General features: G+C 73.2%; 84 protein-coding genes and 6 pseudogenes (1 of these 90 only partly in view). 33 read left to right on the top strand and 57 right to left on the bottom strand.

Annotated elements, in window-relative coordinates; translation table 11 throughout:
• Positions 1–125 precede the first annotated feature (125 nt).
• The 4 genes and pseudogenes from ABZ945_RS03020 (at position 126) to ABZ945_RS03005 (ending at position 1961) form a co-directional block, all read left to right on the top strand.
• Complete coding sequence (locus tag ABZ945_RS03020) at positions 126–695, top strand: DUF3515 domain-containing protein (protein WP_361262818.1); 570 nt, start codon at positions 126–128, stop codon at positions 693–695.
• An 89-nt stretch (positions 696–784) separates the two neighbouring features.
• On the top strand, positions 785–1507 hold the full coding sequence (locus ABZ945_RS03015; protein WP_361262950.1) for a TetR family transcriptional regulator: 723 nt from the start codon (positions 785–787) through the stop codon (positions 1505–1507).
• Between the two features lie 85 nt (positions 1508–1592).
• Positions 1593–1766 (top strand): annotated as a pseudogene (locus ABZ945_RS03010) (DUF397 domain-containing protein); the annotation flags it as partial.
• Complete coding sequence (locus tag ABZ945_RS03005) at positions 1743–1961, top strand: DUF397 domain-containing protein (protein ID WP_361262947.1); 219 nt, start codon at positions 1743–1745, stop codon at positions 1959–1961. The pseudogene ABZ945_RS03010 and the gene ABZ945_RS03005, both read left to right, overlap by 24 nt.
• A 62-nt stretch (positions 1962–2023) precedes the next feature.
• Here the strand turns inward: ABZ945_RS03005 and ABZ945_RS03000 are convergent, their stop codons facing one another.
• The 3 genes from ABZ945_RS03000 to ABZ945_RS02990 form a co-directional block, all read right to left on the bottom strand.
• On the bottom strand, positions 2024–3586 hold the full coding sequence (locus ABZ945_RS03000; protein WP_361262815.1) for an ABC transporter substrate-binding protein: 1563 nt from the start codon (positions 3584–3586) through the stop codon (positions 2024–2026).
• A 116-nt stretch (positions 3587–3702) separates the two neighbouring features.
• Positions 3703–3996, bottom strand: coding sequence for a hypothetical protein (locus ABZ945_RS02995; protein WP_361262812.1), 294 nt, complete (start codon positions 3994–3996; stop codon positions 3703–3705).
• Positions 3997–4566: 570 nt separating this feature from the next.
• Positions 4567–4863, bottom strand: a complete 297-nt coding sequence (locus tag ABZ945_RS02990) for a hypothetical protein (protein ID WP_361262809.1) — start codon at positions 4861–4863, stop codon at positions 4567–4569.
• A 19-nt stretch (positions 4864–4882) separates the two neighbouring features.
• Between ABZ945_RS02990 and ABZ945_RS02985 the strand changes: the two genes are divergently transcribed.
• Positions 4883–7786, top strand: coding sequence for an RHS repeat-associated core domain-containing protein (locus ABZ945_RS02985; RefSeq protein ID WP_361262805.1), 2904 nt, complete (start codon positions 4883–4885; stop codon positions 7784–7786).
• A gap of 322 nt (positions 7787–8108) precedes the next feature.
• Here ABZ945_RS02985 and ABZ945_RS02980 read toward each other — a convergent pair.
• From ABZ945_RS02980 to ABZ945_RS02970, 3 genes and pseudogenes are all read right to left on the bottom strand, one after another.
• Positions 8109–8986, bottom strand: a pseudogene (locus ABZ945_RS02980) (PhzF family phenazine biosynthesis isomerase).
• Between the two features lie 51 nt (positions 8987–9037).
• A complete protein-coding gene (locus ABZ945_RS02975; protein ID WP_361262802.1) occupies positions 9038–10378 on the bottom strand; it encodes a metallophosphoesterase in 1341 nt (446 codons plus the stop codon).
• A 156-nt stretch (positions 10379–10534) separates the two neighbouring features.
• Positions 10535–10759, bottom strand: a pseudogene (locus ABZ945_RS02970) (hypothetical protein); the annotation flags it as partial.
• 79 nt (positions 10760–10838) lie between these two features.
• On the opposite strand from ABZ945_RS02970, the gene ABZ945_RS02965 reads away from it, so the two are divergent.
• Positions 10839–12125 carry a D-alanyl-D-alanine carboxypeptidase gene (locus ABZ945_RS02965; RefSeq protein ID WP_361262799.1) on the top strand — a complete coding sequence of 429 codons (1287 nt, stop codon included), beginning with the start codon at positions 10839–10841 and terminating at the stop codon, positions 12123–12125.
• Here ABZ945_RS02965 and ABZ945_RS02960 read toward each other — a convergent pair.
• The 3 genes from ABZ945_RS02960 to ABZ945_RS02950 are packed head-to-tail and all read right to left on the bottom strand — an operon-like array spanning position 12067 to position 14714.
• Entirely contained in the window at positions 12067–13029 is a 963-nt protein-coding gene (locus ABZ945_RS02960; RefSeq protein WP_361262796.1) for a YihY/virulence factor BrkB family protein, read from the bottom strand. The two genes, ABZ945_RS02965 and ABZ945_RS02960, sit on opposite strands and share 59 nt — an antisense overlap.
• Before the next feature lie 49 nt (positions 13030–13078).
• Positions 13079–14041, bottom strand: coding sequence for a decaprenyl-phosphate phosphoribosyltransferase (locus ABZ945_RS02955; protein ID WP_361262792.1), 963 nt, complete (start codon positions 14039–14041; stop codon positions 13079–13081).
• Positions 14034–14714: a phosphatase PAP2 family protein gene (locus tag ABZ945_RS02950; RefSeq protein WP_361262789.1), complete on the bottom strand. Its 681-nt coding sequence runs from the start codon at positions 14712–14714 to the stop codon at positions 14034–14036. The genes ABZ945_RS02955 and ABZ945_RS02950 overlap by 8 nt, the downstream gene beginning before the upstream one ends.
• A 797-nt stretch (positions 14715–15511) precedes the next feature.
• On the opposite strand from ABZ945_RS02950, the gene ABZ945_RS02945 reads away from it, so the two are divergent.
• The gene (locus ABZ945_RS02945) at positions 15512–16945 is read left to right on the top strand and encodes an FAD-binding oxidoreductase (RefSeq protein ID WP_361262786.1); all 1434 of its coding nucleotides are present in this window, start codon (positions 15512–15514) and stop codon (positions 16943–16945) included.
• 39 nt (positions 16946–16984) lie between these two features.
• The gene (locus ABZ945_RS02940; RefSeq protein ID WP_361262783.1) at positions 16985–17743 is read left to right on the top strand and encodes a decaprenylphospho-beta-D-erythro-pentofuranosid-2-ulose 2-reductase; all 759 of its coding nucleotides are present in this window, start codon (positions 16985–16987) and stop codon (positions 17741–17743) included.
• 13 nt (positions 17744–17756) lie between these two features.
• Here the strand turns inward: ABZ945_RS02940 and ABZ945_RS02935 are convergent, their stop codons facing one another.
• From ABZ945_RS02935 to glyA, 3 genes are all read right to left on the bottom strand, one after another.
• Positions 17757–18350: a 2'-5' RNA ligase family protein gene (locus ABZ945_RS02935; RefSeq protein WP_361262780.1), complete on the bottom strand. Its 594-nt coding sequence runs from the start codon at positions 18348–18350 to the stop codon at positions 17757–17759.
• 252 nt (positions 18351–18602) lie between these two features.
• Positions 18603–19616, bottom strand: coding sequence for a tryptophan--tRNA ligase (gene trpS, locus ABZ945_RS02930; protein ID WP_361262777.1), 1014 nt, complete (start codon positions 19614–19616; stop codon positions 18603–18605).
• A gap of 116 nt (positions 19617–19732) precedes the next feature.
• Positions 19733–21025 (bottom strand): serine hydroxymethyltransferase, encoded by a 1293-nt coding sequence (gene glyA, locus ABZ945_RS02925; protein WP_361262773.1) that lies wholly within the window; start codon positions 21023–21025, stop codon positions 19733–19735.
• 237 nt (positions 21026–21262) lie between these two features.
• On the opposite strand from glyA, the gene ABZ945_RS02920 reads away from it, so the two are divergent.
• Both ABZ945_RS02920 and rocD read left to right on the top strand, forming a co-directional pair.
• A complete protein-coding gene (locus tag ABZ945_RS02920; protein WP_361262770.1) occupies positions 21263–21787 on the top strand; it encodes a hypothetical protein in 525 nt (174 codons plus the stop codon).
• A gap of 292 nt (positions 21788–22079) precedes the next feature.
• The gene (gene rocD, locus ABZ945_RS02915; protein WP_361262944.1) at positions 22080–23276 is read left to right on the top strand and encodes an ornithine--oxo-acid transaminase; all 1197 of its coding nucleotides are present in this window, start codon (positions 22080–22082) and stop codon (positions 23274–23276) included.
• 18 nt (positions 23277–23294) lie between these two features.
• Here the strand turns inward: rocD and ABZ945_RS02910 are convergent, their stop codons facing one another.
• From ABZ945_RS02910 to ABZ945_RS02900, 3 genes are all read right to left on the bottom strand, one after another.
• Positions 23295–24482: a glutathionylspermidine synthase family protein gene (locus tag ABZ945_RS02910; protein WP_361262767.1), complete on the bottom strand. Its 1188-nt coding sequence runs from the start codon at positions 24480–24482 to the stop codon at positions 23295–23297.
• 18 nt (positions 24483–24500) lie between these two features.
• Positions 24501–24776 carry a hypothetical protein gene (locus tag ABZ945_RS02905; protein ID WP_361262764.1) on the bottom strand — a complete coding sequence of 92 codons (276 nt, stop codon included), beginning with the start codon at positions 24774–24776 and terminating at the stop codon, positions 24501–24503.
• A 166-nt stretch (positions 24777–24942) separates the two neighbouring features.
• Positions 24943–26364 (bottom strand): PLP-dependent aminotransferase family protein, encoded by a 1422-nt coding sequence (locus ABZ945_RS02900; RefSeq protein WP_361262761.1) that lies wholly within the window; start codon positions 26362–26364, stop codon positions 24943–24945.
• Between the two features lie 47 nt (positions 26365–26411).
• Here ABZ945_RS02900 and ABZ945_RS02895 point away from each other — a divergent pair, with 47 nt between their 5' ends.
• Positions 26412–26930 carry a carboxymuconolactone decarboxylase family protein gene (locus ABZ945_RS02895; RefSeq protein WP_361262758.1) on the top strand — a complete coding sequence of 173 codons (519 nt, stop codon included), beginning with the start codon at positions 26412–26414 and terminating at the stop codon, positions 26928–26930.
• Between the two features lie 403 nt (positions 26931–27333).
• Here ABZ945_RS02895 and ABZ945_RS02890 read toward each other — a convergent pair whose 3' ends face one another.
• The gene (locus ABZ945_RS02890; protein WP_361262755.1) at positions 27334–28455 is read right to left on the bottom strand and encodes a GNAT family N-acetyltransferase; all 1122 of its coding nucleotides are present in this window, start codon (positions 28453–28455) and stop codon (positions 27334–27336) included.
• A 112-nt stretch (positions 28456–28567) separates the two neighbouring features.
• Here ABZ945_RS02890 and ABZ945_RS02885 point away from each other — a divergent pair, with 112 nt between their 5' ends.
• Positions 28568–29101 (top strand): DinB family protein, encoded by a 534-nt coding sequence (locus ABZ945_RS02885; protein WP_361262752.1) that lies wholly within the window; start codon positions 28568–28570, stop codon positions 29099–29101.
• A 122-nt stretch (positions 29102–29223) separates the two neighbouring features.
• Positions 29224–29736 carry an SgcJ/EcaC family oxidoreductase gene (locus tag ABZ945_RS02880; RefSeq protein ID WP_361262750.1) on the top strand — a complete coding sequence of 171 codons (513 nt, stop codon included), beginning with the start codon at positions 29224–29226 and terminating at the stop codon, positions 29734–29736.
• A gap of 13 nt (positions 29737–29749) precedes the next feature.
• Here ABZ945_RS02880 and ABZ945_RS02875 read toward each other — a convergent pair whose 3' ends face one another.
• Entirely contained in the window at positions 29750–30664 is a 915-nt protein-coding gene (locus ABZ945_RS02875; RefSeq protein ID WP_361262747.1) for an NADP-dependent oxidoreductase, read from the bottom strand.
• A 173-nt stretch (positions 30665–30837) separates the two neighbouring features.
• On the opposite strand from ABZ945_RS02875, the gene ABZ945_RS02870 reads away from it, so the two are divergent.
• The gene (locus tag ABZ945_RS02870; protein WP_361262744.1) at positions 30838–32346 is read left to right on the top strand and encodes a LuxR C-terminal-related transcriptional regulator; all 1509 of its coding nucleotides are present in this window, start codon (positions 30838–30840) and stop codon (positions 32344–32346) included.
• Positions 32347–32379: 33 nt separating this feature from the next.
• Here ABZ945_RS02870 and ABZ945_RS02865 read toward each other — a convergent pair whose 3' ends face one another.
• The 6 genes from ABZ945_RS02865 to ABZ945_RS02840 all read right to left on the bottom strand — a co-directional run bounded on the left by ABZ945_RS02865 (position 32380) and on the right by ABZ945_RS02840 (position 36606).
• Positions 32380–32958 carry an HAD family acid phosphatase gene (locus ABZ945_RS02865; RefSeq protein WP_361262741.1) on the bottom strand — a complete coding sequence of 193 codons (579 nt, stop codon included), beginning with the start codon at positions 32956–32958 and terminating at the stop codon, positions 32380–32382.
• A gap of 165 nt (positions 32959–33123) precedes the next feature.
• On the bottom strand, positions 33124–34191 hold the full coding sequence (locus ABZ945_RS02860) for a helix-turn-helix transcriptional regulator (protein ID WP_361262738.1): 1068 nt from the start codon (positions 34189–34191) through the stop codon (positions 33124–33126).
• Complete coding sequence (locus ABZ945_RS02855) at positions 34188–35072, bottom strand: hypothetical protein (RefSeq protein WP_361262735.1); 885 nt, start codon at positions 35070–35072, stop codon at positions 34188–34190. Before ABZ945_RS02855 ends, ABZ945_RS02860 begins: the two co-directional genes overlap by 4 nt.
• 464 nt (positions 35073–35536) lie before the next feature.
• Positions 35537–35728 (bottom strand): type II toxin-antitoxin system RelE/ParE family toxin, encoded by a 192-nt coding sequence (locus ABZ945_RS02850; RefSeq protein ID WP_361262732.1) that lies wholly within the window; start codon positions 35726–35728, stop codon positions 35537–35539.
• Positions 35725–36039: a hypothetical protein gene (locus tag ABZ945_RS02845; RefSeq protein ID WP_361262729.1), complete on the bottom strand. Its 315-nt coding sequence runs from the start codon at positions 36037–36039 to the stop codon at positions 35725–35727. The genes ABZ945_RS02850 and ABZ945_RS02845 overlap by 4 nt, the downstream gene beginning before the upstream one ends.
• 111 nt (positions 36040–36150) lie before the next feature.
• A complete protein-coding gene (locus ABZ945_RS02840) occupies positions 36151–36606 on the bottom strand; it encodes an NUDIX domain-containing protein (protein ID WP_361262726.1) in 456 nt (151 codons plus the stop codon).
• Positions 36607–36772: 166 nt separating this feature from the next.
• Between ABZ945_RS02840 and ABZ945_RS02835 the strand changes: the two are divergent.
• Together ABZ945_RS02835 and ABZ945_RS02830 are read left to right on the top strand one after the other, a co-directional pair.
• A pseudogene (locus ABZ945_RS02835) lies at positions 36773–37199 on the top strand (NUDIX domain-containing protein).
• A gap of 333 nt (positions 37200–37532) precedes the next feature.
• Entirely contained in the window at positions 37533–38297 is a 765-nt protein-coding gene (locus ABZ945_RS02830) for a DUF3800 domain-containing protein (protein WP_361262723.1), read from the top strand.
• Positions 38298–38746: 449 nt separating this feature from the next.
• On the opposite strand, the gene ABZ945_RS02825 is transcribed toward ABZ945_RS02830, so the two are convergent.
• The 4 genes from ABZ945_RS02825 to ABZ945_RS02810 all read right to left on the bottom strand — a co-directional run bounded on the left by ABZ945_RS02825 (position 38747) and on the right by ABZ945_RS02810 (position 40729).
• A complete protein-coding gene (locus ABZ945_RS02825; RefSeq protein WP_361262720.1) occupies positions 38747–39175 on the bottom strand; it encodes a hypothetical protein in 429 nt (142 codons plus the stop codon).
• Positions 39172–39741 carry a hypothetical protein gene (locus ABZ945_RS02820; protein ID WP_361262717.1) on the bottom strand — a complete coding sequence of 190 codons (570 nt, stop codon included), beginning with the start codon at positions 39739–39741 and terminating at the stop codon, positions 39172–39174. The genes ABZ945_RS02825 and ABZ945_RS02820 overlap by 4 nt, the downstream gene beginning before the upstream one ends.
• 5 nt (positions 39742–39746) lie before the next feature.
• A complete protein-coding gene (locus ABZ945_RS02815) occupies positions 39747–40199 on the bottom strand; it encodes an NUDIX domain-containing protein (protein WP_361262714.1) in 453 nt (150 codons plus the stop codon).
• A gap of 65 nt (positions 40200–40264) precedes the next feature.
• A complete protein-coding gene (locus tag ABZ945_RS02810; RefSeq protein WP_361262711.1) occupies positions 40265–40729 on the bottom strand; it encodes an ATP-binding protein in 465 nt (154 codons plus the stop codon).
• Positions 40730–40976: 247 nt separating this feature from the next.
• Between ABZ945_RS02810 and ABZ945_RS02805 the strand changes: the two genes are divergently transcribed.
• Both ABZ945_RS02805 and ABZ945_RS02800 read left to right on the top strand, forming a co-directional pair.
• Positions 40977–41840, top strand: coding sequence for a helix-turn-helix transcriptional regulator (locus ABZ945_RS02805; RefSeq protein WP_361262708.1), 864 nt, complete (start codon positions 40977–40979; stop codon positions 41838–41840).
• Positions 41837–42058: a DUF397 domain-containing protein gene (locus ABZ945_RS02800; protein WP_361262706.1), complete on the top strand. Its 222-nt coding sequence runs from the start codon at positions 41837–41839 to the stop codon at positions 42056–42058. Before ABZ945_RS02805 ends, ABZ945_RS02800 begins: the two co-directional genes overlap by 4 nt.
• A gap of 70 nt (positions 42059–42128) precedes the next feature.
• Here ABZ945_RS02800 and ABZ945_RS02795 read toward each other — a convergent pair whose 3' ends face one another.
• From ABZ945_RS02795 to ABZ945_RS02765, 7 genes are all read right to left on the bottom strand, one after another.
• Positions 42129–42374 (bottom strand): hypothetical protein, encoded by a 246-nt coding sequence (locus ABZ945_RS02795; RefSeq protein WP_361262703.1) that lies wholly within the window; start codon positions 42372–42374, stop codon positions 42129–42131.
• Positions 42375–42391: 17 nt separating this feature from the next.
• Positions 42392–43027, bottom strand: coding sequence for a hypothetical protein (locus ABZ945_RS02790; RefSeq protein ID WP_361262700.1), 636 nt, complete (start codon positions 43025–43027; stop codon positions 42392–42394).
• 353 nt (positions 43028–43380) lie between these two features.
• Positions 43381–44340 (bottom strand): ABC transporter substrate-binding protein, encoded by a 960-nt coding sequence (locus ABZ945_RS02785; protein ID WP_361262697.1) that lies wholly within the window; start codon positions 44338–44340, stop codon positions 43381–43383.
• A gap of 2 nt (positions 44341–44342) precedes the next feature.
• On the bottom strand, positions 44343–46259 hold the full coding sequence (locus ABZ945_RS02780; protein WP_361262694.1) for an ABC transporter permease subunit: 1917 nt from the start codon (positions 46257–46259) through the stop codon (positions 44343–44345).
• On the bottom strand, positions 46256–47506 hold the full coding sequence (locus ABZ945_RS02775; RefSeq protein ID WP_361262691.1) for a glycine betaine/L-proline ABC transporter ATP-binding protein: 1251 nt from the start codon (positions 47504–47506) through the stop codon (positions 46256–46258). The genes ABZ945_RS02780 and ABZ945_RS02775 overlap by 4 nt, the downstream gene beginning before the upstream one ends.
• Positions 47503–49125, bottom strand: a complete 1623-nt coding sequence (locus tag ABZ945_RS02770) for a GMC oxidoreductase (RefSeq protein WP_361262688.1) — start codon at positions 49123–49125, stop codon at positions 47503–47505. The genes ABZ945_RS02775 and ABZ945_RS02770 overlap by 4 nt, the downstream gene beginning before the upstream one ends.
• An 88-nt stretch (positions 49126–49213) precedes the next feature.
• On the bottom strand, positions 49214–50716 hold the full coding sequence (locus tag ABZ945_RS02765) for an aldehyde dehydrogenase family protein (RefSeq protein ID WP_361262685.1): 1503 nt from the start codon (positions 50714–50716) through the stop codon (positions 49214–49216).
• A 429-nt stretch (positions 50717–51145) separates the two neighbouring features.
• On the opposite strand from ABZ945_RS02765, the gene ABZ945_RS02760 reads away from it, so the two are divergent.
• On the top strand, positions 51146–52327 hold the full coding sequence (locus ABZ945_RS02760; protein WP_361262682.1) for an acyltransferase: 1182 nt from the start codon (positions 51146–51148) through the stop codon (positions 52325–52327).
• Between the two features lie 10 nt (positions 52328–52337).
• On the opposite strand, the gene ABZ945_RS02755 is transcribed toward ABZ945_RS02760, so the two are convergent.
• The 4 genes from ABZ945_RS02755 to ABZ945_RS02740 form a co-directional block, all read right to left on the bottom strand.
• Positions 52338–53327 (bottom strand): malate dehydrogenase, encoded by a 990-nt coding sequence (locus ABZ945_RS02755; protein WP_361262679.1) that lies wholly within the window; start codon positions 53325–53327, stop codon positions 52338–52340.
• A 156-nt stretch (positions 53328–53483) separates the two neighbouring features.
• Complete coding sequence (locus ABZ945_RS02750) at positions 53484–54569, bottom strand: DUF2690 domain-containing protein (protein WP_361262677.1); 1086 nt, start codon at positions 54567–54569, stop codon at positions 53484–53486.
• A gap of 386 nt (positions 54570–54955) precedes the next feature.
• The gene (locus tag ABZ945_RS02745; protein WP_361262674.1) at positions 54956–55330 is read right to left on the bottom strand and encodes a DUF3017 domain-containing protein; all 375 of its coding nucleotides are present in this window, start codon (positions 55328–55330) and stop codon (positions 54956–54958) included.
• Positions 55331–56052: 722 nt separating this feature from the next.
• The gene (locus tag ABZ945_RS02740; protein WP_361262671.1) at positions 56053–56922 is read right to left on the bottom strand and encodes a bifunctional methylenetetrahydrofolate dehydrogenase/methenyltetrahydrofolate cyclohydrolase; all 870 of its coding nucleotides are present in this window, start codon (positions 56920–56922) and stop codon (positions 56053–56055) included.
• A gap of 295 nt (positions 56923–57217) precedes the next feature.
• Between ABZ945_RS02740 and ABZ945_RS02735 the strand changes: the two genes are divergently transcribed.
• Together ABZ945_RS02735 and ABZ945_RS02730 are read left to right on the top strand one after the other, a co-directional pair.
• Positions 57218–57859 carry a hypothetical protein gene (locus tag ABZ945_RS02735; protein ID WP_361262668.1) on the top strand — a complete coding sequence of 214 codons (642 nt, stop codon included), beginning with the start codon at positions 57218–57220 and terminating at the stop codon, positions 57857–57859.
• Between the two features lie 84 nt (positions 57860–57943).
• Entirely contained in the window at positions 57944–58504 is a 561-nt protein-coding gene (locus ABZ945_RS02730) for a hypothetical protein (protein WP_361262666.1), read from the top strand.
• Positions 58505–58660: 156 nt separating this feature from the next.
• On the opposite strand, the gene purH is transcribed toward ABZ945_RS02730, so the two are convergent.
• A complete protein-coding gene (gene purH / locus ABZ945_RS02725) occupies positions 58661–60229 on the bottom strand; it encodes a bifunctional phosphoribosylaminoimidazolecarboxamide formyltransferase/IMP cyclohydrolase (RefSeq protein ID WP_361262663.1) in 1569 nt (522 codons plus the stop codon).
• Entirely contained in the window at positions 60216–60839 is a 624-nt protein-coding gene (purN, locus tag ABZ945_RS02720) for a phosphoribosylglycinamide formyltransferase (protein WP_361262660.1), read from the bottom strand. The genes purH and purN overlap by 14 nt, the downstream gene beginning before the upstream one ends.
• 299 nt (positions 60840–61138) lie before the next feature.
• On the opposite strand from purN, the gene ABZ945_RS02715 reads away from it, so the two are divergent.
• Positions 61139–61999, top strand: a complete 861-nt coding sequence (locus tag ABZ945_RS02715) for a hypothetical protein (protein WP_361262657.1) — start codon at positions 61139–61141, stop codon at positions 61997–61999.
• A gap of 66 nt (positions 62000–62065) precedes the next feature.
• Here ABZ945_RS02715 and ABZ945_RS02710 read toward each other — a convergent pair whose 3' ends face one another.
• Positions 62066–63568 (bottom strand): DUF6350 family protein, encoded by a 1503-nt coding sequence (locus ABZ945_RS02710; RefSeq protein WP_361262654.1) that lies wholly within the window; start codon positions 63566–63568, stop codon positions 62066–62068.
• Between the two features lie 123 nt (positions 63569–63691).
• Between ABZ945_RS02710 and ABZ945_RS02705 the strand changes: the two genes are divergently transcribed.
• Complete coding sequence (locus ABZ945_RS02705; RefSeq protein ID WP_361262652.1) at positions 63692–65137, top strand: helix-turn-helix domain-containing protein; 1446 nt, start codon at positions 63692–63694, stop codon at positions 65135–65137.
• 101 nt (positions 65138–65238) lie between these two features.
• On the opposite strand, the gene sucD is transcribed toward ABZ945_RS02705, so the two are convergent.
• From sucD to ABZ945_RS02675, 6 genes are all read right to left on the bottom strand, one after another.
• Positions 65239–66123, bottom strand: coding sequence for a succinate--CoA ligase subunit alpha (sucD, locus tag ABZ945_RS02700; protein ID WP_361262649.1), 885 nt, complete (start codon positions 66121–66123; stop codon positions 65239–65241).
• Between the two features lie 20 nt (positions 66124–66143).
• Positions 66144–67322 (bottom strand): ADP-forming succinate--CoA ligase subunit beta, encoded by a 1179-nt coding sequence (sucC, locus tag ABZ945_RS02695; protein ID WP_361262646.1) that lies wholly within the window; start codon positions 67320–67322, stop codon positions 66144–66146.
• A gap of 258 nt (positions 67323–67580) precedes the next feature.
• Positions 67581–68807 (bottom strand): VWA domain-containing protein, encoded by a 1227-nt coding sequence (locus tag ABZ945_RS02690; protein ID WP_361262643.1) that lies wholly within the window; start codon positions 68805–68807, stop codon positions 67581–67583.
• A complete protein-coding gene (locus ABZ945_RS02685; protein ID WP_361262640.1) occupies positions 68804–71320 on the bottom strand; it encodes a DUF5682 family protein in 2517 nt (838 codons plus the stop codon). The genes ABZ945_RS02690 and ABZ945_RS02685 overlap by 4 nt, the downstream gene beginning before the upstream one ends.
• Positions 71317–72513: an AAA family ATPase gene (locus tag ABZ945_RS02680; protein ID WP_361262637.1), complete on the bottom strand. Its 1197-nt coding sequence runs from the start codon at positions 72511–72513 to the stop codon at positions 71317–71319. Before ABZ945_RS02680 ends, ABZ945_RS02685 begins: the two co-directional genes overlap by 4 nt.
• Positions 72514–72699: 186 nt before the next feature.
• Positions 72700–73152, bottom strand: coding sequence for an MmpS family transport accessory protein (locus tag ABZ945_RS02675; protein ID WP_361262634.1), 453 nt, complete (start codon positions 73150–73152; stop codon positions 72700–72702).
• 199 nt (positions 73153–73351) lie between these two features.
• Between ABZ945_RS02675 and ABZ945_RS02670 the strand changes: the two are divergent.
• Both ABZ945_RS02670 and ABZ945_RS02665 read left to right on the top strand, forming a co-directional pair.
• Positions 73352–74395: pseudogene (locus tag ABZ945_RS02670) on the top strand (SWIM zinc finger family protein); the annotation flags it as partial.
• Positions 74396–74576: 181 nt separating this feature from the next.
• Positions 74577–76367, top strand: coding sequence for a DUF5691 domain-containing protein (locus ABZ945_RS02665; RefSeq protein WP_361262632.1), 1791 nt, complete (start codon positions 74577–74579; stop codon positions 76365–76367).
• Here the strand turns inward: ABZ945_RS02665 and ABZ945_RS02660 are convergent.
• The gene (locus ABZ945_RS02660) at positions 76333–76746 is read right to left on the bottom strand and encodes a cobalamin B12-binding domain-containing protein (protein ID WP_248632440.1); all 414 of its coding nucleotides are present in this window, start codon (positions 76744–76746) and stop codon (positions 76333–76335) included. The genes ABZ945_RS02665 and ABZ945_RS02660 overlap by 35 nt on opposite strands.
• A 481-nt stretch (positions 76747–77227) precedes the next feature.
• Here ABZ945_RS02660 and ABZ945_RS02655 point away from each other — a divergent pair, with 481 nt between their 5' ends.
• Positions 77228–78058: an alpha/beta fold hydrolase gene (locus tag ABZ945_RS02655; protein ID WP_361262627.1), complete on the top strand. Its 831-nt coding sequence runs from the start codon at positions 77228–77230 to the stop codon at positions 78056–78058.
• A 226-nt stretch (positions 78059–78284) separates the two neighbouring features.
• The gene (locus ABZ945_RS02650) at positions 78285–79880 is read left to right on the top strand and encodes a M23 family metallopeptidase (protein WP_361262624.1); all 1596 of its coding nucleotides are present in this window, start codon (positions 78285–78287) and stop codon (positions 79878–79880) included.
• Positions 79881–80008: 128 nt separating this feature from the next.
• On the opposite strand, the gene pcrA is transcribed toward ABZ945_RS02650, so the two are convergent.
• Positions 80009–82465: a DNA helicase PcrA gene (pcrA, locus tag ABZ945_RS02645; protein ID WP_361262620.1), complete on the bottom strand. Its 2457-nt coding sequence runs from the start codon at positions 82463–82465 to the stop codon at positions 80009–80011.
• Between the two features lie 448 nt (positions 82466–82913).
• Here pcrA and ABZ945_RS02640 point away from each other — a divergent pair, with 448 nt between their 5' ends.
• Positions 82914–84020: an NlpC/P60 family protein gene (locus ABZ945_RS02640; RefSeq protein WP_361262617.1), complete on the top strand. Its 1107-nt coding sequence runs from the start codon at positions 82914–82916 to the stop codon at positions 84018–84020.
• 39 nt (positions 84021–84059) lie between these two features.
• Here the strand turns inward: ABZ945_RS02640 and ABZ945_RS02635 are convergent, their stop codons facing one another.
• Complete coding sequence (locus tag ABZ945_RS02635) at positions 84060–84413, bottom strand: hypothetical protein (RefSeq protein WP_361262614.1); 354 nt, start codon at positions 84411–84413, stop codon at positions 84060–84062.
• Positions 84414–84819: 406 nt separating this feature from the next.
• Here ABZ945_RS02635 and ABZ945_RS02630 point away from each other — a divergent pair, with 406 nt between their 5' ends.
• Entirely contained in the window at positions 84820–85794 is a 975-nt protein-coding gene (locus ABZ945_RS02630) for a C40 family peptidase (protein ID WP_361262941.1), read from the top strand.
• 21 nt (positions 85795–85815) lie between these two features.
• Here the strand turns inward: ABZ945_RS02630 and ABZ945_RS02625 are convergent, their stop codons facing one another.
• Positions 85816–86517, bottom strand: a complete 702-nt coding sequence (locus ABZ945_RS02625; RefSeq protein WP_361262611.1) for a response regulator transcription factor — start codon at positions 86515–86517, stop codon at positions 85816–85818.
• Positions 86514–87785: a PspC domain-containing protein gene (locus ABZ945_RS02620; RefSeq protein WP_361262608.1), complete on the bottom strand. Its 1272-nt coding sequence runs from the start codon at positions 87783–87785 to the stop codon at positions 86514–86516. The genes ABZ945_RS02625 and ABZ945_RS02620 overlap by 4 nt, the downstream gene beginning before the upstream one ends.
• A gap of 202 nt (positions 87786–87987) precedes the next feature.
• On the opposite strand from ABZ945_RS02620, the gene ABZ945_RS02615 reads away from it, so the two are divergent.
• Together ABZ945_RS02615 and ABZ945_RS02610 are read left to right on the top strand one after the other, a co-directional pair.
• Positions 87988–89283: a PspC domain-containing protein gene (locus ABZ945_RS02615; protein ID WP_361262606.1), complete on the top strand. Its 1296-nt coding sequence runs from the start codon at positions 87988–87990 to the stop codon at positions 89281–89283.
• Positions 89270–89533 carry a hypothetical protein gene (locus ABZ945_RS02610; protein ID WP_361262603.1) on the top strand — a complete coding sequence of 88 codons (264 nt, stop codon included), beginning with the start codon at positions 89270–89272 and terminating at the stop codon, positions 89531–89533. Before ABZ945_RS02615 ends, ABZ945_RS02610 begins: the two co-directional genes overlap by 14 nt.
• Here ABZ945_RS02610 and ABZ945_RS02605 read toward each other — a convergent pair.
• Positions 89440–89883 (bottom strand): annotated as a pseudogene (locus ABZ945_RS02605) (DoxX family protein); the annotation flags it as partial. The gene ABZ945_RS02610 and the pseudogene ABZ945_RS02605 overlap by 94 nt on opposite strands.
• A gap of 814 nt (positions 89884–90697) precedes the next feature.
• On the opposite strand from ABZ945_RS02605, the gene ABZ945_RS02600 reads away from it, so the two are divergent.
• Entirely contained in the window at positions 90698–91183 is a 486-nt protein-coding gene (locus tag ABZ945_RS02600; protein ID WP_361262600.1) for a cupin domain-containing protein, read from the top strand.
• 64 nt (positions 91184–91247) lie between these two features.
• Here ABZ945_RS02600 and guaA read toward each other — a convergent pair whose 3' ends face one another.
• Positions 91248–92831, bottom strand: a complete 1584-nt coding sequence (gene guaA, locus ABZ945_RS02595) for a glutamine-hydrolyzing GMP synthase (RefSeq protein WP_361262598.1) — start codon at positions 92829–92831, stop codon at positions 91248–91250.
• A 353-nt stretch (positions 92832–93184) separates the two neighbouring features.
• Between guaA and ABZ945_RS02590 the strand changes: the two genes are divergently transcribed.
• Positions 93185–93517 (top strand): chorismate mutase, encoded by a 333-nt coding sequence (locus ABZ945_RS02590; protein WP_361262595.1) that lies wholly within the window; start codon positions 93185–93187, stop codon positions 93515–93517.
• Positions 93518–94243: 726 nt separating this feature from the next.
• Here the strand turns inward: ABZ945_RS02590 and ABZ945_RS02585 are convergent.
• The 3 genes from ABZ945_RS02585 to ABZ945_RS02575 all read right to left on the bottom strand — a co-directional run.
• Positions 94244–96082 (bottom strand): GMC family oxidoreductase, encoded by a 1839-nt coding sequence (locus tag ABZ945_RS02585; RefSeq protein WP_361262592.1) that lies wholly within the window; start codon positions 96080–96082, stop codon positions 94244–94246.
• A gap of 48 nt (positions 96083–96130) precedes the next feature.
• Positions 96131–97798 carry a succinic semialdehyde dehydrogenase gene (locus tag ABZ945_RS02580; RefSeq protein ID WP_361262589.1) on the bottom strand — a complete coding sequence of 556 codons (1668 nt, stop codon included), beginning with the start codon at positions 97796–97798 and terminating at the stop codon, positions 96131–96133.
• A 103-nt stretch (positions 97799–97901) separates the two neighbouring features.
• Positions 97902–97918, bottom strand: the 3' end of a protein-coding gene (locus ABZ945_RS02575) for a serine/threonine-protein kinase (protein ID WP_361262939.1). Its footprint extends 1591 nt past the window's final position; 17 of the gene's 1608 nt are visible here — the last part of the coding sequence; its start codon lies off the right edge, out of view; its stop codon occupies positions 97902–97904.

Genomic DNA, 97918 nt, shown 5'->3' with positions numbered 1-97918 from the left:
CTCAGCGTGCCCTACACACCGCCCGGCGGCCCCAGGCCCGGTGAGGTCTTCGCGCAGTTGGGCGGGGAGGAGGAGTTCTACGTCTCCTACTTTCACCCACCCCCTGGATAGGCTCAGGTGAGGACATGAACGAGGGAGTGGACGTGAACGACGCGACGGGCGGCGGCGCGGCAGCCGACGGCAGCGGCACCGGGCAACCCGCCGCCCCGGCCCGCCCGCCCCGGCGACGCCGCCGCCTCGTACTCGTCGGCGTCCCCCTCGCCGTACTCCTCTCCCTCCTCGCCGCGTACCTGCTCTCCAGCGGGGACACGGTCGAGGTGGACCCTCCCGCCCCCGACGCCACCGGCGAACGGCTCTGCCGCGACCTCCACGACGCGCTCCCCGCCACCGTCGCCGGTCTCCGCCAGCGCGGGACGGAGCCCTCCTCCCCGTACACCGCCGCCTGGGGGGACCCCGCCGTGGTGCTGCGCTGCGGGGTGGACCGGCCGCCCGTGATGGACGACCCCCGGGCCAACGGCGGCGAGGTGAACGGCGTGGACTGGGTGCTGGAGAAGCAGGAGGACGGCCGCTACCGGTGCACCACCAGCTACCGCAAGGCGTACGTGGAGGTGGTGATCCCCGCCGAGTACGGGGACGTCAAGGCCCTGATCGACCTCGCCGACGCCGTGAGAAAGACCGTGCCGCGCAGCCTCTAGGCTCGGGACATGAGGGGCGTGCGGGTGCCAGGAACGGAGAACAGGTGAAGGACGCGGTGAGCGGTACGGAACCGGGGACCGGGGCCGGAGTGGAGGCCGAGGCCTCCTCAAAGGCGGCCAAGGCAGCCAAGCCCGCCGGGGCAACCAAGGCACCGAAGAGCGAGCAGACCCGCACCCTCATCCTGGAGACCGCGCTCCGCCTCTTCGAGGAGCGCGGCTACGACAAGACGACCATGCGGGCGATCGCCCAGGAGGCCGGGGTCTCCACCGGCAACGCCTACTACTACTTCTCCTCCAAGGAGCACCTGGTCCAGGGCTTCTACGACCGGATCTCCGCCGAGCACGCGGCCGCCGTGGGCCCCGTCCTGGCCGGCGGCCCCGAGCTGGCCGACCGTATCGAGGGCACCCTGCTCCGCTGGCTGGAGGTGGCCGAGCCGTACCACCGCTTCGCTGCCCAGTTCTTCAAGAACGCCGCCGACCCGGAGAGCCCGCTCAGCCCGTTCTCCCCCGAGTCCGCCAACGCCCGTGAGCGAGCCGTCGACGTCCACCGCCAGGTGCTGGCCGGCTCCTCCACCAAGACCGCGCCCGAACTGGCCGACCGGCTGCCGTATCTGCTGTGGATGATGCAGATGGGACTGGTGCTGTTCTGGGTGTACGACCGCTCCCCCGGCGCCGAGCGCAGCCGCCGCCTGGTGGTGCGCATCGCCCCCATCGCCGCCCGCGCCATCGCCCTCTCCCGCTTCCGGGTGTTGCGGCCCCTGGTGCGCCAACTGGAGGACCTACTGGCGGAGTTCCTCCCGGACGGCCCGTAAGGCCATGGCCGCGCGCTATCCCGGGCGCCCCGTCCCCTCCCGTGCGATCTCGGCCCAGACCGTCTTGCCGACGTCCCGGGGGGCCGTGCCCCACCGGTCGGACAGCGCCGGATGGGTCTCGTCCTCGTACAGCGGCCCTGATGGCGGCCAGTGCGTCCAGTGGGCGCCCGGGTACGCGGCCGAGCACGGCACCGTCCCCGTCCGGGACAGCAAGGCCCCGGAAGGGCCCGCGCTGATGGTGAGCCCGAAGGCCTGGACGCAGGTCACCGGGTGGGTCTCGTCCTCATACAGCGGCCCTGATGGCGGCCAGTGCGTCCAGTGGGCGCCCGGGTACGCGGCCGAGCACGGCACCGTCCCGGTCCGGGACAGCAAGACGCCTGGGGGCCCTGCCCTGATGGTGAGCCCGCAGGCGTGGGCCGGGCTGGTCGGGTTCGCCCGTCGCAGCGCGGTCTGAGTCAGTCAGGCAGGAGGCCCCGCCACCTCGGTGGCGGGGCCTCTCGTATGTGTCGGGCGTGCTCAGATCCAGCGCAGTTCCCACAGCCGCCAGATGCCGGTGCCGTCGGAGAGGTACTGGGCACCGGTGACGTCCTCCGTGCTGAGCACGTACTCCTTGTTCTGCCAGAGCGGCAGCAGCGGTACGTCCTTGGCCACCTCGCGCTGGAGGGCACCGAAGTCCCCTACCGCCTTTGCTCGGTCGCCGTACTGCTGGGTGGCGGCGATCAGACGGTCCACCTGCTTGCTGGCGTAGCCGTTGCGCAGGGTGCTGCCCCGGCCGACCAGCGGCTGGGCGAAGCTGTCCGGGTCGGGGAAGTCCGCGAGCCAGCCGAGGCCGTACATGTCGTACGCCCCATCCGCGTAACCCCGTTGGAAGTCCTGCCAGTCGGCCGTCACCACGTCGAGCTCGAACAACCCGCCGTTCTGGAGTTGGCGGCGCAGTTCGACGGCCTCCTCGGCGTAGGCGGCGCCGCTGCGGTGGCCGTAGGTGAGCCGGACAGGGGCCTGGATCCCGGCTTCCCGCAGCAGTTGCGCCGCGCGCTCGGCGGAAGGGACGGGATACTCGTCGTGGAAGGCGTTGTTGTGGCCGAGGACACCGCGCGGGATCACCGAGTAGAGCGGTTCGACGGTGGAGTGGTACGGCCCGGCGGCGATCCGCGAGCGGTCGAGCAGCGCGGCGACGGCACGGCGTACGGCCGGGTCGGCGACGGGTGAGCCCTTGCGGAGGCTGAAGACCAGGTTGCGGGTCTCGGCGCTGCCCGCCTGGGTGATGGTGGCGCCGTCCTCGGCCCCGTCCTCCAGTGCGGCCAGCTCCTGAGGCGGGAGCTGGCGGTGGGCCACGTCGACCCGGCGCTCCTTCCAGGCGGCGGCCAGCGCAGCGGACTCCTTGAAGTAGCGGATCTCGACCGGGGCGCCGGGGCGTGAAATGGCGCCTTGGTAGCGGGGGTTGGGCTCCAGTCGGGCGCGCTTGCCGGGTTCGTACTGGGTGAGGAGATACGGGCCCGAGCCGTTGATGCCGGTGCTCTTGCGCAGCGCCTTCGCGGGGTAGCTGCCGCGCTCCACGATGGCCCCGGCGCCGGTGGCCAGCTTGTGCGGGAAGGTGGCGTCCCGGGCGGCCAGGTGGAAGGTCACCTCCGGCCCGGCGGCGTCGACCTTGCGGAGCGAGGCAAAGATCGGTGCGGGGCCGACGGTCGAGGCGATGGCCCGCAGCCGGTCGAAGGAGTGCTTGACGTCGGCGCCGGTGATCGGGCGGCCGTCGGCGAAGGTGAGGCCGTCACGTAACCGGCAGCGGTAGGTCCGAAGCCCCGTATCGGTGAACGCGCAGCGCTCGGCCGCGTCCGGGACGGGGAGCGTGGAGCCGGAGGTGAAGGTCAGCAGGGACTGGTAGACATTGCCGAACAGCGCCCAGGAGCCCGCGTCATAGGCGCCCGCCGGGTCGAGGGAGGAGACCTCGTCGGTGGTGCCGACGGTGATCGGCCCACTCCGCGCGGCGTCCTGCGGCCAGAGCTGCCAGGCGGCCGCCGCCACCCCGCCGGCCACCAGGGCGCCGCAGACGAGCAGGGTTCCGAGCCGCACCGATCGCATCGCCGTGTCCCCTTCACGCCCGCCCCCGTCGCGACGCGATCAGCCAACCACAGCGGTTGCGATAGTGGAAGGGTCAACTTCGGTGCCGTACACCGGTGTTGATCAACAGATTCCGCTCACGCCGCCGTGCCGTAGGCGGCGCGATCGTCGGGGCCGCCCGGCTCCGGCTCGGCCGACTCGCTGTCGGTCCCGCCGCCCCGTACCGCCCGCTTCTCGGCGACCCGTAACGGGGCCCAGAGCAGCAGGGCGGCGGGCGCGGCCCACCAGGGCACCAGCCACGTACTCCGCCACCAGGCGGGGTCCGGCGCGACACTCGCCTCCACCGCCCCAGTGGCCATGGCGAGCGCGAGCGACCAGCAGACCAGCCGACCGGTGCAGCGGGTGGCCGTCACCCAGAGATGCGTACGCATCGTTGTTCCCCCCGAGATGAGCACGGTTGTGTGCGGCAAGTGAACGTCTTCTGGCCGGTCCTGATCGCCGCAGAGGCAGCCTGTCGGACATTCACAGAGGCAGAACGAAAAGGCTGCAACCGGGCAACTCGGCCCACTAAAAGGCACAAATCAGCCCGCTTCACCAAGCAGTCGCCACTCAGACGAAGACTGGAACAGATCGCAAATACTGCCGCCCGGCAGCAGTTCAGTCGTACACCTCTCGATCACGCCATTCTCAGCACCCAACCGTTCCGCGGAATCCGGGAAAGCCCTCCCCATCAGGGGTCAAACGACCGCCTCTGACCCTTTTGGAGGGCCCCATAAGCCCCCACCCCCGGGCATACGGCGGGGCTGATTCCGCACCGCATACGTTCGGAGATCACGGGCAGCCAAGCCGCCGCCGTGAAGGTCTCGTGACACCTTGTGCGTGCCCGGTGACCACTGGGGTTGCTGAGGCGCATCTTCCTGGGGGGAAATGATGCATCCGCGTGCTTCGGGCACGTCTCCTCGACGTGCCCGCACAACCGCCCGTACCTCTCGTACCGTCCGCTACGGCCTGACCGCCGCGATCACCGCCGTATCGCTGGTGGTGGCCGGCGCCCCGGCGTACGCCGCTCCGGGGCCGAACCCGGAGTTACCGGAGGCGACGACGCCGTGGACGACACCGGGCAAGCCGGTGACCGCGCCGACGGTGCCGTCCGGGACGACCACGGCACCCGTCTCCGAGCCGGAGGCGGAGCGCTCCGCCGAGGTGGCCGCCTGGCGGGCGGCCGAGCGGGCCCGCGCCACCGGCACCGCAGCGCCCGCCGCCCGGTCGGGGGCCAAGGCCGCCAGCACCGACTTCATACCCGAGGGTCAGGGGCAGGTGCCCTGGCACCAGTTCTCCGACACCCGGCTGAGTGACGCGCTGGTGGCGCGGGTGAACCTGTCGAACGGCAACCTGATGCTGGCGGCCACGGACTTCGACATCGCGGGCGTCGGGCAGAAGCTCCAGCTCACCCGGACGTACAACTCCCTGGACGCTCCCTGGGGCAAGGTGTCCCAGCGGTGGTGGCAGGGCTGGGAGCGCTATCTGAAGGTGTCCACCGACGAGGTGGTGCTCTTCGACGCCACCGGGGACGCGGTGCGGTTCGCCAAGAAGGCCGACGGCACCTTCACCACCCCGGCCGGCTACTCCAAGGACCTGAAGAAGAACACGGACGGCACCTACACCCTCACCACTCGCTCGTCCGGGTCCAAGGACACCTACGACACCCACGGCACCCTGACCAAGGTCACGGACAAGAACAACGGCACCATCACTGTCGACCAACATGACGAGGGCAGCGAGCACAAGGGCCTCAAGCTCACCGAGACCCGCTCCGGCCGCTGGATCGACCTGGTCAAGACGTACGCCAACCAGTGGCAGGCCAAGGACCACACCGGCCGCACCGCCGTCTTCGACCTGAACTCCTCCGGCGACCTCGCCAAGAGCACCGACACCGCCGGCAAGGCGACGACCTACGAGTACGACTCCTCGCGTCGGCTGACGAAGGTGACCACCCCCGAGGGCCGGGCCACCGCCTTCACCTACGACGCCCAGAACCGGGTCCGCTCGCTCCAGCGCCTCACCGGTGACGGCACCGGGCCCACCTGGACCTACGCCTACTCCGGTGCGACCCCGTCGGCGGCGGGCACCACCACGGCCACCGACCCGGACGGTGACAAGACCGTCCACACCCACAACGCCGACGGCGAGATCACCAAGGTCACCGACCCGCTGAACCACAGCCGCCACCGCACCTACACCAGCCGTCAGGTGCAGACCGCCACCGACGCCATGGGCACCGGCAGCGGCGGCACCGGCGGCAATGTCACCACCTACGGCTGGGACAGCCGCAACAACCCCACGTCCGCCAAGCTGCCCACCGGCGCCAACGCCACCGCTCAGTACCAGACCATCGCCGGTACCGATCTGCCCTCCGACATGAGCAACGCCGACGGGCAGAAGGAGAAGTACACCTACGACGCGGCCGGGAACACCCTGTCGGTGGCCACCACCGGCGCCGAGGGCGGTGAGCGCTCCTACACCTACAACAAGGCGAACCCGACCTGCGGCGGGTTCGAGGGCCAGCGCTGCACCGCCAAGGACCCCAACGGCAAGACCACTTCCTTCCAGTACGACGCCAAGGGCAACCTGACCAAGGTCACCCCGCCCGCCCCGCTCGGGGTCACCACCTACACCTATGACGCGCTCGGCCGGCTGGAGACCGCCATCGACGGCCGCGGCATCAAGAGCGTGTACGACTACGACAACCGGGACCGCGTCGTCTCGGTGTCCTCCACCACCCAGACCGTCACCTACGCCTATGACGCCGACGGCAACACCGTCTCCCGCAAGGACGCGTCCGGCACCACCGGTTGGACCTTCGACGCGCTGAACCGCGAGTCCACCCGCACCCTGCAGAACGGTGTGCAGACCGTGCTCGCGTACACGCCGGGCGGTGACATCGACTGGTACACCGACGCCAACGGCAAGACCGACTACACCTGGGACGCCGCCGGGCGCCTGGACCACCTCACCGACCCGGGCGGCAAGAGGACCGACTTCGACTACGACAGCAACGACAAGCGCACCAGGACGACGTACCCGGGCGGCACCACCCAGACCGTCACCCTTGACGCCTCGGGCCGCCCCGAGACCGTGAAGGCCGTCGCCGGCTCGGCCACCCTGGTCGACCTCGCCTACACCTACAAATACGGCACCGACGGCAAGAGCGACGGCACCAAGATCCGCACCCGCACCGACAAGGCGACCCAGACCACCACCACGTACGTCTACGACAGCCAGGGCCGCCTGCACGACGTCCAGCCGGTCAAGCCCGGCCAGCCGACCACCTTCACGAAGTTCTGCTACGACAAGGCCGGCAACCTCACCGACAGCGGGGGCGCCTGCCTCCCCTCCGCCGGCTACGCCTACAACGACGCCTCCCAGCTGATCTCGCGGAACGGCTCCACCACCGGCTGGTCCTACGACAAGTCCGGCAACGAGACCGCGGGCGCCCCGAAGGACGGCACCGCCCGTATCGGTGAGGCCTGGACCGACCACAGCCAGCTCAAGGCCATCACCACCGACGGCACCACCCGCGACGGCGTGCACGCCGGGACCGACAACGACGAGCGCACCAAGCTCGGCACCACCTGGTTCCACACCACGGCCCTCGGCCTGACCGGAACCACCACCGCCGGTACCGACACCGGATTCATCCGCGAACCGGCGGGCACCCTCAACTCCATGCGGACCGGGGGGAAGTCCCACTACTACCTGACCGACGCCACCGGCAACGTCCTCGGTCTGGTCGACGACACCGGCAGGCGCACCCACACCTACTCGTACACCGCCTACGGCCGCCCCGGCACCACCACCGAGACGGTCCCCCAGCCCTACCGCTTCTCCGGCGCCTACCTCGACCCCACCGGCCTCTACAAGATGGGCGCCCGCTACTACGACCCCACTCTCGGCCGCTTCACCTCTCCCGACCCCTCGGGTCAGGAGACCAACCCGTACCTGTACGCGGGGGGCGACCCGGTCAACAACATGGATCTGACCGGCCTGGACCGGCGCAGCAACTGCCTCAAGGCGGGTCTGACCTTTCTCGGGATCGGGATCGGGCTGGCTGGAGTGGCTGTTACGGCCCCGTCCACGGCAGGGGCATCACTGGCGGCGGGAGGCGCGCTGGTGGGCGCAGGATCGGCAACGATTGATGTAGTGGAGAATGAATGCTTGTAGGTCGCGCAATGGCTCTCCTGGGAGCTGCCCTACTCGTTGTCCTGGCCGTGCTGTCCTTCCTGGATGACCATCCCGGAAGGGGCTTGGCCCTCTGCCTGGGAGCGTCAGCCCTTGTCGGCGCTCTCTTCCTCGGCAGAAAGCGCTAGCCAGGCTGCGGTGCCCTCATGGTTCTACCCGGGCCGCAGTCTGAAAGACCCTCGGTCAGTTCAATGAACCAGCCTGCCAACCACCTCGGCCAGCGCCAAGGCAGCGAACCGCGCGCCGCACCCCAGTGCAGAACGGGGTGCGGCGTCGGTTATGACCCCTCGTCACGATCGGCGCCTCAGCCGATACGCGCCCCCGTCCCGCTCACCTGCACACGCGGGTCGCCCGGGCGGAGGGTGACGGTGAGTTCGCCGGGGCGGCCCAGGTCCTCGCCCTGGTGGAGGGTGAGGACGGCGTCCTCGGGGACGAGGCCGAGCTCTCGGGCGTACGCGCCGAAGGCGGCGGCCGCGGCGCCGGTGGCCGGGTCCTCCACGACGCCGCCGACGGGGAACGGGTCGCGGACGTGGAAGACGGTGGCCGACTCCCGCCACACCAGCTGGACCGTGATCAGGTCCAGGCGGTGCATCAGGGCTTCCAGGCGGGCGAAGTCATAGGACAGGTCGGCGAGACGGGCGCGGGTGGCCGCCGCGAGGACCAGGTGGCGGGCGCCGGCGAAGGCGATACGGGGCGGGAAGGCCGGGTCGAGATCGGTGGCCGGCCAGTCGAGCGCGGCAAGCGCCTCGGTGAGGTCGGCGTCGGTGATGGGGGCTATGTGCGGCTCGACGCTGGTGAGAGTGGCCCGCACCGCACCGCCCTGCTCGACCACCTCCACCGGGACGGTGCCGGCGCGGGTGGCGAACAGCAGCTTCCCGGGACCGGTGCGCTCGGCGAGTGCGATGGCGGTCGCCACGGTGGCGTGGCCACAGAAGGCACCTCGGCCTTGGGGCTGAAGTAGCGGATGCGGTACGCCCGCCCGTCATCGCCGCCGCCCAGGCCCTCGGGGGGCGCGGTCAGGAACGCGGACTCCGAGTAACCGAGCTCGGCGGCGATCGCCAGCATGTCGCCGTCGTCCAGGCCGGTGGCGTCCAGGACGACTCCGGCCGGGTTGCCGCCGTCGGGGGAGCTGGAGAAGGCGGTGTAGCGCAGGACCTCGGGGCGTGGCGCGTTCGTCGTCATGATCGCGGCAACGCGGGGTGCGTCAGGGACTATTCCGGCGCGCGGCCGGGCTCAGGCCTGGCGGGAGGCCAGCTGGACCAGGGTGATGTCGGAGGGGGCGCCGACGCGGACGGGTGGGCCCCAGGCGCCGGCGCCGCGGGAGACGTAGAGCTGGGTGTCGCCGTAGCGCTCAAGGCCGGCGACGGTGGGGTTGGCCAGCTCGGCGAGGTAGTTGCCGGGCCAGAGCTGGCCGCCGTGGGTGTGGCCGGAGAGCTGGAGGTCCACCCCGTGGCGTACCGCCTCGTCGATGACGATCGGCTGGTGGGCGAGGAGCACGGAGGTACGGGTCCGGTCCCGGTCGCCGAGGGCGGCACCGAAGTCGGGGCCGTCGTTCTCGGTCTCGCCCGCGGGGTCGTTGACTCCGGCCAGGTCGAAGCCGGCGATCTCGACGCGCTCGTTCTGGAGGGGTCGCAGGCCCAGCTCGCGGACGTGGTCCACCCATTCGGTGGCACCGGAGAAGTACTCGTGGTTGCCGGTGACGAAGAAGGAGCCGTGTCGGGCTTGTAGCTGGGCGAGTGGTTCGGCGGCGGGGCCGAGGTCGGCGACGGTGCCGTCCACCAGGTCACCGACCACGGCCACCAGGTCGGGCTGGGTGGCGTTGATGGCGTCCACGATCCGCTGGGTGTGGGCGCGGCCGAGGATGGGGCCGAGGTGGATGTCGCTGACCACGGCGATGCGGTAGCCGTGCGCGGCCCGGCCCAGCTTGGCCAGCGGCACCGTCACCCGCTTGACCCGGGGCCCGCGCAGCACCCCGTAGCTGCCGTAGCCGACGGTCCCCACGGCGGCGGCCGCCGCGGTGCCGCCGACGATCCGGGAGACGAAGAGGCGGCGGGAGAGGGGGGAAGGGGAGGGGGAGGCTGCGGAGGGGGTGCCCCCGGGGTCGGTGGCGGTACTCGGGTCGGTGCCCGTCCCCGTATCCGTACTCGTACTCGTAGCGCCGTCGCCGCCCGTACCGGCGGCCGACGCGGCCGCACCGGCGGGGACGGGCTCGACCGGGGTCTCGGGGGCCGGTGCGGCCGGGGCCCTGGTGGCGGCGCGGCGCTCCAGGGTGCGCAGCAGCAGGGGGCGCACCGCCTCGCCGACGAGGAGGGCGAGCACCACGTAGAGCAGCAGCGCCAGCCAGAGGAAGCCGGGCCAGGCCAGGATCCGCTGGAGGGTGAAGGGCACCCCCGCGCGGCCCGCCGACAGCGCGGCGAAGGACAGCAGCGGGAGCACCACGATGGCGGTGGTCCCCGCGCGCCGCGCCAGGCTGCCGCGTACCGTCACATCACGGACCAGGCGCCGCCAGACATACCAGTGGACCCCCGTGAGAAGGGCGATGACGACGACGAACAGCAGCACAGCGAGCAGCACGGGCCCTTGACTCCCCTATCCCTGCCTCTCCACCGATCGGTGGTCGGAGGCGTCGGTCGGCTGAACGGGCCGTCGGGGAGGATGGTTCCCGGCCTCCCCGTCAGCGGGGTCGGCCGCCTCGTCACCGGCGCCGGCCGCCCCCTCACCCGCGCGGGAGGCGCGGACACCGCGCAACCCGATGGCACCCACAGCCGTCCCCAGAACAAAGGACGTGACGGCCAGCAGCAGGTGGACCCAGAAGTAGGGGGTGGGGTCGCCGGCGTCGTCGAAGGCCAGTCCGCTCCCGTCGTTCCACAGATTCTTGACGAAAGTGATCCAGATGAACCAGCTCCACACCCCGAAGGCGAGCAGGAACCAGGAGGCGCGGCGGCTGAGCTTCATGGATCCAGTATCGCCCGCTCCGGTGGACCGGCCGGGGCGGGGTGCGGCGGCCGCGGCGAAGGGCGAGGAGGCGGTACCGATGGCTCGAATAGTCGAGGGCCGGACAGCCCGTAAGAGGATTGCGGCGGCCGCGGTGGTCTCGGCCGCGCTGCTGCCGGTGCTGGTGGCCGGGCCGGCGTTCGCGGCGCCGGGGCCGGACGCGGAGGACAAGCAGCCCAAGCCGCCGGCCGGGATGTCCGCCCTGGGCGGGGTGAAACTGGGGCGGCCGGGCGTGCAGGTCAATCTGACGCCGGGGGTGCCGGTGCTGCCGAAGCAGGTCACCGGGCGGTCCTGGATCGTGGCGGACGCGGAGAGCGGTCAGATCCTGGCCGCGAACAACGCGCACTGGCGGCTGGCCCCGGCCTCCACCATGAAGATGCTGTTCGCCGACACCCTGCTGCCCAAGCTGCCGCGCACCCGGTCGTACCAGGTGAAGCCGGCCGATCTGGCGAAGCTGGGCGCGGGCTCCAGCCTGGTGGGGGTCAAGGAGAACCAGAAGTACACCGTCCACGATCTGTGGCTGGGCGTGTTCCTGAAGTCCGGCAACGACGCGGTGCATGTGCTGTCGGAGATGAACGGCGGCGTGAAGAAGACCGTGGCCGAGATGAACGAGCGGGCCGCCGAGCTCCAGGCGCTGGACACCCATGTGGTCTCGCCGGACGGCTACGACGAGCCGGGCCAGGTCTCCTCCGCATACGACCTCACCCTGATCGCCCGCAGCGGGTTGCAGAACAAGGACTTCCGGGAGTACGCGGCGACGCCCCGCGCCAACTTCCCCGGCGAGGCCGAGAAGGGCAAGAAGCGCGGCTCGTTCGAGATCCAGAACACCAACAAGCTGCTGACCGGCGACTTCGACATGCCCGCCTACCAGGGCATCGCCGGGGTGAAGAACGGCAACACCACGCACGCCGGGCAGACCTTCACCGGGGTGGCCGAGCGGAACGGCAGGGTGCTGCTGGTGACGGTGATGAACCCGTCCCCGAAGGAGAGCCATGCCGTCTACCGGGAGGCCGGGCGGCTGCTCGACTGGGGGTTCTCGGCGGCCGGGAAGGTGAACCCGGTGGGCGAGCTGGTGGCGCCGAAGTCGGCGCGCCCGGGCGGCGGTGAGAGCGGCGGCAACCTCCCGGTGGAGGGGCGGGGTGACGCGGACGGGGGCGGCAAGGGCGAGACGGCCGCTCAGCCGGCCGGGGGCGGTGCGGACGGGGCCGGGACCGCGCTGGCGGTGGCCGGTGGGGCGCTGGCGCTGCTGGTCGGCGGGGTGTTCCTGGTCAACCGGCGATGGCCGCTGCCGGACCTGGTCCGCCGTCGGCGCTCGCCCCGGGCGTAGAGCCCGGGTCGCCGTTCCGCTCCTCGGCGGCGGCCGACCGCTCGTCCAGCTCGCTCTTGGAGCCGGTGGCCGTCCAGGCGGAGCAGAACAGCAGCAGCTTGGCGGTGAAATTGATCCACAGCAGCAGCGCGACCGGCACCCCGAAGGCGCCGTACATCGACTTCCCCGCCACCCCGCTCATATAGCCGCCGAGCAGCAGCTTCAGCGCCTCGAAGCCGACCGCGCCGAGCAGCGCGGCCACCACCAGCCGACGGCGCGGCGGGTGCACGCCGGGCAGCAGCGTCAGCACGTACAGCAGGAGCAGGAAGTCGGCGAGCACGGCGAGGGCGAGCGCGCCGAGCTGGAGCAGTACGGCGCCGGCGCCGCTGGACGGGATGCCGATCCGGTCGGCGGTCCAGCCCACGGCGGTGGAGCCGAAGCCGGAGACGGCGAAGGAGGCCAGCCCGGCCGCGCCCAGCCCGGCCAGCACCACCCCGTCCTTGGCCTTGCGGACGATCGGGTTGCCGAGGTCGGCGTCGTCGCACTCCCACACCGCGCGCAGGCAGTCGCGCATGGAGCCGATCCAGCCGATGCCGGTGAAGAGCAGCAGGGCGCCGCCGACCAGGCCGACGGTGCCGGCGTTGGCGATCAGCGAGTTCAGGTCGAGCTGGTCGGAGATGCCCGGCACCTGCTCGCTGAGCTTGGCCTCCAGGGTGCGCACCTGCTCCTGGCTGAGCAGCGCGGCGCCGACCGCGGCGGACACCGTGATCAGCGGGAAGAGCGCCAGGAAGCTGATGAAGGTGATGGCGGCGGCCAACCGGGTCCAGTGGGCGCGTTCCAGGGTCTCGTACGAGCGCCAGGCGTGGGTGCGCATCAGCCGGGCGGCGTGCGGCCCGACGATGGGGAGCTTGGTCAGCCAGTCCATGGGGCTTCCCCTACCCGCCCCCGCCTAGTCGAAAGAGGAAACCCGGTGGTCACAGGCCGGTCACCGCGAGCGCGTACACCGCGAGCCAGGCCAGTCCGATCACGGCCAGCGGCCGGTCCCGCAGCACCACGTCCTCCGGGGCGCCCGCCGCGCCCCGGTCGGCGAAGACCGCGTACCGCAGCACCCCGAGGATGAAGGCGGCCATGGAGAGCTGGCGCCAGGGCAGCAGCGCCCCGCCGGTCGCGCTGCCGCCGCCCTCCAGCGCCCAGAGGCAGTAGCCGAGCACCGCGCCGCCGGCCGCGAGCTGCCAGACGAAGCGGAGGTAGCCGGCGGTGTACTCGGTGAGCAGCGCCCGGGTGCGCCCGTCCCGCCCGGCGGGCTGGACGGCCTCGGAGTAGCGCTTGGCGGCCACCATGAACAGCGCGCCGAAGGCGGTGGTGAGCAGGAACCAGCGGGAGAGGGGGATGGCTAGGGCCACTCCGCCGACCATGGCCCGCATCAGGAAGCCGGTGGCGACCACGGCCAGGTCGACCACGAGGACGTGCTTGAGGCGGAGGCAGTAGGCGAGCTGTATGGCGAGGTACGCGGCGATCAGCACGGCCGTCATCGGGGTGCAGGCGAGCGCGGCCCCGGTGACGGCGGCGGCTGCGAGCAGCGCGCCGGTGGTGTACGCGAGCGGTGCCGGGACCTCGCCGGCGGCGACCGGGCGCAGCCGTTTGACCGGGTGCGCCCGGTCGGCCTTGGCGTCCCGGGCGTCGTTGACCAGGTAGACGGCGGCGGAGGCGGCCGTGAACAGGGCGCAGACCAGCGCGAGCCGCAGCAGGGTGTGGCGGTCGGCGAGCTGCCCGGCGGCGGCCGGGGCGGCGACGACCAGGAGGTTCTTCACCCACTGCCGGGGCCGGGCGGTACGCAGCAGCCCCCGGGTGAGCCGGGCGGTGTGCGCGTACGCGGAGAGGCGGCGGGCCGCGGGGGCCGGGCTGGGCCCGGCGGTCAGCGTGGTGGGCTCAGCCATGGCGGTGGAAGTGCCGGTACGGGGTCCACCGGGCCACCACCGCGCCGAGCAGCGCCCCGGCGGCCACGTCGGTCGGATAGTGGACGCCCGTCACCAGCCGGGCCACGCACATCGCCGCCGCCACCGGCCCCGCCACCCGCCCCGCGCCCACCCGGACCGCCCCGAAGGCAACCGCGGCGGCCACCGAGGAGGCGGCGTGCGAGCTGGGGAAGGAGTAGCGGCCGAGGGTGCCCACCTGGCGGCGGCCTGGGGGTGGTGGGGTGCCGCCTACGGAGTGGGGGCCGGGCGGCGGTGGGGTGCTGGGTGCGGCCCCTGAGATGCCCACTGGGCGGGGGCCGGAGGCCGGTGGGGCGCCGGAGGTGGGCGCGGTGGCGGGGGCGGGTGCGGTGCCTTGAGTGCTTACCGGGCGGGGGCGGCGGATGGCCTGTTTGGCGGCGGAGCTGGCCAGGTGGGCGGCGCAGGTGACGGCGGTCGCCCGCAGCCACTCCTGGCGCCGGGCCGGGTCGACCGCGGCTCCCACCAGTCCGGCGGCGACCCAGAGCGCGGCGTGCTCTCCGGCCAGCGACAGCCTCCGCGCGGCCCGCCCTACCCCGGACCACCGCACGCCCGCCCGGCGGAACGCGGCCAGTACCCACTGGTCCGCCCCGAGCAGCGCATGCCGCGACGGGGCCATGGGCGCGGGCGCCGGGTGGTGGCGGACGGACCAGGCGTCAGCCGCGACCCCTGCGCCGGTACGGGAAGGGGCCCCAGACGGGTGTACGGCCCCCGGCCCGGTACGGGCTACGGCTCCGGGTGCCGCCCCAGCCTCGGGCGCACGTACGGCACCGGGTGCGCTTACCGGACCGGTCGCCGGTACGGGAGCGGGCGGGTGTGCAGCCCCGGCCCCGGGCTCGGGCGGGTGCGGCCGGCTCGCAGAAGCCCGCGGCACCGGCGGCATCGGGTGGAAGGCGGGGCCCGCGGGGCCGCAGCCCGCGCAGGGGTGGCCCGGGGGGTCGCCGGATGGGGGCCGGCCGTCCTCGTGGCGGGTGTGCCCGTCCGCGTACCGCATCCTCCGCCACCCCTTCCACCGCCGGGACGCCGCCGGTTCCACTGCCAAACCGCCACCGGTTCCACCGCCGGGACGCCATCGGTTCCACTGCCGGACCGCCACCGGTTCCATGCCGGACGGCACCCGCTCCACTGCCGGGCCGCACCACCGGCGGGCCCGCCAGACGTACGGCGCGAAGGCGCCATTCGCACCGCTCGTGCCGGAACCGGGTGCGCGGGGCCCGGTCACCGGGCGCGCGCAGGGCGACTCTGCCGCGCCTCTCGGCCGACCCTCGCGGGAATCTCGTACGACACTCGTTTCATCACCCGTTTCGGTCAGCCGGGTTACTCCGGCCGCGCCCGTCGGCCCCGCCCCCGGCCGCACCCGGCGACACGGCGGCGGGGGCGGCCGAACCGCCCATATGCGGCGATACCGTCACCCTCATGCCTGACGCTCCCGCCGTCCCGCCCACCACCTCCTCCCCCGATCCGTACGAGGAGCCGTACGAGGAGCCGTACGAGGTACGGCAGGTGACCGGTTGGGGGCGCACCGCGCCGACCGTGTCCCGGGTGTTGCGGCCACGCAGCTACCAGGAGGCGGCCGCCGCGGTGCTGGGCTGCGGGGAGCGCGGCGGGATCGCCCGAGGCCTGGGCCGGGCATACGGGGACGCCGCGCAGAACGCGGGCGGGGATGTCATCGACATGACGGGGCTGGGCCGGATCCGCTCGATCGACGCCGAGGCCGGGGTCGTGGTGTGTGACGCGGGGGTGAGCCTGCACCGGCTGATGGAGGTGCTGCTGCCGCTCGGCTGGTTCGTGCCGGTCACCCCGGGGACCCGGTATGTGACGGTCGGCGGGGCCATCGGCGCGGATGTGCACGGCAAGAATCACCATGTCTCCGGGTCCTTCGGGCGCCATGTCCGCGCCTTCGACCTGCTCACCGCGGACGGCTCGGTGCGGACCGTGCTGCCGGGCACGGAGCTGTTCGACGCCACCACCGGCGGGATGGGGCTCACCGGGGTGGTGCTGGCCGCCGAGATCCAGCTGGTGCCGGTGGAGACCGCCTGGATGTCGGTGGACACCGAGCGCGCCACCGATCTGGACGACCTGCTGGCCCGGCTCACCGCCAACGACGACGGCTACCGCTACTCGGTGGCCTGGATCGACCTGCTGGCGCGCGGCGCGGCGACCGGCCGGGCGGTGCTCACCCGCGGCGACCACGCCCGGGCCGCGGAGCTGCCGCGCCGGGCCCGAGTCGGAGGGCGCGGGCGGCGCGATCCGCTGGCGTTCCGCCCGGCCCGGCTGCCCGCCCCACCCCCGTTTCTGCCGGAGGGGCTGCTCACCCGGACCACGGTCGGCCTGTTCAACGAGGCCTGGTACCGCCGGGCGCCCCGGCACCGCACCGGCGAGCTCCAGCGGCTGACCTCCTTCTTCCACCCGCTGGACGGCGTACCGCACTGGAACCGGGTCTACGGCCGGGGCGGCTTCGTGCAGTACCAGCTGGTGGTGGGACACGGCCGGGAGGAGACCCTGCGCCGGGTGGTGCGCCGGATCGCCCGGCGCGGCTGCCCGTCCTTCCTGGCGGTGCTCAAGCGGTTCGGCGCGGGCGATCCGGGCTGGCTGTCGTTCCCGATGCCGGGCTGGACCCTGGCCCTGGACATCCCGGCCGGGCTGAGCGGGCTGGGCGCCTTCCTGGACGAGCTGGACGAGGAGGTCGCGGACGCCGGTGGCCGGGTCTACCTCGCCAAGGACTCCCGGCTGCGGCCGGACGCGCTGGCCGCGATGTATCCGCGGCTGGCGGACTTCCGGGCGCTGCGCGCCGAACTCGACCCGCGCGGGGTGTTCACCTCGGACCTCGCCCGCCGCCTCTCCCTCTGATCACTGATCACTGATCACTACTGACCCCTGGAGCCTGTTGTGAAAGACGCGTTCGGAGCGCCGCAGTCGGTGCTGGTCCTCGGCGGTACCTCGGAGATCGGCCTCGCCACCGTCCGCCGGCTGATCGCCCGCCGTACCCGCCGGGTCTGGCTGGCCGGCCGGCCATCCCCCGGGCTGGACTCGGCGGCCGAGGCGCTGCGCCGGACCCGGGTGGAGGAGGTGCGCACCGTGGAGTTCGACGCGCTGGACACCGCGAGCCACCAGGAGGTACTGGGCAAGGTGTTCGCCGAGGGGGACATCGACCTGGTGCTGCTCGCCTTCGGGGTGCTCGGCGACCAGGCCCGGGACGAGACCGACCCGCCGGCCGCCGTACGGGTGGCGCAGACCAACTACACCGGGGCCGTCTCGGCCGGGCTGGTGTGCGCCGGGGCGCTGGAGGCACAGGGGCACGGCTCGCTGGTGGTGCTCTCCTCGGTGGCGGCCGAACGGCCCCGGCGGGCCAACTTCCTCTACGGGTCCAGCAAGGCCGGTCTGGACGCCTTCGCCCAGGGCCTCGGGGACGCGCTGTACGGGACCGGGGTGCATGTGATGGTGGTGCGGCCCGGGTTCGTCCGCACCCGGATGACGGCAGGGCTCGACCCCGCGCCGCTGGCCACCACCCCGGAGGCGGTGGCCACCGCGATCGAGCTGGGGCTGCGGCGGCGCACCGAGACGGTGTGGGTGCCGGGGGCGCTGCGGCCGGTGATGGCGGCGGTACGCCATCTGCCGCGGCCGCTGTTCCGCCGGCTGCCCTTCTGACCACCGGGCCCGGTCAGTGGCGGAAGGCGGCCCGCTCGTCGATCGGTGAGCCGCCCTGCGCGGGCACCGCGGGGGTGTTCAGCCCGGCGCCGAACTCGTAGTCGGAGAGCTTGCGCCAGACCTGGTCGGCGCCCTGCTCGTAGAGCGCGAAGGAGCCGACGTTCCAGGCGGCCTCGAAGGCGGCCAGCTCCTCGTACGCCCGGTCCATGCCCTCCTCGGAGATGCCGTGGGCGACCGTGACATGCGGGTGGTACGGGAAGGCCAGCTCGCGCACCAGGGGCCCGGAGGCGTCCCGGACCCGCTGCTGGAGCCAGGAGCAGGCCGCCGCGCCCTCCACCACCTGGACGAAGACGACCGGGGAGAGCGGGCGGAAGGTGCCGGTGCCGCTCAGCCGCATGGGGAACGCCCGGCCGGACGCGGCCACCCGGGCGAGGTGCGCCCGTACGGCGGGCAGCCGCTCCGGCTCCACCTCGGTGGGCGGCAGCAGCGTGACATGGGTGGGAATGGCGTGCGCGGCGGGGTCACCGAAGCCCGCGCGCCGCTGCTGGAGCAGGCTGCCGTAGGGCTCCGGGACCGCGATCGAAACGCCGAGCGTTACGGTCCCCACGTCGTACTCCTCACAGGTCGTCTCGCAGCTGGTCCCGGTGCGGCGGTCCCGCCCGCCGCCCTCCCCCGGTCGTCTTCGCTTGGCCGTGCCGTCGTGCCATCGTGCCGATGTCCGTGCAGTCGTGCCTGATTCTCGTGTGGTCCTCGTCGTGCCGGTCCGTCGTCAGTGTGGCGGGTGCGCCCGCCGCTGACCAGAGCCACCGGAGCGAGTGACCAGGGCCACGGGAGTGCGCCGGTGGCCCCGGCCGGGTGCTCAGTGCTTGGCCGGCAGGAATCCCACCCTGGCGTAGGTCTGGGCCAGTGTCTCGGCGGCCACCGCCCGGGCCTTCTCCGCGCCCTTGGCCAGGATCGAGTCCAGCGTCTCGGGGTCGTCCAGGTATTCCTGGGTGCGGTCCTTGAACGGAGTGACGAAGTCCACCATCACCTCGGCGAGATCGGTCTTCAGCGCCCCGTACATCTTGCCCTCGTACTCCTTCTCCAGCGCGGCGACGGTGGAGCCGGTGAGCACGGACATGATGGTGAGCAGATTGCTGACGCCCGGCTTGCCGACCGGGTCGAAGCGGATCACCGTGTCGGTGTCGGTGACCGCGCTCTTCACCTTCTTGGCGGTGGCCTTGGGCTCGTCGAGCAGGTTGACCAGGCCCTTGGGCGTGGAGGCCGACTTGCTCATCTTGACCGAGGGGTCCTGGAGGTCGTAGATCTTCGCCGTCTCCTTGGTGATGTACGGCGCGGGCAGGGTGAAGGTCTGCCCGTAGCGGCCGTTGAACCGCTCGGCGAGGTCGCGGGTCAGCTCGATGTGCTGGCGCTGGTCCTCGCCCACCGGGACCTGGTCGGCCTGGTAGAGCAGGATGTCGGCGACCTGGAGGATCGGGTACGTGAAGAGGCCGACGGTGGTCCGGTCGGCGCCCTGCCGGGCGGACTTGTCCTTGAACTGGGTCATCCGGCTCGCCTCGCCGAAGCCGGTCAGGCAGTTCATCACCCAGCCGAGCTGGGCGTGCTCGGGCACATGGCTCTGGACGAAGAGGGTGCAGCGCTCCGGGTCCAGTCCGGCGGCCAGCAGCTGGGCGGCGGCCAGCCGGGTGTTGGCGCGCAGCTGGGCCGGCTCCTGCGGAACGGTGATCGCGTGCAGGTCCACGACGCAGTAGAACGCGTCATGGGTGTCCTGGAGAGCCACCCACTGGCGGACCGCGCCGAGGTAGTTGCCGAGGTGGAACGAGCCGGCGGTGGGCTGGATCCCGGAGAGCACACGAGGACGATCAGAGGCCATGCCCCACATTGTCTCAGGTGCCGCCGACAGCTCGGGAACGGTGCCCCGGGGGGCGGGGGTGGTGACCGGTTGCCCCGGGGCGGGGACGGTGCCCCGTCGCCCCGGGGCAGCGTGTGTCACACCGGCAGGCCCGGGGCCGGGTGCGCGGCCATCAGCTCGGCGACCTCGGCGCGGACCGCGGCCAGCGCGGGCTCGTCGCCGCTACCGGCCGCGGTGACGGACCGGTCGATCCAGCCGGCGACCGCGTCCATGTGCTCCGGCAGCAGGCCCCGGGAGGTGAGCGAGGGGGTGCCGATCCGGATGCCGGAGGGGTCGAAGGGCTTGCGGGGGTCGAACGGGACCGTGTTGTAGTTCACCACGATGCCGGCCCGGTCCAGCGCCTTGGCGGCAGCCTTGCCGGGGACGTCCCGGGTGGTGAGGTCGACCAGCACCAGGTGGTTGTCGGTGCCGCCGGAGACCAGGTCGAAGCCTCGGGCCAGCAGGCCTTCGGCGAGCGCCCGGGCGTTGGCGACCACGGTGTGGGCGTACGCGCGGAAGGCGGGGGCGGAGGCCTCGTGCAGGGCGACCGCGATGGCGGCGGTGGTCTGGTTGTGCGGGCCGCCCTGGAGGCCCGGGAAGACCGCCTTGTCGATCGCCTTGGCGTGCTCCTCGCGGCACATCAGCATGGCGCCGCGCGGACCGCGCAGGGTCTTGTGGGTGGTGGTGGACACCACGTCGGCGTACGGCACCGGGGAGGGGTGGGCGCCGCCCGCGACCAGCCCGGCGATATGCGCGATGTCGGCGACCAGGACCGCGCCGGCCTCCTCGGCGATCTGGGCGAACGCGGCGAAGTCGATGGTGCGGGGCAGCGCGGTGCCGCCGCAGAACAGCACCTTGGGCCGCTCCTTCAGGGCGAGGTCGCGCACCTGGTCGTAGTCGATCAGCCCGTTGTCTTGGCGGACCCCGTACTGCACCCCGCGGAACCAGCTGCCGGTAGCCGAGACGCCCCAGCCGTGGGTGAGGTGGCCGCCCATCGGCAGGGCCATGCCCATCACGGTGTCGCCGGGCTGGGCGAACGCCAGATAGACGGCGAGGTTGGCGGGCGAGCCGGAGTACGGCTGGACGTTGGCGTGGTCGGCGCCGAACAGCGCCCGGGCCCGGTCTCCGGCCAGCCGCTCCACCTGGTCGATGACCTGCTGGCCCTCGTAGTAGCGGCGGCCGGGGTAGCCCTCGCTGTACTTGTTCTGCAGCACGGTGCCGGAGGCTTCCAGCACGGCGGCGGAGACGTAGTTCTCGCTGGGGATCAGGCGCAGGGTCTCGGCCTGGAGCCGCTCCTCGGCGCCGACCAGCGCGGCCAGCTCGGGGTCGGTGGCGGCGAGCGCGGGATGGTGGGCGGGGGTGGCGACGGGTACGGGGGCGGAGATGGTCATGGCGTCCCTCCGGGGGCGGCAGCACGGTCGAGCCGGGGTGCCCAGGCGGGCGGCACCCGTACGGTCTGCCGCGCGCGGCTCCCCCGGGGTCGCTTCCCCGTACGCCAGTCGCCGCGCGTACCGCCCACCCTAGCGGGAGGGCGCCGGAGGGCGCCCGGGGCGTGGCGCTACCGTCGGAGGGCCGGTGGCCTCGGCCCCGCTCTGACGACGTGTACGACTCGTACGGAAGGCACCGCCATGAGCCCGCACCCGCCCCGTACCACCACCCCTCCCCCCGAGGAGGGCGTCCCGCCCGGGCTGCCGTTCGTGGACGAGCACCGGGTGCGGATCACCGCCGGTCCGGTGGTGGTGTGGGCGGCGCTGGCCGGCTGGCTCGGGGAGCGCGGGGGCCCGGCCCCCGCCGCGTACGCCCGGCTGGTCCGCGCCCAACCCGCCTCCGCCAGGCCCGCCGGCCGCTCGGGCGGTGCGCTCGCCGAGGGCGCGGCGCTGCCCGGGTTCCGGGTGGCGCTGTCGGTGCCGCCGGAGCGGGCGGTGCTCACCGGCCGTCACCTCTTCTCCCGGTACGCGGCGGTGCTGGCCCTCTCCCCGGAGCCGGGGGAGGAAAAGGGGAAGGGGACGGGGACGGTGCTGGCGGTACGGACCTACGCGCGGTTCCCCGGCCCGCTGGGCGCGGTGTACCGGGCCCTGGTGATCGGCTCTGGCGGGCACGGGGTGGCGGTCCGGCGCATGCTGGACTCGGTCCGCCGCCGCGCCGAGGGCTGAGCGGGCACCGCGAGGGGTCCGTTGGTTTCCGGCCGCCGCAGAGGATGGATTTGGGCCATTACCGGCGGAGGATTCGGGGCGTACGGTGAGTTCCCCGCCCACAGGGGAGGTTTCCGTGCCCGCACGGGAGGTTTCCCTGCGGGTGAGGCGAGCGACGATAGGAAGGGGCGCCACCACCGCCCCGGGCCGCACAGAGGACGGAGACCCCGTGTCGAGCGCATACGACGAGCCGAACACCGAGCCGACGACCGAGGCGGGCGCCGCTTCCGCCGGGGCGGCGACCCGGGAGGCGATCGACGCCGCCGAGGCGCACGGCGCGCACAACTACCACCCGCTCCCGGTCGTCGTCTCCACGGCGGACGGCGCCTGGATGACGGATGTCGAGGGGCGGCGCTACCTGGACATGCTGGCCGGCTACTCGGCCCTCAACTTCGGCCACGGCAACCGCCGGCTGATCGACGCGGCCAAGGCGCAGCTGGACCGGGTGACGCTGACCTCCCGGGCGTTCCACCACGACCGGTACGCGGAGTTCTGCGAGCGGCTGGCGGAGTTCTGCGGCATGGAGATGGTGCTGCCGATGAACACCGGCGCGGAGGCGGTGGAGACCGCGGTCAAGACCGCCCGCAAGTGGGGCTACCGGGTCAAGGGCGTGCCGGACGGGCGGGCGCGGATCGTCGTCGCGGACGGCAACTTCCACGGCCGTACCACCACCATCGTCAGCTTCTCCACCGACCCGGAGGCCCGGGAGCACCACGGCCCCTACACACCCGGCTTCGACATCGTCCCGTACGGGGACCTGGCGGCGCTGGAGGCGGCGATCACCGAGGAGACGGTGGCCGTGCTGCTGGAGCCGATCCAGGGCGAGGCGGGCGTACTGGTGCCGCCGCCCGGCTATCTGCCCGCGGTACGGGAGCTGACCCGGCGCCGCGGGGTGCTGTTCGTCGCGGACGAGATCCAGTCCGGGCTGGGCCGCACCGGGCGGAGCTTCGCCTGCGAGCACGAGGGTGTCGTCCCGGACATGTACCTGCTCGGCAAGGCGCTGGGCGGCGGGGTGGTGCCGGTCTCGGCGGTGGTGTCCAGCGCGGAGGTGCTGGGCGTGCATCGGCCGGGCGAGCACGGCTCGACCTTCGGCGGGAACCCGCTGGCCTGCGCGGTGGCGCTGGAGGTGCTGGCGATGCTGCGCACCGGCGAGTACCAGGAGCGCGCCGCCGAGCTGGGCGACCATCTCCACCAGGAGCTGGGGCTGATGGTCGCCGACGGCACGGTGGCGGCGGTGCGCGGCCGGGGCCTGTGGGCCGGGGTGGACGTGGTGCCGGGGCTGGGCAGCGGCCGGGAGGTGTCCGAGCGGCTGATGGAGCGCGGGGTGCTGGTGAAGGACACCCATGGCTCCACCCTCCGGATCGCCCCGCCGCTGGTGATCTCCAAGGAGGACCTGGACTGGGGGCTGGAGCAGCTGCGCCAGGTGCTCGCGGACGCCGCCGCCCGCTGAGCAGCCGGCCGGGGGTGGTCAGAGGATGACGTGCGGCAGGAAGCGCGCGTACTCGTCGGTGACCAGGTCGGCCGACTCCCGGATGCCGAGCCCGGCGGCCTCGTTCTCGACCACCCAGGCGCCGAGCACCGTCCGGTTGCCGTCGAAGTCGGGCAGCGGGGCCAGCTCCTGGTAGCAGCAGGGCTCGTCCCGTACGGCCGGGGGCTCGCCGGCCCCGTGCACCGTCACCCCGGCGCCCTCGCGGCCGAGCAGCGGCTTGGCCACGTAGCCGGGGCCTCCGGGGTCGGCCAGCTCTCGCGGGCCGTCGAGATAGGCGGGCAGCAGGTTGGGGTGGCCCGGGTACAGCTCCCAGAGGATCGCCAGCAGCGCCTTGTTGGAGAGCAGCATCTTCCAGACGGGCTCGATCCAGCAGGTGGAGCCGGTGCCGCCGCCGTTGTCGAGGGTGGCGAGGACATGCGGGCCGAACCGGTCGGTGGTCAGCCACTCCCAGGGGTAGAGCTTGAAGCAGCTGCGGATGAAGCGCAGCTTCTCGTCCACGAAGCGCCCGGTGATCCGGTCGAAGCCGATCCGCTCCACCGACAGCGCCTCGGTCTCCAACCCGGCCTGCTCGGCGGTCTCGCGCAGATAGGCGACCGTCATCAGGTCCTCGCCCAGCTCGTCGCCGTCGCTGTGCGCGAAGTGCACCGGCCCGGGCGGCAGCAGGTGCTTCTGCCGGCGCCAGGCCTCGACCAGCCGCTCGTGCAGCGAGTTCCACTGGTCGGCGCCGGGGAAGCGCTCCTCCATCCAGAACCACTGCGGACTGGCCGCCTCCACCAGGGAGGTGGGGGTGTCCGCGTTGTACTCCAGCATCTTGGCCGGGCCGGTGCCGTCGTAGCGCAGGTCGAACCGCCCGTAGACGGACGGTAGTTCGGCGCGGCGGCGCCAGGCCTCGGTGATCAGGCGGACCAGCCGGGGCTCGGTGATGCCGAGGTCGGCGAACCGCTCCTTCTCCACGATGTGCGCGGCCGCGGCCAGGCACATGGTGTGCAGCTCCTCGACGACCTCCTCCAGCGCCTCCACCTCGGGCAGCGAGAAGACGTAGTAGGCGCTCTCGTCCCAGTACGGGCGGAGCGAGCCGTCCGGGTAGCGGGTGAGCGGGTAGATGCAGCCCTGCTCCTCGACGGTCTGCTGCCAGCCGGGGCGCGGCTCGATGGTGTGGCGCTTCACGGGTCGGCCGGCCCGGGCTCAGCCGCCGCCGGACCCGGAGCAGCCGAAGCCGCCGCGGTCCACGGCCGCCTTGTCGAAGCTGCCGCCGGACAGCTTGCCCTTGCTGTTGGAGCCGCCGTAGTAGTACGCCCCCCGGCTGCCGCTGCCGCCGTCGTCGCAGTCCTCGCGGGACAGCTCCTTCTGCGTCTGCCGGTCGGCGCAGCGCTTGTCCGGCTCGGAGCCGCAGGAGGTGAGGGCCACCGCCATCAGCCCCATGCTGCCCAGTACCACCGTGCTCGACCTCAGCCTGCGCATCGCAGTCCGTCCCTCCCCGTTGTGGCGCGTCCGGCCCCCGTGCCGTTCCGGCCGTCCGCACACCCTAGAGGGCGGCCCACCGCCCCCGTAAGCCCGGTCCCGGCTCCGTCTGCTCGCCCGGCGGCCCTTCACACACCCCGCGGCACCCGGTTTCGCACCCGGTTTCTCAGGGCAGCGCCCGGCAGAGCGCCTCCAGGGCGCCGGACCAGGCGCTGTCGGTGGGGGTGGCGTAGCCGACGACCAGGCCCTCCCGGTCGTACGGCACCTCGGGGTGGCGGAAGCGGCTGAGGCCCTGGACGGCGAGCCCCTGGTACGAGGCGGCCTGGACGACCGAGGCCTCGGTGCCGGGCGGGAGGTCCAGCACCGCGTGCAGCCCGGCCGCGATACCGCTGACCCGGATGTCGGGGGCGCGTTCGGCGAGGGCGGCCACCAGTTGGTCGCGGCGGCGGCGGTAGCGCAGCCGGCGGCCCCGGATGTGCCGGTCGTACGCCCCGGAGGTGATGAACTCGGCCAGGGTGAGCTGGTCGATCGCGCCGCCGGCCCAGTCCGACCACCCCTTGGCGGCCAGCACCTCGCCGATCAGCCCCTGCGGGAGCACCATCCAGCCGAGCCGCACCCCGGGCGCGAGCGACTTGCTGGCGGTGCCCAGGTAGACCACCCGCTCGGGGTCGAGGCCCTGGAGGGCGCCGACCGCCTGCCGGTCGTAGCGGAACTCGCCGTCGTAGTCGTCCTCCAGGATCAGCGCGCCCTCGGCCCGGGCCCAGTCCACCGCGGCCGCCCGCCGGTCCGGGGGCAGCGCGCCGCCCAGCGGAAACTGGTGCGCCGGGGTGATCAGCAGGGCGCCCTGGCGGGCCAGTTCGCCGGTGCGGGTGCCGTGTTCGTCGTACGGGAGGGCGGGGGTGCGCAGCCCGGCGCCGGTGAGCAGCTCCCAGTGGATGTCCAGCCCGTACGACTCCACGGCCACCTCCCGGACCCGCCGGTCGGCCAGCACCTTGGCCAGCAGCCGCAACCCGTGCACGAAGCCCGAGCAGACCACGATCCGGTCCGGGTCGGCGTGCACCCCGCGGGCCCGGGCCAGATAGTCGGCGAGCGCGGTGCGCAGCTCGATCCGGCCGCGGGGGTCGTTGTAGCCGAAGGCCTCGTGGGGCGCGGCGTTCAGGGCCCGCCGGGCCGCCTTCAGCCACTCGGCGCGCGGGAAGGAGCTCAGGTCGGGAGTGCCGGGGTGCAGGTCGTGGGCGGGTGGGCGGCGTACCGGGGTGTGGGTCAGCCGGGTGGCGCCGGGCGGGCGGCTGCCGGCGGCGGCGCGGCGGCCGGTGAGCGGGGCGGCGCGCTGGGCGACCCGGGTGCCGGAGCCCTGGCGCGCGGTGAGCCAGCCCTCGGCGACCAGCTCCGCGTAGGCGTCGGCGACGGTGTTGCGGGCCACCCCGAGGTCGGCGGCGAGGGTACGGGACGAGGGCAGCCGGGTCCCGGGCGCCAGCCGCCCGGTGCGTACGGCCTCCCGCAGCGCGTTCATCAGCCCGGAGCGGAGCCCCGCCCCGCCCAGGTCCAGGTGGAGGTCGGCGCCGAAAGTGGCCCAGGATTCCGTCATGGAAATGGACCATACCCCTGTGCCACACCACGCCTACGCTCGTGGTCATGACGACGAACACGAACACCACTCAGGACGACAACGGCAAGCTCCCCGAGCACACCGCCCGGCTGGCCTGGGCGCAGCACGCCCCGGAGGTCTACAAGGCGATGGTCCGGCTGGACGCGGCGGCCCGTAAGGGCGTGGACCCGGTCCTGCTGGAGCTGGTGAAGATCCGCGCCTCGCAGCTGAACCACTGCGCCTACTGCCTGGACATGCACACCAAGGACGCGCTGGCCGCCGGGGAGTCGGTGGACCGGATCATCCAGCTCAGCGCCTGGGAGGAGTCCCGGCACTTCTACACCGCCAAGGAGGTCGCCGCGCTGGAGCTGACCGAGGCGATCACGGTGCTCACCGACGGCTTCGTGCCGGACGAGGTCTTCGAGAAGGCCGCCAAGGAGTTCACCGAGCCGGAGCTGGCCCAGCTGATCGCGGCGATCAACGTGATCAACGCCTGGAACCGGTTCGCGGTCAGCTGCCGGATGGTCCCGGGCCACTACACCCCGGGGCAGTTCAAGAACGGCTGAGGTGGCCCGGACCGGGACGCCCAGGGGGCGGGTGCCCGAGCGTGCCGGGGGCTGAGGCGGTCAGGGCCCGGGCCCGGGGCCGCGTGTGCCTGACGTTCGCGCCCGCCGCCGTACGCCCCAGGGGCGCGGGCCCGGCGTCTGCGCCGCCAGGTGGCTGAGGCGGTCGGGGCCCCGGGCCCGGGGGCCGCGTGTGCCTGACGGTCGCGCCCGCCGCCGTACGCCCCAGGGGGCGCGGGCCGCGTGTACGGCCGGGGACGGAGGCGGCCGGGTCCCGGCCCGGAGGGACGGGGGTCCACCGGGCGTTCGGGGGCCGGGCCTCGGGGGGGGTGGGACTCGCCATGCGCCCGGCGGCCCCGCCCCGTACACCCGCGTGCCGCCCGGCTCACGGGCACGGCCGCCGGGGCTACTCCGCCCGCCTCAGCTCGTACCGTACGTTCTCCGCGTCGGCGGACACCCGCTGGAAGCCGGCGCGTGCGACGACCGCGTGGGAGGCGGCGTTGGGGTGGTCCACGGTGGCCCGCACCACCCGGACCGCCGGGTCGGTGAGCGTCCAGCGGACCAGGGCGGCCAGCGCCTCGGCGGCGTAGCCCTGGCCCCGGGCGGAGGCCACCACGTCGTAGCCGATCTCCACCGCCCCCTCCTGGTCGGGCGCGGCGTGGAAGCCGACCCCGCCGACCGCGCGGCCGTCCTCGGCGCGGACGATGGCGTACGAGCCCCAGCCCGGCCGGTACGAGCCGTCCTCCCGGGCCTTGACCACCATGCCGCCGGCGAACCGCGTCCCCTCCTCCGGGCCGCCCTCGGCCCAGCGGAACCCGCCGCTGCCGCCGCCGTGCAGCTCGGCGCCGACGGGCGGCGAGATCTCGCAGAGCAGCAGCCGCTCGGAGCGGATCGGGTCCGCGTACCAGCGCCAGGCGGACGGCCGGGCGGTGCCGTCCTCGGCCTCGGCGCGGCCGGTGGCGTGCAGCAGCACCGCCCATGGGTCATCACCGGCCGAGCGAGGGACATGCGGGAACAACCGGTCCAGGACCCGGTCCACGATCCGCTCGCACCGCCCGGCCGGGGGCCGCCAGCCGGTGCCGGTGAGCGCGGTGACGATGTCATGGGTGTGCAGCAGCGTCTCCAGGATGCCCATCGCGGCGAACCCGTCCGGACCGGCGTCACCGTAGGGGTGCCAGGCCCGGACGTCGGCGGGGGTGGTGCGGACGACGGCGGAGAGCAGCCCGCCGGTGGCCCCGATGATCCGGACCAGCCCGCGCGCGTCGGTGCCGGGCCGGGCGACGATCTCGTAGGGCGCGTACCCCTGCTTCGAGCGCCCGGTCAACTGGGTGGCGTAGCCCGCGAAGTCGTCCGCGATGTGCACCGCCGTCTCCCGGCAGCTCCACTCCAGCCCGTGCGCCGCCTCCGCCCACTCCTGCTCGCCATCCCCGCCCCCGCCCCCGCCCGCGTCCGCGACCGCGCTCAGCGCCTCCACCGTGACGGCCACCGCCACGTCCACGTCATCCGCCCACTCACCCATGATCGTCATGGCCGCGACCCTAGGGTCCGGGCGGGGTCTCGGCCACTGAATTCCGTTGCGCCGTGCGGCCGATGGGCGATCCTGGTCGGGACGGCGATCACCCTCCCCGGAAGGACCCCGCATGTCCGGCTCCGACTCCTCCTTCGCCCCCGTCGACCGGGTGGGCCCGCCGCTGACCGGCGGCGAACGCGAGACGCTCCGCGCGTATCTGGACTACCACCGGGCCACCCTGGCCATGAAGTGCGCGGGCCTCGGCGACGAGGAGTTGCGCCGCCGCACCATGCCGCCGTCCACGCTGTCGCTGCTGGGCCTGGTGCGGCATATGGCGGAGGTGGAGCGGGCCTGGTTCCGCCGGACCATGGCGGGCGAGGCGGAGCTGCCGCTGGTCTGGTCGCCGGAGGGGGACTACCAGCGGGCCTACGACCCGGAGGGCTCGACCGGCCCGGAGGCGTTCACCGCCTGGCAGGCCGAGGTCGCGGAGTCCCGCCGTATCGAGGCCGCCGCACCCTCGCTCGACGTCACCGGCGAGAACCGGCGGAACGAGACCGTGGTCTCGCTGCGCTGGGTGATGCTGCACATGATCCACGAGTACGCCCGGCACAACGGCCACGCCGATCTGCTGCGCGAGGGCGTGGACGGCACGGTCGGGGCGTGAGGGTCTTCCAGGGCGGCCCGGCGGCGGTGATCGGCAACACGCTTGACCTGAAGCGGACTTGAGGTCGGAGGCTGAGCACGTCGACCCGACGGCGCGCAGCGCGGACCCCAGGAGGTACCACCATGACCGTCTCGACCACCCCGCCGGTCACCGGAGTAGAGGTCCCGCAGGAGGACGCGGACGCGATCACCGCGTTCGTCGCCGAGGTGCAGCGCGCCCAGCAGGCCGCGCTGGCCGAGGAGTTCCTCACCGGCTTCCGCCCCGACGCCCTGTGGACCACCGCTCACGGCAGACGGCTGATCGGCTTCGACACCATCGCCGACTTCACCCGCAAGGTGCTGCCGCCGACCGCGGACTCGGACATCACCGCCACCTACGAGGTGGAGCACATCCTGTTCATCCGCGAGGACATCGCCGCCGTGAAGATCCGCCAGCGCCCGGTCACCCGGGACGGCCGCTTCCTGGACGAGGTGTTCCACGGCCACCCCGACCCGTCCGCCCTGGTCGAGGCGCACCCCGACGGCCTGCCCGGCAGCCCGCTGTACATCCTGGCCAAGGACGGCGGCGTCTGGCGCATCGCCGCCGCCCAGAACACGGTGGTCGTCGACCCCGGGTCACTGGCCGCCGCGCCCTGACGGCGGCCGCCCGCTACAGGAGGATCACCAGCTTGCCGGTGCGGTGGCCCTCGTCGGCGGCCCGGTGCGCCTCGGCGGCGTCGGCGAGCGCGAAGGTCCGCTCGACCGGCAGCCGCAGCTCCCCGGCGAGCACCTGCTCGGCCTGCTCGGTCAGCCACCCTCGGGCCGTCTCCGCATCGGTGCCGCCACCCGAGAAGGGCACCCCGTGCTTGGCGGCGTCCGGGGCGGCGATGGTGATGACGCGGTCGGTCGTCCCGCCCCGCAGCTCCACGGAGACCGGCAGGGTGTCGCGGCCCGCCGCGTCGAACACCGCGTCGACGCCCTTGGGCGCGGCATCCCGTACCCGCTCGGCGAGCCCCTCCCCGTACGCCACCGGCAGCGCGCCGAGCCCGCGCAGCAGCTCGTGGTTGGCGGGCGAGGCGGTGCCGATCACGGTGGCTCCGCGGGCCACGGCCAACTGGGTGGCGACCTGGCCGACCGCACCCGCCGCGCCGTGCAGCAGCAGGGTCTCACCGGGGCCCACATCGAGCTGGTCCAGCACCCGGCGGGCGGTCTCCCCGGCCACCGGCAGCGCGGCGGCCTGCTCGAAGGAGAGCCCGGCCGGCTTGGGGACGAGCAGGTCGGCGATGGCGTACTCGGCGTAGGACCCGGTGACCGTGGTGCCGAACACCTCGTCGCCGACCGAGAACCCGCCGGCGCCCTCACCCAGCGCGTCCACCACTCCGGCGAACTCCAGCCCGGGCACGGCGGGGAAGGCCGTCGGCATCACATCCTCCAGCCAGCCGTTCCGGCGCTTGGAGTCCAGCTGGTTGACCCCGGCGGCGACGATCCGCACCCGGACCTGCCCGGGCCCGGGCTCGGGCCGGTCGGCCTCCCCCAGGGTGAGCACCTCCGGACCGCCGAACCCGCGGTAGCTGATGGCACGCATCTCCGTCCTCCTCCTGCTGCTGTTCCTGCTCTGCTCCTGCCGCCGCCGGTCGGGACCGGCCGGCTCCCTCCAGCCTGGTACGGGCGGCTCCACCGCGCGGCCCGCCTTCCGGCCAGTAGGCCCCGGCCGAACGGACAGGCGGCGCCCGAAGCCGTCCGCCTACGCTGGAAGCCATGGAGCACCTGGAGCATCCGGAGCCGCCGAAGGACCCGGAGCCGCTGGACCGTCCGGGGCATCCGGAGCCGCCGGCCCACCTGGGGCATCCGGAGCCACCAAAGCCTCCGGAACCGCTGGACCATCCGGAGCCGCCGGAGCCGCCTCACCCCGGCGGGCGCGCAGAGCGGCCGGCTGACGGCAGCGCACCGCCGCCGGAGGCACCGACAGCCACCGCCCTCTCCCCCTCCCCCACACCCCCGTCCCCCGACCCCGCCACCGCCGCGATCACCGCCGCGTACCGGGTGATCAGCCGCCCGCTGGGCCGGATCCTGCCCGCGCTCTCCGAGCTGCTGGCCGGGCCGGTCCCCCATCTCGCGGCCGCCGAGCTGTCCACCCACTGCTCCTACGCCCCGTTCAAGACCTACGGCTCCGAGCCGGTCACCGCCCGGCTCACCCACGCCGACCTGGCGCCGCTGCTCGCCTCCGGGGTGGCCGGCCGGCCCTGGCAGGGCACCCTGCGGCTGGCCGGGGCCGACCGGCCGGTGCTCGCCGTGCGGAGCGACGCCACGCCCCGGGGCGCGGTGCTGGTGCTGGTACGGGAGGAGGGCGCCGCCCCGGTCGACACGGGCGCGCTCGCCCTGGCCCAGGCCCTGTGGGACCTGGTCACCGCGCACTACGAGCGGCTGGCGGCGGAGGCCGTGCCCGGGGCGCTGACCCGCTCCCTCACCGCCGCCGGCACCCGTTCACGGGTCCTGGCCGAACTGGGCGAGGACCAAGCCGCCACCCTCACCGGGCTGCTCGGGGTGCTCCGCAGCCGCCGGCTGGACGACGGGGCCGCGCGGGCGGCCGCCGTGGAGCTGACCGTCGCCAAACTGGTCGAGCTGCGCGCCCGTACCGAACGCGACCAGGACATCGCCGAGGAGGCGGCCGACCAGGCCTTCGATCGGCTCGCCGACTCGCTGCGGCCGCTGGTCCGCTACAGCCCCGTCCGGCTGGAGCTGGCCGGGCCGGACGAGACCCGGCTGCTCCCCGCCGGACTGGCCGACACCGCCCGCGCGGTGGCCCGCTCCGTCCTCCTCACCGTGCTGGAGCAGGACGGGGTGGGCAGGGTGCAGGTCGGCTGGCGGCTCGACGGGGACGAACTGCGGGTGACCGTACGGGACGACGGCCCGGGCGAGCTGTCCGCCCGCGCCCTGGCACCCGCCCGGGTCGCCGAACGGCTGGACGTCCTGGGCGGCCGCATCGGCCTGGACGCGGTGCCCGGCTGGGGCACCACCGTCACCGCCGCCCTCCCCCTCCGTACCGCCCCGCCTCACCCGGACCCCGCCCCGAGCCCCCTCACCGCCCTGGGTGAACGGGAGTTGGAGGTGCTGACCCGCCTGGCCCGGGGCCACCGCAACCGGGCCATCGCCGAGGAGCTGCACATCAGCGAGTCCACGGTGAAGTTCCATGTCGCCAACATCCTGACCAAGCTCGGCGTGGGCTCCCGGGGCGAGGCCGCCGCGCTCTACCACGCGGCGGCCTGACAACCCGGCGGCCTGCCGGTACCGCCCTCCCCCTCAGGACAACTGCTCGTCGTAGTCCGGCAGCTTGAAGCCCCGCTCGTAGTTCTTGTACTCCAGGTCGCCGGGCCGGTTGCCCACGTTGGCGATGAGGGTGTAGCCCTCCGACACGAACTGCTTGCGGCACCGGATCTTCACGTCCACCGCGTGGTTCTCGTTCTTCTTCAGGCAGATCGCGGTGATGGCCGGGTAGCCCGCCTTCTTCAGCGCGGAGAGCGCCGAGGCCTTGCCGCTCTCCTTGCGGGCGGTGGCGATCAGGATCGGCACCCCGTGGCCCGCGGCGGCCTTGGCGAACTCCAGCACCGGCTTGTTGGGGGCGCCGGGGTGGTACTCGGTCTCCAGCGAGGTGTTGTCGATGTCCAGGACGACCGCCAGCTTCGAACCACCCTGCCGCACCCGCTCGTTGAGGTAGGGCACCGACGGGTCCATGACCTTGCGGACATCGGCCTGCCAGGTCTCGTAGCTCGGCAGCTTGGCCGCAGCGCCACCGGGGGCGGCGGTGGCCGGAGCGGCGGCCAGGCAGAGGGCGAGCAGTCCGGCCGCCGAGGCAGCCGCCTTCCCGGTCTTCGTACTCATGTCGTCATCACTTTCCATTTCGCTTCCCGCGCCCGCGTCCTACGACACCGGCCGGGAAAGGGCAGAGGGGGAGGCCCCGTCGGACGAGATCCCGGACGAGATCCCCCGACGAGGCACTGCGATGGAGTGTGCGAGACGACGCTAGCAACGCGATAACAGAAAGTGTCACCCGTCCGACCGCGACGAATATTCACAGTTTTGACGCGCGGCGCCGGACATCACCGCCGCCACGGGCCTCGATTCCACAGATCCTCCCGGTTCCGCCATTTGCCATGAGATGCCGAATTTGCCGGGGCCGAAGTCCAGACCAATGGCGTGTACGCGGCCGGACGCGTTGAGTTCCAGGTCCCGTACGGCCTTGGGCGCCACCTCCCCGATACGGGTGGTGAGCTGCCGACACCGCGCCGGGAGCGCGGCCGGATGGAAGCAGACCTCCAGCACACACTCGCGCACCGGCCCCCGGAAGTACCGCGAGCTGCGATCCCCACCCACCACCCCACCCTCGGGGAACAGGCCCCGGGGTCGGACGCAGGCATACTCCACCAGCACGGTCTCCCCCCGGCACAGCGGCCGCTCGAACAGCAGCTCCGTGGCGACCAGCCCGGAGCGCGGATGCCCGGCCACCCGGCCCACCCGGCAGTTCCACACCCTGCTCACCGCCGCCGGGCTCCCCGGCCCATCCCCCCAGTCCATCACCGTCAGCAGCCGGTCCGCCCCATCCTCCTCGGCCCGCAGCACAAGCCTGCTGTGCTGCTCACCCGCCCGCCCATCCGGCCCCACCACCACCCGGTCGTGCACGCTCAGCCGCCGCAGCGCCCCGTTGTCCGCGCACCCGGCGAACGGCGCCAGCACCTCGGCCGCCTCGGGCCGGGTGGCGCCCCACACCTCCGCCGTCGCGGGCAGCCGCTCCGTCAACGTACGGCGCCCCCGCGCCCTGGCCGGCTCCAGCAGCCCCCGCAACGCGTTCTCCGGCACTCCGAGTACGGCTTCCAGCCGGCGCAGTGCCCGCAGCGACTCGGGCCGCTCGGGCCGGCGCCGCCCGGACTGCCAGGAGCTGAGGGTGGCGACGCTCAGCCCCGTACCGCAACGGTCCAACCGGTCCCGCAACCGGCTCAGGCTCAGCCCCCGGTCCGCGATGGCCACCCGCAGCGCGTCCGCGAACGGCCCCCGCTCCAGCAACCGCCGCAACTCCTCCGACTGCGTACTCGACCGCGTGCCCGACCGCATGCTCATACCGCCTCCCCGGGCCACTCCCAGTCGACCCCGTGCACCCCCGGAAGGCAGCGGTCCGGCACCAGGTGCACGGTGTGCGAGGCGTCCGGGACGAGCCGCTGCCCGTGCCTCGTCGGCGCCCCGACATGCTCGCGGTAGTACGGGCGGCAGACCGCCGGGAGGGCGCTCGGGTCGAACCGCACATGCAGCAGAAAGGCGCGCAGGGTGGCCGGCACCCGGCGCTCGTAGTCGTGCGAGGGGGTGGTCGCCCCCGCCATCCGCACGGTGTAGTCGACCACCGCCGTCTCGTTGCGCACCAGGCTCCGGCCGAACAGGATGTCCGCCGTCAGACAGCCCAGCTCCGGCAGGCAGGTCACGCGCGCCGACTCCCCGTACCGCACCTCGAAGGCGACGTCCCCCTCCGGCAGCACCAGATCGTCCATCGCCACCACCACGCTCAGCTGGGACACCCCGCTCCGCCGCGCCTTCACCACATGGGTCGTCGCCAGCTCGCACACCGCCCGATGCCGGTTCAGCGTCACCGTCGTATGGATGACCGTGGACTGCAACCCCTCGTTGAAGTGCGCGAACCGCTCATCACCGAGCACCTTCCGCAGAAGGGGGTCGTCCGCGTAGACCCGGCGCCGTACCTCCGGGTCGTACCGCGCCGACCGCCCACGTGGACGGCGCGGCGCCAGCAGCGAGCTGAGCGTCCCGTGCGGCAGGTCGAGCAGCCCCTCCAGCGCGTCGACGGCCCGCAGCGACTCGGGCCGCTCGGGCTGGCTGCGCCCACTGCGCCAGTAGCTCAGCGTCGCCAGCCCGACGGTTATCCCCTGCGCCCGCAGCCGGTCCCGGACACGCTCCAGGGGCAGGTCCCGTCTTCGCAGGGCGGCCGCGAACACGGCGGCGAAATCGCCGCGCTCGCCCAGCCCATTCGACGATACAGAGGAATTCGCAATACTTGGGGCATCTGACGGATCCGGGGGATTCGGAACGGTCGGCATGGTTCTTCCGGTTGCGTGGGGGAGGACGCCCGTCCGCCCGCGCGGGGAAAGACGCAGGCCAAGGGCATGGACCGAAGGAAAGCCCTCACCCTATACGCCGACCCCTTACACCGACCACTTTCACATCAATTGCCAATAACTGTGAAAACCCGCCCCTCCCCGACCCCTTGAACAACCCCTCCCCCTGCGCCACAGTCATTCCACGGCGAAGCCCCCCACCTTCACCGCCCGGGCACGTGCCGGCCCTTCACCGAGCCGGCGCCTACCCAGCCCCGCCCGCAAGGGCCGGCACGCGCCCGTCCCACCCCGGGGGGCGGCTACCGCTTGACCTTGCCGATCATGAGCACCGTCACCGCGATCCGCTATGTGACCTTGGACGCGTCCACCTGCAACCGGCGGACGTTCGGGCTCACCCGCACACAACCCGGTGGCTCCGGGTTCCCAGCCAGGCCGTTCACCGCGCTCGCCACCACCTTGCCCGCCCGCGGGTCGTCGGCCTTCAGTTGCCGGCAGGCCCGTAAGGCGGAGTCCTCCCACACGATGGTGTGGGTCATGACGACTCCTCCACCTCTCGCATCACCTGCTCGTGCGGGTGCTGGGTCCGCCGGCTGCCACACGCCACCGAGTAGTACGCGAGCGCCAGATCGGCGAAGTCCTCGGCGGCCTGCCGGTCCTCGGCCACCTCGATGACCGCCAGCGGCCAGTACAGGTTGACCAACCCGTCGAACTCGTCACCCGTCCCCACCGCGAGCAACTGCCGGTAGAAGGAAGCCCGTTCATCGACCCGCAGCGCCTCCCCCACCCCCTCGACCGTCCGTACGACCTCCGGCCCCCGGTAGCCGGTCTCCTCCCGCGCCCGTCTCACGCTGTCGCGCCAAACGCCCATCGCCGTCTCTCTCCCCTCTCATCGATCCGTCTGCCATCACCAACGAGCGAGGTCTTCACGGGGCTTCGCCCGGATCGGCGTCCCGACGGTTCAGCCGGCGGCCGTGCCCTCGATCAACTCCCGATGCACCGCCTGGAGTCCATCCGGCAGCGCGTCCACATCGCACCACCGCGCCTCCTGGATCTCGAAGTCGTCCAGCTTCAAAGTCCCGCCCACATATCGCGCCTCATACGCCACCTCCACCCGAAGCCGGTAGCCGCTCTTCAACCGCACCAGCCGCCCCGGCTCCACATCCAGCCCGGTCTCCTCCTTCACCTCCCGGACGACGGTCATCCCGAACTCCTCGCCTCTGCGGGCGAACCCGGTCGGCAGCCCCCACGGCCGCTCCGGCGTCCACATCCGGTGCCGCAGCAACAGCACCTGCCCCTCGTCGTTCCGGACCACCCCGGTGACGCCCACCATGAACGTGGCATGCGTGAACCAGAGGATCCGCCACTGCAGGGGCCCTCGGATGAGCCGCCACACCCGGACAACAAGTCGGTTCACGGCATGGCCTCTCGATCGCTTCGGCGGGGACATCACGGTGCTTCCCCCGCCGATTACACATCGCCGCCAGGCGCTACCCGACACATCGATATGCGTCTGCACGACTGGCATCAGCTCGAACAAACTCACGGCGGGACAGCCAAGGCAGCACCGCCCTCCCCATGTATTGCCACCGCACTCCGCGCCCGTCGCGAGCGTGGTCAGACGTGAGGACGGGCGCCTCCTGGCCGTCCGCCGGGCCGACAACCGCACCTGGGAACTCCTGGGCAGCGTGCTCGAACTCGCCGACTCCCCCGAGTACGGTGTCGTCCGCGAAGTTTGGGAGGAAGACCGGCATTCGGGTCAAGGTGGACGAGCTGACCGGGGTGCACAAGAACACCGTGCGCGATGTCGTCGCCCTGGTCTTCCGCTGCAAGGCGCCCGCCGGCGCTGAGCGCACCTCGGAGGAGTCGACCGCGGTCGACTGAATCACTCCCGAGCAGGTCTCCGATCGCATGGCCGAGATCTACGCGGTCCGCCTCCTCGATGCCCTGGACGGCAACGGGGCCCGCATGTGGAGCCACGACGGTAAGCGCCTGATCGCCGCGAGGTAGGAGCTTCCTACTCCATCAAGGCACCCGCCGCGCACGCGCGGCGCTTGCGGCCCGTCGTCCGGGCCTGCGCCCCTGTCTACGCCCCGCTCCAGCCCGGCCACCGTCCGCGCGCCTACGGCTCGGGTTGATGGGCGGTGGACACCCTCGGCGGCCGGGCGGCCACCCGTTCGCGAGCCGGATTTCCACCCCGCACCATGTGGAGCCTTCCGGAAGTCACCACCCACTAGATCTAGTGGGTGGTCAAAAAAAAACCACCACATGTAGTGGTGGGGTGCGGTGAGCTGGTGTAGCTTGCTCCTAATCACCCGTCATATTGTACGCGGAAGGAGCGAGATGCCCGCACGGCAGATTGTCAGGGCATACGTAGACGAGACTGGCGATCGCGGCATCTCGGCTTCGGCCTCCCCCTACTTCTCCTTCGCCGCTCTGCTAATCGCTGATGAGCAGGAGCCACAGATGAGGGCGACGATGTCTCGGCTACGTCGCGATCTTAATGTGCCGCCAGGCAAGGCGCTGCACTGGAAAGATCATGTCAAGGTGTATCCGCGGCGACAGCACGTCGCGAGCGCCCTAGCGCAGCTCGCCGATGTCAAGGTCGTATACGTAGTGGTCGAGAAGGCGGCGATCCCTGCGCACGCTGGAATGCGGCACGACCAAGTCATCTTCTACAACTATGCGGCTGGTATCGCGCTGGAACGGATGCTGCTTGCGGCAGGAGGCTGGGCTGGTAGTAGCCGCGACCTAGTCGTCAGGTTCGGTCACGTGCGGGGGTTTGATCACCGCACGACATGTGGCTACTTCAAGATCAAGCCTCAGCGAACACCGGCATTTGTTCCATGGCACCTACTACGGGGTCAGCCTACCTTCGAAGACCAAGCCAAGTGGGACGGACTCCAGGCTGCCGATCAGTACGCGGGCATGTTGAGCGCAGCCATACGGCCAGATCGATACGGGGGCTACGAATCAGCGCACCTGCTGGCTGTCCGACACCAACTCCGACGTGATAGTCGGGGACAGAGCCGCAACTATGGCTTCAAGATCCTTGGAAACGAAGCCACGTTCACTTCGCTACCCTGGTGGCCCGCATCCGGCCTGTGAGACGCAAAGAACCGCCCAGGAGGCCCGGGGCGCTTCAACCGACACATCGGAAGGGTCTGGCAGCAGACCAAGCGTTCTCCCCGCGACCGCCTGGGCGGTCCCGCTTGCTACCTGAAGCTTACCGGCTTTGGTGCACATTGCCCACAGCGCGGGCGTGCCAAGGCACTCACATCCTGCTCCGTTCAGCACAACAGTCCCTACCACAACCCTAGCCCCCACCCCGTCCGCTACCGGCTCTTACAAGCCCCGTAGCGGCCGGTATAGCTGTCGCTGACCATTCCGGCTAGAGCTACGGATCAGATGTTGCTGACGACACTGCCGTCGGGGCGAACGTGCACACAGGCCGACCCCTGTGACCAAGACTTACCCTCCGGACTGCGCGGAGGAGCGGGCGCTCTCGACAAGCGCCCGCATGGAGCCGCCAGCCGACGTGCAAACAACGCCATTGGCTACGGTGTCGCGCCCCGGGGGCCGGGCACGGGGGCGAAGTAGGTGCCCGTCTGGAAGGCCCCGGCGAAGGTCCCGGGGCCGTGTCGGTCATCGAGCCAAGCGCTCAGTCCCCTCACGTCTCCGCTGATCACGGCGGTCAGCAGGAGGTCGTGCAGGCTCTCCTTCTCCCCGGGCGCGAACTCGCCGAGGAAGGTCTCGTAGCGGCCGTTCACTGCCGCCTGATAGTGGCGGAGAGCTTCGACGTATCGGGCGGCCTCGGAGGTGGAGTCGGCTTCCGGCCCGTCCGTCATGTCCTCCTCGGTCAGGGCGCCCGTGCTGTCGCGGAAGGCGAGTCGTGCCAGCAGGTCGTCCGGTTCGCGAAGGCCGGCTCGGACCGCCGTCTCTCGTGTGATACGCCGGGCCTCGCGGTCGCAGGCGCCCTCCATCACGACCCCGAGGTTGCGGGTGTACCCGCTTCCCTCCGGATCGGCTGCGGAGTAGGACTGTCCGTGAGGCGGCGGAAGTTGATGCCGTACTGCGTACGGGTCGGGGTGCCTGCCACGTCGATGTACCGTCGCCGCGAACCGTAGTGCAGGCAGTCATGGGCGTACGCGCGTAGGAGGTCGAGCAGCGCTTGGTCGGCGTCTTCGGGGGTGTTCCCCTCCATCGGGCCGTACATGGTGACGACCGCGACCATCTGCAAGTGGCGGTAGCCCTGGTTCGGGTGGTGGAAGCCGCCGAACGCTCCCGGTCGTGACGACTCCGCCCCCACCAGTACGCGGTCCAGCGGCAGCATCTGCGTCAGGCCGAGCTCGGCGTAGCGGCAACGTGCGGCGTACAGACCGCTGTGGAACACCGCCGTGTCAGCTCCAGCTTCCTGCCATTGCCGCAAGCGGCCGGCCGCAGGACGGAAGACGTGGTCAGGGTGGGCCGCTGTCAGGACGGAGGGGTCGGTCCGGAGGGCGGCCAGGGTGGCGGCGGTCCGTTCGCCGAGGACGGTCTCGTTGGGCGCCAACGGGGTCAGGAGGACGTGTCCTCGATGAGCCGCCGGTGGGAGTCCTGCATCCCCTCCGGGAGCGAGTCCACGCTGAACCACTGTGCCTCCAGGATCTCGAATCCGTCGATCTTCAGCTCGCCTCCGGTGTGCAGGGCCTCGTAGGCCACCTCCACCCGGAGCCGGTAACCGCTGTTGAGGCTCACCAGGCGACCGGGCTTGACGTCCAAGCCGGTCTCCTCCTTCACCTCGCGGACGATGGTCAGCGGGAACTCCTCGCCCTTGACCGCGTAGCCGGTCGGCAGCCCCCAGGGGCGGTCCGGGGGCCACATGCGGTGCTTGAGCAGCAGGACTTTCCCGGCGTCGTCACGGACGACCCCGGTAACGCCCACCATGAACTTGGCGTGGGCGAGCCAGAGGACCCGCCACTGCAAGGGGCCCCGGATGAGTCGCCACAGCCGGGCGATGAGTCGCTTCATGGGTCCGGCCCTTTCGATCGGTCGGGGGCGGTTCGGTGCCGCCCCTGATGCCGGGCACAACGCCGTCAGCTGCCGTCCGACACGTCGGCGCACGCCGGCACCTCGGCCCACACCGCCTTGCCGAACGGGATGTCGGTCACGCCCCACGCGTCGGGGCACAGGGCATCGAGGATGACGAGCCCGCGCCCCCGGCCGCGCTCGTCGGAGGCGGACCGGCGGCGGGGGTGGCGGCGCACCGGGTCGTGCACCTCGACGCGGGTGCGCCGGTCGTCGGCGTCCAGGACCAGGCGTACCGAGTCGCCGGGCTCAGTGCCGTACCGGATCGCATTGGTGACCAGCTCGCAGGCGACCAGGACGACGGTCTCGATGTGGTCGGTGGATACGCCCGGAAGGTGGTAACCGACGTACTCGCGTACGAACTTACGCGCCGCCTTAGCGGATTCCGGCTCGCCCAGCAGCACCAGGATGGGCGGCGGGCCGGGCGGCGGTGCACAGCAGGCGGGCAGATTGGCCAACTGTCCTTCGATCATGCATGTCCCCTTATGGGCAAGCCTGCGGCATGCACGGCAAGTAGCCGCCCGGTCGCAGACGTTCGCACTTCGCTGTAACAGCGTGCTCTCATAGCGTGATCGATTGCAAGTCATTCGCTATCTTCGTAGAAAATTGCAAGCTACTCCAACAGGTGTGCGAAGTGGTGGCGGTACGCAGGTGACAGGCGATCACGCATCACGGCAGACTGTCGCCAAAGTCGCAGGCCGGGGCTGGGAGGGAGACCACGTGAGTGCGCCAACTGTGCGGCGCCGACGGCTCGGTGCGAAGTTCCGCGCGCTGCGCGGTGACCTCACACTCGAAGAGGTGTCGGAGCGGTCCGGGGGCAAGTTCATCCCCTCGAAGCTGTCGCGGATAGAGACCGCGCGCAGTGCCGCGCAGGCGAAGGACGTCAACGCCCTGCTCGATCTGTATGCGGAGATCGGCCGGGACGTCAGCGAGGAGCTGCGCGCGGCGCTGCTGACGTTGACGAAGGAGGGGTCGCAGCGAGGGTGGTGGCAGTCATACCGAGGGGTTCTCACGCCTCTCTATGAGGACATGATCAGCCTGGAAGCGGAGGCTGAGTCGGTCTCTTCCTGGCAGCTTGGTGTGATTCCCGGACTGCTTCAGACCGCCGAGTACGCCCGCGAGATGATCCGCTCGACCGCCATGTCGGAAGCGATCGAGGCGAAGGTCGACGCACTGGTCGAAGTACGCTTGGCGCGCCAGGCAGTCCTTACTCGCGAAGATCCGCTGACTCTCTGGGCCATCATCGCCGAGCAGGTCCTTCGCTCTACCTCCGAGATCGATGGGCTCATGCACGAGCAGCTCGGCCGGTTGACCGCCGTGGGCAGACGGCCGAACGTCAACGTGCAGGTGCTGCCCGTGGACGCGCCACTCCATGTCGGCCAGCTCGGCAGCTTCATGATTCTGGGCTTCGGGCCGCATGCCGATCTTGATGTGGTGCACACCGAAGGGCTCACCTCCACCGTGTACGTGGAGGAGAGCGACAAGGTCGCCGCTCATCGGGACGCGTGGCAGCGGTTGAGTGCAGCCGCGCTCTCGGTCGAGGCGTCGGCGGATCTGATCACCGAGATAAGGAAAAGCACATGAGCCATGTTGACGACGCCGCCACCCTCCCTGTGAGCTGGTGGAAGTCCTCGTACAGCGACGCCGGAGCGCAGTGCGTCGAGTGCGGCATCCTCGATGACCGCACCGTCGCCGTCCGCGACAGCAAGGACCCCCACGGGCCCGCGCTGCTCCTCCCCCGCACCCACCTGGCCGCCTTCGTCGCGGCGGTGGCCGACGGGCGGCTACGCGGCGGGCGGTAGGTCCTGGCGGGTAATGACGGACGGGCCAGCCTCACGTGTCTGCGTGAGGCGGGCCCGGTGTCGCTGGTGGTCAGTCGTCGGAAGGCGGCGCGGGGCCATCGGGTGCGCCCTCATCCGGGTGCGTGTGCGACGGGATGCCTGACCAGTAGTCCGGTGGGAAGTCGTCCGATGTGGAGCCCCGTGCGGTGCCGGTGAGCAGTTCCGCGGTGGGGTCCGTGTCGGTCTTCGGTTCGTCGGCCGGGAGTTCGTCGGTCTCGTCACCGTCTTCGGGGTCTTCAGGGACGTATCCGAAGGTTCCCACCGGGGTCTCGCTCATGGTTCAGCCTCCTGCGGTCATAGGCACGTCCACCGGGAAGCCCTTCCGTAGTGCAGGTTGCCCTTCACTTCAACGCCGTTGGTGGCGATGGCGTAACCGCGTCCTTCGAGGCGGTAGTTCTGCCGGCCGTCCCTCGGGTTGGCGCGACAGCTGACCACGAAGGTGGTGTCGTTGATCTGGCGGCTGGTGCGCGGGCCGATGATCGAATTGGTGATGCGGTGCCATCCGCCCTTCTGGGAGGCGAACTGGGCCTGGGTCCACTGGGTGCGGAAACTGCCTGTGCAGGTCTGGTGAGTCCCTGCCTTGATGTCGCGCAGCCCGTCGGCGACGACCTCCCCGACCCAGATGGTGCAGACGAAGCCGTCGCGTGCGGGAGCGGCCGTCCTGGCGGATGCGATGAGGCCGACCGGGAGCCAGTGCGCCGGGTCGGCGGCCTTGGGGTGGGTGGCCTTCACTGAGGGGCTGTTGAAGGCCCGCTCGCCGTCGTAGCCGAAGTGGGACACGGTGGCGGTGTCCAGGTCGATGGTGCCGCCTTCCGGCGAGGCGGTGATGGGCAGCCGCACCGCGGCGGAATCGTCGGCGGCGGTGGCCGGTGCCGCGATGGCGGTTGTCGCTGCGGTGAGGGCGAGTAACAGCGTTGTCGCTCTGCGCATGGAATCCCCCGGATGGTTGGAGTGAAGCGCTGACGCTTGCCTGTCGATGGTGCCGCTGCGTCGGCACCGACAGGAGAACCGCTGACGGGTTCCCATGGGTGACGGAGGTGGAGCTTATGCCCCGGATGGCCAGTTCGGGGATGAGATCATCCCTTTCGGGAGATCGGCTTCCGTTTCGAAGCATTGGCGGGATAAGACGGCTGGCTGCCGGCTTTCGACTGGATCGTGTGCTGGTGGGCCTTCCGGCTCTTCACTGGCTCCGCTGTCCGGCGCTGGTGGGGTGGACGGCGGACGGCCCGCCTCCGGCGCGGATGTACGCGGGAGGCGGGCCGTTCGTCGTCAGGGGGCGATGGCTACTTCTTGGGGAGCCACTTGCGCCAGACCGGCTCGTTGGCCTTGACCCACTTCTCGGCGGCCTCGTCCGGGGAGAGCTTCTGGTCGGCGATCATCAGGGAGACCTCGTTCTGGTGCTCCTCGGACCAGTGGAAGTTCTTGAGCAGCTGGGCCGCTTCGCCGCCGTTCTTGGCGAAGTCGGTGTTCAGGAACTTCTGGAGGGGGGTGTGCGGGTAGGCGCAGGCGACCTTGTCGGGGTCGGCGTCGCAGCCCTCCTTGTAGGCGGGGAGCTTGACCTCGGTCATGGGGACCTTCTCGAACAGCCACTGGGGCTTGTACCAGTAGGTCAGGAAGGGCTTCTTCTCCTTGGCGAACTGCTTGATCTGGGTGATCTGGGCGGCCTCGGAGCCGGCGAAGACGACCTGGTAGTCCAGGTTGAGATTCTTGACGAGGGCCTTGTCGTTGGTGACGTAGGACGGGGAGCCGTCCAAGAGCTGGCCCTTGCCGCCGGACTCGGCGGTGCGGAGCTGGTCGGCGTACTTGTTCAGATTGCGCCAGTCGGTGACGTCGGGGTGGGCCTTGGCGAAGTACGTGGGGACGTACCAGCCGATGTGGCCGGTGACACCCACGTCGCCGCCGCGGGTGATCAGGCCCTTGTCCTCGATGTAGCGCTGCTCCTGCTCGGGGTGGCCCCAGTCCTCCATGATGGCGTCCACCCGGCCCTGGCTGAGGGCGTCCCAGGCGGGGACCTCGTCGACCTGGACGGTGTCCACCCGGTAGCCGAGCTCGTGCTCCAGCAGGTACTTGGCGACGGCCGTGTTGGCCTGGGCGCCGACCCAGGACTGCTGGGAGAGGGTCACCGTCTTGGAGCCCTCGGCGGCGGCGAAGGGGGAGGACTGGACGGTCATGTCGGCGGCGCCGCAGCCGGTGACCAGCAGAAGGAGACCGGCGGCCGCCGTGGACACAATGCGCTTGGGCATGGTCAGGCCTCCTTTGAAGAGGTGGGCTGGGTTACGCGGTCGAGCATCAGGCCGAGGCAGACGATCGCCGCGCCGGCGACCAGCCCGGTGGCCAGGTCGCCCTGGGCGAGGCCGAAGACCACGTCGTAGCCGAGCGCGCCTCCGCCGACCAGGCCGCCGATGATGACGACGGCGAGGACCAGCACGACCGCCTGGTTGACGGCGAGGAGCAGGGCGGGGCGAGCCAGCGGGATCTGGACCTGGCGCAGTTGCTGCCAGCCGGTGGCGCCGAGGGAGCGGGCGGATTCGAGGGCGACCGGGTCGACGCCCCGTAGACCTTGGGTGGTGATCCGGACGACGGCAGGGAGGGCGTAGACCACCGCGGCGGCGACCGCGGGGGCGCGGCCCACGCCGAACAGGGCGACCACCGGGATGAGGTAGACGAACTGCGGCATGGTCTGGAAGACGTCCAGGACGGGCCGTAGCCAGCGTTCGACGCGGGCGCTTCGGGCGGCGGCGATGGAGACGGCGAAGCCGAGGGCCAGGGTGACGGCGACGGCGGCCAGGACCTGGGACAGAGTGTCCAGGGAGGCGTCCCAGACGCCGAGGACGCCGATGGCGGCCATCGCGAGGACGGCGGTGAGCGCGGTGCGCCAGGTGCCGACGAGCAGGGCCAGGGCGCCGACCAGCAGGAGCAGGCCCCACCAGGGGAGGGCCTGGAGACCGGAGCGTACGGGGTCGAGGACCCAGCCGGTGAAGGCGGCGGCCCAGTCGGCGGTGCCGCCGATGACGGGCACGCCGGAGTAGAGGTGGTCCGTCATCCAGTCGACGGCGGTGTTGACCGGTTCGGCGATGCCCACGTTCCAGGAGGCCGGGAAGGAGAGAGCGCCGAGGAGGCGTGCGGTCAGGGCCGCCGCGGCGGTGAGGGCGGCGGCCAGCAGCCAGGCGGGCCAGCTGCGGCCGTCCCGCTCCTCGCGCTCGGCGGTCGCGGTGCGGTCCAGCACGATGGCGAGCAGGACGATGGGGATGCCGGCGGCCAGCGCGGCGCCCACGTCGACGGAGGCGAGGGCCTGGTAGACCCGGTCGCCGAGGCCGCCCGCGCCGATCACGGAGGCGATGACGGCCATGGAGAGGGCCATCATGACGGTCTGGTTGACGCCGAGGAGCAGTTGGCGGCGGGCCAGGGGGAGGCGGGCGGTGAGGAGGCGCTGGCGGGCGGTGGCGCCGAGGGAGTCCACGGCTTCGAGGACGGTGGGGTCGGCCTCGCGCAGGCCGAGCGCGGTGAGGCGGGCCATCGGCGGGGCCGCGTAGACGACGGTGGCCAGCACGGCCGCCGGGACGCCGATGCCGAAGATCAGGACGACGGGGAGGAGATAGGCGAAGGCCGGGAGGACCTGCATGGTGTCCAGGACCGGGCGCAGGGCGCGGAAGGTGCGGTCGGAGAGGCCGGCGGCCAGACCGAGCAGGGCGCCCAGGGCGAGGGAGGCGGCGACGGCCACCACCATCAGGGCGAGGGTCTGCATGGTGGGCACCCACATGCCGAGCAGCCCGCAGACGGCGAACGCGGCGGCGGTGGACAGGCCGATGCGGATGCCGGCGGCGCGCCAGGCGATGACGGCCGCGGCGACCGTGACCCCGGCCCAGCCGAGGGCCAGGAGGAGGAGATAGACGGCGCGGACGGAGAAGACCACCGCGTTGCTGATGTGGCCCAGGAAGTAGAGGAAGAACGGGTGGCTGTCCCGGTTGTCGATGATCCAGTCGCTGGTCGAGCCGAGGGGGGAGGAGAGGTCCACGGAGAGGGCGGCGGGCCAGTTGAGGCTGGTTGCGGTGAGGAGGCCGGCGATGGTGAGGAGGACCGCGGCGGCCAGGGGCCACCAGCGGCGGGCGGGGAGTCTCGGAGACGGAGACGGTACGGAGAGGGGGGCGGTGGTGGTGGTCATGCGGCGGCCGCCTTCCGGCCGTCCTCCTGGGACGGGACGGTGGCGGGCACCCCGGCGACGACGGCCAGCAGACCCTGGTGGTCGACCACGCCGAGGCAGCGGCCCTGCTCGGTGACCCGGGCGGGCCCGCCGCTGCGGGCGACCGCCTCGATGGCCTCGGCGACCGTGGCGGTGGGCGCGAGGGCGGGCCCGGAGGAGTCGGCCTCGCCGTCGCGGGCGGGCCGCATGGCACCGCGTACCGTCATGACCTGCTCGCGCGGCACATCGCGTACGAAGTCGCGGACGTAGTCGTCGGCGGGCGAGCCCACGATCTCCTCGGGGGTGCCGAGCTGGACGATCCGGCCGTCGCGCATCAGGGCGATCCGGTCGCCGAGGCGCAGCGCCTCGTTGAGATCGTGGGTGATGAAGACCATGGTGCGGCCCTCCTCGCGGTGGAGCCGGGCCACCTCCTCCTGCATATCCCGGCGGATCAGCGGGTCCAGCGCGCTGAACGGCTCGTCGAAGAGGAGGACTTGGGGATCGGAGGCGAGAGCGCGGGCGAGGCCGACGCGCTGCTGCTGGCCGCCGGAGAGCTGGCGGGGCCGGCGCTGCTCCATCCCGTCCAGGCCGACCTTGGCGACCAGTTCGGCGGCCTTGGCGCGGCGCTCGGCGCGGCCCATGCCCTGGATCTCCAGGCCGTAGGCGACGTTGTCCAGGACGGTGCGGTGCGGCAGCAGCCCGAAGTGCTGGAAGACCATCGCGGCGCGGTGGCGGCGCAGTTCGCGCAGCCGGGCCTTGTCCATGGCGCCGACGTCCTCGCCGTCGATGGCGATGGTGCCCGCGGTGGGCTCTATCAGCCGGGTGAGGCAGCGGACCAGGGTGGACTTGCCGGAGCCGGACAGGCCCATGACGACGAAGACCTCGCCCTTGCGGACGTCGAAGGAGACGTCCCGGACGGCGGCGGTACAGCCGGTGCGCTCGCGCAGTTCGGCGGCGGGGAGGGCGGTCAGCTCGGGGTCGCCGGGTATGCGGCGCGCGGCGGACTTGGGGCCGAAGACCTTCCAGAGGCCGTTTACGGAGAAGACCGGGGGCTGGGAGGGTTGTTCGGGGACCTGGGTCGGACCCGTGGCCGGGGCCGTACTCGCGGCCGGGGCCGGGCTTGCGTCCGGGGCCGAGCTTGCGTCCGGGGCCGGGCTTGCGTCCGGGGCCGGGCTCGTGTCCGGGGTCGGGGGCTTCTTTTCGGCGGGGGTGGGGACGGTGGCGGTCACTTGGCACCGCCTCCCAGCAGTTCAGCGGCCTTTTCGCCGACCATGAGGACTCCGATCATCGGATTGACGGCGGGCATCGTGGGGAAGACCGAGGCGTCGGCGATACGGATGCCGGACAGGCCGCGGATCTTCAAGTCGGGCGTGACGACCGCCAGTTCGTCGTCGGCGGCGCCCATCTTGCAGGTACCCGCCGGGTGGTAGACGGTGTGCGCGACCTTGCGGGCGTACTCGCTCAGTTCCTCGTCGCCGGTCACCTCAGGCCCGGGGCAGACCTCGCGCTTCAGCCAGCCGGCCAGCGGCTCGGCCTTGGCGACCTCGCGGGCGATCCTGATGCCGTCCACCAGGGTGCGGCCGTCGTAGTCGTCCTCGTCGGTGAAGTACCGGAAGTCCAGGGCCGGCTTGGCCTCCGGGTCGGCGCTGGTGAGGTAGAGGCGGCCGCGCGAGCGGGGCTTGGGGATGTTCGGGGTCATCGAGACACCGTGCGCGGGCCGTTCGTAGCCCAGTCGCTCCGGGTTGTCGGTGAACGGGATCTGGTAGAAGTGGAACATGAGGTCCGGGCCCTCGGACTCCGGGTCGCGGCGGACGAAGAGCCCGGCGTCGCTGTCCATCGCGGAGTTCTCCGGGATGGGGCCGTGGGTCTCCCAGACGATCACCGACTCGGGGTGGTCGAGCAGGTTCTCGCCGACGCCCGGCAGGTCGCGGACGACCGGGATGCCGAGGGCGTCCAGGTCGGCCTTCGGGCCGATGCCGGAGTGCAGCAGCAGCCGCGGGGTGTCCACCGCGCCGGCGCAGACCACGACCTCCCGGCGGGCCGAGATCAGCCTCTCCTCGCCGTCCTTGGTGCGGACGTGGACGCCGCGGGCGGTGGTGCCGTCCAGCTCCAGCCGGTACGCCCAGGTCTCCAGCAGGATGGTGAGGTTGGACCGCTCGTCCATGATCGGGTGGAGGTAGGCCACCGAGGCGGAGGAGCGCTTGTTGTCCTCCGGGTGGTACGCCAGGTCGAAGAAGCCGACGCCCTCGTGGAACGGCTGGGCGTTGAAGCCCTCGACACGCGGCACGTCCAGCGCCTTCCGCGCGGCGTCCACGAAGTCGCGGGCGATGGCGTTGCGGTCCTTCTCGTCCACCGAGACGATGTTGTTCAGCAGCCGGGCGTAGTACGGGTCCATGGCGGCCGCGTTCCAGCCGGTGGCGCCCGCCGCCTCCCACTCGTCCCAGTCGGACGGCAGCGGCTTGAAGGAGATCAGGGTGTTGTGCGAGGAGCAGCCGCCGAGCACCCGGGCGCGGCTGTGCCGGATGTGCGAGTTGCCGCGCGGCTGCTCGGTGGTCGGATAGTCGTAGTCCAGGTCCCCGCCGAGCAGGCCCATCCAGCGGCGCAGGGTGAGCACGTCGGGGCGGTCGACGTCGGAGGGGCCGCCCTCGATGACGGCGACGGTGGTGCCCGGGTCGGCGCTCAGCCGGTGGGCGATGACCGAGCCGGCGGTGCCGCCGCCGACGATGACGTAGTCGTAGGTGTCGGAGGCGGGGGCGGATTCCCCGGCGGAGTCGGCCTCGGCGGCCGGCTGGGCCGATTCGGCCGGCTCTCCGGCGGAGTCGTATACGTGGTTGTACGCGGCGATCATGCGGGGGTCTCTTCTCTGCGGCTCTGCGGCGGTGGTCCTCGGGGGCTTCTCCCGTACGTACGGGATCCCGTACGTACGGGAGTACGGCTCAGCCCTTGAACCAGCGCACCGGGCGCGGGGCCAGGTTCTGGTAGACGTGCTTGGACTCGCGGTACTCGGCGAGGCCCGCCGGGCCCAGCTCGCGGCCGATGCCGCTCTTGCCGAAGCCGCCCCACTCCGCCTGCGGGAGGTAGGGGTGGAAGTCGTTGATCCAGACGGTGCCGTGGCGCAGCCGGCCGGCGACCCGGCGGGCGCGGCCCGGGTCGGCCGTCCAGACGCCGCCGGCCAGGCCGTACTCGGTGTCGTTGGCGAGGGCGACGGCCTCGTCCTCGGTGCGGAAGGTCTCCACGGTGAGGACCGGGCCGAACACCTCCTCGCGGACCACCCGCATCTCGCGGTGGCACTGGTCCAGGACGGTGGGGCGGTAGAAGTAGCCGGCCTTCAGGGCGGGCTCCAGGTCGGCGGGGCGCTGTCCGCCGGCACGCAGTACGGCTCCCTCGGCGAGCGCGGAGGCGACGTACTCCTCGGTACGGGCGAGCTGCCGGTCGGAGACCAGCGGGCCGCACTCCACGCCGTCGGCGGTGCCCCGGCCCAGGCGGATCTTCTCGGCGCGGCGGGCGAGTTCGGCGACGAAGCGCTCCCGAACCGACTCCTCGATGATCAGCCGGGAGCCGGCCGAGCAGACCTGGCCGCTGTGGATGAAGGCCGCGTTGAGCGCCTGGTCCACGGCGGTGTCGAAGCCCTCGTCGGTGGCGCAGGCGTCGGCGAAGACCACGTTGGGGTTCTTGCCGCCCAGTTCCAGGGCGACCTTCTTCACCGTGTCGGCGGCGGCGCGCATCACCTTCGTACCGCTGACCAGGCCGCCGGTGAAGGAGACCAGGTCCACGTCCGGGTGCTCGGACATCCGGGCGCCGACCGGGTCGCCCGCGCCGGTGACCAGGTTGGCCACCCCGTCGGGCAGCCCGGCCTCGGCGAGCAGGCGGATCAGCGCGACGGTGGTCAGCGGGGTGATCTCGCTGGGCTTGAGGACGAAGGTGTTGCCCGCGGCGAGCGCCGGAGCGATCTTCCAACTGGCCTGGAGCAGCGGGTAGTTCCAGGGGGTGATCAGGGCGCAGACGCCGACCGGCTCATGGACCACGGTGCTGTGGACCTCGGGGGTACCGGCGTCCACCACCCGGCCGCCGGACTCGCCGGCGACCAGGTCGGCGAAGTAGCGGAAGGCGTCGGTGACGCAGTCCACGTCCACCCGGCCCTCCTCGGCGGTCTTGCCGGCGTCCCGGCTCTCCAGCAGGCCCAGCTCCTCGCGGTCGCGCTGGAGGAGGTCGGCGACCCGGCGCAGCAGTGCGGCGCGCTCGGCGACCGGGGTGGCCGGCCAGGACCCCTGGTCGAAGGCGGCGCGGGCGGCGGCGATCGCGGCGTCGGTGTCCTCGGCCCCGCCCTCGGCGACGACCGCGAGGACGGTCGCGTCGACGGGGTCGAGGATCTCGCGGGTGGCGCCGTCGGCGGCTGCTCGCCACTCGCCGCCCACGTGGATGGTGTGTCGGTCGGACACGTGCTGGTCGGACACGTCGCGTTCTGCCTTCCGTTCCGGGTCGTACCGGCGCCCCGCGGGGGGCGCCGTGCCTCGACGGGGTCGATCGGGCCGATCGAGGTCCCTGCCGCGGCCTGGTTGGGGCCTGATGGAGGCCTGGTGAGGGCCTGAGAAGGGCGCAGCCGGCGGCCGGAGGGGGCCGTGGACGGCTGCGGTTCCGGCGGGCTACCGGAGAACGGCTCCCTGCCCCCCGTGGCGAGAACCATGCCTGAACGTGGGTTTGCTCACTTCGGGGAGGGGTAGTCCGCCACTTGCTCTCTGTCACGACCCCGTCATTCGAACGGGTCTGCGGTCCGGACCGTGGGGCGGATGATCCGATCGGATGATGATCCGAGGAAGGCGCTGGCCGGTCGCCCGCCGGTCGGCCGGGGCGTGCCTAGGGTGCCCTGCATGCGCAGTAGCGACGACCGCGTCTATCTCGCCCCCGTCGACCAGCTGCGCGCCGCCGCCGCCGTGCTGGTGGTGCTCTACCACGGCTGCCAGGTGCTCGGAGCCCGGTTGCAGGGGCGGGAGTTCCGGCCGGCGGAGGACTGGCCGCACTCGGTGAACCCGGCCTGGACGCTGGTCTTCGAAGGGCACACCGCCGTCGCGCTCTTCATGGTGCTGTCCGGCTTCGTCTTCACCGTCGGGGCGTACGGGCGGCCGGTGCGCTACGGGCGGTTCCTCGGCAACCGGGCGCTGCGGGTCTACCCGCTGTATCTGCTGGTCGCCCTGCTGGGGCTGGCCACCCAGGTGTCCCTGCCGACCTGGCGGGAGCTGCTGGGGGTGCTCACCTTCGCGGCGCCCGCCCAGCCGTACGGCGGGGTGTTCTGGACGCTCGCCGTGGAGATGCAGTTCTATCTGGTGTTCCCGCTGCTCAACCGGCTGCTCACGGAGCGCGGGCCGGGCGCCCTGGTGCGGCTGCTGGCCGCGGTGGCCGTGCTGCGGGCCCTGGTGTGGCTGAGCAGCCCGGTGGCCGAGCCGCACACGGTGGCGCTCTACCTGGGGCTGGCCGGGCGGATCGACCAGTTCCTGCTGGGGATGCTGGCGGCCTGGGCGTATCTGCGCCACCGGGAGCGGCTGCGGGCGGGGCGGCGGGTGCTGCTGCCGGTGGCGGGGGCGCTGGCGCTCGCCCTGACCTGGTGGTTCAACCAGGTGCGCGGCTTTGTCTCGGACAGTCCGCTGAAGCTGGTGTGGGGGACGGCCGAGGGGGCGGTGTGGGCGCTGGCGGTGCTGGTGTACGTGGCGGGGGGCCCGAGCCGCGGGGTGCTGTCCCGCGCGGTGGCCCGGCTCGGCGAGGTGAGCTTCTCGGTGTATCTGACGCACTTCATGGTGCTGGCGGTGCTCGGCGAGTACGCGGCCGGGTGGCCGATCCGGGCCCTGGTCCCGGCCGGGCTGCCTCCGCTGGCGGCGGCGTTCTGGCTGACCCTGCTGGTGGCGCTGCCGTTGACGGTGGCGGTCTCCTGGCTGACGTACCACGCGGTGGAACTGCCGTTCCTGCGGCTGCGGCGCCCCTACACCGCCCCGGGCGTGGAGACACCTCGCCCCCGGCAGCGCGCGGCGGCCGGGGGCGAGGAGCGGATCACAGGCTGATCGGACGAGATCAGATCAGGCCCAGGCCGCGGACGGCGTCGCGCTCCTCCGCGAGCTCCTGCACCGAGGCGTCGATGCGGGTGCGGGAGAACTCGTTGATGTCCAGGCCCTGGACGATCTCGTACGTGCCGTCCTTGCAGGTGACCGGGAAGGAGGAGATCAGGCCCTCCGGGACGCCGTAGGAGCCGTCCGAGGGGATGCCCATGGAGGTCCAGTCGCCGGCCGGGGTGCCGTTGACCCAGGTGTGGACGTGGTCGATGGCGGCGTTGGCGGCGGAGGCGGCCGAGGAGGCGCCCCGGGCCTCGATGATCGCGGCGCCGCGCTTGGCGACGGTCGGGATGAAGGTGTCGGCGAGCCAGGCCTCGTCGTTCACGGTCTCGGCGGCGTTCTTGCCGGCGATCTCCGCGTGGAAGATGTCCGGGTACTGGGTGGCCGAGTGGTTGCCCCAGATGGTCAGCCGCTTGATGTCGGAGACGGCGGCGCCGGTCTTGGCGGCCAGCTGCGAGATGGCGCGGTTGTGGTCCAGGCGGGTCATCGCGGTGAACCGCTCGGCCGGCACGTCCGGCGCGGCGGCCTGGGCGATCAGGGCGTTGGTGTTGGCCGGGTTGCCGACCACCAGGACGCGGATGTCGTCGGCGGCGTGGTCGTTGATGGCCTTGCCCTGCGGCTTGAAGATGCCGCCGTTGGCCTCCAGCAGGTCGCCGCGCTCCATGCCCTTGGTACGGGGGCGGGCGCCGACGAGCAGCGCGACGTTGGCGCCGTCGAAGCCGACGTTCGGGTCGTCGGTGATCTCGATGCCGCGCAGCAGCGGGAAGGCGCAGTCGTCGAGCTCCATCGCGGTGCCCTCGGCGGCCTTCAGGCCCTGGGGGATCTCCAGCAGGCGGAGCTTGACCGGCACATCCGCGCCGAGCAGGTGGCCGGAGGCGATGCGGAAGAGCAGCGCGTAGCCGATCTGGCCGGCCGCGCCGGTCACGGTGACATTCACGGGAGTGCGGGTCATGGCGATCTCCGTAAGACAGCTGGCGGTGGGGGTCCCTGCCCCTGGTGCTGGACATCCCCATGATCGATCGGTGTCTCGACGTGAAGAGATATCCAGCGGTCAGGCTATCCGAACCCGCACCGCCTCAATCCCCGCCCCCGCACCCTGTGTCGTGGCTCACTGCGCTCCCGGGGCCCCGTCCGTGCAGTCCTGGCCGCCGGCCGCCAGGGTGGCGCAGGCCTTGGACGCCTCGGCGGAGGCCGCGGCCACCATCGCGGTGTAGGTGTCGGTGCCGCCGGCCTTGACCGACCGCTGCTCGGTGGTGCCCGCCGCGGAGACGGTGACGGTGTCCCCGCCGGTCGCCTGGGTGATACGGGCCCAGGCCGCGCCGCACACCTTGCTGTAGCGGACCTCGATCCGGGCGGTGCCGACCGTGGCGGTCGCGGCGGTGGTCGCGTACTCGCCGCCGCATCCCATCTGCTGGGCGTCCTGGCCGGTGCAGTCCTTGCCGTTGCACTTCACCCCGGGCGGCAGCTTGACGGCGGCGCTGGTGGTGGGGGCGGCCGAGGTGGGCGGCCCGGCGACGGTCTTGCCGGTGCCGGTGTCGTCGCCGTCCTGACCGATCAGGAAGTACGCCCCGGCGGCGACGGCCACCACGGCGGCGGCCGCGCCGGCGATCAGCGGCAGCCTGCTCCGGCGGCGCGGGGCGGGGTCGGCCGGTCCGTCGGCCTGATGGGTACGGGGCTGGGGGGCGTCCGTGATGTTCCTGCCCGGGCCGCGGGGGGCGGGTCCGTTGGGGCCGCCGTCCGCGGGGATGACGGATCCGTGGGTGGGGCGCGGGCCGGGGGACGGGGTGGCGGCGGGGCCGGTGGGGCGCTCGCCGGGCCGGTCGGTGGCGGGGGCGGGGGCGCCGGTGCCGCCGCCGAAGTCGCCGAGGGCGGCCCGCGCCTGGGATATGCGGATCGCCTCCATGGTCATGTCATGGCGCATCTCCGCGCGGCTCCAGGCCCGCTCGGCCAGCTCCCACATGGTGGTGAGGTGGATCGGGTTGGTACCGGTGACCTCGGCGAGCGCGAGGACGGCGCCCTTGGGAGGGAGCAGCCGGCCGTTGAGGTAGCGCTCCCAGGACGTCTTGCTGTACCCGGTGCGGTCCGCGACGGCGGCGACACCCAGCCCGCCGCGGTCCACCAGCCGGCGCAGCTGGCTGGTGAACTCCTTGACCTGCGGGTCGAGTTCCTCCGGTAGCGCCTTCCAGCGAGGCATTGCCTCCCCCTCGTCCCCCCGTTGCGTGCTGATGTGCTCCCCGTACCGCGCCCTGCGGGCGCCGGCCGGGTCTCCGCTGGGTGGGATGCGCGGAGCCGGGGTGCCAGTTCCCGTGGGTCGGGGCGGGTACGGACGCACCCGCGCCCGGACGTGCCCCGTCGCACACCCGGCGCCGAGTGCCGCCCCAGTCTCGCATCCCGCCGCGGGTCGCCCACACCATGCCGGAATGGTCACTTCCGTGCCACAGCCGCAGGAAATCCCTTGCTCGCGATTGGCGCGTGCATGACCCTCTTGGGACAACGCCGCGGCGCCCGTCCTGCTCGGGGGAGAGGATGGGCGCCGTAGCGGAGGTCCGGGCGCGGGGCCCCTCCATGGGGGGCGGGCGGTCAGCGGACCGCGAACCGGACGGCCTTCTCCAGGAGTGGGATCTCCAGCCAGGGATTCGGCTGGGTCATCAGCGCGAAGAAGACGATCGCCGCGCCGAGCAGTCCGTAGGTCGCCATGTCGGTGAACCTCGACCGTACGGCGAGCATCCCCACCGACGGCAGGACGCGGCGCATCACGGCTCCGGTCAGCAGGGCCGCCCCGACCAGCAGCGAACCGACGCGCGCGGCCTGCGGGAACGGGTCGAAGCCGACCACCAGCAGACCCAGCGCGACCAGCCCGACCACGGTGAGCAGCGGCCACTGGCGGGCCGGCGCCGGAGCGTCCCCGGGCGCCGCCCGCCCGCCGCCCTCGGGGCGCGCGGTGTCCCGGGTCACGGCCGGCGGCCGCCGCGAACCGGTCGGGGGCGCGCCACTTCCCGTAGCACCGCCACTTCCCGTAGCACCGCCGCCGCTTCCCGTAGCACCGCCTGGTCCCGTAGCACCGTCGCCCGCGCCGCTCCCGGCGTCCGGGATGTCGGAGGAGGCGGCGTCGGCGGCATCGTCCGCGTCGGCGTCGGCGGAGGCGGAGGCGGAGGCGTGCGAGGAGTCGTCGGCGGGGCCCTCGGCGAGGCCCTCAGCGCCGGCGGCGTTCCCGGCGCTCCCACTGGGGCCGGCGGCGTTCCCGGCGACCCCGGAGGCGTTCCCGGCGCTCCCCCCGGCACCGGCGGCGTTCCCGGCGGCACCGGCGGCGCTCTCGGCGCTCCCCCCGGGACCGGCGGCGTTCCCGGCGGCACCGGAGGCGTTCCCAGCGCTCCCCCCGGCTCCTGCCGGCGCGGTAGCGCCGAGATTCCCGGGGCCCGGCCCCTCGGCCTCCGCGGACGCGGTCCCGCCGGGGCCCCCGAGACCCGGCCCCTCGGCCCCCGCCCCGGCCGCAGGCCCGCCGTCCCCGGCCCCCGCCGGCGCGGCACCGCCGAGATCCCCGGGGCCCGGCCCCTCGGTCTCCGCGGACGCGGGGCCCGTCGGCCTGGTCGCCGTTGCCGGGTCGCCGTCAGCCCGTACGCCCATGGGTCGCTCTCTTTCGGTGTCGTGCCGTCTCTCGCGGTCGGGCCGGGTGTCGGTCAGGCGGTCTCGGTGGCGGCCGCGGCGCGCTCGGCCGCCTCGACCACGTTGACCAGCAGCTGCGCCCGGGTCATCGGGCCGACGCCGCCCGGGTTCGGGGCGCGCCAGCCGGCCACCTCGTTCACCCCCGGGTGCACATCGCCGACGATCTTGCCGCTCTCGTCCCGGCTGACGCCCACGTCCAGCACCGCCGCGCCCGGCTTGACGTCCTCCGGCTTGATCAGGTGCGGTACGCCCGCGGCGGCCACGATGATGTCCGCCCGGCGCAGATGCGCGGAGAGGTCCCGCGTACCGGTGTGGCACTGGGTCACCGTCGCGTTCTCGGAGCGGCGGGTGAGCAGCAGCGGCATGGGGCGGCCGATGGTGGTGCCGCGGCCGACCACCACGACCTCCGCGCCGTTGATCTCCACCCCGTGCTTGCGCAGCAGGGTGATGATCCCGTTGGGGGTGCAGGGCAGCGGCGCGGGCTCGTTGAGCACCAGCCGGCCGAGGTTGGTGGGGTGCAGTCCGTCGGCGTCCTTGGCTGGGTCCATCAGCTCCAGGATCCGGTTCTCCACGATCCCCTTGGGGAGCGGGAGCTGCACGATGTAACCGGTGCAGGCGGGGTCCTCGTTCAGCTCGCGGACGACCGCCTCGATCTCGTCCTGGGTGGCGGTGGCGGGCAGTTGGCGCTGGAGGGAGGCGATGCCGACCTCCGCGCAGTCGCGGTGCTTGCCGGCGACGTACTTGTGGCTGCCCGGGTCGTCGCCGACCAGGATGGTGCCGAGGCCGGGAGTGACGCCCCGGGCCTTGAGGGTGGCCACGCGGGCGGCCAGTTCGGACTTGATCGCGGCGGCGGTGGCCTTGCCATCGAGAATCTGGGCGGTCATGGGTCCATCCTCCCGGATGAACCCGTCCCTGTTCCAATTCGCGGGCGGTCCCCCGTACCGGTCGGTCCGCGGCGGCGCGGACCGGTGTCCCGGCCACGCTTCCACCCCAGGGGTCGGCCGAGGTTGCACTTGCACAACGCCTCGTTCTATCGACTGGACAAGCGGTCTCGGCAGCGACCACGATGATCCGCGCAGTGCCGCGGGCAGTGCAGGGGGGCAGAACCGCAGGAAACGGGCACCAACGTTCCTCCGCGCGGGCCGCGCCGTCCCCGCACCACAACGGAGGAAACCCGCCATGAGTTTCGGCGACCCCAACAACCCCTACGGCCAGCAGCAGGGCCAGCCCCAGCAGCCGGGCTACGGCTACCCGCAGGGCGGCCAGCCCCCGCAGCCCGGCTACGGCTACCCGCAGCAGGGCCAGCCGCAGCAGCCCGCGCAGCCCGGCTACGGCTACCCGGCCGCTCCCCCGGCCCCGGCCGCCGCTCCCGGCTACGGCTACCCGGGCGTGCCGGCGTCGATGCCGGGCCTGGTGACGACCGCACGCGTGCTGCTCTTCATCGTCGGCGGCCTCCAGATCATCGCCGCCATCGTCTTCGCCTTCGTCGTCGCCGCCGCGCAGGACATCTCCTCCGAGGTGGGCGCCGGCGACGCGACCAGCGGCCTGGCGGGCCTCGGCTTCATCCTGGTCCTGATCCTGGTCGCCTTCGCGCTGTGGGCGATCATCCTGGGCGCCAAGATGGGCAAGGGCGGCAACGGCGTGCGGATCACCACGATCGTCTACGCCTCGCTCTTCCTCGTCCTGAGCCTGCTCAACTTCGGCAACGGAACGGCCAGTTCGGTGGTCAGCGCGCTGATCGGCCTGGCGATCGGCGGCATCATCCTCGCCGCGATGCTCACCAAGGACGGCGCGGCCTGGTTCAACCGTCCGCGCTACTGACGGTCCCCCGCGGCCGAGAGCCCCGGCCGGCAGTCGCGGCCGAGAGCCGCAATCGCATCACCGGATGATGGAGGAAGACCCCGCATGAGCTTCGGCGCCCCCGGCAGCAGTCCCTACGGCCCGCCCGAGGACAAGCCCGCGCAGCCGGGTTACGGCTACCCGCCCGCCGCCCCGGCCTACGGCGGCGGTTACCCGGGCGTGCCCTGGGCGATGCCGGGCGGGGTCAAGGCCGCCCGCGTCATGCTCCTGGTCATCGGCGGCCTTCAGGCCGTCGCCGGCGTGGTGATGGTCGTCGCCTCCAGCTGGTTCGCGGACCTGATCACCGATAACGCCAGGACGTCCGGCGCCCGCTCCGAGGACGTCGACACGGTCGCCTCGATCGGCGCGGGCATCATGATCGTGATGGGTGTCCTCGTGCTGGCCTTCGCCGTGTGGGGGCTCATCACCGGGATGAAGCTGGCCAAGGGCGGCAACGGCATACGGATCTCCGGGATCGTGTACGCCTCGATCGTCACCTTCTTCAGTGCGGTCAGCCTGCTCGGGGCGAACCTGTTCGCGCTGATCAGCGTGGTACTCGGCATCCTGATCATCGTGTTCCTGGCGAAGGCGGAGTCGGCTGCCTGGTTCAGGCGCCCGCGCCACTGAACCGCCGCCCGCGGTACGCGAGAACGACGGAGCCCTTCCCGGCCTGCCCAGGCCGGGAAGGGCTCCGTCGTCGGTACGACCACCGGACGCCGGCCGTCACCGGAAGAAGCGCCGCCTCAGCGGAAGAAGCGCCGCCTCAGCGGAAGAAGCGCCGCGTCAGTGGAAGAAGTGCCGCGTCCCGGTGAAGTACATGGTCACCCCGGCCTTGCGGGCCGCCTCGACCACCTGCTCGTCGCGGACCGAACCGCCCGGCTGCGCCACGGCCTTGACGCCCGCCGCGGTCAGCACCTCCAGCCCGTCCGGGAACGGGAAGAACGCGTCGGAGGCGGCGTACGAGCCCCGGGCCCGCTCCTCGCCGGCCCGCTCCACGGCCAGCTTCGCCGAGTCGACCCGGTTGACCTGGCCCATGCCCACGCCCACGCTGGCGCCGCCCTTGGCGAGCAGGATGGCGTTGGACTTCACCGCGCGGCAGGCCCGCCAGGCGAAGGCCAGTTCGGCCAGCTCGTCGGCGGACAGCGCCTCACCGGCGGCCAGCGTCCAGTTCGCCGGGTCGTCGCCGTCGGCCTGGAGCCGGTCGGTGACCTGGAGCAGCGCGCCGCCGTCGATCGGCTTGACCTCGACCGTGGCGGCCGGAGCGCCGGAGGCCCGCAGCACCCGGATGTTCTTCTTCTTCGCCAGCGCCTCGACCGCGCCGTCCTCGTAGTCCGGGGCCACGATGACCTCGGTGAAGATCTCGGCGACCTGCTCGGCCATGGCCACCGACACCGGGCGGTTGACCGCGATCACCCCGCCGAACGCGGACAGCGGGTCGCAGGCGTGCGCCTTGCGGTGCGCCTCGGCGACATCCGCGCCGGTGGCGATCCCGCACGGGTTGGCGTGCTTGATGATCGCCACGCACGGCTCGTCGTGGTCATAGGCGGCCCGGCGCGCGGCGTCGGTGTCCGTGTAGTTGTTGTACGACATCTCCTTGCCGTGCAACTGCTCGGCGCCCGCGAGGCCGCCGCCCTCCTCGGAGAGGTACAGCGCGGCGCCCTGGTGCGGGTTCTCGCCGTAGCGCAGCACATTGCCGCGCTGGTGGACGGTGCCCAGGAACTCGGGGAAGCCGGAGTCGTCGGCCGGGGCGTACTCGGCGGCGAACCAGGAGGCCACGGCGGTGTCGTACGCGGCGGTGTGCCGGAACGCCTCGGCGGCCAGCCGCTTGCGGGCGGTCAGCTCGAACCCGCCGTCCTTCACCGCGTCCAGCACCTGCGCGTACCGTCCCGGGGAGGTGACCACCGCGACCGAGGGGTGGTTCTTGGCGGCGGCGCGGACCATCGACGGGCCGCCGATGTCGATCTGCTCCACGCACTCGTCCGGGGTGGCGCCGGAGGCGACCGTCTCACGGAACGGGTAGAGGTTCACCACCACCAGCTCGAACGGCTCCACGCCCAGCTCGGCGAGCTGCTCGCGGTGGGCGTCCAGCCGCAGGTCGGCGAGGATGCCGGCGTGCACCCGCGGGTGCAGCGTCTTGACCCGGCCGTCCAGGCACTCGGGGAAGCCGGTCAGCTCCTCGACCCGGGTGACCGGGACGCCGGTGCCGGCGATCCGGGCCGCGGTGGACCCGGTGGAGACCAGCTCGACACCGGCCTCGTGCAGCCCCCGGGCGAGCTCCTCCAGCCCCGTCTTGTCGTAGACGCTGATCAACGCGCGACGGATGGGCTTTCGGGTGGGCTTATTCACCGACATGAACCTTTCGTCCCTCAATGCGGTAGCCGTGCCGGGCCAGACGCCCCACGACCTCGACGAGCAGCGAGCGCTCGACTTCCTTGATCCGCTCATGCAGAGCGGCCTCGTCGTCCTCGTCCCGGATCTCGACCACGCCCTGGGCGATGATCGGACCGGTGTCGACGCCGTCGTCGACGAAGTGGACGGTGCACCCGGTGACCTTGGCGCCGTACGCGAGCGCGTCGCGCACCCCGTGGGCCCCGGGAAAACTGGGCAGCAGAGCGGGGTGGGTGTTCACCGTCCGCCCGCCGAAGCGCTCCAGGAACGCCTTGCCGACGATCTTCATGAACCCGGCCGAGACGACCAGGTCCGGCTGGTACGCGGCGACCGCCTCGGTGAGCGCCCGGTCCCACTCCTCGCGGCTCGGGTGGTCCCCGACCCGGACCGTGAAGGTCGGCAGCCCGGCGCGCTCGGCCCGCTCCAGGCCCGTGATCGCGCCACGGTCCGCGCCGACGGCGACGACCCGCGCCCCGTACCCCTCGGGGTCGGCGGCGATCGCGTCGAGCAGGGCCTGCAAGTTGGTCCCGGATCCGGAGACCAGGACGACGAGGCGGGCGGGGGCGGCGGCCACGGCGGGACTCTTTTCGCGTTGCGGCGGTGGGGACCTGGGGTGGGGAGTACGGAGTGGGGTAGTGCGGACGACCGGCCGGGGCCACCGTTTGTACGGTCGTACGAACGGATCATGCCTCTCGATACGGGGAACCCTACGAGGCGGCCGATCGTCAGCAACGATACCGGCACACCCGACCGCCCCCACGGGACGGGGGCGGACCCGACGGGTAGCGTCTGGGGCAGGGCCGCCCCGGCACGGGGCGGGCACGACGACACAAGACCCGGCAGCGACGGGTCTGAGGGGAAGACGTTCACCACATGCCGGACCGACGCCGCCGCACGGCCATCCACCTGCTGTCGCGGGACCGCCAGTCCACCGACCCGGCGGGCTCCGGGCCCGGTTCCGGGTCGTCCGGATCCTCCGGCTCGTCCGGGTCTTCCCGGTCCTCGGGGTCCTCGGGGTCCTCGGGTGACGAGCAGAACCCGTTCGCCCCGCCCCCCGAGGGCCGCCCCGACCAGCCCTGGCAGCCGCGCCGCCCGGAGGGCGAAGGGTCCGGGGACGGGGACGAGGGGTCGTCCGAGGGCGGCGAGCGGAACCGGTCGCCCTGGGGCCAGTGGAGCCCCCGGCAGCCCGGCCGCTCCTCCGGCGGCTGGGGCAGCCGGCCGCAGAACGGCGACCAGCGCGACCAGCAGGGCGGCGGTCCGGGCGGCGGGCAGAACACCTCGACCCCTCGGGTCGACATGAAGGACCCCGCCCAGCGCCGGGCGCGCTACGCGCTGCTCGCCGGTATGTGGGGCTTCTTCTTCGCGCTCTTCGACCTCACCGAGATCGGCCTGCTGCTCGGCGCCCTGGCCCTGTACTGGGGCATCAGCTCGCTGCGCGCCCGCCGGTCCGCCGCGACCGCGACCGACGCCACCCGGCCGGCCACCGGTGCGGCCCCCGCTCCGGCCGCCCCGGCCAAGTCCTCGGGCGGCGGCCGGCCGCAGACCACGGCCGCGATCAGCGGGGTGGTGCTGGCCGCGATCACCCTGGCGATCGTGGCCGGTACGTACACGGTCCAGCTCGCCTACCGCGACTACTACACCTGCATGGACGACTCGCTGACCCGCAGCGGTCTGCTGGCCTGCAACGAGCGGCTGCCCGAGCCGCTGCGGGACGTCTTCGGCGTCCAGGACTGACGCGCCCCCGACGGCCTCCACCGACGGCGACGGCCCCCACCGCGACTGCGCGGCGGGGGCCGTCGGTCACTCAGCCGCCGAGGGGGACGGAGTGCCGCCCTCCGCGGCCTCCCCGCCCTCTCCGTCCTCCGGGTCCGCCATGTCGGTCTCATCCGGAGTGTCCGGCAGCGGCGGCGGCCCCACCAGTGGGTTCGAGGCCTCCTTCAGGGCGGCCCAGCGCGCCCGGCGGGCCTCCGGCTCCTCCCAGTCGGCCGGCAGGAACCCGTAGACCGCCCCCTGCTCCGGGGCCTCCTCCCGGGCCGTCGGCAACGGCGGCGGCGACTCCTCGTACGCGGCGAACTCCCACGCCTCCCGGGCCTCCCGCCGTACCCGCCAGGCCCGCAGCAGCAGGGCTCCCGGCAGACCGACCGCCGCCGTCCAGCCCATCGCCGCCGCCCCGGTACGCCACCAGACCGGGCCGAACTCGGCGAGCCGCGCGGTGCCCAGCGGCCCGCCCGCCGCCGCCGCGAGCCCGGCCATGGCCGCCCCGCAGACCACCGCCGCCAGCAGCGCGGCCACTGCCGTGTCCCGTACCCGCGCGCCGGTGCGCCGCCCGGCCTGGCGGGCCACCGCGACCCCGGCGGCCAGGGAGACCAGCGCGCACGTCCAGTGCGGCCAGCTTCCGGGGCCGTCCCCCGGGACCGCGGCCAGCAGCGGGAACGGCGGCAGCCCCGCCGTGCCGGTGGCCGACAGCGGGGTGGCGGTGGCGGCGGCACCGACCGCGAACCCGGGCCCGAGCCCGTACGCGGCACCCCAGACGGCGGCGTTCGGCAGCAGGGCCAGCGCCAGCAGCACCACGCCGGTCCGTCCGGACCAGGTCCCGGATAGCCCCAGCAGGGCGTCCCGGGCGGCCCCGATGTGCCAGACCAGGGAGGCCAGCACCAGCAGCGCTCCCCCGGCCAGCAGTACGGCGGTGGCAGCGGCTCCGGCCCGTACCGCGACGGTGGTACGCGAACGGGCCAGGGCCACCCGCAGCCGCTCCGGCGCCCAACCGGGCAGGGGGCCGGGCGGCCGCCCGTACGCGACCCACACCCCGGCGGCGGCCGACAGCACGGCGAGCGGGACCAGCCGCAGGGCCGCGCCGAGCGGGTCGACGGTCAGCGGGCCGCCGGTCCCCGCGTAGCCGGTCGCCCCCGCGGCCACCAGCAGATAGCCCCCGGAGACGGCGGCCACCACGGCACCGGGCGGGGGCGGCCGGCCGTCGTCCTCGGGGTCGGCCGCGTCCCGGGCGGTCCGGTGCACCAGCCAGGCGGGCAGGGCGACCAGCAGCAGCGGAACCACGCCGACGGGGGCGAAGGTCCCGGCGGGGACCGTGGGACGGGCCAGCTCGGCGCCATGCGCCAGCAGCCACAGGGCGGCGGCCACATGCAGGGCGCCCCCGGGGCCGCTGTCCGGGTAGGGGGAGCCGATCCACAGGGCCAGCACCACGACGGTGACGGCACCGAGTCCGAGCCCCGCCGCGAGGGCGCCGCGCATACAGAGCCCGGGAAGGACCCCCGAGAGGCGGCGGACGGTCGTCGTTCCGATCACCCGGGCCATGGTGCCAACGACACGCGCTTGATCCGGGTAACGGGCGAAGAGCCGGTGTGGCGCGCAATATACGCTTATGTACTTTTCGCCCTCCGCCGACGGCCGTCCTGCCGGGGGCCGGCCATGACCCGGACCGCGACCACCTCCGAGCCCGACGAGTTCCACGAGTCCGGCGCGCGATCGCCCGCCGGGCCGTCCGACGGGCCGCCGGACCGGGCCGGGAAGCCCGACGCCCCGCCGCCAGGACCCACTCCTCCGCTGCCGTCCGCCCGGGAACGGCGCCGGCTCCGGGAGGCGAGGAACCTCTCCGAGGAGCAGCTCGCCCGCATGCTGGGGGTCACCCGGGCGACGGTGCGCTCCTGGGAGAACGGGCGCACCACCCCGCGCGGCCGCAAACGCCAGGCGTACGCCAGGATCCTGCACGCCGCACCGGAGAAACCGGTGGCGGAGACCATGGACGCGGGCGGGAGCCCCGGTCCCGATCCCGCGCGGGAAGCGGCCGCGGCACCCGCCTCCGTACCGGCATCCCAGCCCGCCTCCGTAACCGAGCCCGCCTCCGTAACCGAGCCCGAGACCGTAATCGAGCCCGAGCCCGAGACCGAAATCGCACCGGATCCCACGGCCGACACCAGCACCGACGCCGTCACCGACACCGACACCAGCACCGATGCCGACGCCGTCACCGACGCCGAGCAGGCGGCCGACGCGGGCACCGGCTCCGACGAAGCCCCCACCGCGCACCCGGCGGAGCCCTCCGCGGAGGCCGTCTCCGCGCCCGCCGCGGCGTTCGACGCGCTGTACGAGGCGGCCGCGCCCGGGCTGGTCCAGCAGGCCTATGTGCTGACCGGGCGGCGCAGGCTGTCGCGGGAGGCGGTGGAGTACGCCTTCCATCTGGCCTGGGAACGGTGGCCCGAGGTCGCCGTGGACCGGGATCCGGCGGGCTGGGTGCGGGCCGCCGTGCACGAGTACGCGCTCTCGCCCTGGCACCGCTTCCGGCGCTCGCAGCGCACCCCCGACTCCCCCGGCGCCGACCGCGCCGCCCAGGCGCTGCGGGCCGCGGTGCTGGAGCTGCCGCCGGTGTACCGGCGCACCCTGCTGCTCTACGACGGGCTGGGCCTGGACCTGCCGGAGACGGCGGCCGAGACCGAGGCCAGCACCCCGGCGGCGGGCAACCGGGTGCTGCACGCCCGGGCCGCGGTGGCCGAGAAGGTGCCCGAGGTGGCCGATCCTGCGGTGCTGCACAAGCGGCTGACGTTTGTGCTCACCAAGGGCCCTGCGGTGTCGCTGGCCGCGCCGCGCTCGGTCCGCAGCGGCAGCGAGCGCCGGATCCGGCTGTGGACCCGGGCGGCGATCGTGCTGACGGTGCTGATCGTCGGGGCGACCGCGTTCACCCTGGCGACCGCCCCGACCTCGTACCAGCCGCCGCTGGCGCCGGGCGAACCGGTGGCCGGGGTGCCGGTCCTCAGCGGGCCGGAGCGGAGCCTGACCCGGGAGGACGCTGCCCTGCGCGACCGGCTGCGCTCCGAGCCGGCCGGCGGCCCGGCCCGGCTGGTCCCCCAGCTGCCCTGAGCGCGGCCCCGGGTACGCGGACGGGCCCGCCGCCGGTTGCGACCGGTGGCGGGCCCGTTCTGCTGTTGCCGTGCGGAGCCCGGTGGGGCTCCTGGTGGGGCTCAGCCCTCCAGGATGGCGCGGGCCAGCTTGGCGGTCTCGGTCGGGGTCTTGCCGACCTTGACGCCCGCGGCCTCCAGGGCCTCCTTCTTGGCCTGGGCGGTGCCGGAGGAGCCGGAGACGATGGCGCCGGCGTGGCCCATGGTCTTGCCCTCGGGCGCGGTGAAGCCCGCGACGTAGCCGACGACCGGCTTGGTGACGTTGGCCTTGATGAAGTCGGCCGCACGCTCCTCGGCGTCGCCGCCGATCTCGCCGATCATCACGATCAGCTCGGTCTCCGGGTCGGCCTCGAAGGCCGCCAGGGCGTCGATGTGGGTGGTGCCGATGACCGGGTCACCGCCGATGCCGACCGCCGAGGAGAAGCCGATGTCCCGCAGCTCGTACATCATCTGGTAGGTCAGGGTGCCGGACTTGGACACCAGACCGATCTTGCCCGGCTTGGTGATGTCGCCGGGGATGATGCCCGCGTTGGACTGACCGGGGGTGATCAGACCCGGGCAGTTGGGGCCGATGATGCGGGTCTTGTCGCCCTTGGACTTGGCGTACGCCCAGAAGGCGGCCGAGTCGTGGACGGCGATGCCCTCGGTGATGACGACGGCCAGCGGGATCTCCGCGTCGATGGCCTCCACGACGGCGGCCTTGGCGAAGGCCGGCGGCACGAAGAGGACCGAGACGTCGGCGCCGGTCTTCTCGATCGCCTCGGCGACCGAGCCGAAGACCGGTACGGAGGTGCCGTCGAAGTCGACGCTGGTGCCGGCCTTGCGCGGGTTCACGCCGCCGACGATGTTGGTGCCGTCACCCAGCATGAGCTTGGTGTGCTTCATGCCCGTGGCACCGGTCATGCCCTGGACGATGACCTTGCTGTCCTTGGTCAGGAAGATAGCCATGGTGTTTCCGACCTCGTCCCTTACTTCGCAGCCGCGAGCTCGGCGGCCTTGTCGGCCGCACCGTCCATGGTGTCCACGCGCTGCACCAGCGGGTGGTTGGCGTCGGACAGGATCTTGCGACCCAGCTCCGCGTTGTTGCCGTCGAGCCGCACGACCAGCGGCTTGGTGACGTCCTCGCCCTTGGACTTCAGCAGCTCCAGGGCCTGCACGATGCCGTTGGCGACCTCGTCGCAGGCGGTGATGCCGCCGAAGACGTTGACGAAGACGGACTTGACGTCCGGGTCGCCGAGGATGATCTCCAGGCCGTTCGCCATGACCTCGGCGGAGGCGCCGCCACCGATGTCGAGGAAGTTGGCGGGCTTGACGCCGCCGTGCGCCTCACCGGCGTAGGCGACCACGTCCAGGGTGGACATGACCAGGCCGGCGCCGTTGCCGATGATGCCGACCTCGCCGTCCAGCTTGACGTAGTTGAGGTTCTTGGCCTTGGCGGCGGCCTCCAGCGGGTTGGCCGCCGCCTTGTCCTCCAGCGCGTCGTGCTCCGGCTGGCGGAAGTCGGCGTTCGCGTCCAGGGACACCTTGCCGTCCAGCGCGATGACCCGGCCGTCGGCGACCTTGGCGAGCGGGTTGACCTCCACGAGGAGCGCGTCCTCGGCGACGAAGGTCTCCCAGAGGGTGACCAGGATGTCGGCGACCTGGTCGGCGACCTCGGCCGGGAACTTCGCCTGGGCGACGATCTCGGCGGCCTTCTCCTTGGAGACGCCCTCGTTGGCGTCGACCGGCACCTTGGCGAGCTTCTCGGGGGTCGTCGCGGCGACCTCCTCGATGTCCATGCCGCCGGCGACGGAGGCCATCGCCAGGAAGGTGCGGTTGGTCCGGTCGAGGAGGTACGAGACGTAGTACTCCTCGGCGATCTCCGGGGCGGTCTCGGCGATCATCACCTTGTGGACCGTGTGGCCCTTGATGTCCATGCCGAGGATGTCGGTCGCGCGGGCGACCGCCTCGTCGGGGGTGCCGGCCAGCTTGACGCCACCGGCCTTGCCGCGGCCGCCGACCTTCACCTGGGCCTTGACGACCGACTTGCCGCCCAGCTTCTCGGTGGCCTCGCGCGCCGCCTCAGGCGTGTCGATGACTTCACCGGCCAGCACCGGTACACCGTGCTTGGCGAAGAGGTCCCTCGCCTGGTACTCGAACAGGTCCACGCGCGTCCGTCCCTTTTCTGGTGATCGCGGTTCGTTGTCTGCGTGGGCGTGCCGCGCGCCCGGTCAGGGCGGAGGGCAACGTGACTGCGCTGTCACAAGGGAGGCGTACACGGTGTCCGTGGACGCGGCATGTCCGTCTCGCAGGTTATCCCCGTCCGCCCCGGGCCCCTAAATCGCAGATCACAACCGAGCGGTGATACCTGTCACAGGATCCGGTCACCGGATCCGGTCACGGGATCCGGCCTCACCGGACCGGAATCACCGGCCGCCCGGCTCCGGCCCGGATATCTCCGTACCGGACGAGGCGGGTGCCTCCGGATCGGTCGGGTCCGGTACGGGGAGCGGCAGCCCCTCGATGGCGGCGGCCATCACCTCGGGGAAGAGGTCCGGGGTGCAGGCGAAGGCCGGGACACCGAGCGCGGCCAGCGCCGCCGCGTGGGCGCGGTCGTAGGCGGGGGCGCCCTCGTCGGAGAGCGCGAGAAGGGCCACGAACCGCACGCCCGAGGCCCGCATCGCCGCGACCCGCCTCAGCATCCCGTCCCGTATCCCTCCCTCGTACAGGTCGCTGATCAGGACGACGACGGTGTCCGCCGGACGGGTGATCCGGGACTGGCAGTAGGCCAGCGCGCGGTCGATGTCGGTGCCGCCGCCGAGCCGGGTGCCGAAGAGCACGTCCACCGGGTCGTCCAGCTGGTCGGTGAGGTCGGCCACGGCCGTGTCGAAGACGACCAGCCGGGTGGAGAGGGAGCGCATGGAGGCGAGCACCGCCGCGAACACCGAGGCGTGCACCACGGACGCGGCCATCGAGCCGGACTGGTCGACGCAGAGCACCACGTCCTTGCGGACCGACCTGGCCGCCCGGGCGTGCCCGACCAGCCGCTCGGGCACCACGGTGCCGTACTCGGGGAGGTAGCTGCCGAGGTTGGCCCGGATGGTGCGGTTCCAGTCGATGTCCCGGTGGCGCGGGCGGCTGGTGCGCGCACCTCGGTCCAGCGCCCCGCCGACCGCGGCCCGGGTGCGGGCCGCCACCCGCCGCTCCAGGTCCTCCACCACCCGGCGGACCACGGACCGCGCGGTCTCCCGCACCGTCTCGGGCATCGCCTTGGCCAGCGAGAGCAGGGTGCCGACCAGATGGACGTCCGGCTCCACCGCCTCCAGTGTCTCCGGTTCCAGCAGCAGATCGGCCAGACCGAGCCGGTCGATCGCGTCCCGCTGCATCAGCTGGACGACCGGGGTGGGGAAGTAGCGGCGGATGTCGCCGAGCCAGCGGGCGACCGAGGGCGCCGAGGCGCCGAGCCCCGCCGTACGCTCGCCCCGCCCCGGCCCGCGCCGCGCTCCGGCGCCGCCGCGCTCCTCCGCCCCGTACAGCGCGGTCAGGGCATCGTCCATGGCCGCGTCGGCCCCGCCCAGGGCCCGTCCGGTGCCGTCGCCCTCGCCTGGGCCGAGCACCATCCGCCAGCGCCGCAGCCGCTCGTCCTCACTCATCGCCCCGCCCACACGGTGTCCGTTCCCTGTTGGCCGGCTCCTTGCCCTGACGGGGCCCCGAGCAGCAAGCGCAGCACCGGCAGTACGGCGTCGGCGCGCTCCCCGTCCAGCCCCGGCCCGAAGCCCGGCGTAACCGGCAGGGCGGCGCCACGGCCCGGCCGCCGACCGGCCGGGCCCCGGCGGACCAGCTCGCCGATGGACCGCCGCACCGCCGGTTCGTACGCGGAGAAGGTGCGCCGCAGCAACGGCAGCACATCGGTGAACGCCTCGGCCGGCACCGTGCTCAGCCAGCCGTCGACCAGGTTGAGCAGCCGCTCGTCATGGACCAGCAGCAGTCCACCGCCGGCCCCGTCCGCCCCGCCGCCGGTGAACCCCTCGATCCAGGCGGCCGCGGCGGCGGGCGGCGCCCCGGCCGACAGGGCCCGTGCCATCAGCCGGGCGGCCTCCTCCTCGTCCAGCCTCCCGTCGTCGAAGAGCAGCCGGGCCGCCCGCCCGCGCACCACCCCCGACACCGTCTCCCGGCCCGCGAGCCGCCCCAGCGTCTCCGCCCACCGCCCGAGCAGCCCCCGCCCCGCACTCACGTCCACGCCCGCGCCCGCGCCCGCGTTCGTGTCCGCGTCTATAGCCACGTCCGCATCCGGCAGCAGCCGTATCGCGGTGTGTACGGCGTCGAGATGGCCGCGCATCTCCGCCGCGGCGTCCGCGTCCAGGCCGGTGCAGGCGGGTGGGAGCAGGACCCGGATCCGCTCGGCCAGCCCGACGGCGACTTCGGCGAGGGTAGCGGTGTCCGTACCGCGCACATCCCCGTACCGCAGCGAGCGGGCCAGCGCGGGCAGGGCCTGCGCCAGATGGGCGACGTCCGCGTCGAGCGCGGCGCGGTCGGACAGGGCCCGCATCACCACCGGCAGCGCCTCCGCCAGGCCCGCCGCCAGACAGCTCTCGGCGAGTGCGGTGACCTCGGCGAGCGTGGTCGCCGAGACCGCCCGGGCCTCGGCCTTGGCGGTCGCCGAGCCGTGCACCGTGGTGCCCCACACACCGGCCTCGGCCACCCGGATGTGCAGCTCCGGCTCCCAGCGCAGCCGCCAGGGCTCGCGGAAGGTGCCGGTGCCGGAGCGGCCGGCCACCGGCTCCCCCCAGGGGACGGCGAGCAGCCGGAGCCGGTGGAGCAGCCGGCTGCGTGCCGCGTCGGTCTCCTTGCGCAGATCGAGGTCGAGGGCGCGCTCGTCCGGCTCGGGCCTCAGCCGCAGGGTGCGCTGGAGCCGGGTCAGATCCCGCTGCAGCGGGACGGCGGGCGCTCCCTCGGGGACCTGCCCCATGACGTCCCCGACCACCAGCCGGTCCTCGACCAGCCGGAGCGGGACGTCGGAGCCGCCGCACATCGCCGCCCGGACCGCGTCGGTGGTCTCGGCCAGCCCGGCGAGCGGCCGCCCGCGCAGGGCGGCGAGCGTCTCGGCGAGCCGGACGGCCTCGATCACCTGGGCGGGAGAGGCGGCGTGGTCCTCCTCCCGCAGCAGCCCGGCGACCCGGGTCAGCCAGCGCTCGACCGGGCGGTCCGGGGCCGCGAAGAGATGGGCGTACCAGCCGGGCGAGTCGACGCCCGCGCCGTAGCCGGTGTGCCGGGCGAGCCGGCGGTGGGTCCAGGGCACCCAGGTGGCTTCCGTACGCACCTTGGGGAGCCCCTTGAGCAGGGCCCGGTCGGCGGTGGCGGTGGTCCGGGCGGTGAGGGCGGGCACATGCCACGCCCCGCAGACCACCGCCACCACGTCGCCGTACTCCCGGCGCGCCGCGCGGAGCCGGAGCCGCATATGGGCCTCCCGTACCGCCTCGCGCCGGGCCTCGGCCGTCCCCGGCTCCCCTTCCTCCGAGGCGTCCTGGCGGAGTGCGGCCATGGCTTCGGCGAGGCGCTCGAAGACGGCGAGCGGATCGCGCGGGGCGGTATCCGGTGGGCCGTTGGCCCCGGGCCCGGCGGCCGCCCGGTGCTCCACCACGTCCTCCCACCAGCGCTCGGCGTCCTCGTACCCCCCGGCCGCGGCGAGCGCGGCGAGCGGGTCGCGGCGCAGCCCCGCCCGCCGGGCCCGGTCGGCCGCGGCCTCGGGATCGTCTCCGTGCCCGCCGCCGCCCGAGTCCCCGCCGCCTCCGCCTCCGTCTCCGCCTTCCGCGTCCCCGTCGGTCCAGGAGGGGTCCTGGGCCATGGCGAGCGAGTGGGCGGCGGGCAGGTCGAAGAACCGCACGGCGGAGCCGCGTTCGAGCGCCCAGCGCAGGGCCACCCACTCCGGGGAGAACTCCGCCATCGGCCAGAACGCGGCCCGGCCGGGGTCGTCCACGGTGTGCGCGAGCAGCGCGACCGGTGGCCGCATCCGCGGGTCGGCGGCGAGCGGCAGCAGCGCGTCCGCCTCGGGCGGGCCCTCGATCAGTACGGCGGCCGGTGCGGCGGCGTCCAGGGCGGCCCAGACGGCGCGGGCCGAGCCGGGGCCGTGGTGGCGCACCCCCAGCAGCAGCGGGCCGGCCGTCATCGCGTCACCTCCCGGCAGGCGCGGTAGAAGTCCTGCCAGCCGTCCCGTTCGCGGACGACGGTCTCCAGGTACTCCTGCCAGACGATCCGGTCGGCGGCCGGGTCCCGGACGACCGCGCCGAGGATGCCCGCGGCCACGTCCCCGGGCCGCAGCAGCCCGTCCCCGAAGTGCGCGGCGAGGGCGAGTCCGCCGGTGACCACGGAGATCGCCTCCGCCGTGGAGAGCGTGCCCGAGGGGGACTTGACCTTGGTCCGGCCGTCGGTGGTGAGCCCGGAGCGCAGCTCCCGGAAGACGGTGACGACCCGTCGGATCTCGTCGCCGCCGTCCGGCGCGGTGGGCAGTCCGAGGGACCGCCCTATCTGGTCGACGCGGCGCGAGACGATGTCGATCTCGTCCTCGGGGGTGGCCGGCAGCGGCAGGACCACCGTGTTGAAGCGGCGGCGCAGGGCGCTGGAGAGTTCGTTGACCCCGCGGTCGCGGTCGTTGGCGGTGGCGATGAGGTTGAAGCCCCGTACCGCCTGGACCTCCTGGCCGAGCTCCGGGATGGGCAGGGTCTTCTCGGACAGGATGGTGATCAGACTGTCCTGGACGTCGGCGGAAATGCGGGTGAGCTCCTCCACCCGGGCGGTCCTGCCCTCGGCCATGGCGCGCATCACCGGACTGGCGACGAGGGCGTCGGCGCTGGGGCCGTCGGCGAGGAGGCGGGCGTAGTTCCAGCCGTAGCGGATGGCCTCCTCGGGTGTGCCGGCGGTGCCCTGCACCAGCAGCGTGGAGTCCCCGCTGACGGCGGCGGCGAGGTGCTCGGAGACCCAGGTCTTGGCGGTGCCGGGCACGCCGAGGAGCAGCAGGGCCCGATCGGTGGCCAGCGTGGCGATCGCGACCTCGATGATCCGGCGCGGCCCCACGTACTTCGGGGTGATGAGGGTGCCGTCGGGCAGGGTGCCGCCGAGCAGATAGGTGGCGACGCCCCACGGGGAGAGCTGCCAGCGCGGCGGTCGGGGCCGGTCGTCGGCGGCCCGCAGCGCGCCCAGTTCACGGGCGAAGGCGTACTCCGCGTGCGGCCGGAGCACCCCGGCGGCCGCTCGCTCCGCGGCTACGGCGACGCCTGCGTCCGCATCCGGGTCTGCGGGTGTGGCTTCGGCTGTGGTCGGGGTCGGGGTCGGGGCTGTGGTGGCGCCGGTGGTCTCGGGCACGGTCGGGTCCCCCTCCGGATCGTGTGCGATCGGCTACGGGTTCCACCGTGCACCACGCCACTGACAATCGGGGGTTCGGGCGCCGGGACAACGCTCAGGGGACCGCGCCCGGCGGCTCCCTGACGGCGACGGGCGCCCCTGGCTGAGCCGGAGGGCGCCGGTGCGGAGCGCGAGGAGCGGAAAGGCTCAGCTGGCGATCGGCGAGACGGCGACGCAGCCGCCGGCCGCGGCGTACCCGCTGCCCGACTCCTCGGCGATCGCCTTGCCCTTGTAGATGATCTTGCAGGTCACCTTGCCGTCGCCGGCCACGTCCAGCGCGTTCGGGGCGACGGACGGCGGCTCGACACCGCGCAGCTTCACCGTCTTCTTCCACGGCAGCGCCGGGTTCTCGACGGTCTCCAGCTTGGGGTCCATCGCCGACTTGCCGCCGCCCGCGTTGAACTCGATCGACTTGATCTTCTCGCCGGTCACCTCGTAGGTGACCTCGTACTCCTCGTTCACCGCCTTGTCCACAGCCTTGTCGACCTCCTTGGTGACCTCCTTCTCGGTCTGCTCGGCGATCGCGGAGCAGGCACCGAGGCCGAGGACGAGGCCACCCGTGACGAGCACGGAGGCGACAGAGCGGCTGATGCGGTTCATCGGAACGGGACCCCCCGGAGGTGTGAACATGGCAAACGCAGAGAACAGTAAAGATGTCGTAAAGTCAACTTGTTACCCACCGCCCCCCGACGGGTCCCCAACAGCCCCTCAGCCGCACGAAATCCGCTGCTCCAAGCGATTGTCAGTGGGGGGTCGTACGGTCGTTCGCATGGACCAACAGGGGGTGCACGGGGCGGCCGAGGCCGCGGACCGGCGGGCCGCGCGGCGGGCGGCCCGGATCAGCGCGGGTGTCGAGGAGTTGGAGCAGCGCCTGGCGGATCTGCTCCGCGCCGGGCTGGCGACGGCCGACCGCACCGGGTACGGCCTCTGGGAGGAGACCGCGGCGCGGATGGTGGACGCGCAGGCGCCCGGGCTCGCCACCCGGGTCCGCGAGTTGGGCGCGATACCGGGCTCGGGCTCCGGGTGGCCGGCCCGGTTGCTGGAGGAGTGCGCACTGACCCATCTGCTGGGCCGGGCGTGGACCCGGATCGACGCCCTTCCGGAGCCGCTGGCATCGGCGGTGCGGACGAGGGTGGGGCTGACGGCGCCCGCCGACGGCCCCGCACGGCGCGACCACTGGTCGGTGCTGGCGCAGTACGACACCTCCGACGGCAAGCTGACCACCCGTCGGATATGGCTGCACGGGCGGCGGACCGGGCGTACGGCGCTGGTGCTCTCCTACGGTGCGGCGGGCCGCGCGCCCGCGCTCGCCCTGCCGGTGGGCGCGGTGGTGGACGCGGAGCTGATCGCACGTCCCGGGGCGGGCGGGCTCAGGATGGAGCTCGGCGAGCGATTCGCCGACCCGGCGCGCGACAAAGGTCCGGCCCCCGGCGAAGGCCCCTCTCCCGGCGTGGACCCGACCCCCGGAGCGGGCCCACCGCCCGGTGGCGGCGTCACCGAGGCCCTGGCCGCCTATGGGTCGGCGCTCCGGGAGGACCCCTGGCTGGACACCCGGCCGGTCACGCTGGCCGCGGTCATACCCCTACCGGACGGCCGGGGCGGCTGGCAGCTGGCCGAGGCGGACGGTTCGGCGGCTCTGCCCCTCTCCCCGGCCGCGCTGGGCAGGCCCGGGCTGTGGCGGCTGGCGGCGGTGTCCGGGGGCCGGCCGGTGACCGTCTTCGGCGAGTGCGGCCACCGGGGCCTCACCCCGCTGGCCGTGTGGTCGGCGTACGGCGACGGGGCCCGCGCGACCGCCGAGGGTGCCGCCGTCGCCACCGCCCCGCCCCTGGTCGCACTCGTCTGACGCCAGGCGTGGGCGCGGAGCCGGGCCCGAGAACGAAGGCCCGGGGCAGATGCTTTGAACAGAGACCCGGAACAGAGACCCGGGACAGTGGCCCTGAACAGAGACCCGGGACAGAGGATCCCGACGACCAAGAATCCCGACGACCAAGGACTTCGACGGACCAGGACGAAGGGGGACCCGGATGACGACGCCGAGCCCGAGCACGCCCACCGACTGGGAGGAGCTGGTCACCGCGGCCCTGCTGGGCACCGACCGCCGCATACCCCGGCGCGTTCACACCGGGAGCCCCGGTCAGCCCCGACTGCCCGGCCCGGCGACCGGGCCCGCCGCCCTGCTGGACGAGGCCGCGGTGCACACCGTACGGCGCCGGGCGGGTCTGCGGCCCGCTCCCCTCGCCGCGGCCCTGCTCGAACCGGCCCCGCACGACCCCAGGCCCGAACCGCCCGAGGCCGCCTGCCGCCGGCTGGCCTCGCTGCTCGCCGACCGAACCGCTTCCGGTACGGCGGCTGGTGGGCGGCGCGGCTCGGCGCCCGACCTCACCGAGCTGCTGCCGCAGTGGCTGGCGGCGGCCCGCGCCCATGGCTACCGGGCCCCGGCACCGCTGCTGCCCGCGCTGCTCGACGCGGCCCGAGCGCGGACGGATCTGCGCCCCGCGGCCCTGGCGTTCGCCGGGCCCCTCGGACTGTGGCTGGCCCGGCTCAACCCCGACTGGCGGTTCGCGCTGCGCGGCACCCCGGGAGGGGACCCGCTGACCGGGAGCGGCAGCCGAAAGGACGTACGGCAACTCTGGCAGGAGGGCCTGTTCGCCGAGCGGGTCGCCCTGCTGACCGCGGTCCGCACCCGTGACCCGGCCGAAGGGCTGGCGCTGCTCGTTTCGACCTGGCCGACCGAGCGGGCCGAGGACCGGCTGATGTTCCTGGACTCGCTGCGCACCGGTCTGTCCGGCACCGACGAGCCGTTCCTGGAGCAGGCTCTCGCCGACCGGAGCCGCAATGTCCGCGCCACGGCCGCCGAGTTGCTCTCCGCGCTGCCGCGTTCCGCGTTCGCCGCCCGGATGGCCGAGCGGTCGGCGAGCTGTGTGGGCCCCGACCGTACGGGCGGCACGGGCGCGGCGGTCGCCGTCGAGGCGCCCCACGAGTGCGACGCCGGAATGCAGCGGGACGGGGTGGTCCCGGCACCGCCGGCGGGACGCGGCGCACGGGCCTGGTGGCTGGGCCAGTTGGTGGAGGCGACGCCCCTGGGGGCGTGGTCCGGGCGGTTCGGCGGGCGGAGCGCCGAGGAGATCGTCGCCCTCGATGTGGCGGACGACTGGCGGGACGAGCTGCACGCGGCCTGGTGCCGGGCGGCGGTACGCCAGCGGGACGCGGAGTGGGCCCGCGCCCTGCTGGGCTCCCCGTCCGCTCCCCTGGCGACCGGACCCGGCACCTCCTCGCTCGCCGAGCGCTCCCGGCTGCTGTGCGTACTGCCCGGGGGCGAACGCGCCGCGTGGGTGGCCGGGTTCGTCTCGGCGCACGGCCTGTCCGACGCGTTCCAGCTCCTGGGGACCTGCGCCGTTCCCTGGGCCGCGCCGCTGGGCCGCGCGGTGGTGGACGCCCTGGACATCGCCCGGGACGCGGGCAGTTACCCCTGGAGCTTCAGCGGGGTGATGGGCCTGGCCGAGCGCTGCCTCGACCCGGCGGAGGCCGAGCGGCTGGAGGTCCTCACCGGCCGCTCGGACGACCCGGAGGACGCCGCCCCGGGAGCGGGCGACTACTGGGCGGAGGCCTTCCAACGCCTGGTCGCCACCCTGCGGCTCCGCGCCCTGATGCGAGCCGAACTCACCCCGGGCTCCGCGGAGGCGGTGCGTCCCGCGGCGGCGACCGGACAGACCGGACCGGGCGGCCCCGGAGGGGCCGAGAACAGTGGCCCCAGCCCCGCGCAGCCGGCAGGCCCCGTCCCTACGCCTCCGCCGAGACCCGGACGTTGGCGTTGACCCACTCCACGATGGAGGTGGTCGTCGCCCCCGGGGTGAAGATCGCGGCGACGCCCTTCTCCTTCAGCGGGGCGATGTCGTCCTCCGGGATGATGCCGCCGCCGAAGACCTTGATGTCCTCCGCCTCGCGCTCCTTCAGCAGGTCGAGCACCTTGGCGAACAGCGTGTTGTGGGCGCCCGAGAGGATCGACAGCCCGATGGCGTCGGCGTCCTCCTGGATCGCGGTGTCCACGATCTGCTCCGGCGTCTGGTGCAGCCCCGTGTAGATGACCTCCATACCGGCGTCCCTGAGCGCCCGCGCGATCACCTTCGCGCCGCGATCGTGGCCGTCGAGACCCGGCTTGGCCACCACCACGCGGATCGGACCGGTCACACCCATCACTGCCTCCAGCTGCGTCCCCCGCGCCTGGTGCCCCGGGGAGGTGAACGAACGTTATCTACAGCATCCCGCACCCGGTCGTTTCGCGACCGCCGGGGAGGGGGAAATCACACGTGGGACATGTTCGTCGCGGATCGCCGCCAAGAACGGGCCACCGCCGGGCGGGCGATCACCAGGAAGCCGCAGTGAGGAAGCCGTGGCGCCGCGCCGCAGGCCGCGCGGCGCGCGCCACGGCAGGCAGACCACCGGCCACGGCAGACAGCCACGGCACGGCAAGCAGACACCCCGGCCACGGCAGGCAGGCAGGCAGGCAGGCAGCCGCAGACACGGCCGGGCAAGCAGTTCGCCGCCAAGCGCACCGCTCGCGGCCCGGGAAGCAGCTCGTCGCCAAGCGCACCGCTCGCCGCCAGGCACCGCAGTTCGCCGCCACGGCAGCCCGTCGACCCTCCGCCTCGGCTCCCCCTTCCTCGGAGGTCGGCCCATGCATCCGCTCCTCGCTCTCCCCTTTCGGCCCCTCACCCTCCGACTCCCCCTCCAACTGTCCGCCGCGCTCGTTCGGGCCACCGCGCTGGACGCCGCGCTCCTCGCCGGCCACCTCCTCCTCTACCCGGCGGGCATCTACCCGGCGGGCACCGTGGGCGGACGCCGCCGGGCGCCGGCCCGTACCGCCGGGGCGGAGCCACCGGCCGTACTGCTGCACGGGCTGGTGGACAACCGCTCCGTCTTCGTGATGCTGCGCCGCACCCTGAGCCGGCGGGGCCGTCGGCTGGAGTGCCTCAACTACTCGCTGCTGACCTGCGACATCCGTACGGCCGCCGAACTCCTCGGCCGCCATGTGGAAGAGGTGTGCGCCCGCAGCGGACACGCCCGGATCGATCTGGTCGGCCACAGCCTGGGCGGGTTGATCGCCCGGTACTACGTGCAGCGGCTCGGCGGCGACCGCCGGGTGCGCACCCTGGTCACGCTCGGCACCCCGCACTCCGGCACCGCCGCCGTGCCGCCCGCCGGACTGCACCCGCTGGTCCGCCAGCTGCGGCCCGGCTCCTCGGTGCTGCGGGAGCTGGCGGGTCCCGCACCGGGCTGCCGTACCCGCTTCGTCGGCTTCTGGAGCGATCTGGACGCGCTGATGTCACCGGTCGAGACGGCCAGGATCGACCACCCCGACCTCCGGGCGGAGAACGTCCGGGTCACCGGGATCGGTCATCTGGCACTGCTGTTCCATCCGGCCGTCGCCGCGGCGGTCCATGAGGCACTGTCCGCGACCCCCGACGGGCACTCCGGCGGAACGTCTGATTCCGCCGCCGTCGCCTAGCCGTCACCCCAGAGATTCGAACGACTGTCGAACGTACGGCCAAGGCTGCGTCCGCCCTCCGCCGAAAGACGGCCGAATGCCCGTTTCCCTCCGGGTCGAAACCCCGCGGAAGATTGTCGCTCGCGCATACCGCCGGGTACAGTCGCGCCCACTGCTTTCCCCTCTGGGGCCCCCTTCGTGGGGCCGTCCCGGAACTGGTCCTGCTGCCGAGGCGAGAGAGACGTTGGTGAACGACCAGCACCCCCACGCCGGGTACCTCGGGGACGGCGCCTATGCGCCGACCACCCACGAGACCGGCAGCTTCACCGCCAGCGGCTTCCACCCCGGCCATGACCAGAGCGCCGGCCAGGACCAGACCGCCGGGTACGACCACGGCTCCGGTTACGCCGACGCCGGATACGCCACCGGCTCGTTCACCCCCGGTGCCTTCGCCGCCGACCCGCTCTTCGGCGACTACCCCGGAACCGCCGAGCAGACGCACGCCGCCTACACTGCGACCCTTCCCGAGGGCGGGGGCGTCTTCCCCCAGGACCTCCAGGACCCCGGCACCGCCGCGTACCCGATGCCCGGCTACGAGGGCTCGGCGGCCGACGGCCACCACAGCGGCCAGTACGACACCACCCAGTGGGCGGCCGCCGCCGGATACGGCGAGTACCCCGAGTACACCGGCCAGTGGTCCGCCACCACCTGGGCCGACGCCGCCACCCAGACCATGCAGACGGCCACCCTGGCCGGCCCGGAGGCCCCCGCCCCGCAGCCGCCGGCCCCGGTCTACGAGGCCACCGCCCAGTGGGACGCCTCCGGCTATGACACCGGCGCCTACTCCACCGCCGCCTGGCAGTACGCGGCCGCGCCCACCGAGACGTTCACCGTCCCGGAGCAGTACGACTACGCGGCGGCGGACCAGCCCCTTGAGGACCAGCAGGACGCCGAGCCCGTGCAGGACGCGGCGGGCGACGCCGACGAGTCGGACGGGGCCGAAGCCCCGGAGCAGGACCAGGGGCAGGAGCAGGTGCATGAGCTCGCCGCGGTGGTCCCGCGGCCGGCGCGGCGCGGCTCCCAGGGCGGTGCCCGCGGCCGGCGCCGTACCCCCGCCAAGCGGTCCGCGCTACTGACCGTCGCCGTGCCCTCGGCCTGCGTCATGGGCGTCGCCGGTATCGCGGCCGCCTCGGTCACCGACCTGACCGGCGAGGCCACCAAGCCGAAGACCGACGACAAGGCCGTGACCGCCGCCGACATCCCGACCGTGCAGCCGGTGGTCGCCAACCGCCAGCTCGACACCCAGCTGGAGGCGTTCAGCGCGGACGCCCGGGACTTCGGCGACCGGGCCAGCCGCACCCAGGAGCGCATCGACCTCAAGGTCCGCCAGGAGGCCGACCGCAAGAAGCGCATCGAGGAGGCCGCCCGGCGCGAGGCCCTGCGCCCCAAGTTCGCGCTGCCGGTGGCGCTGCACCAGCTCAGTGCCCGCTACGGCCAGGCCGGCGTCAACTGGATGTCGCTGCACACCGGGATCGACTTCCCGGTGCAGTACGGCACCCCGGTGATGGCCGCCACCGACGGCACCGTGCGCACCCAGTGGAACAGCGCCTACGGCAACATGGTCATCGTGACCGCCCCCGACGGCACCGAGACCTGGTACTGCCACCTCAGCAGCGCCAAGATCCGCTCCGGCTCGGTCAAGGCCGGCGAGACCATCGCGTACTCCGGCAACTCCGGCAACTCCACCGGCCCGCACCTGCACTTCGAGGTGCGCCCCGGCGGCGGCTCCGCCATCGACCCGCTGCCCTGGCTGCTCAGCCACGGTCTCAACCCGACCGGCTGACCTCGCGGAAAGCGCACGAGTCTCCACCCGACCGGCTGACCGACGCACCCCGCTGACGTCACACGAAGGGGTCCGAACTCCTCCCGGAGCCGGACCCCTTCACCGTATCCGCACGACTCCCGCCGGTGCTACAGCTTTTCGACCGGGGCGTACCGCAGCAGCAGCCGCTTGGGCTTCTCGTCCCCGAAGTCGATGGTCGCCTGGGCGTCTCCGCCCGCTCCGGTCACCGCCAGCACCGTGCCCAGGCCGAACTGGTCGTGGGTGACCCGGTCGCCGACCGAGAGGGCGATCACCGGCTTCTCCGACGTACGCCGGGTGGCGAAGCCGGACGGGCCCGCGCTGCGTGAACGCGAGGAGGAGAGCGAGGAGGCGATCCCGGAGACCGGACCGGCCGGTGCCGCCTTCGCCCCGGTGCGCTTCCACTCCAGATACGCGCCGGGGATCTCCTCCAGGAAGCGGGAGGGCGGGTTGTACGAGGGCTGGCCCCAGGCGCTGCGCATGGTGGAGCGGGTGAGGTAGAGCCGCTCACGGGCGCGGGTGATGCCCACGTACGCCAGGCGCCGCTCCTCCTCCAGCTCCTTGGTCTGGCCCAGCGCCCGCATATGCGGGAAGACGCCGTCCTCCAGACCGGTGAGGAACACCACCGGGAACTCCAGGCCCTTGGCGGTGTGCAGGGTCATCAGCGTGATGACGCCGGAGCCCTCCTCGTCCTCGTCCGGGATCTGGTCGGAGTCGGCGACCAGCGCCACCTGCTCCAGGAACTCGGCCAGGGTGCCGGGGTTGTCCCCCTGCCGGTCCTGCTCGAACTCCAGAGCCACGGCGGCGAGTTCCTGGAGGTTCTCGATCCGGGTCTCGTCCTGCGGGTCGGTGGAGGCCTGGAGCTCGGCGAGGTACCCGGTGCGCTCCAGTACGGCTTCCAGCACCACGGCCGGGCCCGCGCCGGACTCGACGACCGTGCGCAGCTCGTCCATCAGGGTGTTGAACCGCTTGACCGCGTTGGCCGAGCGGGCGGCCATCCCATAGGCCTCGTCCACCCGGCGCAGCGCCTGCGGGAAGGTGATCTTCTCGCGGAGCGCGAGGGCGTCGACCATCGCCTCGGCGCGCTCGCCGATGCCGCGCTTGGGGGTGTTGAGGATACGGCGCAGCGGGACGTTGTCCTCGGGGTTGGCGAGCACGCGCAGATAGGCGAGGACGTCCCGGACCTCCTTGCGCTCGTAGAACCGGACGCCGCCGACGACCTTGTAGGGCAGCCCGACCCGGATGAGGATCTCCTCGAAGACACGGGACTGGGCGTTGGTGCGGTAGAACACCGCGACGTCCCCGGCCTTGGCGTCACCGGCGTCGGTGAGCCGGTCGATCTCGTCGGCGACGAACTGGGCCTCGTCGTGCTCGGTGTCGGCGACATACCCGGTGATCTGGGCACCGGCGCCCGCGTTGGTCCACAGGTTCTTCGGGCGGCGGCTCTCGTTGCGCTCGATGACCGCGTTGGCGGCGGAGAGGATGGTCTGCGTGGAGCGGTAGTTCTGCTCCAGCAGGATGGTGGTGGCGTCCGGGTAGTCCTCCTCGAACTGGAGGATGTTACGGATGGTGGCCCCGCGGAAGGCGTAGATCGACTGGTCGGCGTCGCCCACCACGCACAGCTCGGCCGGGGCCAGGTCCTCGTAGCCGGTGCCGACCAGCTCGCGCACCAGGGTGTACTGGGCGTGGTTGGTGTCCTGGTACTCGTCCACCAGCACATGCCGGAAGCGGCGCCGGTAGTGCTCGGCCACGTCCGGGAAGGCCTGGAGCAGATGGACGGTGGTCATGATGATGTCGTCAAAGTCGAGCGCGTTGGCCTCGCGCAGCCGGGACTGGTACATCCGGTACGCCTCGGCCAGCGTCTTCTCAAAGCCGTCAGCCGCCTGGTCGGCAAAGGACTCCTCGTCGATCAGCTCGTTCTTCAGGTTGGAGACCTTGGCGCTGAAGGACTTCGGCGGGAACTTCTTGGGGTCGAGATCCAGATCACGGCAGACCAGCGCCATCAGCCGCTTGGAGTCGGCGGCGTCGTAGATCGAGAACGAGGAGGTGAAGCCCAGCTTCTTGGACTCCCGGCGCAGGATCCGGACACAGGCGCTGTGGAAGGTCATCACCCACATCGCGTTGGCGCGCGGGCCGACGAGCTGCTCGACGCGCTCCTTCATCTCCCCGGCGGCCTTGTTGGTGAAGGTGATCGCCAGTATCTGGCCGGGATGGACATGCCGGGTGCCCAGCAGATGCGCGATCCGGTGGGTGAGCACCCGGGTCTTGCCGGAGCCGGCACCGGCCACGATGAGCAGGGGGGAGCCGGTGTGCACCACGGCGGCGCCCTGCTGCTCGTTCAGCCCGTCCAGCAGCGCGGCGGGGTCCACGGCGGTATGCCGGCTCTCCCGGGGCGGGGGCACGTCGAAGCGGTCCCCGAAGAGGTCATGCGGGACCTCCTCGGCGCCCGGACCGTGGTCACCGTGGTCGTCGAGGTCCTCGGGCGGGGGCGGTTCCTCGGCCGTACGGTCACCGGCCTTACGGTCGCCGAGTCCCGCCAGGAAGCTGTCGTCAAAGAGGCTGCTCATCGCCTATCGAGTTTAGGACGCCCCACTGACAGCCGGGGCCGAACGGCCGGTCCCACCGTATGGACTCGGCCACCCCGCGCCTCAGGACGCCCTCGCCGCGCACCGGTGGCTCACTCTGCGTACCGGATCCGTACCGGCCCGCAGACATCGCGCCAAGGTCACGGAAATGTATCGGGCAAATCGAACATCATCCTTCACAGCACCACCACACGTTGGCTAGCGTGCTCGCCCAAGCGGCCCGTCCCGCATCGGCGAACCACGCCGGTCGGGTCGCCACCGCCGTCTCCGTGCTGCCCTGCAGCGGCACGGCACCGGGTCCCACGACGTACGACCGAGGTGAATCGGCCCGCGACCGCTCCCCCGGCGGCGGGCCGTAGGGCACCTTCCGTTCCGCCCGAACCTGCACCGGCCGCCCAGGGCCGACCCGGTAGGCGGTCCATGGAAGGAGATGCCGGCCTTGGCGTCGCATCGCAAGCCGCGCTCACGCACCCTGCCCGTCCTGCACAGTTCGTCCCCCGCCGCCGTCGGGGTCACCACGGCCGCCGCCCTCGCTTCGGTGGCCTTTATCTCCTCGCAGAGCGCCACCGCCGCCCCCGCCCCGCCCACCGGGCGCACACCCACCGCCGGAGCGCCCTCCCCCGAGGAGGTCAGCGCCAAGGTGGACGACCTCTACCGGCAGGCCGGCAGCGGCGACACCGGCCGGACGGCGGCGGCACGGTCCGGGGTCACCGCGGTCGGGACGGCGCCGGCCGAGCGCCCGACCGAGCGCACCTCCGACCGCGTCGCCGACCTCATCGACGCCCCGCCGCCGCGCGCGGAGGACCGGCTGCCGGACGCCTGGATGGAGACGGTGCGGACCGAGGCGGTACGGAGCGAGGCGGGGTGCGAGGAGGAGGACCGTACGGGCGGGGTGGCCGTGGAGACCGCCCCGCGGGTGGTCAAGGAGCGCAGCCAGTCACGGCTGGCCCAGGCCCGGCTGCTGCTGGTACGGGCCGCCGCCGAGCGGACGCCCGCCACCGGGATACCCACCACGGGGATACCCGTGGAGCCTCGTTCCACCGCCATCCCCGCGGCCGCACGGCACCTGTCGGTGGTCCCGCCCCGTCCGACGGCCCCTCCCCGGCCCGTACTGCCGCCCTCGCTGGTAACGACCCCGGTGACCGCTCCCAGCGCCGATGCCACCGGCTCGCTGAGCACCGAGGCGGCCAGGGTGGTCGCCTTCGCCGAGGCCCAGTTGGGGAAGCCGTATGTGCCGGGGGCGGCGGGCCCGAGCTCGTATGACTGCTCCGGGCTGGTGCGTGCCGCGTGGAAGGCGGCGGGTGTCGAACTGCCCCGGGACGCCGGGGCGCAGGCGCTGGCCGGTACGCCGGTCGCGATGGGGCAGATGCGCGCCGGTGACCTGGTGTTCTTCCACGGCGGCGGTTCCGGTGAGGGCGGGCATGTCGGCATCTACAAGGGCGACGGGATGATGATCCACGCCCCCGGGCCGGGTGCCGGGGTGCGCGAGGAGTCCGTCTTCTCGATGCCGATCCACGGCAGCGTCCGGCCCGCCTGAGGCCCAAGGGCCCGCCTGAGGCCCGCGGGCCCGGCGCCGTCAGGTCCAGAGGGTGGCGATGAGGATGTTCGCCAGGGTGAGCCCGCCGACGGCGCCGAACTGGGCCTTGTCCGCCTTCTCCTCGTCGCGCTTGACGTAGACCAGACCGAGGATGACGACCAGGATCGCCAGCTTCACGCCGATCTTGATGTTGTTCACGGTCTGGTCGTCGGCCTGGTCGAGCCCGACCAGCACCATGCCGGTGAGCAGCATGGTCAGCGCGCCGTGCAGCATGGCCGGGCTGAACCGGGCGGTGCCCGCGCTCATCGCCTTCATCTGGGTGAGGAAGCCGCCGAGGAGCGCCGCGATACCGATGATGTGCAGGGCGACGAAGACATTGATGAGGACGTCCATGGCCCGGAGCCTAGACGGGGCTCCCGGGCCCTCCGCCGCCCGGGGGCGGGCCCGCGGCTCGCGCGGGAGCTCCTCACCGAGGGATCCGCCTCGGGGCCGTTCCGGTCCGTTCCCGTCCGGCATCCGGTCGCACCGGATCACCGAGGCGCCAACGGCGGCCAGTTGCGGTCATTCCCCGTCCGGCGCGTGACTCGGGCGCCTAGCGTCCCTGCCACGTCCAGGAAGGGAAGTGACCGCCGCCGTGGCAGCACGCCAGCACCAGGAACCCGTCCCCCCGCACGATCCGGGGCCGCCCGGCCCACGGCGGGAGGGCGGCGGTATCGAGGGGCGGTCCGGTGACCGCCATCGCGGGTGGCGGCGGGAGACCGCGGTCGGGACGGCCGGGGCGGCCGGTGGGCGGGCGGCGCTGACGCTGGCGCTCGCCGGGGCGGCTACCGCGACCGCGCTGACGGGTTCCGGGCACGCGGAGCCCCGGCTGACCCCGGCGGGCGCCAGGGCGGAGGCCGACCGGCTGTACCGGGCCGCCGAGGAGGCGGCCGAGCGGTACAACGCCGTCCGGGAGAAGGCGGACGGCGCCCGGAAGGCGGTGAACGCCCTCCGCGACGAGGTGGCCCGGCGGACCGCGTCCCTCAGCACCGCCCGGAACGCGGTCGGCGCGATGGCCGCCGCCGACTACCGCTCCGGTACGGGCGGTGGGCTGCCGCCCGCGCTGCGGCTGGCGCTCACCGCCGACCCGGACGCCTATCTGGACGGCGCCGTGCTCGCCGACCGGGCCGCCGACCACCGGGCCCGGACGGTCGGCGCGCTGCGCGGCGAGCTGGTGGAGCTGGCCCGGCTGCGGTCGGAGGCGGCCGGGCGGCTGACGGAGCTGGAGTCGCTACGGGCCGAGGCCGGCCGCCACAAGGCGGTGGTCCACGGCAAGGCCGCGGCGGCGCGGCGGCTGGTGGACAGCCTGCCGCAGCCGCAGCGCGCGGCCTACGACGGGGAGGTCGCCGCGTCCGGGCCCCGGCCGGGGCCGCCGCCGGGCGACGGGTCCCGGGCCGCCGCGGCCATCGCCTTCGCGTACGGAGCGCTGGGCAAGCCGTACGTCTGGGGGGCGACCGGCCCCGCCTCGTTCGACTGCTCGGGGCTGACCCAGGCGGCCTGGCGCTCGGCCGGGGTGGCGCTGCCCCGGACCACGTACACCCAGATCGGGGCGGGGCGGCGGGTCGGGCGGGGTGAACTGGCGCCGGGCGACCTGGTGTTCTTCTACTCCGGGATCAGCCATGTCGGGCTCTACATCGGCGGCGGCCGGATGATCCACGCGCCCCGCCCGGGCGCCCCGGTGCGGATCGCCCCGATCGACGAGATGCCCTGGGCGGGCGCCACCCGGGTGGCCTGAGCCCACTGGGGACGGGGGGTGTCAGACCAGTCGGCGTGCGGTGGCCCAGCGGGTCAGCTCATGGCGGTTGGAGAGCTGGAGCTTGCGGAGCACCGCGGAGACATGGGACTCCACGGTCTTCACCGAGATGAACAGCTGCTTGGCGATCTCCTTGTACGCGTACCCCCGGGCGATCAGCCGCAGCACCTCGCGCTCGCGCTGGGTGAGCCGGTCCAGGTCCTCGTCCACCGGCGGGGCGTCGGTGGAGGCGAAGGCGTCCAGCACGAAGCCGGCCAGCCGGGGCGAGAAGACCGCGTCGCCCTCCTGGACCCGGAAGACCGAGTCCACCAGATCGGTGCCGGTGATGGTCTTGGTGACATAGCCGCGGGCGCCGCCCCGGATGACGCCGATGACGTCCTCGGCCGCGTCCGAGACGGAGAGCGCCAGGAACCGCACCGGGTCCTCGGCGGCCGCCATCAGACCGGCGCAGCGGCGCAGCACCTCGACCCCGCCACCGCCCGGCAGATGGACGTCGAGCAGGACCACCTCGGGGCGGCTCTCGGTGATCACGGCGACGGCCTGGTCCACGTCGGCGGCCTCGCCGACCACCTCGACCCCGGTGGTGTCGGTGCGGCCGATCTCGGCGCGCACCCCCGTGCGGAACATCCGGTGGTCGTCCACCAGCACCACTCGAACCCGGCGTCCGGCCTCCGTCTGCCCGGCCCCCGTCGTGGTCTCGCTCATCCGTCCGCCCTCTCCATCTCCAGCTCCACCTCGGTGCCCTCGCCCGGGGCGGTCCGCACCCGGGCGGTGCCGCCGTTGCGCCGCATCCGGCCGATGACCGATTCTCGTACGCCCATCCGGTCCTCGGGAACCGCGTCCAGGTCGAAACCCGGCCCCCGGTCGCGCACCGAGACGAAGACCGTGCGGCCCTCGACCTCCGCGAACACCTGGACCGGCCCGCCCCCGCCACCGTACTTGGCGGCGTTGACCATGGCCTCGCGCGCGGCCTGGAGCTGGGCGGCCAGCCGCTCGTCCAAGGGGCAGTCGCCGACGACCACCACCTCGATCGGGACGCCGTGCTTGTCCTCGACCTCGGCGGCGGTCCGCTTCACCGCCTCGGCGAGGGTGTCGGGCTCGTCGCTCTCGTCCTTGCCGGTGCCCTCGGGGCGGTAGAGCCAGTTCCGCAGCTCCCGCTCCTGGGCGCGGGCCAGCCGGCGGACCTCACCGGGGTCCTCGGCGTGCCGCTGTATCAGGGTCAGGGTGTGCAGTACGGAGTCATGGACGTGGGCGGCGACCTCGGCCCGCTCCTGGGCGCGGATGCGCATGGTCCGCTCCTCGGAGAGGTCCTGGGACATCCGCACCAGCCACGGCCCGGCGAGCAGGGCCATCCCGGCGAGCACCGCTATCGCGGCGGTCAGCGCGGTGCCGAGCTGGGCGGCCGCCCCGCGGACCACCAGGAACACGGTCAGCCCCATACCGACCAGGGCGACCCCGGCGACGGCCCGGGCGAGCTGGAACAGCCGCCTGCGGCCGCCGGCCTCGGTCCAGCGGGCGCGGCGCGCGTTGTCCACCTGGCGCCAGACCAGGACGACGCCGACGCCGACCAGCAGGGTCGGCCAGACATAGCGCCCGGCACCGGCGCCGAAGTCCACGCTGCCGGCGAAGGCGACCGCGCCGATGGCGAGCGCGACCATGGCGACGACCTGGCCGCGGTCGGGCTTGCGCAGCCGGCGCCGCCCGTCCGCGGTGGTCTCGAACACCGAGCGCGACTCACTGGCCCGGCCGCCGACCCCGAGCGGGACGGCGATCCAGAACGCCGCGTACAGCAGGACGCCCAGGCCGTTGGAGAGGAACAGCGCCAGGAAGGCGAGGCGCACCCACACCACCGGCAGCCCCAGGTGCCCGGCCAGCCCGCGCGCCACACCGCCGAGCATCCGCCCGTCGGCGCTGCGGTACAGCTTGCGCACGGGTGGTTCGTCGAGGTCGGCCGGACGGGTGGTGACGGGCATGCTCTGATCGTCACACGTCCGGCCGCACCCCGGTATCAGGGCGGTCCCCTGGCTCGACCCTGAGAACGTCCCGGAGATCATCCCGGAGCCCATCCCGGAGGAGAGCCCGGTGAGCGTTCGAGTGGACGGGGTGTGAACCTCAGGGTCGGACCAGGGTCGCGGACGGTAGCGGCGGGTGGTCACCGTCGGTCACCATGGACGTATGACGCGTTCGGCTCCCTCCGCTCCCCCCGACGGCCGCGAGGCCCCGGGGGCACCGCCCGTCCCGCTGCGGCGCACCGCGCGCCGCCGGGTCGTGGCGGGCGTCTGCGGCGGCCTGGGCCGGTACTACGACCTCGACCCGGTGATCTTCCGGGTGGCCACCGGTGTGCTCGCGGTGACCGGCGGCATCGGGCTGGTCTTCTACGGCTTCGCCTGGCTGCTGCTGCCGGCCGACGGCGAGGAGGAGCCGGAGGGGCGGCGGCTGCTGTCCGGCCGGGTGGACGGGGCCTCGCTGCTGGCCGTGCTGATGGCGCTGGTGGGCTGCGGGCTGTTCCTGTCGATGCTGAACAACGGCGGCACGGTCTCCTTCTCGCTGCTGCTGGTGCTGGCGGTGGGCGGGGCGGCCGTCTGGTCGCGGCGGCGCTCCACCGAGCCGGAGCCGGGCGAGGGCCCGGCCGCCGTGCACACGGTGGCGGAGGCCCCGCCGGAGACCAAGGCGCCGCCCCCGCGCGACCTGCCGTCCTGGTGGCGGGACCCGATCGTCAAGGACGGCACCACCGGCCCGGTGCCCCTGGGGTATCTGTGGGGCCCGGAGGAGGCGGTGGGGATGGGCACCCCCGCCGAGCGGCGCAAGAGCCCGGCCTCGGCGGTCCCGGTGGCCCGGGGGCCCCGGCCGCTGGGCGGGCTGGTGCTGCTGCTGGCGCTGCCGGCGGGCGCCCTGGGCACGGGGCTGCGCTGGGGCTCCGAGCCGCTGGCGGTCTGCCTCCAGACCGGACTGGCCTGTGCGCTGGCGGTGTTCGCCTTCGGGCTGGTGATCAGCTCGTTCGCCGGCCGGACCGGCTCGGGGACGGTCTTCCTGACCGTGCTGACGGCCCTGCTGCTGGCCGGCGCCTCGGCGCTGCCGCACCGGATCACCACCGACTGGATGCGCACCGAGTGGAAGCCGGCCGTGGCGGCGGACGTCCGGCCCTCCTACGCGCTGGGCAGCGGGGTCGGCACCCTCGACCTGTCCGCGCTCTCCATACCCGCCGGCCAGACGGTGAAGACCTCCGCCGAGGTAGGCGCCGGCCGGGTCGAGGTGGTGGTGCCCCGGGACGTCACGGTGAAGGTGCGTGCCCAGAGCGGGCTCGGCGACCTCAAGCTGCCGGACGACCCGCCCGGGGACATCGACGTGGCCCCCGGCCAGGAGGCGGTGCACACCGTCGCCCCGCCCCGGGGAGCCGCCCCGGCGGGCACCGTCGAGCTGAAGCTGAAGATCGCCGTCGGCCTGGTGGAGGTCACCCGTGCTACGCCATGAGTTCCACCCCGGCCGCCTGGTCACCGGCGCCACCGGGCTGGCCGTCGCCACCCTCTACGCGGGGGACGCGGCCGGTGCCTGGCACGCCCCCTGGTACGCGGTGTTCCCGGTGCTCGTCCTCGGGCTGCTGCTGGCCGGGGCGGCGGGGTACGCCGGCTACCGGGCCCGGCGGCGGCGCGCCGACCAGGCCGCGTCAACCGAGAGCAGCGGCGCCCCGGCCAGCACCAGGGGCAGCCAGCCGATCAGATAGGGGAGGTCGTTGCCGTAGTAGTAGGGCTCGGACGGCCAGCTGACGGTCAGCCACAGACTGAGCGAGATCAGCGCCCCGCCGAGCGCCGCCAGCCGCGCCAGCACCCCCACCAGGGTGCCGACCCCGACCGCCAGCTCACCGGCGGCGAGGGCATAGCCGAAGCCCTCCGGATTCCGCAGCGCCAGGTCCACCAGCCAGGGCACGGCGGAGGAGTCCCGGACCGCGCGCATGGTCTCGCCGACGGACCCGGGGCCGGAGGCGGCGAGGAAGCCGGCGTCGGTGAGCTTGTCCAGCCCGGCGTAGATGAAGGTCACACCGAGGAAGATCCGCAACGGAAGGAGCGCGTACCGCCCGAGCCCGGCCCACCCCCCGCCGTCGGACCCGCCTCCGCCGCGGCGCCCGCCCGACTCAGCTCCGCCCCGGCGCCCGTCCGCCCGACCGGCCTCGAAGCGCCCGGGCCGCACCCGCGCGCCGAAGCGGCCGGAGGGTTCACTTCCGCCGAAGGCCCCGGTGGGCTCGGCTCCGTCGTAGCGTCCGGCGGGCTCTTCGCCGCTGGAGCGCCAGGCCGAAGCGCCCCTGCCGAAGCGTCCGGCGGACACGTCCCCGTCGAAGCGCACGGTTGGCTCGCCGTCGTCGTAGCGCCCCGCCGCGCCGTGGGTGTGGGTCATCGCCGTCCGCCTCTCCACGCCGGGCCCGGACCCCGATGGTCCCGCGGACCCCCTCCCGGGGATACGTACCGGGGACCGACCGGGTTCACCGCCCGGGACCGGGTTCACCGCCCGGGACCGGGTTCGCCCCCCGAGGCCGGGTTCGCCCCCCCCGAGGCCGGGTTCGCCCCCGAGGCCGGGGTCGCCCCCCGAGGCCGGGGTCGCCCCACGAGGCCGGGCCCCAGGGGCCCGGTTCACGACCCGGGGCCGAGCTCACCACACAGCCAGGCCCACCACCCGGGGCCCGGTTCACGGCCCCTGGGACCGGGCTCACCACCCGGGCCAGGTTCACCGCCCGGGGCCGGGCCTATCCCCCGGGGCCAGGTTCACCACCTGGAGCCGGGTCCAACCCCCAGGACCGGGTCCAGACCCCTAAGGCCCGGTTCATCCCCTCGGGACCGAGTACAGCCCCCCCAAGGCCGGGTTCAGCACCCACAACCGGGGCCAGAATGCGGGCATGACCGATGACGTATCGCGTGCACTGTCCGCGGACCGCTCCCCGCTGGTCGAGTTGCTCGGGCTGGAGCCCCATGTGGAGGGGGGCTGGTACCGGGAGACCTGGCGTACCGGGGGCGCCGTGACACCCGACGGCTACCCGGGCCCCCGGGCTTACGCCACCGGTATCCACTTCCTGCTGCACCCCGGGGAGACCTCCGCCTGGCATCGGGTGCGCTCCGACGAGCTGTGGCTCTGGCACCGCGGTGGCCCGCTCCGGCTCTCGCTGGGTGGGCCGGGCGAGGCACCGAGCGGGACACCCGAGCATCTGGTGCTCGGCGCCTCGGTGGAGGACGGCGAGCGCCCGCAGCTGCTGGTCCCGGCCGGCCACTGGCAGTCGGCCGAGCCGCTGGGCGACGAGCCGGTGCTGGTCTCCTGTGTGGTGGCGCCGGGCTTCGCCTATGAGGACTTCGAGCTGCTGGAGGACGGGGAGGCGGAGGAGGGGTGAACGGCCGGAGCCGCCGTCCACGCGATGTGGGCGGCGGCTCCGCTACGGGGGACCGGCGGGAGGGCTACTCCCACTCGATGGTGCCCGGGGGCTTGGAGGTCACGTCCAGGACGACGCGGTTGACATCGCGGACCTCGTTGGTGATCCGGGTGGAGATACGGGCCAGCACGTCGTACGGCATCCGCGTCCAGTCGGCGGTCATGGCGTCCTCGGAGGACACCGGGCGCAGCACGATCGGGTGGCCGTAGGTGCGGCCGTCGCCCTGCACGCCGACGCTGCGGACGTCGGCGAGGAGGACCACCGGGCACTGCCAGATGTCCCGGTCCAGACCGGCCGCGGTCAGCTCCTCGCGGGCGATGGCGTCGGCCTCGCGCAGCAGGTCGAGCCGCTCGCGGGTCACCTCTCCGACGATCCGGATCCCGAGGCCGGGGCCCGGGAACGGCTGGCGGTGGACGATCTCCTCCGGCAGGCCGAGCTCCTGGCCGACCATCCGGACCTCGTCCTTGAACAGCTGGCGCAGCGGCTCGACGAGCTGGAACTCCAGGTCCTCGGGCAGCCCGCCCACGTTGTGGTGGGACTTGATGTTGGCGGTGCCGCTGCCGCCGCCGGACTCCACCACGTCCGGGTAGAGGGTGCCCTGCACCAGGAACTCCACCGGCTGGTCGTTCGGCGCCTCGGCGACGATCTCGGCCTGGGCCTGCTCGAAGACCCGGATGAACTCCCGGCCGATGATCTTGCGCTTCTCCTCGGGGTCGGAGACCCCGGCGAGCGCGGACAGGAACCGCTCCTGGGCGTCCACGACCTTCAGCTGCACACCGGTGGCCGCGACGAAGTCCTTCTCGACCTGCTCGGTCTCGCCCTTGCGCATCAGCCCGTGGTCGACATAGACGCAGGTGAGCTGGGAGCCGATGGCCTTCTGCACCAGGGCCGCGGCCACCGCCGAGTCGACACCGCCGGACAGCCCGCAGATCGCGCGCCGGTCGCCGACCTGGGCGCGGATCGACTCGATCTGCTCCTCGATGACGTTCCCGGTGGTCCAGTCGGGGGTGAGCCCGGCGCCTCGGTAGAGGAAGTGCTCCAGGATCTGCTGGCCGTGCGTGGAGTGCATCACCTCGGGGTGGTACTGCACCCCGTAGAGCTTCTTCTCGTCGTTCTCGAAGGCGGCGACCGGCACCACGTCGGTGGAGGCGGTGACGGTGAAGCCCTCGGGCGCGGCGGAGCAGGCGTCGCCGTGCGACATCCACACCGGCTGCTCGGTCGGGGTGCCCTCGAAGAGGGTGGAGGAGGCCTTGGAGACGTGCAGCGGGGTGCGGCCGTACTCGCGGGCGCCGGTGTTGTCGACGGTGCCGCCGAGCGTGGTGGCCATCAGCTGGAAGCCGTAGCACATGCCGAAGACGGGGACCCCCGCCTCGAAGAGGGCGCGGTCGATGCTGGGCGCACCCTCCTCGTACACGGAGGACGGCCCGCCGGAGAGGATGATCGCCTTGGGGTTCTTCGCCAGGATCTCGTCCACCGGCATGGTGGAGGGGACGATCTCGCTGTAGACCCGGGCCTCACGGACGCGGCGGGCGATGAGCTGGGCGTACTGCGCGCCGAAGTCGACGACGAGTACGGCGTCGGGCGCGGCAGCGGGATTCGCTGATGACACTACGGCGGCCTTCCGGCGTGGAGACGTGAGGTGTGGGGTGCGGTGATGTAGGGGGTGTGTCTCGATTCTAACGGCCCCGGTCACCCGCCTTCTCGTCTCACCATCCGAACCGGCGGCCGCCCCCTTCGGGTGATGGTCCATACTGTCGCCATGCGCAAGCTCTCGACCTTCGTCTTTACCTATGGCACCCGGCCCGTCCGGCTGCCATGGTCGTGCTGCTTGAGCCACTGACAAGCGACTTCCCAGGCGCCCCGGGCCGAATTCGGTCCGGGGCGCCTGTGTGTTTCCCGGAGCCGACCGCCGGGGGCCCGCCGCCCCGACCCCGATGACCGAGTCCTCCGAGGAGACCCCCCATGAATGCCGTCACCGCCCCCACCACCCCCGCCACCCCCACCACCCCCGCCGCCCGCGCCGCCGAGTGGACCGGCGCCCGTACCGAGGAGGCGTCGCGGGTGGTCTCCGGTGCCCGGGAGCGCATCGACGCCCTGGACGACCGGATCATCGGCCTCATCCAGGAGCGGATGGCCGTCTCGGCCGTCATCCAGGAGGCCCGGATCGCCTCCGGCGGCCGCCGGGTGAACCTGGCCCGCGAGACGGAGGTCCTCTCCCACTACCGGGACGCCCTGGGGCGGCGCGGCACCTCGCTGGCGATGACCGTGCTGGAGCTGTGCCGGGGCACCGTCTGACCCCTCTACCCAAAAAGTGGCCGGATGTGAGTTCGGAGCCGCTCTCACCCGTCTGGCGCGTGACCGCCCGGGACCGGTCTTCGTTGGTCGGGGTGTCCGTGTCAGCCAGGGGCGGGCCGTCAGAAACCACGCGTGGCTCCGCTGGGGCGTGTGGCGTACCTCCTGGTACGCCGTGGGACCTCGCCTCAGCGTGCGTGACCGGACGGCAGGGGACAGCAGCCCGGTCACCCAAAAGAGCGGCCGGTTCCAGGGACGCCCGGAACCGGCCGCATCGGGTCCCTCCCCGACCCGCACACCCGTCCCGTACACCCCGTCCCGCTCCGGCTCAGCAGCACCCCGGCCCAGCAGCACCCCGGCCCCGTCCCCCGGCCGCCCCCCAAAAAGAGCACACACCCCGAAAGCACACCTCCCCGGCGGCGCCGCCCCCCGCGCCGCCGCACCGGGCACCGCCGCCGCCCTGTCGCCGGCGCCCGGACCCGAGGGGCCCGTGGCGCCCGCGAAAGCGGCGCCCACGGGCCCCTCGGCATGTTCCGGCCCGCTCCACAGCGAGTGTGACGCAGACCACACCTGGTTTCCCTCGGTGGACGGGCAACCGTTCACACCGCTCACAGGTCATGCATACGACACAAAGGCCACACCCGTGACCACACGGGGGCGGCCGGGAGGCGCTGCACTCGGAGGGGGGTGCAGCGCCTCCGTCGTATCCGAGCGACCTCCAGGACGCTTTCAGGACTTCGGCGGGACGGTGGGGATGCCCAGGAACGGCAGCCGCAGCGCGCCGAAGGCGTCTGCCGGGACGGTGGGCGACGTGGGCTCGACCGGCGCGATACGGGTGTAGGCCTCGCCCTGGCGCGGGCGCGGGTCGTCCTCGCCCTTGTTCGGCCAGAAGGACATGGCCCGCTCGGCCTGGGCGGTGATGGTCAGCGACGGGTTGACGCCGAGGTTGGCGGAGACCGCGGCGCCGTCCACCACGAGGATCCCGGGGTGCCCGTGGACCCGGTGGTACGGGTCGATGACGCCGTCCTCGGCGGTGGCGCCGATCACGCAGCCGCCGAGGAAGTGCGCGGTCAGCGGGGTGCCCATCAGTTCGCCGACGTTGGAGCCGGCGAAGCCGTTGATCTCCTCGGCGAGCAGGGTGGCGGCCCGGGTGCCCTCGGCGATCTGCTTGGGGTTGGGCGCGCCATGGCCCTGGCGGGCGGTCAGCAGGCCCTTTCCGACCCCGCCCCGCTTGCGGTAGGTGGTCAGCGAGTTGTCCACCGACTGCATCACCAGGCCGATGATCGTCTTCTCCGACCAGCGGTGGTTGGAGAGGGAGCGCACGGTCAGCCAGGGGTGCCGGGCCACGTTCTTCAGCCAGGCGGCCACCCGCCGCTCGGCGAAGGGCACCTGAAGGATGGAGAGCGAGCCCATCGCGTTGGAGCCCTTGCCGTAGCGGACCGGCTCGATATGGGTGTTCCCGTCCGGGTGGATGGACGAGGTGATGGCGACGCCCTGGGTGAAGTCGGCCTTCGGGTGGCCGTGGCGCTTGCGGTAGCGGCGGTCCGAGGTCTGCGAGCCGACCAGCGCCTCGGAGTTGGTACGGGTCAGCTCGCCGAGCCGGTCCGAGATCCGCGGCAGCAGCCCCCGGTCCTTCATGGTGTGCAGCAGGGTCTGGGTGCCGTAGGTGCCGGCCGCGACGATCACATACCGGCTGCGCAGCACCCGCGGGGCGGCCTTGCGGCGGCGCTGGGTGGGCGCCACCGAGACGCGGTAGCCGGCGCCCGAGGGGTCCTCGGTGACGGCGGTGACCGTGGTCATCGGGTGGATGACCGCACCGGCCCGCTCGGCGAGGTGGAGGTAGTTCTCGGTGAGGTTGTTCTTGGCGCCGTGCCGGCAGCCCGTCATGCACTCGCCGCACTCGGTGCAGGCCCGGCGGGCGGGGCCGGCGCCGCCGAAGTACGGGTCGGGGACCTCCCGGCCGGGCCGCGCCTTCACACCGTCGGCGCCGTCGGCGTCCTTGCCGTCGCCGAAGAAGACGCCCACCGGGGCCAGATGGAAGGTGTCGCCCACCCCCATCGCCTCGGCGGCCGCCTTGAGGTGGACGTCGGAGGGGGTCATCGTCGGGTTGAGCCGCACCCCCAGCATCCGCTTGGCCTGGTCGTAGTACGGGGCCAGCTCGTCCTGCCAGTCGGTGATCGACGCCCACTGCCGGTCCTGGAAGAACGCCGGCGGCGGTACGTAGAGGGTGTTGGCGTAGTTGAGCGAGCCGCCGCCGACCCCGGCACCGGCCAGCACCATCACATTGCCCAGCAGATGGACCCGCTGGAGCCCGTACAGCCCGAGGGCCGGAGCCCACAGGTAGTTGCGCAGGTCCCAGGAGGTCCTGGGCAGGGTGGCGGGCGTGAAGCGGCGGCCGGCCTCCAGGACGCCGACGCGGTAGCCCTTCTCGGTCAGCCGGAGGGCCGAGACGGAGCCGCCGAATCCCGAGCCGACGACGAGGACGTCGTAGTCGTAGCCGGCCTCCTGGTCACCGGCTTTCTGGTCGCCGGTTTCTTCCTGGTCGCGGGCAGGGGTGACCTGGGACATGGCGCTCCTCGTACCGGAGAGAGTGAGGGGAGGGGGGAGGGGTGGGGGTCAGCGGAAGCGGAGGGCCTTCATCACCCGCAGTCCGCGGGTCATCAGGGCCGCGTACGCCTCGTCGTCCATACCGAAGGACGGGGCGAGCGGGAGCAGCCGCTGCTGCGCCACGGTCTGGGCCTCGGTGTACTTGAGGATGCCCTCGGAGCCGTGCCGGCGGCCGAGACCGGAGTCCTTCATCCCGCCCATCGGCGACTGCACGCTGCCGTAGGCGGGCGCGTACCCCTCGTTGATGTTGACCGTGCCGGTGCGCAGCCGGGCGGCGATGGTGTGGCCGCGGGCCGAGTCGCGGGTCCAGACGGAGGCGTTGAGCCCGTACGCGGTGGCGTTGGCGCGCTCGACCACCTCGTCCTCGTCGCGGAAGCGGTAGACCGAGACGACGGGGCCGAAGGTCTCCTCGGAGCAGACGGCCATCGGCTCCTGGACGCCGTCCAGGATGGTCGGCTCGTAGAACAGCGGGCCGATGTCGGGGCGGGCGGTGCCCCCGGCGACGAGTACCGCGCCCTTGGCGACGGCCTCCTCGACGTGCCGGTTGACGGTCTCCAGCTGGCGCTCGCCGACCAGCGAGCCCATATCCGCCCCGTACGCCAGGGAGTTGCCGAGCCGCATGGCCCTGGTCCGGGCGGCGAACCGCTCCACGAAGTCATCGGCGACGGACTCGTGGACGTACAGCCGCTCGATGGAGATGCAGAGCTGACCGGCGGAGGAGAAGCAGGCGCGGACGGCCCCGGCGGCGGCCTTCTCGATGTCGGCGTCGTGCAGGACCAGCATGGCGTTCTTGCCGCCGAGTTCGAGCGATACGCCGACCAGCCGGGCGGCGGCGCCCTGGGCGACCTCGCGGCCGGTGCGGGTGGAGCCGGTGAACGAGACGTAGTCGGCGTGCCGGACCACCTCGGGCCCGACCACCGGCCCCTCGCCCAGCACGACCTGGAACACCTCCTCCGGCAGCCCCGCCTCGATCAGCAGCTCACGCGCCCACAGGGCGGTCAGCGCGGTCTCGGTGTCGGGCTTCATGACGACGGCGTTGCCGGCCACGAAGGCGGGCAGGGCGTCGCCGACGGACAGCTCCAGCGGGTAGTTCCAGGGGGCGATCTGGCCCACCACCCCGCGCGGCTGGCGCAGTTCGGTCACCTTGGTGAGGGTGGGCAGCACCCCGGTGTGGCGGCGGGGCTTGAGGTACGCGGCGGCTCGGCGGCCGTAGTGGCGGGCGGCCACGGCGACGGCCTGGATCTCCTCATGGGCGTGCAGCCGGGCCTTGCCGGTCTCCAGCTGGACCAGGTCCAGTCCCTCGGCCTGCCGCTGGAGGACCAGGTCGTGGAAGCGGAGCAGCACCGCGGCACGGTCCCGCACCGGCGTGGCCGCCCACACCCGCTGGGCGGTGCGGGCCCGGTCGAAGGCCTCCGCGACGTCCTCGGGGGTGGACTCGGGCAGCTCGGCCAGCCGCTCCCCGGTGAACGGGGTGTGGTTGGCGGTACGTCCGGAGCCGACGACCCCGCGGACGAGCCGGGCGACCAGATCGGGGGTGACCACGTCGGCGGCGGTGCGCACGCCGGCCGGCGCCGGGGCGACCGGGTTGGTCCCGCCGCCCGGCCCCTGGGCCGCCTGGCCCGGTCCGGTGGCCGTCGCGCCCGCCTGGGCGCCCTTCGCGGCAGTGGTGTCCGTCATGGGGCCGAGGGTATGCCGGAAGACGGCACTTCGGTACCCGCCGGTAACAGCTTTTCACCGGCCCCGCACACCCCGCCAGCGTTCACTGGCACATAAGGCCTGATCAGGGGCGTTGGGGCG

It is taken from the genome of Streptomyces sp. NPDC046887 (genome assembly GCF_040644755.1).
Classification (GTDB): Bacteria; Actinomycetota; Actinomycetes; order Streptomycetales; family Streptomycetaceae; genus Streptomyces; species Streptomyces lichenis.
Note: the sequence above shows the minus strand (reverse complement) of the source record. Positions and strands in the feature narration are given on the sequence as shown.

Coding starts and splice junctions, on each gene's coding strand:
- ABZ945_RS03020 (WP_361262818.1), top strand. CDS start 126: ATGAACGAGGGAGTGGACGTGAACGACGCGACGGGCGGCGGCGCGGCA.
- ABZ945_RS03005 (WP_361262947.1), top strand. CDS start 1,743: ATGGTGAGCCCGAAGGCCTGGACGCAGGTCACCGGGTGGGTCTCGTCC.
- ABZ945_RS03000 (WP_361262815.1), bottom strand. CDS start 3,586: ATGCGATCGGTGCGGCTCGGAACCCTGCTCGTCTGCGGCGCCCTGGTG.
- ABZ945_RS02995 (WP_361262812.1), bottom strand. CDS start 3,996: ATGCGTACGCATCTCTGGGTGACGGCCACCCGCTGCACCGGTCGGCTG.
- ABZ945_RS02990 (WP_361262809.1), bottom strand. CDS start 4,863: ATGAAGTCGGTGCTGGCGGCCTTGGCCCCCGACCGGGCGGCGGGCGCT.
- ABZ945_RS02965 (WP_361262799.1), top strand. CDS start 10,839: ATGGCTCGAATAGTCGAGGGCCGGACAGCCCGTAAGAGGATTGCGGCG.
- ABZ945_RS02960 (WP_361262796.1), bottom strand. CDS start 13,029: ATGGACTGGCTGACCAAGCTCCCCATCGTCGGGCCGCACGCCGCCCGG.
- ABZ945_RS02955 (WP_361262792.1), bottom strand. CDS start 14,041: ATGGCTGAGCCCACCACGCTGACCGCCGGGCCCAGCCCGGCCCCCGCG.
- ABZ945_RS02950 (WP_361262789.1), bottom strand. CDS start 14,714: ATGGCCCCGTCGCGGCATGCGCTGCTCGGGGCGGACCAGTGGGTACTG.
- ABZ945_RS02945 (WP_361262786.1), top strand. CDS start 15,512: ATGCCTGACGCTCCCGCCGTCCCGCCCACCACCTCCTCCCCCGATCCG.
- trpS (WP_361262777.1), bottom strand. CDS start 19,616: ATGGCCTCTGATCGTCCTCGTGTGCTCTCCGGGATCCAGCCCACCGCC.
- glyA (WP_361262773.1), bottom strand. CDS start 21,025: ATGACCATCTCCGCCCCCGTACCCGTCGCCACCCCCGCCCACCATCCC.
- ABZ945_RS02920 (WP_361262770.1), top strand. CDS start 21,263: ATGAGCCCGCACCCGCCCCGTACCACCACCCCTCCCCCCGAGGAGGGC.
- ABZ945_RS02905 (WP_361262764.1), bottom strand. CDS start 24,776: ATGCGCAGGCTGAGGTCGAGCACGGTGGTACTGGGCAGCATGGGGCTG.
- ABZ945_RS02900 (WP_361262761.1), bottom strand. CDS start 26,364: ATGACGGAATCCTGGGCCACTTTCGGCGCCGACCTCCACCTGGACCTG.
- ABZ945_RS02895 (WP_361262758.1), top strand. CDS start 26,412: ATGACGACGAACACGAACACCACTCAGGACGACAACGGCAAGCTCCCC.
- ABZ945_RS02890 (WP_361262755.1), bottom strand. CDS start 28,455: ATGACGATCATGGGTGAGTGGGCGGATGACGTGGACGTGGCGGTGGCC.
- ABZ945_RS02885 (WP_361262752.1), top strand. CDS start 28,568: ATGTCCGGCTCCGACTCCTCCTTCGCCCCCGTCGACCGGGTGGGCCCG.
- ABZ945_RS02880 (WP_361262750.1), top strand. CDS start 29,224: ATGACCGTCTCGACCACCCCGCCGGTCACCGGAGTAGAGGTCCCGCAG.
- ABZ945_RS02875 (WP_361262747.1), bottom strand. CDS start 30,664: ATGCGTGCCATCAGCTACCGCGGGTTCGGCGGTCCGGAGGTGCTCACC.
- ABZ945_RS02870 (WP_361262744.1), top strand. CDS start 30,838: ATGGAGCACCTGGAGCATCCGGAGCCGCCGAAGGACCCGGAGCCGCTG.
- ABZ945_RS02865 (WP_361262741.1), bottom strand. CDS start 32,958: ATGAGTACGAAGACCGGGAAGGCGGCTGCCTCGGCGGCCGGACTGCTC.
- ABZ945_RS02860 (WP_361262738.1), bottom strand. CDS start 34,191: ATGAGCATGCGGTCGGGCACGCGGTCGAGTACGCAGTCGGAGGAGTTG.
- ABZ945_RS02850 (WP_361262732.1), bottom strand. CDS start 35,728: ATGACCCACACCATCGTGTGGGAGGACTCCGCCTTACGGGCCTGCCGG.
- ABZ945_RS02830 (WP_361262723.1), top strand. CDS start 37,533: ATGCCCGCACGGCAGATTGTCAGGGCATACGTAGACGAGACTGGCGAT.
- ABZ945_RS02815 (WP_361262714.1), bottom strand. CDS start 40,199: ATGAAGCGACTCATCGCCCGGCTGTGGCGACTCATCCGGGGCCCCTTG.
- ABZ945_RS02810 (WP_361262711.1), bottom strand. CDS start 40,729: ATGATCGAAGGACAGTTGGCCAATCTGCCCGCCTGCTGTGCACCGCCG.
- ABZ945_RS02800 (WP_361262706.1), top strand. CDS start 41,837: ATGAGCCATGTTGACGACGCCGCCACCCTCCCTGTGAGCTGGTGGAAG.
- ABZ945_RS02795 (WP_361262703.1), bottom strand. CDS start 42,374: ATGAGCGAGACCCCGGTGGGAACCTTCGGATACGTCCCTGAAGACCCC.
- ABZ945_RS02790 (WP_361262700.1), bottom strand. CDS start 43,027: ATGCGCAGAGCGACAACGCTGTTACTCGCCCTCACCGCAGCGACAACC.
- ABZ945_RS02785 (WP_361262697.1), bottom strand. CDS start 44,340: ATGCCCAAGCGCATTGTGTCCACGGCGGCCGCCGGTCTCCTTCTGCTG.
- ABZ945_RS02780 (WP_361262694.1), bottom strand. CDS start 46,259: ATGACCACCACCACCGCCCCCCTCTCCGTACCGTCTCCGTCTCCGAGA.
- ABZ945_RS02770 (WP_361262688.1), bottom strand. CDS start 49,125: ATGATCGCCGCGTACAACCACGTATACGACTCCGCCGGAGAGCCGGCC.
- ABZ945_RS02760 (WP_361262682.1), top strand. CDS start 51,146: ATGCGCAGTAGCGACGACCGCGTCTATCTCGCCCCCGTCGACCAGCTG.
- ABZ945_RS02755 (WP_361262679.1), bottom strand. CDS start 53,327: ATGACCCGCACTCCCGTGAATGTCACCGTGACCGGCGCGGCCGGCCAG.
- ABZ945_RS02750 (WP_361262677.1), bottom strand. CDS start 54,569: ATGCCTCGCTGGAAGGCGCTACCGGAGGAACTCGACCCGCAGGTCAAG.
- ABZ945_RS02740 (WP_361262671.1), bottom strand. CDS start 56,922: ATGACCGCCCAGATTCTCGATGGCAAGGCCACCGCCGCCGCGATCAAG.
- ABZ945_RS02735 (WP_361262668.1), top strand. CDS start 57,218: ATGAGTTTCGGCGACCCCAACAACCCCTACGGCCAGCAGCAGGGCCAG.
- ABZ945_RS02730 (WP_361262666.1), top strand. CDS start 57,944: ATGAGCTTCGGCGCCCCCGGCAGCAGTCCCTACGGCCCGCCCGAGGAC.
- purH (WP_361262663.1), bottom strand. CDS start 60,229: ATGTCGGTGAATAAGCCCACCCGAAAGCCCATCCGTCGCGCGTTGATC.
- ABZ945_RS02715 (WP_361262657.1), top strand. CDS start 61,139: ATGCCGGACCGACGCCGCCGCACGGCCATCCACCTGCTGTCGCGGGAC.
- ABZ945_RS02705 (WP_361262652.1), top strand. CDS start 63,692: ATGACCCGGACCGCGACCACCTCCGAGCCCGACGAGTTCCACGAGTCC.
- sucD (WP_361262649.1), bottom strand. CDS start 66,123: ATGGCTATCTTCCTGACCAAGGACAGCAAGGTCATCGTCCAGGGCATG.
- ABZ945_RS02690 (WP_361262643.1), bottom strand. CDS start 68,807: ATGAGTGAGGACGAGCGGCTGCGGCGCTGGCGGATGGTGCTCGGCCCA.
- ABZ945_RS02685 (WP_361262640.1), bottom strand. CDS start 71,320: ATGACGGCCGGCCCGCTGCTGCTGGGGGTGCGCCACCACGGCCCCGGC.
- ABZ945_RS02675 (WP_361262634.1), bottom strand. CDS start 73,152: ATGAACCGCATCAGCCGCTCTGTCGCCTCCGTGCTCGTCACGGGTGGC.
- ABZ945_RS02665 (WP_361262632.1), top strand. CDS start 74,577: ATGACGACGCCGAGCCCGAGCACGCCCACCGACTGGGAGGAGCTGGTC.
- ABZ945_RS02660 (WP_248632440.1), bottom strand. CDS start 76,746: ATGGGTGTGACCGGTCCGATCCGCGTGGTGGTGGCCAAGCCGGGTCTC.
- ABZ945_RS02655 (WP_361262627.1), top strand. CDS start 77,228: ATGCATCCGCTCCTCGCTCTCCCCTTTCGGCCCCTCACCCTCCGACTC.
- pcrA (WP_361262620.1), bottom strand. CDS start 82,465: ATGAGCAGCCTCTTTGACGACAGCTTCCTGGCGGGACTCGGCGACCGT.
- ABZ945_RS02640 (WP_361262617.1), top strand. CDS start 82,914: ATGCCGGCCTTGGCGTCGCATCGCAAGCCGCGCTCACGCACCCTGCCC.
- ABZ945_RS02635 (WP_361262614.1), bottom strand. CDS start 84,413: ATGGACGTCCTCATCAATGTCTTCGTCGCCCTGCACATCATCGGTATC.
- ABZ945_RS02625 (WP_361262611.1), bottom strand. CDS start 86,517: ATGAGCGAGACCACGACGGGGGCCGGGCAGACGGAGGCCGGACGCCGG.
- ABZ945_RS02620 (WP_361262608.1), bottom strand. CDS start 87,785: ATGCCCGTCACCACCCGTCCGGCCGACCTCGACGAACCACCCGTGCGC.
- ABZ945_RS02615 (WP_361262606.1), top strand. CDS start 87,988: ATGACGCGTTCGGCTCCCTCCGCTCCCCCCGACGGCCGCGAGGCCCCG.
- ABZ945_RS02600 (WP_361262600.1), top strand. CDS start 90,698: ATGACCGATGACGTATCGCGTGCACTGTCCGCGGACCGCTCCCCGCTG.
- ABZ945_RS02590 (WP_361262595.1), top strand. CDS start 93,185: ATGAATGCCGTCACCGCCCCCACCACCCCCGCCACCCCCACCACCCCC.
- ABZ945_RS02585 (WP_361262592.1), bottom strand. CDS start 96,082: ATGTCCCAGGTCACCCCTGCCCGCGACCAGGAAGAAACCGGCGACCAG.
- ABZ945_RS02580 (WP_361262589.1), bottom strand. CDS start 97,798: ATGACGGACACCACTGCCGCGAAGGGCGCCCAGGCGGGCGCGACGGCC.